Genomic DNA, 113,542 nt, shown 5'->3' with positions numbered 1-113,542 from the left:
CTGCAATTCGGCGGCGCCATGCTCAACGTGGTCTGGGGTCTCACCGGCCTGAACCAGAATCCGGCCTGGCTGTTCCTCACCCATATGATCGTGATGTTCGGCAATGCCTTCGTGATGTCGAACGGCGCCGCGGGTGCGCTCAGCATTCGTCCGCAGGCCGCGGGCACGGCATCCGGCATGATGGGCTTCCTGCAGATGGGCCTGGGCTCGCTGTGCTCGCAATTCGGCGCCTGGCTCGGCGGCCATTTCGCAACGCCGGTGCCGCTCAATATCGCGCTCGTCGTGCTGTCCTGTGGCTGCGCAGCCGCGATGATCTTTCTGGTCCCCCGCCGCAAGGTGGTCGTGACGGAAGAGATGATCGAGAAGGCCGAAGGCGAAGAGAGCGGGTTGTTGTAGGCGCGCTTTTCTCTCGACGTCATGGCCGGACTGCGCGAAGCGAGCTTCGCTAGATGTTCCGGCCATCTACGCCTTGCTGTGGATGTCGCCAAGGCGTGGATACGCGGGACAAGCCCGCGCATGACGACTGAGTATGTCGTGGCCACGGAGCGCCACGTCTCTCCTGATTCAACTGTCAAACAGCCACTACCCTTCAGACATGCGTCATCGCCCCCATTGTTTGCGGCGCGGGGGGCGCCGTCGTTGCTTGCATTCCCGCCCCCTTGTGAGAGGGCGTGCGGAACGCCGGGTGCCCGTTGCACCCTTGGGCCTGATGCGAATGCGGTCTTCCGCAATCTAGAGTGCATCAGGACTTTCGGAGGCGTCAGGCAAGTGCCCGACGTTCCGCCTGCGGTGTTTTTTCGGTTGCCTGCACTTTGCCTCGACGAACGCTCCGATTGCGAATTAAAGTCCCAAGGCGATGGGAAGGGAGCCTCAAGCGAGTAAGCCGGACGCGTTTTGACTTGGTCGTCCGTCACACTGTCCAGGGGTTTGTCCATCCTAAGGCCGGCCGTCTCCTTGCCAGTGGCAGTGCTGGCGCAGATCCGTCCTGCCCGAAGACAGACGTTCCCCATGAACCGCGTGACGCCGCATCTCCGGCGTCCACCGCATCCCACCCCGCGAACGTGACGATCGCGATCGCCCCTCTCGGTGGGGCAGGACGAAAGGGAATATAAACCTGATGGAGATATTGTCAACGGGATATAGGAATAAATGTTTGGGTGCGCCAAACTGTCATTCAGGGGCGCGAGGAGACGCCGAAGGCGGCGTATCGCGACCCCGGAATCTCGGCATGTTCAGCGCAAAACACTCCGGGATTCCGGGTTCGCATTTCAGCGGCGTTGCCGCTTTCATGCGCCCCGGAATGACGAGCCAAGACAACACCCGAAATGGCGAGTGTGGGCAAGGCGCGCCGGAAAATGCCCGAACCCGACCGCCCCTACCCCCCGATCAGCGCCAGCCACTCGTCTTCCGTGAGCACCGCGACGCCGAGATCGCGTGCCTTGGTGAGTTTCGAACCGGCGTCCTCACCCGCGACGACATAGTCCGTCTTCTTCGACACCGAGCCTGCGACCTTGGCACCGAGACGCTCGGCACCCGCCTTCGCCTCATCACGCGTGAACTTGGTCAGTGAGCCCGTGAACACCACGGTCTTGCCGGCCACCGGCGTATCGGTCTTGGCCTGTGCAACATCGAGCACCTCGATCTCGCTCAGCAACTCGTCGAGCGCCTTCACGTTACGTTTCTCGGCGAAGAACTCGACCACCGCATCGGCGACGATTTCACCGACGCCATCGATGGCGTTGAGATCGGCATAGGCTTCAGACGTATTCTCCTCAGCGCCCTGCCCCGCAGCAGCCGCAAGCATCGCCTCGCGAAACGCAGCAAACGAACCGTAGTGTCGCGCCAGCAGCTTGGCATTGCCTTCGCCGATATGGCGGATGCCGAGCGCGAAGATCAGGCGATTGAGTTCGATCTTGCGGCGGTCATCGATGGCGGCGAACAGGTTGCGCACCGAGGTCTCGCCATAGCCTTCGCGGTCACGCAGTTTCTTGGTGTTGCGCTCGTCGCGTTTGGCCAGCGTGAAGATATCGACGGGATGCATGATGATGCCCTCGTCGTAGAATTCCTGGATCTGCTTGTCGCCGAGCCCGTCGATGTCGAAGGCGAGGCGCGAGACGAAATGCTTGAGCTTCTCGACCGCCTGCGCCGGACATACCAGCGCGCCGGTGCAGCGCGTGACGACTTCGTCATTCTCGCGGATGGCGTGACTGCCGCAGACCGGACACTTGGTGGGAAATTCATACGGCTTTGCGCTCTTCGGGCGCTTGTCGAGGACAACATTGACGACCTGCGGGATGACGTCGCCGGCGCGTTGCACGATCACCGTGTCGCCTTCGCGGATGTCGACGCCGTCGCGTAGCGGCTGGCCGTCATTGCCGATGCCCTTGATGTAATCCGCATTGTGCAGCGTCGCGTTCGACACCACGACGCCGCCAACGGTGATCGGCGTCAGCCGGGCCACCGGCGTCAGCGCGCCGGTGCGGCCGACCTGGATGTCGATCTTTTCCAGCACCGTGGTCGCCTGCTCGGCCGCGAATTTATGTGCGATGGCCCAGCGCGGCGCGCGGCCGGCGAATCCGAGACGCGCCTGCCAGTCGATGCGGTCGACCTTGTAGACGACGCCGTCGATATCATAGCCGAGCTTGGCCCTGATCTCGCCGATCCGGCGATAGAAAGCGAGCGCGTCATCGACGCTCTTGCACAAAGTGATCTCGGGATTGACCGTGAAGCCGGCCTTGTCCAGCCACGCGATCATGGCGTGCTGGGTGGGCTCCGCCATCGGATAGTCCGACATCTCGCCCCAGGCATAGGCGAAGAATTTCAATGGGCGTGACGCAGTGATCGCCACGTCCTTCTGGCGCAGCGAGCCGGCAGCGGAATTTCTGGGATTGGCAAAGACGGTGTCGCCAGCCTCTTCCTGCTTCTTGTTGAGCGCAAGGAAGTCGCTCTTGAGCATATAGACCTCGCCGCGCAGCTCGCAGGCGGCAGGGATGTGCTTGCCTTTCAGCTTCTCGGGAATGTCCTTGATGGTGCGGACATTCGCAGTGACGTCCTCGCCGGTGAATCCGTCACCCCGCGTGGCGGCGCGGATCAACTCACCGTTCTCGTAGCGCAGCGACAGCGACAGACCGTCGATCTTCGGCTCGGCGACGATGGCCGGGATTTCATCGAGCTTGAGGAAGCGCTGGATGCGCTCCACGAATTCGGTCACTTCCTCATCGCTGAACGCATTGCCCAGCGACAGCATCGGCACCACATGCTGCACCTTGGCAAAGCCGCGCGCGGGCGCTGCGCCGACCGTCTGTGTCGGTGAGGCGCCGGTGACGAGATCGGGGAATTTGGCTTCGATCGCCTCGACCCGGCGACGCAGCGCGTCGTAGTCCGCATCCGACACCGTCGGCGCGTCGTCCTGATAGTAGCGCTTGTTGTGCGCTTCCATCTCCAGCGACAGCCGCATCAGCTCGATCTTCGCTTTGGGCTTCGTGAGCGTGGAGATGTCGGGGGAAGTTTTTGCGGGTTTTGCCATACGCGGTCACCGATGTTCGTCATGGCCGGGCTTGTCCCGGCCATCCACGTCTTGAAGCGCTGTTGTAAAGACGTGGATGCCCGGCACAAGGCCGGGCATGACGGAGTACAATGGTGAAACAAGGCGCACGCCGCGGTTCCGGGTTCGCTCGCCAAGAGGCGAGCGCCCCGGAATGACAGTGTGAGGCCCAACTGCGCGCGTCTTACGCCGCACCCTTGAGCAACCGCTCCGCTGCGGCCCGCGCCTCGGCGGTGATCTCCGCACCCGCGAGCATCCGCGCGATTTCCTCGCGGCGGTGATCCTCCGCCAGCGTGTTGACGCGGGTCGCCACGCGCTTGCCCTTGTCGAGGGCGTCCTTGGAGATCAGCAGATGCTGGTCGGCCCTCGCCGCCACCTGCGGGGCGTGGGTGACGGCCATCACCTGGACCTTGCCGGCGAGCCGCGCCAGGCGCGCGCCGATGGCGTCGGCCACCGCGCCGCCGACACCGGTGTCGATTTCATCGAACACCAAAGTCGGTGCGGAGCCCTTGTCGGAGAGCACCACCTTCAGCGCCAGCAGGAAGCGCGAGAGTTCGCCGCCGGAGGCGACCTTCATCATCGGGCCGGGGCGGGTGCCGGGATTGGTCTGAACCCAGAATTCGACGCGGTCGATGCCGTGCGGACCCGGCGTCGCCGCATCGCTGTCGACTTGGGTGATGAACTTGGCACGTTCGAGCTTGAGCGGACCGAGTTCGGCGATGACGGCCTTGTTGAGCTTCTCGGCGGACTTGATGCGCGCCGCGGAAAGTTTTGCCGCTGCGGCGGCGTATTTCTTGTCGGCGTCAGAGGCCGCGGTCTCCAGCCCCTTGAGCTGGCCGGCGCCGGCATCGATGGTGGCGACATCGGCAAAATATTTTGCGGCCAGCGCGGCGAGCCCGTCGACCGGTGTCGAATATTTCCGCGCGGCGCCGCGCAGCGCGAACAGCCGTTCCTCGATACGCTCGAGTTCCGCAGGATCGAAATCGGCGGCGATGAGCGCGGCGGCAAGATGCTGGTCGGCTTCTTCCAGCGCGTTGATGGCGACGTCGATCGCCTTCACCGCGGGCTCGACCAGCGACGGCGATGAACCGGCGCGGCGCTCCAGCCGGCGCACGGCGGCGGCCAGCGACGAGATCGGCGAATGATGGCCGGACACGGCCTCCTGCGCCTCGCGCAGGTCGGCCGCGATCTTCTCGCCCTGCATCATGCCGGTGCGGCGCTCCGCAAGCTTGCTCTCCTCGCCGTCCTTCGGGTTGAGCTTCTTCAGCTCATCGGCGGCGTGGCGCAGATAATCGGCATCGCGCGCGGCACGCTCCATATTGGCGCGATGGCTTTCAAGGGCCGCATAAGCGGACTTGCGGGCCTCCCAGAGCGTCTCCAGCGCGGTGACGTCCTTCTCCAGCCCGGCGAAAGCATCAAGCAGCCGGCGATGCGTGGCGGCATCTACCAGGGCGCGCTCGTCGTGCTGGCCGTGGATCTCGACCAAAGCGGCGCCGACCGCCTTCATGGTCTGCACGGAGATCGCCTGATCGTTGATGAAGGCACGGGTGCGGCCGTCGGCGAGCTGCACGCGGCGCAGAATCATCTCGCCGGAATCGTCGTCGAAGCCGTTGTCCTTGAGAATCGCCAGCGCCGGATGGCCCTTGGCGAGATCGAACACGGCCGTGACCTGGCCCTGCTCGACGCCGTGGCGCACGAGCCCGGCATCGCCGCGGCCGCCGAGCGCCAGCGCAAACGCATCGAGAAGAATGGATTTGCCGGCGCCGGTTTCACCGGTCAGCACTGCAAGACCGCGGGAAAACTCGATATCGAGCCGTTCGATCAGGACGATGTCACGGATCGACAGACGGGCCAGCATGGGAGGTCAGTTCCTAACCGAGGCCAAATCTCTTGAAGGCCTTGCTCAGGTAAGACCCCTTGTTCTCGCTCGGCTCGAGACCGCCGGACTTTACAAGATTGTAGGCGTCTTTGTACCACTTGCTGTCAGGAAAGTTGTGGCCAAGCACGGCGGCAGCGGTCTGCGCCTCGTTGACCACGCCGATCGCCATATAGGCCTCGGTCAGGCGCATCAGCGCCTCCTCGACGTGACGCGTGGTCTGGTACTGTGTCACGACGGTCTTGAAGCGGTTGATGGCGCCGGTGTAGTTGCGCTTGTCGAGATTGTAGCGGCCGATTTCCATTTCCTTGCCGGCAATCTGGTCGCGTGCGCCTTCCAGCTTCTTCTTGGCCGAGGTCGCATATTCCGAGGTCGGATATTTGCGGACCACTTCCTCGAGCGCAGCCATTGCCTTTTCGGTGCGGCCTTGGTCGCGCGAGATGTCCGGGATCTGGTCGTAATGCGAGGCGGCGATCAGATACTGCGCATAGGCCGCATCCGGGCTACCGGGATGCAGCGTCACATAGCGCGTGGCCGAGCCGATGCAGGTGTCGTAGTCGGCGGATTCGTAGGCCGCATAGGCCGACATCAGCAGCGACTTGCGCGCCCATTCCGAATACGGATGCTGACGATCGACTTCCTCGAATTTCTTCGCGGCGGCCTTCGGATCCTTGTTCTGGTTCATGAGGTACAAGCCCTCATTGTAGAGCTTGTCGGCGGGCTCCTCGACGAAGGTGTCGTCCTTGGTGCCAAACTTGTCCCAGATCGCGCCGGTGCCGCAGCCGCTCAGCGGCACGGCCAGCACGATGAGGCCCGCGGCGAACCGCGCCTGGCGGCCGAAACGGGTGAGCAGTGAACCACTGGATTCAAGCGTAATGCGCTGTGCCGACATATATCTGAGACCTGACGCCTTCATGCGGTGTCTGCGCGGTACGCGCACAATCACGGACCAACCGGATACGCGCCCGCAGCTTCGCTTGACCGCGTGCTCTATCTACCCGAATGACATCCGTTAACCAACCGGATACGGAGCCATTTCGCCCGGATTAAGGCGAAGGATGTGGAGATACAGGCGGTTATGGTTACCGGGGATGTCCCGGTGCCCGCAAAGGTCCGCGCTCGCGCAAAAGCGCAATGCAAAATACCGGCAGCGGGTAGAAGGAGGCCAGAAAGCCCGATCTTTAGGACACGTCCGGGCCGAAGGCCGGGGCGATCATGCCGCCAAGCATGCCCGAGGTGACATCGGCGCTGGCGCGGCCGCGGCGGACAGGGACGGCATCGGCTTCGACGATCTTCCAGGCGGAACGATCGGCCATCAGGGCGCAGAGCACGGCATTGTTAAGCTTATGGCCGCCGCGCACCGAGCGGTAGGCGCCGAGGATCGGCAGACCGGCCAGTGCCAGATCGCCGACGGCGTCCAGCACCTTGTGGCGGGCGCATTCATCGCTGTAGCGCAGGCCTTCGGTGTTGAGCAGCTTGTCATCGTCGAACACGACGGAATTCTCGAAGGACGCGCCGAGCGCGAAACCGGCGCTCCAGAGGCGGGCCACGTCGTTCATGCAACCGAAGGTACGTGCACGGGCGATATCGCGGCGAAAGGATTCGGGATTGAGATCGAGCACGTAGCTCTGGCGGCCAATCACCGGATTGGCGAAGCTGATTTCGACTTCAGCGCGGAAGCCCGCAGCGTGAGGGCGGATTTCGCCGAACGAGTCACCGATGGCAACCTGCACGGGTTTGAGAACCTGAATGAAGCGGCGACGGGCGCCCTGCTCCACAACGCCGGCCTGATCGATGGCGGCGACGAAGGCGGCTGCGGAGCCGTCCATGATCGGCACTTCCGGTCCATCGACTTCGATGGTGGCGTTGTCGATGCCCATGCCGCGCAGCGCAGCAAGAACATGTTCGGCGGTGGAAACGATTGGGCCTTCACGATCGCCGAGCACGGTGGCAAACTCGGTGGCGATAACGGATTTGGCGTCGGCCTGGATTTCGCGATCAGCACCTTCAAGACCGGTGCGAACAAAAATATAACCTGCATCGACGGGCGCAGGTCCAAGCGTGAGACTGACAGGCTTTCCGGAATGGACGCCGACACCGGTAACGGTGGCTTGCGATCCAAGCGTTGTCTGTCGGCTGAAAGTCATAAGGTACCCACCCAAGTAGCCTCTCGTCATGAGAGGGACTCTCTCAGTCGAACCTTGCGGCCTCCTGAGTCCCCGAGTCGCAGTCACATTAACCCCTGCCACAAAGTGCGCCAACTCACGCTTTTTTACCGATTGTTACCCCACCTTTGCCGCAATCAGGCCAGGGGTTAACCAAAATTTCTGCCGGTTCCACGGCTCCTTCAAGCATTGGCAGAGCGCGTCGGTAAAGATTAATGACTTACTATCAATAGGTTAAGAAATCCTGCTGCCTTTTGGCGGCTGTCACAAACGAAAGCCCCGGCTGATCCAGCCGGGGCTTCTGTCGTCGACACGATTGTAACAAATGTCAGCTGGTCTGGCGGCGCAGGAAGGCCGGGATATCCAGATGATCGTCGCCCTGTGGCGCCGGCGCAACAGGTGCCGGGCGGCCATGAGAATCAAGACCCTGCGGTGCCGGACGTCGGGCGTATTCGGACACCGGCGGCTCGTTGCCCATCTGCTGGGCGACGCTGCGCTGTGGCTTACGCTCGGGCAGCGGCGGCATCGGAGCCATCGGCGGGGCCGACGGACGACCGGAGACCGGCGCTTCCGTTTCCTCGTCGCGGCGGCCGAGACCGACATTGGCCAGACGCTGCAGCAGCGACAGGCGAGCCTTCTGCGGTTCCTCTTCCGATTCGCCGCGTGCCTGACGGATCTCGTTCTGGGCCGGTATCGGCAGTTCTTCGAATTTCGGCATCCGCGGAGCGCGCAGCGGAGCACGTTCGGCCGATGGCGGAATGAACTGTTCGGGGATCGGCGCTTCGACAGGGGCTTCCTGACGCGGCGCTTCCGGGAACAGCGAGGGCTTCTGCGCGATCGGACGCACCATCACGTCGCCATACTGCTGCGGCGCAGCGGCTTCCGGAGCCACGGCAGCGGCGATGGCGGCGAGCGCGGCACGCTCATGGCTGGTCGCAGGTGCACGGGGCGCGGCAGCGGGCGCCGGAGCGCCGGTAGACTTGGCAGCCGCCGCGGCAGCGAGACGCTGGTTGTCAGCGCGGAGACGCGCGGTCAGATCGGCCAGGCGGGCATCCGGAGCGCCGTTGCCAGCGGGAGCCGCAACGGCGGAGGTCACTGTGGTGACCGGCGCCGAGGAATTGCGGGCCAGCATGGCCTGCTCGATGCCGGTGGCGACGACCGACACGCGGATCACGCCGTCGAGGCTCTCGTCGAAGGTGGCGCCGACAATGATGTTGGCGTCGGCATCGACTTCTTCGCGAATACGGGTCGCGGCTTCGTCGACTTCGAACAGGGTCAGATCCTTGCCGCCGGTGATCGAGATCAGCAGGCCGCGGGCCCCCTTCATCGAGCTATCGTCGATCAGCGGGTTGGCGATCGCAGCTTCCGCTGCGGTCAGCGCGCGCTTCTCACCGGTGGCTTCGCCGGTGCCCATCATCGCCTTGCCCATCTCCTTCATGACTGCGCGCACGTCGGCGAAGTCGAGGTTGATGAGGCCTTCCTTGACCATCAGGTCGGTGATGCAGGCAACGCCCGAGTAGAGCACCTGGTCGGCCATCGCGAAAGCGTCGGCGAAAGTGGTCTTCTCGTTGGCGACCCGGAACAGGTTCTGGTTCGGGATGATCAACAGCGTGTCGACCACCTTGTGCAGCTCGGCAATACCGGCTTCGGCGGTGCGCATGCGGCGCTGGCCTTCGAAGTGGAACGGCTTGGTGATCACGCCGACGGTGAGGATGCCCATGTCGCGCGCGGTCTTGGCGATGACGGGCGCTGCACCGGTGCCGGTGCCGCCGCCCATGCCGGCGGTGACGAACACCATGTTGGCGCCGGTCAGGTGATCACGGATTTCGTCGATGACTTCCTGCGCGGCAGCAGCGCCAACGTCGGGCTGCGAACCGGCGCCGAGGCCCTGGGTGACCTGCGTGCCCATCTGCACGATGCGCTGGGCCTTCGACATGGTCAGCGCCTGCGCATCGGTGTTGGCGACGACGAAATCGACGCCCTGCAGACCGGCGGTGATCATGTTGTTGACGGCGTTGCCGCCAGCGCCACCGACACCGAACACGGTAATGCGGGGCTTCAGCTCGCTGATATCAGGAACGTTGAGATTGATGGTCATGAGGTTGCCTCTCGATTACGCGCGCGTTGTGTGGTCATGCCATTGGCCGGTGGCCGATGGCGTCGGAGATGGAAAAAACATTGGCCGGAAAAATTTCATCAGAAGCCCTCTCGAAGCCATCGTCCGACCTTTCCGAAATAACCGTCACTGGTCCCTGTCTTGAGCTGCCGCGTATGCCGCGGTTCGACATGTTCAAGATGAGCGAATTGCGGATAGACCAAGAGGCCCGACGGCACCGCGAACGAAGCGCTCTTGGCTTCATTGGGCAGCCGGCCGAAGCCGAGTGGTCGTGCAATGCGAACGGACCGTCCGAGAATCTGGCTGCCGAGTTCGGCAAGGCCCGTGAGCTGCGACGCGCCGCCTGACAGCACCACGCGTGCGCGCGGTTCTGCAGCGAAGGGCGAATCCGCCAACCGGTCCCTGACCATTTCAAAAATCTCCTCGGCACGCTGACGCACGATGTTCGCGATCGTGGCGCGGGATACGACCTGCGGAAAATCGCGATCGTTATCACCAGCCGTCGGCACGTTCATGAGTTCGCGCGCATCGGAGCCACCCGTCAGCACCGTGCCATATAACGTCTTGATTCGCTCGGCATCCGCGATGCAAGCACCGAGTCCGCGCGCGAGATCCATGGTGATGTGTTGCCCGCCGACCGCAAATCCCGACGCGTGCACGAAGCGTCCGCCGGAATAGGTCGCGATCGTTGTCGTACCTGCGCCCATCTCGACGACCGCAGCGCCGAGATCGGTCTCGTCATCGGTGAGAACAGAGAGACCTGCGACATAGGGCGCCGCAGCCATGGCTTCGACATTGAGATGGCAGCGCTCGACGACCAGCATCAGGTTACGCGCGACCGTCGCGTCCGCAGTGACGACATTCATATCGACGCCGAACTGCGAGGCGACCATGCCCTTGGGATCGCGAATGCCCTTCACGCCATCGAGTGAATAGCCGACCGGCAATGCATGGAGCACGGTGCGGCCCGGCGGCGTCGCGTGGCGCATGCCGGTCGAGGTGACACGTGCGATATCGGACGCTGTGACGGCGCCGCCCTTGATATCGGCTGACGCTTCAATCAGTTGGCCCTGCAGGCGACCGGCCGACACAGACAGCAGCACGGATTCGACGCGAACCTTGGCCATACGTTCGGCCAGCGCCACCGCCTGACGGACGGCCTGCTCGGCCTCGCCCATATCGACGATCGCGCCAGATTTGACGCCGCGCGACTGGATCTGGCTGTAGCCGATCAGTTCAACCGCATGGCTGCGGCCGCGCAGGGCTTCGTTCGGCGCGGATGGCCGCAGACGCGCGATCATGCACGCGATCTTGCTGGTGCCGACGTCCAGCGACGCCACCAGCGCGGTGCGGTTGGCCGCCATCTGACGCGTTTTCGGCGCCTGGTTGCGATCGAGACCGGTCATGCCGCGCCAGCCTTCTTCTTGGACTTGTCTTGTGCCTTGAACAGATCTTCGCGCGCCTTCGCTGCGTCTTCCGACAGCCGCACGGTCAGCCGATCCGACAGCCGCATGTCGATGGCGACGATGTCGCGCGAGAACAGGCGATCTTCCTTGTCGAGCTTGCTGAGCATGGCCAGCGCGTTGCCGACGTCGATTTCCGGGAGGCGGATGTCGAGGCCATCCTTCAGGCGGAGATTCCAGCGGCGCTCGCCGACGAAGATCGCGGCCTTGGTGACCGAGCGGACCTGCGGGTAGCGATCCAGCAAAGCGAGGAAATCCCTGGCGTTGCTGTCGGCGCCCTTGCCCACCACCAGCGGCAGCGACATGAAGCGGCGCGACACGTAATTTTCGAGAACGGCACCGTCATCGGCGATCACCGAGAGACGACCGTCCTCCTGCCACAGCGCGAAAGCCGTGCGCTCGGTGACATCGATCTGCAGACGGTTCGGATACAGCTTCAGCACATTGGCGTCGGCGATCCACGGATTGGCCTTGAGCTTGTCGCGGACAGCTGCGGCATCGAGGAAGAACAGCGAGGAGCGACCATTGACGCCGCCGATGGCCAGGATCTCGTCCTGGGTCAGCTGCTTGCGGCCGTTGAGAATGACGGAGGCAATGCGGAAGCCGGCGGCATTGGCGGCGGCATTGCGCGCATCGCTGAAAGCTTCGACCATTTCGTCAACGTGATTGCCTTTCACCACGCCGAGCGCGAGGCTGCCCGTCAGCATCAGCACGGTGGCCGCAATGCCGACGCGGCGCGGCGCGTAACGCTCAAGCGTCGCGATGAAGCTATTGGAGCTCTGCTCGCGGACGGCAGGCTTGGCGGCACGAAAGCGGGCCCAGAAGCGGGCGAGCGGGCTCAGCTGCTCGCGCAGCAGAATGCCTGCCCCAAGGGCAGCCATTTTAAGATCAGCTTGGGGCCTCAAGGGTCGCACCGACCGAGAGAGGCGTCCTCCACCATCCATACCACGAGCTCGTCACAGGTTACGTCCGCATTGGCGCGGGACTTGAGGCGCGAGTGACGTCTCGGTCCTGCCGGGATGGATTCAAGCCTTTGAAAAAGGCCGGTTTTCCATCGATACGCGTCGTCACGGAATCCCCGCAAAGCTCACGCCTCGGCAGCCAAGCGCACACGCGCCGCCAGCGTTAACCTTCGGCCTTCCTGGTAAACAAAGTGTAAAGGGGATGGGCGCAGAGCGCGATTTGATGCGGCTGTGGAAGACTTTAGCCGAGGTGTGGCCGACGCGCCCGAGGGAACTGCGGCGGCTTCGTGGCCGGCATCACCGGGTTGCCGGAATTAACGCGGGGATCGGGTGGTGCGGCGGTGAATCGCTGGTGCGCTCCCTCGCCCCGCTCTTGCGGGGAGAGGGCTGGGGTGAGGGGCGCTTCGATCTGCAAACGCCAGCGATGAGGAGAGCACGGTGCGCTGCCCCTCACCCGCCGCGAAGACGCGGCGACCTCTCCCCGCACAGAGCGGGGAGAGGTTAAAAGCCGCCTGCCCGCTTCACCGCGAGCTCGATCTGTCCGTTCAGAAAATCCACGAAACTGATCCCCTGGGCATTCAGCGCCTTGGGATAGAGCGAGGCTTTGGTCAGACCCGGGAGCGTGTTGGTCTCCAGATAGACTGGGCCTTTGGCCGACACGATGAAGTCCGACCGCGAATAGCCGCGGCACGACATCGCGCGGTGCGCCTTCACCGCGAAATCCATGATCGCCGCTGAAACCTCCGGCGTGAAACGCCCGGGGCAGATCTCCTGCGTCGACTTCGCGAGATACTTCGCCTCATAGTCGAAACCGCCATCGGCCGGAATGATCTCGATCGGCGGCAATGCGATCAGCGAGCCGTCGGCCTGCTCCAGCACGGCGCAGGTCGCCTCAACGCCAGCGACGAACGGCTCAATCACATAGTCCTCGGTCCTGGCCGCATTGCGCACGGCAACGAGATCTTGCTTCGCATTGACGAACATCAGGCCGTAGCTCGATCCGTCACGCGCGGGCTTGGCGATCAGCTTGCCGTATTCGGCGAGCGCAGCTTCCATGTCGTTCAATGCGACACCCGCCGCGATGGGCACGCCTGCGATGGCTGCGAAGCGCTTTGCGCCGACCTTGTCGAAAGACAGATTGGATGACGCCGAACCGGAACCCGTGAACGGGATGCCGCGCATTTCGCACATCACCTGCAGCTCACCATTCTCCGCAGCGCCGCCATGCATGCCGAGCACCAGCACACGGTTCTCGGCTTGGGCCTTGTCGAGCGCCTGCGTCAGCACGCCGATGCTGCTGCCACCGGGCTTGAACGGATCCTCGAACGGACGATCATGGGAGAGCAGCGCCGTGCCCGACGTCTCGTAGACGCGGTCATCGGCATCCCAGAACCAGAGATCCGCATCGGGCAGCGCGCCATGCAGCGCCTGTGCGGAGGCCACCGACACCAGACGCTCCTTGTTCAGGCCACCAAACATGATGGTGATCCGCTGAGGTCTCGCCTGCTCCGTCATCGTGTCGTCTCCGAACCCATCCGCGAATCGCGCCGCTGCCGACAAGGCAATAGCATCGAGCTAGCCGAGTCATATAATGCCTTGTCGGGGGCGGTTTTGCGAGCCCGCCCCGCGGTGACATGGAAGCGACCTGATGATCAGAGCCTGGCTCGAACTCTCTACCTTCGGCATCTTCGCGACGCTGGGCACCATCTATTACGGAGTCGCACTGATCCTTGTGGGGCTGACCTCCAGCCGGCTGCTGTCGATGCGGCTGCGGTCCATCCACGGCATCGTGGCGCCTTTCTTTTCCTCGGTGGCCATCCTGTTCGGCCTGCTCACGGGCTTCCTTGCCAGCGATGTCGGCGACCGCAACCGCCAGGCCGTCCGCGCCGTTCAGATCGAGGCCGGCGAGCTGCGCAACATCCATACGCTGAGCGTGGCATCGGTCACCGACATGTCCAACATACGCGCCGCGCTGAAGGCCTATGTGACATCGGAAGTGACGGAGGAATGGCCGGCAATGCTCCTCGGCCTGAAGTCGCCGCGCACCGACGTAGCCTATGACAGCCTGCTGCGCGAAATCAGCGATCCCGCCATCACGCGCGACGCCAGCAACACGGTGCATGGGGCGCTGATGGGTGCCTCGATCCGCGCCGGGACCGCGCGCAATGACCGGCTCAGCCTGTCGACCGACCACACCAACGATCTGAAATGGACGTCGGTCCTGCTGCTCGGGTTGATCACGCAACTGGCGCTGGCGCTGGTGCATCTGGAACGGCCGCGGGCCATGCTCGCGGCGCTCACGGTGTTCGCCAGCGGCGCCATCGTCGCTCTCGGCATTATCGCGCTGCAGGAACATCCGTTCGACGGCGCCTTCCGCGTCGCCCCTGCGCCGCTGGAAAATTTGCTGAGCATCAGCGAGGCCGGACCGGCGTCGGCACTGCCGCGACCGCCGAAATAGCAGCCAAAGCGTTTCCGAGCGAAGTGGTGCCGGTTCGCATTAAGGAAACGCGTCAGACATATCGTGTTACGGCGCGACGCCGATCCGCTTGATTTCCCAGTGCAGGTCGATGCCCGACTGCGCTAGCACGCGCGCACGCACGGTCTCGCCGAGCGTTTCGATATCGCTCGCCGTGGCGTCGCCGGTGTTGATCAGGAAATTGCAGTGCATCTCCGACACCTGCGCGCCGCCGACGCGTAGCCCGCGGCAGCCTGCAGTATCGACCAGCTTCCAGGCGGAGTGACCGGGCGGGTTCTTGAATGTCGAGCCGCCGGTCTTCTCGCGGATCGGCTGCGCGGTCTCGCGATGCGCCTGCACCTCGTCCATGCGCGAGCGAATGGCTGCGGGCTCTGTAATCGTTCCACGGAATCTCGCCGAGGTGAAGATGATCGATGGATCGACACCGGAATTGCGATAGACGAATTGCATGCCGGCATTGTCGAAGACATGCTTCTTGCCATCGCGGCCGATGCCGGTCGCCTCGATCAGTACATCCTTGGTCTCGTCGCCATTGGCGCCAGCATTCATGCGCAGCGCGCCGCCGATGGAGCCGGGAATGCCGAAATAGAATTCCAGCCCGCCGACATTCGCCGCTGCCGCCGTTTCTGCCACGCGCTTGTCGAGCGCAGCCGTGCCGGCGCTGACAATGTCGCCATCGGCTGACGTTGCGCCGAAGCCACGCGGGCTCAGGCGAATGACGACGCCTTTAATGCCGCCATCGCGCACGATGAGATTGGAGCCGACGCCGACGACGGTGACCGGAATATCGCTCGGCAGCTTCGACAGAAAGTAAGCGAGATCGTCTTCATCGGCTGGCGTGAACAACACCTGCGCCGGACCGCCGACACGAAACCATGTCAGCGGCGCCAGGGACTCGTTCGCGAGCAGGCGCCCGCGCAGATCGGGCATCGCAGATTTGAGTGAGGGGGTGATGTCGGGGAAGGTCATGTTACTGCGCAGGAAGAAGGCATGGATGGCCGGGACAAGCCCGGCCATGACGAGAGAGAGTCGAGACTACTACTAAAAAGTGCGGAGCGCTCGCAAATGTGATAAGGCGAAAATGTAACTCCGTCATGGCCGGGCTTGTCCCGGCCATCCACGCCTTTCGAGCTATCAACATGGCAGGTGGTTACGTGTACTTCATGACCAATCGGCCGAATGGCATCCTGTATGTCGGGGTGACCAACGATCTCGTGCGCCGCGTCCACGAACACAGATCCGGCTTCGTCGATGGCTTTACCAAGCGGTACGATCTCAAGCTGCTCGTGTATTTCGAGCGCTTCGAGGACATCCGCGACGCCATTCAGCGCGAGCATAACATCAAGCACTGGCCGCGGGCGTGGAAGGTTCGGAAGATCATGATCGACAATCCGAACTGGGACGACCTGTATCCTCTCATTACGCAGTAAAGACGTGGATGGCCGGGACAAGCCCGGCCATGACGAACTCTTCTGCAGCGTATGCCCCATCAAGTCACCCCAGCGCCTTCAATTCGCCGGGCAATGCGTAAGCCCATTGCGTGATGTTGCCTGCACCCAGACACACCACCGTATCGCCGCTCTTCGCAACACCCGCGACAAGACCCGCAAGCGCCGCAGATTCCTGCAGCGGGATCACCTCGCGATGGCCGTGGGCGCGCAGGCCGAGCACGAAATTGTCGCGGTCGATGCCCTCGATCGGTGCTTCGCCGGCGGGATAGACGTCGGCGACGATCACGGTGTCGGCGTCGTTGAAGCAGGTGCAGAATTCCTCGAACAGCGACTGCAGGCGCGTGTAGCGATGCGGCTGCACCACGGCGATCACCTTGCCTGCGGTGCTTTCACGCGCGGCGCGCAGCACGGCGGAAATCTCCACGGGATGATGGCCGTAATCGTCGATAATGGTGACGCCGTTCCACTCGCCGGTCTTGGTGAAGCGGCGCTTGACACCGCCGAAGCCGGCGATGGCCTTGCGGATCGCCTCATCGGACATGCCGAGTTCATGCGCGACGGCAATCGCAGCTGTGGCATTGAGTGCGTTGTGACGACCGGGCATCGGCAACAACAGATTATCGATCTCGTGCGATGTGCCGGCCTTGCGATCGCGGAACGCGACCTTGAAGCTTGAGCCGCCATTGGCGGGTTTCAGATCGACCAGCCGCGCATCGGCCTGCGGGTTCTGTCCGTAGGTGATAATGCGGCGATCCTCGATCTTGCCGACGATGCTCTGCACCACGGGGTGATCGATGCACATCACGGCAAAACCGTAGAACGGCACGTTCTCGACAAAGTGGCGGAACGCATCCTGCACGGCATCGAAGGTCTTGAAGTGATCGAGATGTTCGGGATCCACATTGGTGACGATGGCGACATCCGCGGGCAGCTTCAGGAAGGTGCCATCGCTCTCGTCGGCTTCCACCACCATCCACTCGCCGGCGCCGAGGCGCGCATTGGTGCCATAGGCATTGATGATGCCGCCATTGATGACGGTCGGATCGAGTTCGCCGGCATCGAGCAGTGCCGCGACCATCGACGTCGTCGTGGTCTTGCCATGGGTGCCGGCGATGGCGACGCAGCTCTTGAGGCGCATCAATTCGGCGAGCATCTCGGCGCGGCGGACGACGGGAATGCGCTGGGCACGCGCAGCCATCAGTTCCGGATTGTCGCGCTTGATCGCCGTGGAGACCACGAGCACGTCGGCGCCCGACACGTTATCGGCCTTGTGGCCGACATGGATGGTGATGCCCTTCTCGCGCAGACGATTGACGTTGGCGCTTTCGGAGGCGTCCGAGCCCTGCACGGTGTAACCGAGATTGCACAGCACCTCGGCGATGCCGCTCATGCCGATGCCGCCGATACCGACAAAGTGAATAGGTCCGATTTCGCGCGGCAGTCTCATGGGGCGTCTCTATGTTCCATCATGCCCGGGCAGCGCGAAGCGAGCTTCGCTGGACGTCCGGGCATCCAAGGCTTGTCTAACAGATGACTCCTTCAAACAGACGTGGATGGCCGGGACAAGCCCGGCCATGACGAAAAAGACGGAAATTTGGCTTGCGGATCAGACGAATCCGCCACCTTCGCTGCTGCTGTGCCCTACTCTGCCGCCGCGGGAACCGCAGCCCGCCCCCGGTCGAAGCGGATTGCGCAAAGTGCCACAGCGAGCGCTGCCAGCGGCGCCAATGCAGCGACCCACGGCACCGAAGCGAGACCCCCGTGATCGATCACCGCACCGCCGAGCCAGGCGCCGACGGCGTTGCCGAGATTGAACGCCGCGATGTTGAAGCTCGAGGCGAGGCTCTGGCCAGCACCATGGGCCTTTTCCAGCACCCACATCTGCAACGGCGGCACGGTGGCGAAGCCCACGGCGCCGAGCAGCGCCACGAATGCCACCACGGCGATCTGGCTGTGAACAGCGAAAGTCATCAGGAACAGCACCACCGCCAGTGCAGCGAGGCTGCCCAGCACCGTCGGCAGCAGCCAGCGGTCGGCGAGCCGTCCGCCGACCAGATTGCCGACCACCAGCCCGCCGCCGAACACCAGCAGGATCGGCGACACCGCGGTCTCCGAAAAGCCGGCCAGCCGGGTCAGGATCGGCGCGATGTAGGTGAACAGCGCGAACACACCAATCCAGCTCAGCACCGTAGTGAGCAGGCCAAGCAGCACCTGCGGACGCGCGAGCACCGCGAGATCCTGTTTCAGATTCGACGGCGCGGGCTTTTCCTTATCTTGCGGCACGAACAGCGCGATGATTGCGAAGGCGGCGACGCCAACGGCGGTCACGGAGAAGAAGGTCGCGCGCCAGCCAAACCCCTGCCCCAGCCAGGTACCGAATGGCACGCCGAGAATATTCGCCACGGTCAGACCGGTGAACATGATGGCGATGGCCGAGGCCTTTTTGTCCGGCGCCACCAGCGTGGTCGCCACCACGGAACCAACGCCGAAGAAGGTGCCATGCGCAAAGGCCGTGAGCACCCGCGCCGCCATCAGGCTCCAGTAGTCCGGCGCCAGGGCGCAAGCGAGATTGCCCAGCGTGAAGATGCCCATCAGCACCAGCAGCACGGTTTTGCGCGGCCAGCGACTGGTGGCGATGGTCATGATCGGCGCGCCGAGCACGACACCCAGCGCATAGCCTGAGATCAGCAGACCCGCGGCCGGGATCGACACGCCGAGGTCGCCGCCGACCTCGATCAGGAGACCCATGATGACGAATTCGGTGACGCCGATTCCGAAGGCGCCGGCGGTAAGCGCGTAAAGTGCGAGAGGCATGATCGTGTCCCATGACTGGCCGGGCCGAATGCCCGATGACGGGAGATGTGGACCTCCTGACATTGATGAGATAGACGTGGCATAGGCACAATATTTGTGAATTGAATTCACTCAATAGATTGAAGCCAGATGTCACGACTGGACGTCAACCGCTCCGGCGAGATGGAAGTGTTCACCCGCGTGGTCGAGCTCGGCGGTTTTTCGACCGCGGCGCGGGCCTTCCGGATGACCCCCTCTGCCGTCAGCAAACTGGTGGCGCGGCTGGAGGCACGGCTCGGCGTGCGGCTCATCAACCGCTCGACGCGCAAGCTTCAGCTCACGCCGGAAGGCAGCGCTTTCTATGAGCGCGCCTTGCGCATTCTCGACGAGATCAGCGCGGCCGAGCGCGAAGCTGCCATCGGCGCAACACCGAGCGGTCTGCTGCGCGTCAATACCAGCGTGCCCTTCGGCCTGCGTCTCCTGTTGCCACTACTGCCGGATTTCGCGAAACGCTATCCCGAGATCAAGGTCGAGGTCGTGCTGACCGATCTCGTGGTGGATCTCCTCGAAGAGCGCGCCGATGTCGCCATTCGCGTTGGCTTGATGCGCGAGTCACGTTTGCTCGCGCGCAAACTCGGCGAGAGCCGGATGGTGGTGGTTGCCGCGCCCAGCTATCTCGCCGAGCGCGGCACGCCCAAGACGCCGGATGATCTTGCCGATCATAATCTGCTGCGCTTCGGCTTCGCCAAGTGGGAGAACGGCTGGCCTTTCAAGATCGGCGGCGAGACAATCGCCGTGATGCCGTCAGGCAATGCCCTGGTCAGCGACGGCGAAGCGATGCAGCACCTCGCCGTGGCCGGCATGGGCCTCGCGCGACTGGCGCGTTTTCATGTCAAGGCCGATATCAAAGCCGGACGTCTTGTGCCGGTGCTCGAAGCGTTCAATCCCGGCGACATCGAACCAATCCACGCCGTGTTCGTCGGCCATGGCGGCCAGTTGCCGGCGCGCGTGCGGGCGTTTCTGGATTATCTGGTGGAGACCGTGAGGCTGTAGCGTCCAGCATCTCGTCGTCATGCCTCCGCTGTGCCCATCACTTGAAAGGCACTGATCGGCGGAGGCAGCCCCGGCGGTTTCTCGCCCGTGAAAAATGCAGCGAGATACATCTTTCCAAGCAGATGCCTGGTCTCCAACGCGTCGGGCGCCAGCCGCCCATCGCGCAAGGCCTGCTGGAATTCCGCAAGTGTAGGAGCCGAGAGATCCGTGTCCGGCACCGAGCGCGACGCGGTCGCTACGGCGCTGAACTGGACGCCCGCATAAAACAGACGGGTGAGCGCGCGCATCAGTTCGAGGCGATCGCGCAGGCTGCGATCGGGCGGGTGACCAAGCCATGCCTGCAAAAGCACCTCTTCGAGTTCAGGTGACGGCGCAAAGTTATCGAGCATCGTCGCCATGTCGACGACAGGATCGTTGCAATAGGCCGACTCCCAATCGACCAGCCACAGACGCTCGCCATCGAACAGAAGGTTGCGCGGCAGGATATCGTTGTGGCTGGAAACCGCCTCGTCGCTATTCCAGGTATAGGCGCTACGGAGGTCTGCCAGACGCTGCGTGTGGGCATCGAGCACGCCGGGCGCAAACAGATTTGTGCGGCAGACATGGGCCCACAGCCGAGCTGTGATATCCGGATAGTCGACGAAGCGCCCGAACCTTGGCGTGCCCTGCAGGCGCCGCAGCATGTCTCCCAGCGCCTGCGCCAAAGCGTGAGGGCCGCCGGGATAGGTGTTCAATGGTTGCTCGACGATGAAGTCCATCACCGCCACACGGGCGACCTCGTCCACATGATAGAGCCGCGGCGCGATCCCTGCCTCTGCAGCGATGCGCATCGACGTATATTGATGCGGGTTGCGCAGCGGACTGGCGTCCCCCTCCATACGCAAGACGTAACGGCGGCCGCCGGCGGTGACCCGGTAGACCAATGCACCCGAGACGCCACCCGGAATCGGCCGAATGGAATCGATGGTTGCAGAACCGACGGTCGCCCTGAGCGCAGCCTGCGCGATCTCGCGGTGCGTCATCGGAATATCAGAAAGATGCTCTCCGCTCATTGTCCCCCCGGCGAACCGCGTAGGGACGACGTGTAGCAGAACCGATGACCTAAATCTTCGCGACCTTGGCAACCAGATCCGCCAGCCGCTCTGCTGCATCGAGCTTGCCGACCTTGCGCGCGCCTGCGGCCATCGCGGTCAACCGCAACGGCTCGCCGGCCAGCGCCGAGATTTCAGCAGCCAGACGATCCGGCGTGAAATCACTCTGCGCGATGCGAAGCGCGCCACCGGCGTCCGCAAGCACACCGGCATTGGCGAACTGATCCTGATCGAGCGCACCGGGCAGCGGCACCAGAATGGACGGCCGCCCGATGGCCCCGAGTTCAGCGACGGTGCCCGCACCGGAGCGCGAGATCACCAGTTGGGCTGACGCGAGACGCGCGGGGAGATCGCTGAAGAACGGCGCGAGTTCGGCCTTGATCTTGAGCTTGTCGTAAACGGCACGCACGCGGCTCATGTCTTCGTCGCGCACCTGTTGCGTCAGCACGAGGCGATTCCACAGCGCCGGTTCGAGACGCTCGATCGCCGGCGGCACGATATCGGCCATGATGCGCGCGCCCTGGCTGCCGCCGACGACGAGCAAGCGGAATGGCCCGGTGAGATCCGGCGCGGCATAGGGGACGGCAGCAGCGGCGAGGATCGCCGGGCGCATCGGCGTGCCCGTGGTGGTGGTCTTCTTCGACAATTCGGGATCGCGGTCGAGCACACCGGGCAACGACGTCGCGATCGCGCTGACCTTGCCGGACAGCATGCGGTTGGCGCGGCCCATGACGGCGTTAGAATCGTGAATGAGGGTGGGAATGCCGAACAGACGCGCGGCAAACAGTGGCGGCACAGTCGGATAGCCACCGAAGCCGATTACCGCTGCGGGCTTCAGGCTGCGCATCAGGTTCAGCGCCATCGCGGTGCCAGCAGCGAGCATGATCGCGGTGCGTGCCAGCGAGATGGGATTGCGGGAGCGCACCGTCTCGCTCGGCACCACATCGATCATCTCGCGCGAAAACAGCCCGCTATATTTCAGCGCCCGCGCATCGGTGACGAGCCGGACGCGCAGCCCGCGCTTCATCAGCGCAACGCCGAGCGCTTCCGCCGGAAACAGATGTCCGCCGGTGCCGCCCGCCGCAAGCAATATGAGGGGCGCGGTGCTCATCACGCGTAAGTGCGCGCGACGTGGGCGTCGATCGCCTCGACTTCGGTGCGCGGGCGCATCCGCGTCAAAGCGAGCAGCATGCCGACACTGTAGGCCAGCGAGATCATCGACGAGCCACCATAGGAGATGAAGGGCAGCGTCATGCCCTTGGCGGGGATCAGATGCAGATTGACCGCCATGTTGATCGCCGCCTGCACGCCGAACAGGATCGCGAGGCCCGAGGCAGCGAAGCGCGAGAACAGATCTTCGGTGGCATAGGCGCGCGACATCGCGCGGATCACGATGAAGGCAAACAGGCTGAGCACGGCGAGGCACAGCAGGATGCCGAACTCTTCGGCGCCGACGGCGAAGACGAAGTCGGTGTGGCTGTCCGGCAGGCTGCGCTTGGCGATGCCCTCGCCCGGCCCGAGACCAAACCAACCACCATTCGAGAAGGCCTCCATAGCGGTATCGACCTGGAACGTGTCACCCGAGGCGGGATCCATGAAGCGTTTGATACGGCCGGCGACGTGCGGCACCAGGAAGTAAGCCATCAATAGCCCGCCTGCCGCGGTGGCGCCGAGGCCGAACACCCAGACCATGCGCATGCCGGCGATGAAGAACAGCGAACCCCAGGCCATCAGGATCAGCATGGTCTGGCCGAAGTCAGGCTGCATCACCAGCAGCGACACCAGCATCATCAGCAGCACGATCGCCATGGATGTCGCCGGCATCTCCGGCTTGCGCGCGGATTCCGAAAACAGCCATGCGGCGATGACGACGAAAGCCGGCTTGGCGGATTCCGACGCCTGGATGTTGATGCCGAGGATGGTGATCCAGCGCTTGGCGCCTTTCACTTCCGGCCCGATCAGCAGGGTCGCCAGGATCAGGACGATGGAGATCGCAAACACCACCAGCGCCGAACGCCGGATCTGCCGCGGCGTCATGAAGGACACGCCGATCAGCACGATAATCGACGGCACCAGGAACAGGATATGCCGGTTGAAGAAGTGGAACGGATCGAGCCCGATGCGGGTCGCCACCGGCGGCGAGGCCGCCAGCGACAGGATCACCCCGGCCAGCATCAGCGCGATGATCGCCGCCAGCAGCAGGCGGTCCACGGTCCACCACCATTCGCTGAGCGGTGTGCGTTGTTCGCGAGAGATCATAAGCGCGTCCTGCGGGTCGATGAACTCCTATCGATGGGCCATCGTGGTTGCCAGACGGTTAATGGATTGTGAAAATTTGGCCCCATTCAGGGCGGCCAGCGGCGGGCTGTGACTGCAGGGTGCGTGAAATCGGAATAGTCGATGACGAGATTCGCGCGGTTTTGCGGGTCGTTCTCGTGCAGATACAGGCGCTGGCCTTCGATATAACGCCGGTTGGACGCGGCATCCACATCAGCCGATCCGTATCCGGGGCCGCGACCGGCGCCGCGCGGGATGGTGATGGCGAATGGCGCATCCAGAAAAATCGACAGGTTCCAGACATCCCTGAGTTCCGGTCGATGCAGGAAGATGCCGTCGAAGACGAGGACAGCATCGGGATCGGCAATCGACCAGCAAGCGGCGACCGGGGCGTTCACGGTGTGATCGAAGATGGCAGGGCAATAGACGCGCGAGCCGCCGGGTCCGAGAGGATCGAGCAGTACTTTCCGCAACTCAACATAATTGTAGGAGTCCGCGTAAAAGCCATGTGGAGAGGTTTTCCCCTGCCGGTATCGGATCTCGCGCGTGTTGTGAAAGCTGTCCACGGAGGCGCGGATAACGGGCCGTCCGAGCGTGCCGATTACACGCGCGAGCGTGTCCGCGAACACCGTCTTTCCTACACCGTCCACGCCATCGATGCCGACGCGGAGGATCGAGCCCGTCGCATGATGCCGAATAAATTCGGCGATCTCTGCGATCAGCGGCGACGTGTCGTTGCGATCATCCGATGGCTCAATCATCAACGCCCCCTGCACGGTGCGATCAAATGACCTCGATTGTTGGCTCCTAACAGCCGCGTGATATTCCCTCGGCTGAGCCAGAACACGTCGGCTGATACTGGATCGTGAAGATCGCGCCTTAAACCGCCCTCACCCCATCCAGCGCCAGCACCAGTTCCCGAAACCGGTCGCCACGGATTTCAAAGTTCCGGAACTGGTCGAATGACGCGCAGGCGGGCGACAGCAGCACGACCGGCTCTGTCAGCCCGGCTTCCGCGGCATCGCGGGCGGCATTGGCTACGGCGACGTCGAGACTGACGCTGATCTCGTACGGCACCTTGCCGTCCAGCGTCTGCGCAAAATCATTGGCCGCTTCGCCGATCAGATAGGCGTTCCGGATGCGCGGGAAGAATTCGGCCAGCGAAGTGATGCCGCCTTCCTTCTGCTTGCCACCGGCAATCCAGAAAATGTCGTTGAAGGACGACAGCGCTTTCGCCGCAGCGTCCGCATTGGTGCCCTTGGAGTCATTGACGAACAGCGTGCTACCCTGACGGCCAACCTGCTCCATGCGATGCGCAAGACCGGGAAAGCTGCGCAGACCTTTCTGCAGAACGGGCGGACTGACGCCCAGCGCCAGTGCTGCGGCGGACGCGCAGGCGGCGTTCTGCGCATTGTGCAGACCGCGCAACGAGCCGATGCCGGCGATATCGACCACATCGCTCTGCGCGCCGCCGGCATTGCGCACAATGGTGCTGCCACGAATGGTGAGGCCATCGGCGAGCGGATGTTCGACGGAGACGCGCACCACACGCTTGCCGGACTGCTCGATCCTATCGGCCGCCTTGCTGCACCAGTCGTCATCGACGCCGATGATCGCCGTGCCGCCCGCCTGCACGCCGGCGACGAGACGCTCTTTCACCGCAGCGTAGTGCGCCAGCGTGCCGTGACGATCGATATGATCGGGCGTGACATTCAGCAGGATGCCGACCGACGGATCGAGCGAGGGCGTGAGATCGATCTGATAGGACGACATCTCGATCACATGGACGCGGCCAGCGCGCGGTGGCTCGAGCGACAGGATCGCGGTACCGATATTGCCGCCCATCTGCGTATCGAAACCCGCCTCGCGCATCAGATGCGCAACGAGCGCTGTCGTCGTCGATTTGCCGTTGGTGCCAGTGATAGCAACGAAAGGCGCATCGGGCGCATGCAGCTTGCGCTCACGGCAGAATAATTCGATGTCGCCGATGACTTCGACGCCTGCTGCTTTCGCGGCGACGACTGTCCAATGCGGCGCCGGATGCGTCAGCGGCACACCGGGCGTCAGGATCAGAGCCGCAAAACTGCCCCATGCCACCGTGCGCAGATCGGCGGTGATGAAACCGGCCTGCGTCGCCTCGACCATCCGATCGATGCTGTCGTCACAGGCGATGACTTCGGCGCCGCCCGCCTGCAGCGCGTGGCAGGACGCGAGGCCGGAGCCGCCGAGCCCGAACACGGCGACGGTCTTGCCGGCGAAGGATGTGACCGGGATCACGATCTCACCGCAGCTTCAGCGTGGAGAGGCCGACCAGCGCCAGCATCACCGAGATGATCCAGAAGCGAATGACGATCTGCGGCTCGGTCCAGCCCTTCTGTTCGAAATGGTGATGGATCGGCGCCATGCGGAACACGCGCTTGCCGGTGAGCTTGAACGAGGTGACCTGCACGATGACCGACACGGCTTCCAGCACGAACAATCCGCCGATCACGGCGAGCACGATCTCGTGCTTCACGGCCACCGCGATGGAGCCGAGCATACCGCCCAGCGCCAGCGAGCCGGTATCGCCCATGAAGATCGAGGCCGGCGGCGCATTGAACCAGAGGAAGCCAAGCCCTGCCCCGAGCACCGCGCCGCACAGCACAGCGAGTTCGCCGGTGCCGGCGACGTAGTTGATCTGCAGGTAGTCGGAGAACACCGCGTTGCCGGCGAGATAGGCGATCATGCCGAACGAGGCCGACGCGATCATGACAGGCACGATGGCCAGACCATCGAGACCGTCAGTGAGGTTCACGGCATTGCCGGCGCCGACGACGATGAAGGCGCCGAACAGCACGAAGAACCAGCCGAAATTCACGATCACGTCCTTGAGGAACGGGATCACCAGCGAGGAGGACAGCGGATCGCGGCCGAGCTTGACGAAGGCGAAACAGGCGGCACCCGCGATGATGAATTCGATCAACAGGCGTGTGCGGCCGGCAAAGCCCTTGTGGCTCTGCTTGGTCACTTTGAGATAGTCGTCATAGAAACCGACGAAGCCGAAGCCGAGCGTCACGGCCAGCACGATCCAGACATAGGGATTGCGCGGATTGGCCCAGAGCAGCGTGGAGACCACGAGGCCGGACAGGATCATCAGCCCGCCCATGGTCGGCGTGCCCACCTTGACCAGATGCGACTGCGGGCCGTCAGTGCGGATCGGCTGGCCCTTGCCCTGGCGCAGACGCAGATTGTCGATGATCCAGGGTCCGAACAGGAACACGAACAGTGCGCCGGTGACCACTGCGCCGCCGGTGCGGAAAGTGATGTAGCGGAACACGTTGAACACCGGCACGGTGCCCGCGAAGTCGATCAGCCAGTAGAACATTCAGTCCGCCCTATACCGCGGCGTCGTCGAGCGCGGCGTTGCCGGGAAAGCGCTTTTCGAGCGCGGAGACAATCGGTTTCATCTTCGAGCCGAGCGAGCCCTTGACCATGATGGCGTCACCGGCGCGGATCGCGGCCAGCACCTGCGATTCGAGCGCCGCCGCATCCCCGGCATAGCCGCCCCGCTTGCCCGTGGAAAGGGCGTCCCAAAGATTGCGCATCAGGGGACCACAGCAAAATACCAGATCGATGCCATTGGACTGCACCGCATCCAGCAGCCCGGCATGAAGTTTCGCGCCATCGGCGCCGAGTTCGAGCATGTCGCCGAGCACTGCGATGCGGCGACCCTTCGGCCCGACAGCCGCAGCGCCCAGCACGTTGATAGCTGCTGCCATGGAGGCGGGATTGGCATTGTAGCTCTCGTCGATCAGCGTCGCCTCGCCGCCTGACACTTCGAGCACATGGCGAGCGCCGCGGCCCACAGCGGGCACGACCTGCGACAGCGTCAGCGCGGCATGAACGAGATCAGCGCCCATCAATTCGGCTGCCGCCAGCACCGCCAGCGAATTCATTGCCATGTGGCGGCCGGGCATACCGAGCTTGTAGGTGACGTCATGGCCGAGGATATTGGCATGCACCGCCGAGCAGGTTGGGTGCAACGAGACGTCGAGCAACCGCGCCTCAGCCTTCTGGTCGGCACCGAACGAGACGATGCGCGAGACGCCGGCCTTCTTGGCGTTCTTTTGCAACCGCGCGAATTGCGCATTGTCGCGATTGAGGATCGCGACGCCATCGGGTTCAAGCCCCAAAAAGATTTCGGCTTTCGCATCCGCGATCGCTTCGACACCGGCGAAGAATTCCAGATGCACCGGCTCGACGGTGGTGATGACGGCGTAATGCGGCCGGACCATCTTCACCAGCGTCTCGATTTCACCGGCATGGTTCATGCCGATTTCGAAGATCGCGAAGCGCACGTCCGCCGGGCAGCGCGCCAGCGTCAACGGCACGCCCCAGTGATTGTTGAACGACGCGACCGAGGCATGTGTCTTGCCCTGCGCTTCCAGCACACGGCGTAGCGCTTCCTTGGTCGAGGTCTTGCCGACCGAACCGGTGATTGCGATGATCGGCGCTTTCAGACGTGCACGCGAGGCCAGACCGAGTTCGACGAGACCTGCGAGCACGTCGTCGACCACCAGCAGACGCGCATCTGCCGAAAACTTGTCGCGCTGCGCCGCTTCGACGACGGCGAGACCAGCGCCGGCTTTCAACGCAGCCTCGACGAAAGCGTGGCCGTCATGCAGGTCGCCCTTGATCGCGAAATAGGCCTCGCCGGATTTGATGGTGCGGGTATCGATGGAGATGCCCGTGATACCCGCCGGCAGCGCGCCCTGCACCGTGGCGCGCATCGCGTCGGCCATCGCGGCCGATGTCCAAAGAAACTCGCTCATGCAGTCCTCTTGGCAAGCGCCGCTGCGGCGGCCTCGTGATCGCTGAAAGGCAATGTGCGGGTACCGACGATCTGTCCGGTCTCGTGGCCCTTGCCGGCGATCAATAGGGCATCGCCGGGCTGCAGACCCTCGACGGCCACGCGAATGGCTTCGGCGCGATCACCGATTTCGATGGCGCCTTTCGCAGCGGCCAGAATGGCTGCGCGGATAGTCGCTGGATTCTCGCTGCGTGGATTGTCGTCGGTGACAATCACACTGTCGGCATTTTCGGCGGCGATCTCGCCCATCAGCGGCCGCTTGCCGGCATCGCGGTCGCCGCCTGCGCCGAACACAACGACGAGCTTGCGCTTGGCATAGGGCCGCAGCGCCTGCAGCGCCTTCGCGAGCGCATCCGGCTTGTGGGCGTAATCGACGAACACCGGCGCGCCATTATGAGTGCCAACCTGCTCGAGCCGCCCCTTGGCGCCTTGGAGATGTTCGAGCGCGGCGAAGGTCGCATCGACATCACCGCCGGTGCCAATCACCAGACCTGCCGCGACCAGCGCGTTCTCGATCTGAAATTCGCCAACCAGTGGCAGCCTGATCGCGTAGGTCTTGCCGCGATGCTCAAGCGTGAGTTTCTGCGCGAAGCCTTCGACCGTGGCGTCCACAAGGCGAATACCTTCGCCCACGCCGTCGCCCTTGCGACCGACCTTCATCAGGCGCAAGTGGCGCGACTGCGCGGCATGGATCACTTGCGGCGAGTGCTCGTGATCGGCGGCGATCACGGCGACGCCGCCGTCCGCGACCAGATTGAGGAACAACCGCAGCTTGGCACTGAGATAGTGCGCGACGTCCGGATGGTAGTCCATGTGATCGCGCGACAGATTGGTGAAGCCGGCGGCAGAGACCCGCACGCCATCGAGCCTGAATTGATCAAGCCCGTGCGACGATGCTTCGAGCGCGAGATGCGTCACGCCCTCGCCGGTGATCTCGTCGATCTGCTTATGCAGCGAGATCGGATCCGGCGTGGTTAGCGAGCCATAGACGGTGCGCTTCGGCGAGACGAGACCGATGGTGCCGATGCTTGCGGAGGCATATCCGAGACGGCCCCAGATTTCGCGCGCAAAGGATGCAACCGACGTCTTGCCCGATGTCCCGGTGACGGCGGCAACGACCGCAGGCTGGCGCGGATAGAATTTGGCGGCGGCCAGAGCCAGCGCAAGGCGCGGATTGGGCGTGCGCACAAAAGGCACGGACAGATCGTCGGGTTTGTGGTCACTGGCGACAGCGACGGCACCTGACGCCAGTGCCTGTGCGATGAAACGCGAACCGTCGGTCTTCGCACCGGCGAGTGCAAAGAATAGATCGCCCTGTTTCACTGCGCGGCTGTCCACAGCCAGTCCGGTGACGGTGCCGTCCCTTACGGACTTCTCCATCACGGCATCAGGGTTGAACAAATCGCGTAGTTTCATGCTGCTCCGGGCAGGCCAGATCGAGTGACACATCGGGTTCCGCAACGCCACGCAAACCGCATTTTGCACCGGCTGTAAAGCGCAGATGCGGCGTTACTGAGTCACCTTGGATGTCGCAAGAATAAGGCGGTCGGACGGCGCCAGATCGAAGCGCGGCTCAAGCCCCAAAAGCGGCGCGATACGGGCGATCACATTGCCCCCCGTCGGCACCGCATTCCAGCCCGAGGTGATGAAACCATGGGTTTCCGGCAGCGCCTTCGGCTCGTCCAGCATCACCAGAACCTGGAATTGCGGATTGTCCATCGGCAGCACGGCGGTAAAGGAATTCAGCACCTGCTTCTTCGAATAGCGGCCGTTGACGACCTTCTCGGCCGTGCCAGTCTTGCCGCCGAGATAGTAACCCTTGGCCCTGGCTTCGGCCTGCCGCGCCGAACCGGTCTCGGCATTCAGGCGCATCATGTAACGCACCTTGTCGCTGGTCTCTTTCTTGATGACGCGCTTGCCGATCTCCCGCGCTTCCTCTTCGGTGCGCTTCAGGAAGGTCGGCGGGATCAGCAACCCGCCATTGATCATCGCATTGACGCCCATCACCGCCTGCAGCGGCGCCACGGCCATGCCATGACCGAATGCGATGGTGATGGTGTTCAGTTCACCCCAGCGTTTCGGCACGATCGGCATCGCGCTCTCAGGCAATTCCGTCCGCAAGCGATCGAGCTGGCCGACTTTCTTCAGGAACGCCTTGTGCGCTTCGACGCCCTGCCCGAGCGCGATCTTCGCAGCACCGACGTTTGACGAAAAAGTGAAGACTTCGGTGAGCGAGATCGGACGCGGCACCGGATGGGTGTCGTGGATCTTGAACTTGCCGTAGCTGAGCGGATAGCGCGCGTCATACATCGTATTGAGATTGGCCTTGCCGCTGTCGAGCGCCATCGCCAGTGTCAGCGTCTTGAAGGTCGAGCCCATTTCATAGACGCCGGTGGTCAGGCGATTGATGCGGTCCGGATCGTGCGCTTCCTTCGGATTGTTCGGATCGAAGTCGGGCAACGAGACCATGGCGACGATCTCGCCGGTCTTCACGTTGGAGACGAGCCCCGACGCCGCCTTGGCGCTGTACTTCGCCTTGGCCTTGAGCAGTTCGTCACGCAGCGCATGTTCAACGCGCAGGTCGACGGCGAGTTCGACCGGCTTCTGCAGACGGTCGGATGCGAAGCCCGCGCGATGCAGATCCGCGAGGCCATTGCTGTCGAGCCATTTCTCGATGCCGGCAATGCCCTGGTTGTCGATATTGGTCAGGCCAATCAGATGCGAGACCGCCGCGCCGCTCGGATAGACGCGCTTGTTCTCGCGCAGGAAGCCGATGCCGGGAATGCCGAGGCGATGAATGTCGCGCTGCTGCTGCGGCGTGATCTCGCGCTTCAGCCAGGCAAAGCCCTTCTTGCTCATGATCCGCTCGCGCACTTCGGCGCCGTCGAGATCGGGCAATGCGCCAGTGAGCAATTCGACCGCTTCGTCCTTGTCGATGATGCGGCGTGGCTCGGAGAACAGCGACGGCGACTTGACGTCGGTCGCCAGGATCGCGCCGTTGCGGTCGACGATATCGGGACGTGCGGTCGCGATAGCGTCACGCGTGGAGCGGCGCTCCGCATGGGTGTCGCCGTTGACGGCGAACATGATCAGGCGCACGGCAATGATGCCGTACACACCGCCGAACGCGATCATCGCAAGACCGACGCGCGCACGTGCCTTCGCCGCACGATCGACGTTGCGTCCGTAGAGCAGGCTGCGGATCAGACGCTGGCGCCAGGGCTCCGGCGGCCGGGTGATCGGTTTGTTCGGGTCGAGTTGCGGACCTGTCACTGCGGATCCTCCGGCGCCGGCAGCGAACCGGTCACGATATCCGGATCGATGGTGTGGATCATCGCGCCGATCGGATCGGGCTCACCGGGCTTGGCAAAGTTCGGCGGCCGATCCGGCAGATTCTTCATCGTGTCGAATTGCTGCGCCGTCACCGGCTGCAGCTTGAGATGACGTTCAGCCAGACCCTGCAGCCGCATCGGCGCATCCAGCTTGGCCCATTCGGCACGCAACGACGCGATCGCATCGCGCTGTTCGCGAATATCGGCATGCAGGCGCAGCACCTTCTCGGTGCGCACGGTGGATTCCATCTTGATGCGATAGACATAGGCGGCGGCGAAGACGAGAACGGCGATGACGAGAAGGTGGATGATCCGCATAGTCAGCCTCCCCTCATCACAGAGGCAAGCGTCGGCCAGCCCGGCAACGGGCCGGCATCCTGTGCCGGCGCATCGGTGCGCTCGGCGCCGCGCAGCTTCGCAGAGCGCGCGCGCGGATTGGCCTTGAGTTCGTCTTCGCCAGCAGTGATCGGGCGCTTGTTGACGAGCGAGAAGCGCGGACGGGATTGCGCGACCTCCGGCAGATGCCGCGATCCGCCGCCGGTCTTGCTGCGTTCGGTCATGAAATTCTTGACGATGCGGTCTTCCAGCGAATGGAACGAGACCACCGACAGCCGGCCGCGCGGCTTCAGCACGCGCTCGGCGGCGGCGAGCGCGGTGTGGAGTTCGTCGAGCTCTGCATTAACGAAGATGCGCAGCGCCTGGAATGTCCGCGTCGCCGGATGGATTTCGCCGGGCTTGGCCCACACGACCTTCTGCACGATATCGACGAGCTGTTTCGTCGTTTCGATCGACGCTTCCTTGCGCGCCGCGACGATCGCGCGCGCAACAGAGCGGGAGTGCCGTTCCTCGCCGAAGATATAGATGATATTGGCGAGATCAGCCTCGGAGGCCTTCGCCACCACATCGGCCGCGGTCGGCCCGTGCTGGCTCATGCGCATGTCGAGCGGGCCGTCGAAACGAAACGAGAAGCCGCGTTCGGCCTGATCGATCTGCATCGACGAGACGCCGACATCCATCACGACGCCATCGACGAGCGGCTCGCCCTGGGCGGCACACACATCGGTGAGATTGGAGAAGCGATCCTCGACCAGCGTGAGCCGGCCGTCTGACGCGTCGACCAGATCGAAACCACCGGCGATGGCCGTCCGGTCGCGATCAATGGCGATGACGCGGGTTCCCTCGGTCGCGAGAATGGCGCGGGAATAGCCGCCTGCGCCGAATGTGGCATCGACATAAATACCACCGGCGCGCGGGCTCAGCATGTCGACGGCTTCAACGCCGAGAACGGAGATATGTCTTGTATCAGGCGTGCTCATGCGCGCGCCGGCCGGAGGCGTGCAGACAGCGCGTTCCGTTCCTTCGCATCGAGGCGCAAAATCAAACTGGACACGAACAGGCCCATGTCGCCTCAACTGTCGGCGCGCCGCCTGGCTTTTCCTCCTGAAAAGCCCGGTCGCCGCGCGATTGCGGGTTCCATTCGACGCACCACCCGCGTTTGGCGCGGGAAAGGCCGGACGTCCGCATGGATTTGTCGGGATTGCCATGGGATTTGAACGTCAAAATGGAACTTTGGCCGCCCTTTTCAGGTTGGCTCTTCACCACTCAGTAACGGCACTTAGCGTTAAGAAAGCGTTGATGGGTTGGAGAGCAGTCGATCAATTGCAAGTGCCGGTTTCATCGTAGCGCTGATGCTTTAAGCCCACAGTGGATAAAAATGGGGCAAAACTGTCATGCAGTCGTTGCATAGCAAGGTGCCGGTCGAGGATAGTACGCGCCTGCGGCGCAACCGATATGTGTCGCTGTTCTCGTGACTGATTTGAGTTTTCTGATGGCTTCACCTACGTCCGCACCCGCTGGATCCGACTCCAAGCGTCAACGCGCCCTCCCGATTCCCAAGGGCGCCGCGGACATGCCGACCTTTACCCCGGATTCATCCGTCGTTTCCGACGTGATCCCGTCGCCGAATTTCGGTGACCGCAACAAGGGCCTCGTGCCCGATATGATCGTGCTGCACTATACCGGCATGCCCGATCCGGAAGGCGCGATCGCGCGGCTGTGCAGCGCGGGCACCGATGTCTCTGCGCATTACATCGTGCTCGAGGATGGCCGCATCGTGCAGACGGTGCCGGAAGCCAAGCGGGCCTGGCACGCCGGCGTCGGCTTCTGGGCCGGCGAAGAGGACATCAATTCCTGCTCGATCGGCATCGAGATCATCAATCGCGGCCATGACTGGGGCTATCCGGATTTTCCGAGCCGGCAGATCGCCGCCGTCACCGCGCTGTGCCGCGGCATCATGCTGCGTCATGACCTGCAGCCGCATCGCGTGCTCGGCCATTCCGACGTCTCGCCCTCGCGCAAGAAGGATCCCGGCGAAAAATTCCCGTGGCACTCGCTGGCCAATTCGGGCGTCGGACACTGGGTGATGCCGGCGCCGATCGTGCGCGGCGAAACTATGAAACTCGGCACTGCAGGCGACGACGTACTGGCGCTGCAGCATGCATTGGCGCGCTATGGCTACGGCATCGAGACCGATGGCCAGTACAATGCTCCGACCATGGAAGTGGTCACCGCCTTCCAGCGCCATTTCCGTCCCGAGCGCGTCGACGGTCTCGTGGACCACTCGACGCTGACCACGCTGCAGGCCCTGCTCGCCAGCCTGCCCAGCGAAGCGACAGCCTAGATCTCCGGATCGGTCATCTCGTCCAGCTCAGCCAATCGCCGCGCGTAAAGCCGGCGCAATGGCTCAAGTTGTGTGGCCGCACTGGCCCGATGATACGCATCGCGGGCGGCATCGCGCCGGCCAAGACGGCGCAACAGGTCGGCGCGCACCGCCGGCAGCAGATCGTAGCCGTCGAGTCCGCCCCTCGCCTGCAATGCGTCGACCAGATTCAGGGCACGCAGCGGACCATCGACCATCGCCACCGCGGCGGCATGGTTGAGCTCGATCACCGGCGATGGCCTGATCCGCAGCAGGACTTCGTAGAGCCCGGCGATCTGCGGCCAGTCGGTGGCTTGATAGCTCGGCGCCTGCGCATGCAACGCCGCGATCGCGGCCTGCACCACATAGTCATCGGGTCGGCCCGGAGCGTGCAACGCGTCCTCGACCAGCCGCACCCCCTCGGCAATCTGTTGGTGATCCCACAACGACCGATCCTGCGCTTCCAGCAGCACGATATCGCCATCTGCCGTCGCACGACCGGAGCGGCGCGCGTCGTGCAGCAGCATCAGCGCCAGCAGGCCTTTGATCTCGCGTCGCTGCGGCATCAGCGCATCAAGCAAACGAGCCAGCCGGATTGCTTCCCGCGCCAGGTCCGGCCGCATCAGATCGTCACCTGACGTGGCAACGTAGCCTTCGGTGAAAACCAGATAGATCACGGCCAACACGCCGCGCAGGCGTTGTTCGAGCGCATCTCGCACAGGCACTTCATAGGGAATTCCGGCGATGCGGATCTTCTGTTTGGCTCGGACCAGACGCTGAGCCATGGCGTCTTCGCCGATCAGAAACGCCCGTGCCACCTGAGCGGTGCTCAATCCACAGACGGTTCGCAGCGTCAGCATCACCTGCACCTCCACGGCGAAAGCCGGATGGCAACAGATGAAAATCAGCCGCAGCATGTCGTCGTCGAGAACGGCGTCGTCACAGCGATCGTCATCTGCGCCCGCATTCAGCAACAGCTCGTGCGTCACCTGTTGCTGCTTGTCGCGAAACGAGACCAGCCGCCTGACACGGTCGATCGCCTTGTTGCGGCCGACATTGACAAGCCACGCGCGCGGATTTGCCGGCGGCTCAGCCGTTGGCCATCTTTCAAGCGCAACCGCGAAAGCATCCTGCAACGCATCTTCAGCCAAATCGAAATCGCCGACGAGGCGGATCAGCGTCGCCAGCGCGCGACCCGCCTCGTTGCGAAAGATCCTGTCGATTTCGGCCAGCGTCATGGTGTCAGTTATAGACCCAGATCGGCCGCACCTCGATTGAACCGACCCGCGCACTGGGAATCCGCGCCGCAATCGCCAGTGCGGCATCGAGATCCTTCGCGTCAACCAGATAGTAACCAGCGAGCTGTTCGCGCGTCTCGGCGAACGGACCATCGGTGGTGAGCATCTTGCCGTCGCGCACCTGCACCGTGGTCGCTGTGGTCGTCGGTTGCAGCCGGTCACCGGCCTTAAAATTGCCGCTCTGGACGATGGACTGGGTGAACGCGCCATATTCCTCAAGCATCTTCCTGCCTGTGGCGGCGTCCATTTTCGCGTACTCGGCTTCGTTCTGGTAGATCATCAGCAGATACTGCATTGCGTTCTCTCCTCTTGAGCGGCGCCATTCGCCGTGACATGGGCATGATCGGGTCCGAAAATTGGTTGCCACTTTCCGGGATCATGCGGTCAGTCGAACGAACCGGCAGCAGAACGACATCTTCAGGATAATTTATTTTGGCAAAGACTGCGCGCGTTCCTGGCTTGACGGCACGGCCCTGAGCCTCCATGCCTGTGCCGTCAGTCGGCTGGACGGCCGCTCCCGCTATGGTCGAAAGGCTGCGGGAGAGGAAAGTCCGGGCTCCATCGACATACGGTGCCGGATAACGTCCGGCGGGGGTGACCCCAGGGAAAGTGCCACAGAGAACGAACCGCCTCGCCTCCCTCCGCAAGGAGTTGGTGCGGTAAGGGTGAAAAGGTGCGGTAAGAGCGCACCGCGTATCCGGCAACGGAAACGGCATGGCAAACCACACCGGGAGCAAAACCGAATAGGGACGGCAAAGCAGTCAGTTCGCTCACCTTGAGCGATAACACTGCGGGGCGATGTCTTGCTCGCTGTCCGGGTAGGTTGCTTGAGGCCATAGGCAACTATGGTCCCAGAGGAATGGCCGTCACGTATCGCCGGTGCAAATCGGCGATGCCCTACAGAACCCGGCTTACAGGCCGGCTGATAACTTTCTGAACAACGAAGGGCCCGGCGCAAAACGCCGGGCCCTTCGCCAGTTTTGGCGCCGATGACCGCACCGAAATCTGCTTCAGTCCCGTCCTGCCTGAATGATCGCCTCTGCGAGGCGTGCAGGATTGCTGAAGAACATTTCATGGCTACCCGGACATTCGACCAGCCGAAACAGACCAAGACGTTCGGATAGTCGGGGATGCCATGGCAGGCTGTGTGGCAGCGCAATGTCCTGCTGACAATTTACGTAGGATTTCCCGACCGCAAGTTCGGCGAGAGGCTTGCTCAGCGAAATCTTGTCGGTGAATGTCTTGTAGGGATGCGGATTGAGTTGCTCATAGGCTGACTTCGCCAGTCCGAAATCGGCATCGTTGATGAAAGCGTCGCGCCAGATTTCAAACGGCAGCATCACCGCGTTGTTGTTGGCGGCAGCGATGGAATCGAACAGGCCAAGGTAATGCGGCGGGACCATGTCATTGAGCGACTGTCCGTCCAGCGGAACGAAGGCGTTGACATAGACCAGCCGCTTGATGCGTTCTGCCATACGGTCCGCGACGCCTGAAATCACCATGCCGCCATAGCTGTGTCCGACAAGGCGTATGTCCCGCAGATTTTCTTTCTCGATGTAATCAGCGATCGAAGCGATAGCCTGCGCAAGCCCAACAGTGCTGCGGTCGTCATCCGCGTTGTTGCCCGCGACCGTCGGGCAATGAACCACATGCCCGCTCGCCCGCAGATGACCGGCGACCGCGTCCATCTCCTTCCCCGTGTGCCAGGCGCCGTGAACCAGGACGTATAGATCTGCCATGCAATCCTCCCGATGTTTCCCGGACATTCATAATCACTGACATGCCGGGCAGATGGCCGGATTGCGCCAGCCCAATCGACGATTTGCGTCACAGCCTATCGTCGGCGCCTGAACTCGCCGGGTGTCACACCCAGATATTTGCGGCACTGGCGGATAAAATGTGATGGATCTGTCAGACCGACCTTCTGCCCGATGCCACCGATACTCACACGGTCGAAGCGCGGCTCGGCCAGCATCTTGCGGGCCATTGACATGCGGCAGTCGGCAAGCAGCCCGCTAAAGGTCACGGACGCGCTGGCGAGACCGCGATGCAGCGTGCGCTCCGAGATTTGCAGTTGCGCGGCAATCGACGCTGCAGTGAGGCCGGGCTCGGCATAGCGTTCGCGCAGAGCGCGACGAATCCGATCAATTAGCGCGGCCGTGCCGGACGTCTCCGCCGGCGACTGCGTCACATCGCCTTCCAGTGTCAGAGCCAGCAGGGCTCCCAATTGATCGACGAGGAGAGACGCCGGCAGCGGACTGCGAACGGCCAGTTCCGGTGACCATTGCCGGACGAAGCCGCTCAGTGCCAGTCCCCAGCCAGACTGTCCATCAATCACCCGGCCAAGATGCTGCTCGGGCGCCGTAAGCCAGCGCTCGACCCATCCCATCGGCAGCTCCAGCGAAATCGTGTCCGACGTCACCGGAAAATGAAATTCATAGGGGCGCCGCGAATCCACCAGGAGAAGATCATGGGGGCGCAACATCGCCGTTCTCTCGCATTGCGTGGCCGACCAGTTCCGGTCGGTCTTGCAAAGCAGATAGTAAAAATTGGACTGGCCGCGCGCGATGGCGCGTCTGGTGCGATAGACATGCTGGGGATCGCCTCGAACTTGATTGACCCCAATCACATCGAGCTGCCCGCGCTGTAGTTCGGACGCAAAGCTCGCGGGCGCGAGGCTGGCGATATCCATCTCCAGAAAGCCTTCGCAAACAGCGGAAATCCAGTAATCCAGCCGTCGTTCCGGCTCGACGAGAGCAGTCGACCATGTCTGAATGTCCGGCGAGCAATCCATCGTCGACCCCCAATACGGTCTATACTGGTCGCAGGATCGACAGAGTGTTGCGCAAAGCAGGAACTGTCAACGACATCCGATTTTACGACGACGGGCGCCACCGTGCGAGCGTCGCCACGATCGGTTCGCCCCACGGGGGGGACGAACGCATTGACGACATGCGCCGAAATGCGAACGAGGGCCAACGGCGGCCCCCGTTCCCTCCTGATATCATTCCGCGGCGGCGGTGCGATCGAGATCCAGCACCTGCCGTTCGAATAGGCCGCGATAGATGCCACCCGGTCGCGCTGTGAGCGTGGCATGGGTGCCCTCTTCCGCGATGTGCCCGTGATCGAACACCAGAATGCGATCGAGGCTGCGCACCGTCGACAGGCGATGCGCGATCACGATCGACGTGCGGCCTTTCATCAGCCGCTCCATCGCCTCCTGGATCAGCGCCTCCGACTCTGAATCGAGGCTCGATGTCGCCTCGTCCAGAATCAGCACCGGTGCGTCCGCCAGGAATGCACGCGCCAGTGCAACACGCTGCCGCTCGCCGCCCGACAGTTTCACACCGCGCTCACCGACCAGCGTGCCGTAACCTTTCGGCAGCCGGGTGATGAAGTCATGCGCATTCGCCAGCCGCGCCGCCTGTTCAATCGCCGCCATGCTGGCGCCGGGCCGGCCATAGGCGATGTTGTCGGCCAGCGAGCGGTGAAACAGGATCGGATCCTGCTGCACGATCGCAATCCGGCTGCGCAGCGATTCCTGCGTGACATCGGCGATGTTCTGACCGTCGATCATGATCTGGCCACCCGACACATCATAGAGCCGCTGGATCAGCTTCACGAAGGTCGTCTTGCCGGAGCCCGAACGCCCGACCAGACCGACGCGTTCGCCGGCGCGAATGTCGACCGACAGCCCGTCATAGAGCGGCGTGGCATGACCGCCATAGTGGAACGTCACGTCGTCGAACAGGATGCGCCCGCCGGTGATCGCAATCGGCTGCGCATCCGGCGCGTCGGCGATGCCGAGCGCAACATCATGAATCGCAACAAGCTCCTCCATGTCGTTCACCGAACGCTGCAGATTGTTGATGTGCATGCCGACATCGCGCAGATAGCCGTGGATCACGACATAGCTCGTCAGCACATAGGTGACATCGCCGGCCGTGGCCTGTCCATTGAGCCACAGCCACAACGCGCCGCCGATCACCGCCGTGCGCACGCAGAGCAGCACCGCGAGCTGCACCGTGCTCGTCGTGTTGTAGCGATACCATGTGCGCGCCACGCGCACGCGCCAGCGGCCAACGACCTGCCCCAGCCGACCGTCCTCACGGCTTTCCGCGCCGAAGGATTTCACCACGGCGTTACAGGTCAGGGCATCCGCCAGCGTACCGCCGACCTTGGTGTCCCATGCATTCGACACGCGCGCAGCCGGCGCGATGTAACGCGTGGAGAACCACACGGTCATGGCGATATAGGCCACCGTGCCGACAGCGATCACACCGCCCAGCGCCGGCCAGTGCCAGCCGAGCAGCAGCATCGAGCCAAGCAACACCACCAGCGACGGCAGCAGCGCCATCAACAGCGTGTCATTGAGCAGATCGACCGCCCACATGCCGCGCGTGACCTTGCGCACCGTGGAGCCCGCGAAGCTGTTGGCGTGCCAGTCGGTCGAGAAGCGCTGCACGCGCGCGAAGGCCTCGCGCGACAGATCCGACATGATGCGCAGCGTAAACGGAACGATGGCGTGGATGCCGAGCAGCCGCAGCAACATCGACATCGCGCCAAGCGCCACGATGGCGCCAAAGGCTGTGAATGCCGCCTGCCGGGCCGCCGGATCGGCGCCGCCTTTGGTGACGGCATCGACAAGTTGCCCGGAGAAGAGCGGCATGAACAGATCGGCCACCGTTGCGCCGAGCAGACCGACAGCAACCGTCGCCGCCCGTCCGGGCTGGCGGAACCAATGCCGGATCACGAAAGGGATCACCACGCGGATGGCGGCGGCGCGGTCCTTCGATTTCAGAGTCATGACTTCATCCGGCAGCGCCCCTGCGCAGACCGGCTCCATGGTTTGACGCGCAACGGCCAGACCGAGCGCGAGCGTCCTAAGAGTACAGAAACGGGAAAGATCAGGATGATCGGGACATCAGGCCCGACCGGCAGAGGCGGAACCGGGGCTCAACGAGCCCGCATAAACCCGCATGCGTGCACCGAACCGAGAATTCCGGAGAGCAGATCAATCGACTTCATGCAGACTCTCCCTCGGGTTCGAGCAATGGAAGGTAGTTTTATAGATGTGCCGCCGACTTTTGGCAACATGATGGCCAGGACCAATCGCTGATTGGCGATAGAACCGCTCCAGCCGCTCTAGCTTTTTGTTTTGACGCGTTTTCTTGACGCGAACCGGCATCCACTTCGCTCGAAAACGCTCTAGTGCCCGCCGCCTGCAGCCGCGGGATTGCTGGGCTTGTTCAGCAGCATCACCATGAGGCTGAGACCGACATAGAACACCGACAGCGCGAAGAACGCGTCGCCAAAGCTCATCACGACGGCCTGACGATGCACGATCTGCGACAGCTGCTTCATGGCCATGCGCGACGCGTCGCCCATGCCCTGGAACTTCTGGGTGAACATGTTGAGCATCTCGACCGCCTGGGCATTGCCCCAAGTGACCTTGTCGTGCAGCCGGGTGATGTGGAAGTCGGTGCGATGATCGAGCACGGTATTGATCAGCGCGAGGCCGAGCGCGCCACCGAGATTGCGCGTCAGGTTGAACAGGCCGGAGGCGTTCTTCAGCATCTGCGGCGCCAGTGTGCCGAGCGCAATGTTATTGATCGGCACCATGGCCATCATCATGCCGATGCCGCGCAGGATTTGCGGCAGCAGCAATTCGTAGAAATCGAAATCGCGCGTCACCCATGTCATCTGCCAGGTGCCGGCAGCGAACAGCACCAATCCCGTCATGATGAGATAGCGCATGTCGATCTTCTGCATCAGACGCGCCACCAGCGGCGCCGTCAGGAACATCGCAACGCCCGAGACGAACATGGTCTCGCCGATCATCAGCGCGCTGTAGCCGCGGATCTCCGCGAGATAACGCGGATAGAGATAGGTCAGGCCGTAGAGCCCGATGCCGACGCAAAACGAGAACAGACAGCCCAGCGCGAAATTGCGATCGGTGAAGGCGCGGATGTCGACGATCGGCTCCTTCGCCGTCAGCACGCGCCAGAAAAATGCGATGGCCGACAGCAGGCAGATGACGGCGAAGATCGCAATCGAGGTATCCTGGAACCAGTCGTTACGCGGCCCCTCTTCCAGCACATATTCCAGCGAACCGAGGAAACCCGCCATGAAGCCGAGGCCCCACCAGTCGAAATGATCGAGCAGTTCGAAATGCGGCTCATCGAAATCCACCAGCGCGAGCACGCCGATGGTGATGCCGATGCCGGGCACCACATTGATGAAGAACAGCCAGTGCCATGACAGCGCATCGGTGATGTAGCCACCCACCGTCGGGCCGATGGTCGGCGCCAGCGTCGCGACGAGGCCGATGATCGGGCCGACGATGTGGAATTTGGAGCGCGGAAACACCGTATAGGCCGAGGCGAACACCGTCGGGATCATGCCGGCGCCAAGGAAGCCCTGGATCGCGCGCCACAGGATCATCTGCTCGATCGACGAGGTGAAACCGCACATCAGGCTGGCGAAAGTGAATCCGGCGGCCGAGATCGCAAACAACAGCCGCGTGCCGAGTGCGCGCGACAAAAAGCCGGACAGCGGAATCGCGATCACTTCCGCGATCAGATAGGCCGTCTGCACCCAGGAGACTTCGCTGGACGACGCGGACAATCCAGCCTGGATTTCAGACAGCGAGGCCGAGACGATCTGAATGTCCAGGATCGACATGAACATGCCGAACACCATGATCAGAAACGCGATCAGGCGTTTCGGCGCGACATAGTCCGCAGCCGGAGCGGTCGGCGGTGCGCCTGACACGGTAGTTGTCGTGGACATCTGCTTGTCCTGACTTAGCGCGCGGGTTCTGCACCCGGCTTGGTGTTGACGCGGACATAGACCGACATGCCGGCGCGCAGCAGGTTTTCCTTGGCGACGTCAGCCGGCACCCTGAGGCGCACAGGCACGCGCTGCACGATCTTGGTGAAGTTGCCGGTGGCGTTATCCGGCGGCAGCAGCGTGAATACCGAGCCGGCTGCCGGCGCGAGGCTTTCCACCGTGCCTTCGATGGCGCGGCTGCTATCGGCATCGAGCTCGATCGAGACCGGCTGGCCCGGCTTCAGGCGGCGCAGCTGCGTCTCCTTGAAGTTGGCATCGATATAGACGTCGTTGAGCGGCACGACATTGCCAAGACGCTGACCCATCGAAACGAAATCACCGGTCGAGATGAGGCGGTTCGAAAAGATGCCATCCACCGGCGACTTCACGGTGGTGAAATCGAGATCACGCACGGCCTTGTCCAGCGCGCTCTGCAATTCAGCGAGCTGCGCGCGGGCTTCGTTCTGCTGCGCCTTCGTCACTTCGACGCTGCTCTTGGCTGCATCGACGGAGGCCTTCGCGGCCTTGACGGCAGCCGAGGTCTGATCACGGTTCGACTGCGAGGTCTCGTAGACCGAGCGCGAGGCAAAACCCTGCTTGCTCAGCGTTTCCTGACGGTCGAATTCAAGCGAGGCGCGATTGGCAGCCGCATCGGCCGACGCAAGCTGGGCCTGCGCCTGCTCGACAGCGCTTTCCTGCGCGCCGACCTGACGGCCGATGCGCTCAATGGTGGCCTTCTGGGTGTCGATCTTGCGCTTCGCGGCATCGACGGCGATGCGATAGTCGCCGTCGTCGATCCTGAAGATCACCTCGCCGGCCTTCACCGCGACGTTGTCGCCCGGCAGGATCTGCGCAATGTGGCCCGATACGCGCGCACCCAGCGTGGTGTTGCTGGCGCGGACATAGGCGTCGTCGGTCGAGACGATGAAGCGGCCGACCAGATAATAGTTCACGCCATAATAGACGCCTGCGACGGCGAGCAGCGCGCCGACACCGAGCAGCACTTTTTTCTTCTTGGCGGATTTTGGAGCAGCGGTCTGCGCGGTCGCGGCCGGTGCTGCTGTGGCGGGTTGTTCAGATGCGGGTGCATCCGCAGGACCGCGGGCTGCGGGTTCATCCGCTGCGAGCGACACGACGCGTACCGGCGCGCTGTCAGCCTCACCTTCGGGGCGAATGATACGGGCAGCCTGGTCGCGTGGTCCGGCCATTCCGGCCTCCTCAAACGTGAGAATGCGGACACCATCGGACATGCCGGGTCCCGCTTGCTGCGGCAATATGTAAATTGACCGAACGGTTCGGTCAAGATAGAGTTTGGCCAGTTCATCACGATTTCGCGTTATTCCGGTTTCATCGCGGGCGATATCCCGCTGATTCATCGAACAGGCTGAACGAATGGTTGCCTCCCACCCTGCCCCCCTCTCGCCCGTAGGCGAGGAAGACAGCGCCAAGCGCCGCCAAATTCTCGACGGCGCGCGAAAAGTCTTCCTGGATCTGGGCTTCGACGGCGCCAGCATGGGCGAGATCGCGCGTGCCGCCGGCGTCTCCAAGGGCACGCTTTATGTCTATTTCACCGACAAGAGCGCGCTGTTCGAGTCGATCGTCGAGCAGGAGAAGCTCGAACAGGGCAAGGCCGTCTTCAACCTTGACCCGGAACGCGATGCGGTGACCACGCTCGGCGAGTTCGGCCGCGCCTATATTCAGTTGCTGTGCCGGCCCGGCGGCGGCTCGGCGATCCGCACCGTGATGGCGATTGCGGAACGCATGCCCGATGTCGGCAAACGCTTTTATGAAGCGGTGTTGGCACACGCGATCCGGCAGGTCGCGACCTATCTCGATGCCCGCGTCGCTGCGAAGGAACTGGAAATCAAGGATACCGAACTGGCCGCCGCGCAATTCATGATGTCCTGCCAGGCGACGCTGTTTCAGCCCTTCATCTTCCAGGCCAAGCCGACACCGACGCGCGCGGAGATCGACAAGGTCGTCGACAGTGCGGTGCGGATGTTCCTCGCGGCCTACCGCATCTGACGAGCCGGCCTATTCGTTCTCGTAGAAGTCCTCGTCGTCAGGCGATTTGCGCGTCGACTTCTTGGCCGTGCGCCCGATCGAGCCGGTCACGCCGCCGTAGTCATTGTTGTTGCGATCGGCATAGGGATTGCGACTTTGCGCGCGTGCGGCAATCTCCTCGCCCGACACGGCCGCCGGCTGGCAGATCACCGGGCGCTTGGGCCGGCGCATCAGATCCACGTGAATGTGATCGTAGTGATAGACGTTGGAGCCCGGCGCCAGCACGGTGTTGAAGACTTGGCACGCGCCGCCCTGGATGTCGCGCAGGAAGCCCTGCTCTTCCGGCATGCCCTTCCAGCCTGCCTTCACCGAGACACTGCGACCATCGGCGAGGACGAAGGCGGAGATATCGAGCGCATTGCCGAACGCATGCTCGGAAATATGCGCGCGCGAATTGCCGTTCATGCCGCGGCACGAATAAGCGGAGATCTGCTTGATCTCGGCGACGCGGACGCCGAACCAGCGCATCGCTGCCGGCTGCACGGACTCCGCGAGCCACTTGTCGAGTGCCGAGACGATCGGACAGGCCAGCGTCGCCGTCGGTTTCACGACGACGGGGCCGACCGAGCCCGTGACATTGCCCTGTCCCGGTCCAAGACGCTGTGGGGCATAGTCCTGCGGCGGCTGGCTCTGCTGCACACCTGAACTATAGCGGCCGTAAGGCGCGCGCGGCTGCTCTTGCTGCGGCGCGCGCATCGTCTGCGGCGAACCTTCCGGCGGCAATTCGATTTCGTCTTCATTGTCCGGCGGCACGCCCGGCGCGTTTAGCGAGATCGGTCCGTTATTGGGTGCGCCGCCGTAAGAGGAACCGCCATAAGATGGCTGCTGCGGCGCGGCAGCTTGCGGATAGGAATTCGGATAGCTGCTGGCGGGACGCGCCATGGTCTGTGGCTGCTGCTGCACCGGCCAACGTGGCTGGCTTGCACCGCTGATGCCGCCAGGCGGCCGCAAGGTTTCATCGGCAAAACCATAGCTGCTGCTGGCCTCGCCAAGAGCTGCGACCTTCAAGGGAAATTCTGCGCCGCAGACGCCGGGCCCGGAAATCGGGTTGATCCGAACGAGATCAGCGCCCTCTTTCACCGTGCCGGATTTGAGACATGCGACTTCTGCCTCGGCACGCCATGGTTCACGTTCCTGGGTCTGAAACAGACCGCGTCCGCAACCCGCAAGCGAAACAAGGACGACGGAGCCGACGAGATACAAACGAACTCTGCGCGTCATTCGCGCAAGGTGGTCGAAATGTTTTAAAGACTCTTCAACGCATTGAATTCACGTTTGATTTACCATGTTGCCGACGCTCGTACCGCTACGGCAGCAGTTGGTCGACTTCCTTCTCTTTTCTGCGGGAACGGACCGCCAGCTTTCGCGTTACTCCGCGCGACAACGTCAAAGGGAGGGTTCCCATGACTATGTTCGGCCAACTGAGCGTTGTGGCCGCCTATGCGGCAATCGCCTTCGTCGGCGCTATCGTATTTGGCGTGCTGTAGAGCCCTAATCCCATAAAGCTTTCTCACCTATGGCGTCCGCTCTCCCGAGCGGGCGCTTTTTGCTGTTGTGACCTGCCAATAGCCGATTGACAGTTTGACGCAGGCCGGGGCCTGATGCCCCCGTTGCGAGCGCTTGCGCGTGGACCGGGATGACCGCCCGCGCAGTAGACCAGCGCCAAATTCAGAAGTCAGGAAACGTCCATGCGCAAATTCTTTGCCGCAACCATTGCGGCTGTATCACTCGCCGCTGCACTTGCAGCCCCTGCTGCGGCGCAAACCCCGATCAAGATCATGGTTGGCGGTATCGACAAGCAGATCTATCTGCCGGCGAAACTCGCGGCGCAGCTCGGATTCTTCAAGGAACAGGGGCTCGACGTCGAGCTCTTCAACTCCACCTCCGGCTCGCAGGCAGCGACCGCCCTGCTCGCCCGCGAAGTGCAAGGCGTGGTCGGCTTCTACGATCACACCATCGACCTGCAATCCAAGGGCAAATTCATCACCTCAGTGGTGCAATTCGCGATCGCGCCTGGCGAAGTCGTGCTGGTGAAGGCCGCCGACGCCGACAAGCTGAAGGATCCCGCCAACTGGAAGGGTCAGGCGCTCGGCGTCACCGGCCTCGGCTCTGCCACCGACTTCCTGACCCGCGCGCTCGCCGCCAAAGCGGGGCTGAAGATGCAGGACTACACGCTGGTGCCAGTCGGCGCTGGCGATACGTTCCTGGCTTCCATGCAGCAGGGCAAGATCGTCTCCGGCATGACGACGGAGCCGACGGTGGCGCGTGCGGTGAAAAACGGCACGGCAAAAGTCGGCATCGATCTGCGGACCCCGGAAAGCACCCGCGCTGCACTTGGTGGCGATTATCCGGCTGCGTGTCTCTATATGGACCGCGCCTGGATGGAGGCGAACAAGGAGACCGCGCAGAAGGTCGTCAATGCCTTCGTGAAGACGTTGAAGTGGATGAATACCCACTCGCCCGAGGAAATCGCCGCCCAGATGCCGAAGGACTATTATGCCGGCGAACTCGATCTCTATGTGCAGGGCCTGCGCGAAGGCAAGCCGCAATATTCGGTCGACGGCATGATGCCTGCTGGTGCACCGGAGTCAGTGCTGAGTGTGCTGAACAGCTTCTCGCCCAACCTCAAGGGCAAGACCATCGACCTCGCCAAGACCTACACCACGGATTTCGTGGTCAAAGCCAACGCGACGAACTGAGGCCCTTCTCCCCTCCCCCTAGCGGGGAGGGGCCGGGGGTGGGGGTAGCCACAAGGGACGTCACTTGTGGACCCCCCTCCCCGACCCTCCCCCGCAAGGGGGGAGGGAGCAGAACGAACGCGCTTTACCCGCCGACTTCAACAACGACTCTGATGATAAAGCGAATGCAATCATGAATGCCCCCGCACCCTCTGCCGTCGCGCTGAAGAACGTCGCGCGCCGCTTCGTCACGCCTTCGGGTGACGTTCTCTCCGCGCTGGAGGATTTCGACCTCAGCATTGCGCCCGGTGAATTCATGGCCGTGGTGGGCCCGACCGGTTGCGGCAAGTCGACGACGCTCGGGCTGATCGCCGGCCTCGCCCGCCCGCAAGGCGGCGAAGTCACATTGTTCGATGCGCCGGTGACCGGTGTTGACCGGCGCGTTGGCTTTGTGTTCCAGCAGGATGCCGTGTTTCCGTGGCGCGACGTGCTCGGCAATGTCATGGCCGGGCCGCTGTTTCGCGGCGTCCCGAAAGACGAGGCAGAGGCTACCGCGCGTGACTGGATCATTCGTGTCGGCCTGAAGGGCTTCGAACATCACCATCCGCATCAGCTCTCCGGCGGTATGCGCAAGCGCGTGGCGCTGGCGCAGACCTTCATCAACAATCCGCAGGTCCTCTTGATGGACGAGCCGTTCTCCGCGCTCGACGTGCAGACCCGCGAACTGATGCAGGAGGAATTGCTGCAACTGTGGGCCCAGGCGAAATCCGCTGTGCTGTTCGTGACGCACGATCTCGACGAAGCCATCCTGCTCGCCGATCGCGTCGCCGTGCTGACCACACGACCGGCGCGCGTAAAGTCCGTCCACACCATCGATCTGCCGCGTCCACGCGATGTCGCGACGCTGCGCTACGACGAACGTTTCATCGCCATCGCGCGAAAGATCTCTGACGACCTGCGCGAGGAAGTATTGCGCGCACGGGCAGGACACTAGAATGACCGAGACAACAGTGACCGCCCCCCTCGCCACCGACGGCCGCATCGAAACCGCCGTCCAGCGCTTGCGCCGCCATCAGCGCCTGGTGCTGGCGCTGCGGCTTGCCGTCCTCGTATTCCTGATCGGCGGTTGGGAATTCGGCGTGCGCTTCGAGCTGATCGATCCGTTCTTCTTCGGCCAGCCCTCCGGCATCGTCCTGAAACTGATAGACTGGACCGAGAACGGCACCTCGATCGGCCCGCTCTGGAAACAGATCTGGGTCACGATCTACGAGGCCGGCGCCGGCTTCCTGATCGGCTCAGCCATGGGCATCCTGTGCGGCATCGCGCTGGGGCGTAACCAACTCCTGTCAGACGTATTCTCGATCTACATCAAGGTCGCGAATTCGATCCCGCGCGTCGTGCTCGGCTCGATCTTCATCGTGGCCCTCGGCCTTGGTGCGGCATCGAAGATCGCGCTGGCCGTCGTGATGGTGTTCTTCGTGGTGTTCGCCAACGCCTTCCAGGGCGTACGCGAGGCTGACAAGAACCTGATCGCCAATGCACGCATCCTCGGCGCCAGCAACTGGCAGATGACCCGCGCTGTGGTGCTGCCTTCGGCGCTGTCCTGGATTCTCGCAAGCCTGCATGTCTCGTTCGGCTTCGCGCTGGTCGGTGCCATCGTCGGAGAGTTTTTGGGCGCCCGCGAAGGCATGGGCCTGCTGATCGCGACCGCACAGGGCTCGTTCGATTCCAATGGCGTGTTCGCCGCGATGATCGTTATTGCGATCGTGGCGCTGTTGGCCGAATGGATCCTGACCATGATCGAAAACCGGCTGCTGACCTGGCGCCCGGATACCACCGTTAACGAGTGACCACCGAAGCCCGGCGCGCTTGATTCAAATCGGCGCGCCGGCGGTCATTCCCGGTGCAACAATGTTGTCCGCCTCCCCCCGCGACGACACATTTCCCCGCCGCGACGAAACCGTTTTGCAGAATTGACGCAAATCTCCTGAAACGACCGCTGGGTACATCTCCTGCCAACGAGGCGCCGAACGGGCGCTCATTCACAGGCGCTCAAACGGAGATTCCCATGATCACCCTCGCTTCTTTCGAACGAAAAATTCGCCGTGCTGCCGTCGCAATCGGCGCGCTCCTTGCCGGCGCATTCTCCTTTGCCCATCCGGCAGCCGCAACGCCGCTACCGCTGTTTCCGTTCTTCATGGCGCCGCCGGTCCAGAGCGAGCCTGCGCCCTATGTGCAGTCGCCGCAGATGGATGACGAGCGCTCTGCCATCGAACAGCCCGCGCGCTTCAGGCGGCAGATCGTCAACTATCCGACCCGCGAGGCCGCCGGCACGATCATCGTCGATACGCCGAACACCTATCTGTATTACGTGCTCGGCAACGGTCAGGCGCTCCGCTACGGCATCGGCGTTGGCCGCGATGGTTTCACATGGTCCGGTGTACAAACCGTGACTCGCAAGGCCGAATGGCCGGCATGGACCCCGCCCGCTGAAATGATCGCACGCCAGCCCTATCTGCCGCGCCACATGGCCGGCGGTCCCGGCAACCCGCTCGGCGCCCGCGCCATGTATCTCGGCGGCACCATCTATCGCATCCACGGCACCAATATGCCGGAGACCATCGGCACGCAGGTCTCGTCGGGCTGCATCCGCCTCACCAATCAGGACGTGTCTGATCTGTATTCCCGCGTCACAGTCGGCACCAAAGTCGTCGTGCTGCCGATGGATCGCCGTGCAGACAGCGCAAGCGGCAAGCGTGGCTAAAGCCGGGCACGGTTCATAACTGGCGCGCGTCACCACAGCATTGTAATGTCCCCGCGTTTTCGAGCGGGGACATCATGCGTCTGAAACCAATTCTCATCGGCGCGGTGCTGGTCGCCGTCTTTTTCGTGGTCGCACTCAAGGTGATGGACTATGTGGCTCCGCGCGGCACCGGATCGGCGCCGGTGCTGGTCGCATTGCCGCCACTGCCCCCCTCACCCGCACGCAGTTCAAGCATCATCGCGCCGGTCGCCATTGCACTCACCGCGATCCGCGATGCCGCCGATCGCGGCGCACCGCGCAGCTTCAACGGCACGGCTGACAATCCTGTACAGCAATTGCTGCAGGATGCCGATATCAAGTGGACCGCCGCACGCGGTCCGATCGCGGCGACTGGCGCGCAGGACACGCTGACCATGTCCACGCCACTGAGCGGCACGCTCAATGTCACCGGCGCGATCTCGACGAATGTGCGCGATGCGCTGGGCGGCGCGCTCGGCAACCTGCTCGGCGGCAATGTTGCCAAGCAGCTTGGCAACATCAACATCAAGAACGTCAATGCCAATGCGGAAATCCGCGGCAATGTGGTGGTCTCGGCGCAGCCCCGGCTGACGCCGAACTGGCGGATCGACCCGAACCTCGCCGCTCAGGTGACGCTCGGCGACACCAATGTCGCGGTCGCCGGTGCCCGCATCAATGTGCCCGCGCAGGTCAAGCCGATGATCGACAATGCGGTCAACGAGCAGATCATCGCCCTGCAGCAGCGCCTGCGCAACGATCCCGCTTTCGAACAGAATGCCCGGCGCGAATGGGCCAAACTCTGCCGGTCGATCCCGCTGCAAGGTGCGAGCGCATTGCAGAACCTGTTCATCGAACTGAAGCCGACGCGTGCCGTCGCCGCCCAGCCGCGCATCGATGCCAGCAATTTGACGCTGACACTCGGCGTCGAGGCCGAAACACGCGTGACCTCAACACAGACACAGCCAAATTGTCCGTTTCCTGCCACACTCGCCATCGTGCCGCCCGGCCCCGGCAAACTCAGCATCGGTGTGCCCGTGGACATGCCTTTCACTGAACTGAACAAGATCATCGAGGCGCAGCTCGTCGGCAAGACATTCCCGGAAGACAATTCCGGCGCGGTCGCAGTGACGGTGAAGAAGGCAACTGTCTCGGCATCCGGCGACCGCCTGCTCATCTCGTTGCTCGTGAATGCCAAGGAGAAGCAGAGCTGGTTCGGTCTTGGCGGCGAAGCAACCGTCCATGTCTGGGGCAAGCCTGCGCTCGATCAAGCGGCACAGACGCTGCGCTTTACCGATCTGGAACTTGCCGTTGAATCAGAAGCGGCCTTTGGCCTGCTCGGCGCGGCAGCACGTGCAGCCATGCCATTGCTACAGAAGACGCTGGCCGAACGAGCGACCATCGATCTGAAGCCCTTTGCCTCGAACGCGCAAAAGAAGATCGCCGCCGTCATCGCAGATTTCCAGAAGAACGAAAACGGCATCCGCGTCGGCGCCGAGATCAGCAGCCTCCGCCTGGGTGGCATCGCTTTCGATTCCAAGACACTCCGGGTGATCGCGGAGGCCGATGGCGCCATCAATGTAAATGTGACGGCGTTGCCGGGGCTGTAGATTTAGCGCGATGACGCGGTGAAGAGCGCACCCGCAAAACGGGCACGCTCTTATCGTCAGCCTACTGGTTCTTGGCTCGCGTTGTCACAACGTGACGCAAAAAGGCCTTACATCGCATACTTGAACTCAGGCATCGCCTTCAACTGATCCTTGCTGGCACCGCTTAGCACGGCATGATCGGGATACCAGGGATTCGCCTTGGCCGGCGCGACGGCTGCGGGAGCTGCACCCGTGGTGGCTGCACCCGTGGTCATGCCGCTAGGGGGCGAGGTCGACTTCATGCCCGACGAACCGCCAGTTGAAGACGCCATTGTTGCGACCGGCTCGTTCACGAATTTGATCTTGTCATAAGGCACGGCGATCAGGCGTTCGCCGACACCGAGGAAACCACCGACGCCGATCACCACCGCCTTGATGTTCCCCTGCTTGTCGGTCAGGAGATCGTTGATCGAGCCGAGGCTCTCATTGGCTTCGTTATATACGCTCAGACCGACCACCTTCGATGTACGCCAGTTGCCATTGAACGTCGTATCAGATGCGGTGACCGGCGCAGCTGCCGGGGCTGTGGTTGTCGTAGTTGCGCTCGGGCTCTGCGCAAAAGCTGCGGTTGCCAGCAACGCCGAACCAACGATACCAGCCGTCATGTATTTCTTGAACATATGTTCCTCCTGTCGTTGTGGGTCGTCCAAAACCAACGCGGAGGTACAATGACTGTTCCGGTTCCACCGAAATTGGTCGTTAGAATTCGCCCCAATAGGGTGCGACGCCGTAGTGGCGATGCAGCGCTTCTTCCTGCGACCTGTCGCCCCAGTCGAACTCGCGTTTCTCGGTGAATGACGGCGCGCTGCGCAATTCCTCTTCGCTGATATCAAGTTGATACGCGTCGAGCGTGCGATTGAAGGTCAGCCGCGCCCAAGGCAGCGGCAGCAGATTCGAGCCGAGACCGAGAAAGCCGCCGAAGCTCAGGATCGCGTAGGACACTTTGCCGCTGATCTTGTCGATCATCAGACGTTCGATATGACCGATGCGTTCGCCATTCGGACGTCGTACCGCCGTTCCCTCGATCCGGTCGCTCGCAATCAGGCTATGCGGCTTCGTCATGACGTCGGGAGTCATTGTCGCCTCCATAAATCAATTGAAGGGGTAACAATGCCCGGACGTGTTCCTTGTTCCGGCAATAGCGCGAAAGTGACCTGCACAAAAGAAACCACCACCTTATCCCTTGCGGGAAAGATGGTGGCGTCAGCCTGCTCGTAAGCGTCGCGGTCTTCGTATCAGGTCTGGTAGTCGATCAGCAGCGCGGTGAAGGACGCCTTGCTGCTGGATGCTGTAGCGCTGGTGCCGCTCGCGCTGTAAGAGCTTGAAGACGAGGCCTCCAGCGATTGCTTCAGCGAGTCCAGGAACTGCTTCATGATATCGGAGATACTGGTCGCACTGTCCGTATCATCGGTACTGTCGGTACTATCGGCGCTATCCGACGGCGGTGGGCCGCCGGGTCCACCGCCGGGAGGTGGACCACCGGCACCGCGAGCGCCGCCTGCTCCACCCGGACCGCCATCGGCGAAGGCCGACTGGAACACGCCCTGCAATTCGGTGGCCTGGTCCGAAGTCAGCTTGCCGCTGGACACCTGGGCACTGATGAGATCGTCGATCTTCGATTTCATCTCGTCCGGCGACGGCCGGCTGCCGCTGCTCTGGCTCGAACGGTCGGCCTGCAGCGACGAGTCGATATCGGTTAAAGCAGAGGACAGCGCATCCTGATCGCCGCTGCTGATCTTTCCGGAGGAAAGCTCGGCCTGCAGCTCCTGCTGCAGTTTCTGAAGGGGGGATTGGTAGGAACTGCTGGACGCAGCCGAGATAGAGGTCATGATCTGCTCCAAGGTGCTTGCTTAGTGCTCGCAACTTGCGGTTAACCTTCTTAACGAGGTCTTGTTATTGCCTTGCTGACATGTTGCGGTTTGTTGCGCCTCAGCCACCAGCAATAGTCCGAAACAAAAAACTTCTGCAGCCCGCGCCGATCCCGGCCAAAAGAGTTCGCATGGCAAACGTACCGAACATCCTGGTCGTAGAAGACGACCGCGAAACCCGTACGCTGATCGCGAAGTATCTGCGTACCAATTCCTGCAACGTCACCACCGCTGCCGACGGGCGCGAGATGGAAAAGGTGATGGCCGACACCCGTGTCGACCTGCTGATCCTCGACGTGATGCTACCCGGCGAAGACGGCCTCAGCCTGTGCCGCAAGGTCCGTGCCGAGTCGCAACTGCCGATCATCATGCTGACGGCGCGTGGCGAAGACGTGGACCGCATCCTCGGCCTCGAAATGGGCGCCGACGACTACCTGCCAAAGCCCTTCAATCCGCGCGAACTGCTCGCACGCATCAATGCGGTGCTGCGCCGACAGGCCACGGCGCTCAATGCCAGCGCCACGCCGAACGCCACGGCGCTGTCATTCGCCGGCTGGCAGATCGACCTGCGCCTGCGCGAATTGCGCAATCCCGAAGGCGCCCGCGTCGCCATGACCTCGGCCGAATTCGATCTGCTGCGCGCCTTTGTCGAGCGCTCCGGTCGAGTGCTGTCGCGCGACAGCCTGCTCGATCTCACGCAAGGCCGCAGCGCCGGCTCGTTCGAACGCAGCATCGACGTGCTGGTCAGCCGTATCCGCCGCAAGATCGAGATCGACCCGCAGGACGCGCAAATGATCAAGACGGTGCGTTCGGGCGGCTACATGTTCACGCCGACGGTGGAAGCGGTCGCGACGGCGACGACCAACTAGTTTCATCGAGATGTTCAGCGTCCTCAATCTGCGTCGGATCAGCGGCCAGATCACCGCCCTGGTGGTGATGTCGATCGTGGCGATCCACATCGTTCTCTCGCTGCTGTTCACGCTGATGAGACCGGACCCGAATGATCAGGAGCGGGATCGTGGCCACGGCGAGTTGATCGCGATCGTTCGCTTGCTGAAGACGACACCGATTGCCGATCGCCCGGAACTTCTGGTCAATCTGAAAAACGCCTTCCCCAAATTCGACATCCGGCCAGTCCCTCGGGATGCAACGGTCACAACCGACAATGGCCCCGACTATCCGCGTCACAGCTTACGCCGGCTGCTTGGTTCCGACGCGCGACTGCTGACGATCGGTGGCGCGCCGGACCGGATCGGGGTCACCCTCCCGGACGGCGACATGTTCTCCTTCAGTAGTCTGCCGGAGCGACGACCAGGCTTCTTTCTAGGCGGTCCCTGGGTTCTGACGTTTCTGTTCGTCGTGATCAGCCTGACGCTGCTGGGCCTGTGGGCGGCCCGCATGCTGTCCGCGCCGCTTTCGGCCTTTGCCAAGGCAGCGGAAGAGTTCAGCCTGAACGGCTCGGCTGAGCCTCTTCCGGAACGCGGTCCCGAAGAAATTCGCTCGGTGGCACGCGCGCTGAACCGGATGCGCGAGCGCATCGGCACCTTGATCGACGACCGCACCAAGATGCTGGCCGCGATCAGCCACGACCTGCGCACGCCGATCACCCGGCTGCGGCTGCGCTCGGAATTCATCGAGGACGACGGCCATCGCCGCCACATGCTGCGCGACCTCGACCAGATGCGATCGATGCTCGAAGCCGTGCTCTCGTTCCTGCGCAACGACCGCCGGCTGGAAGAGATGACGCTGACGGATATCGCCACAACCCTGCAGCTGATCGCCGACCAATTTGCCGACATCGGGCATATGGTCACCTATCAGGGTCCGTCCCATGCCATGGCGATGGCAAGACCTGACGATCTGCATCGCGCAGTGACCAACCTGGTCGAGAACGCCGTGAAGTTTGGCTCGGAAGCGAATATCTCTCTGACGATGTCCGAGGGCGGCGCCATCATCGACGTCGCCGATGACGGTCCTGGCATTTCGGACGCACAAAAGAGCGCGATGCTGCAGCCCTTCGTACGCGGCGACGACGCCCGCAACATGGATCATGAAGCTGCCGGCTTCGGCCTCGGCCTGTCGATCGCCCGCGCCGTAACGCTGGCCCATGGCGGCGAATTGACACTGCTGGATCGTCAGCCGCGTGGCCTGATCGTCCGCATCACGCTGCCGGCACGCGATACGGACAGAGCCGCAGCATAGCGCTCAGTTCGCCTTCACCGCTGGCGCAACGCTGTGGACCGCACCCGGCCTGCGCAGATGGATCGTAGCGATGTCGTCACTATAGACCTTCTCCCAACCATCGACGCGATCGAGCAGCTTGGTTGCTGCGCTCTGGGTTCGCAGCAACGTCGCCTCGATGTCGTAATCCTTCAGCAGCCGGAACAGGTTGTCGGGCTCGATCAGACCGCTGGCATTGTTGTGGTCGACCATCAGCTTCGTCCCGAACAATTCGGTACGGCCATCGATGAAGGTCGGCACCCCACGCGCGATCAGATAGCCGCCGAAGTCGTAATCGTTGAACACGCGACTGAGATTGAGCTTCTGGAGTTCAGTCACCGCCTTTGCGGGCGCAGCCGCCTCACGCGGCATGTAGCGCTGCACGGACGCCAACACGAATGTCCCGGCGATTAGACAGATCGCGATCCCCGCGAATAACAAGCTGCGCTGCGGCGATACATGATTGGCCTCTGGCATCTGAGGTCCACCGATTTGTCGACCAAGCGGCGTCGCCAAGACCGTCGGCGCCAGCAGCGCCAGCACTTCGGCGTTGCGCACGTGACTGAGCGCCATGAACACGAAGCCGATCACGAGCACAATGCGCATCGGCGGCAGCGTGACGCCGCGCCATAGCGCCAGCGCGAACGCTGCCAGCACGGTCAGTTCCAGAGGCCCGGCATGATTGAAATTCGCAGGCCGCCATTCGCCGATCAGCGCCAGCGCTTCACCGAGATTGAGAATGCGACGCGACGCCAGTAGCGAGTCCCAGCCATAAGGCGTCACGCAACTTGCTGCCAACGCGGCAATGCCGAACAGCGCCCAGCGCAGCAGCAGCGCGCGCTGCATCGTCTTCGGTGCATGCCAGATCGCATCGATGCCGATCGGACCGATCAGCGCCAATCCGAGAATGAAGCCGCCGTGCAGATTGGCCCATAGCACCATCAGTGGCAGCAGCCAGAAGGATGGCACGCTTTTGCGATCCATCGCATTCACGAGACCGGCGACCCATGCCACCATCACCGGCATCGCCAGCAGATGCGGCCGCGCAACAACATGCCCCGCCATCAGCGCGAGAGCCGTTGCAACCAGCACCAGTGTTGCCGTGGTCGGCAGACGCTTGTCGAGAAACCGCGTCAGCACCGCGATGGTGAGAGCGACCGCACCCGCGCCGAGTACGACAGGGCCGGTCCAACCGGCGACGCCATAGACCAGCGCGTAAAGGACCTGCGCCAGCCACTGCGTGGAGATCCACGGCTGGCCACGCATCGTAAAGGAATAGATGTCGGTCTGCGGAACTGCCTGATGATCGAGAATCCACTGCCCCACTGCGATCTGCCAATAGGTGTCGGGATCGTTGAGCAGTGCTTTGCCCGCCGCCAGCAGCAGCGCATAGACCGCGATTCCCGCCCAGAGCGGGAGCAGCCCGTGCATCGTCTTGCGGGCTTCGGCGGGATGGGTGGCGGACATCGTCATGCTCGGCATGCCCTTAGAAAGTCGCAAGAAAAGCGCAGGAATACCGCAAGAAAGCATGACAGGGCATAATTTGGGGTAAATACCGGGCGGAACTCGCGAATCTGGCCTACAGAAAGACGCAATTCGAGCCCTCATCTCGGATAATTGAATCGGATGGTTTAGGCCGTCTGAAAGACTGCCTCCGCTACTGGCGGGGGACCGAAGTTTTCGAGACCATTCATGAAACGTATTTCTCTGTCCCTGGCGACGATTCTGGCTGTTGCCGCTCTTCCGCAACTGGCATCCGCACAGCAGCGTGCCGACTACGACGCCATGGTTGCCACCCATGCCCAGGCCAATGGCGTGCCCGAGGCGCTGGTGCATCGTGTGATCGTGCGCGAAAGCAAGTATCACCCCAATCTGATCGGCCGCGGCGGCACCATCGGCCTGATGCAGATCAAGCTCGCGACCGCGCGCGGTGTTGGCTACACCGGCACCGCCGAAGGCCTCCGCGATCCCAACACCAATCTCACTTACGCGGTGAAGTATCTCGCCGGCGCCTACCGCGCTGCGAACGGCAATCACAACCGCGCAGTGTCGTATTATGCCGGCGGCTACTACTATGCTGCCAAGCGTCAGCGCCGTGAAGTTTCCGCGCCGCCGCATCAGCCACTCTTCGCCAAGGATGCCGAGCGCCTGCACCTGCAGAACACGGCCAATGCGAACGCGCAGGCTTCGAAGCCGTAATTGTGCGTGATCGGGTGGAATCCCAAGGGATTACACGTCAAGGGATTCCTGGGCCGCGTTGACACGCCCATCCATAGGTTTACATTAGAGTCGTTCCGAGGGGGGCTCCGACGAGGAGCTGAGATACCGCAAGCTTGCACTTTTCCTGTTCCGGAAGAGACGCGCGAGACCGCGGTGACCCTTTGAACCTGATCCGGGTCATGCCGGCGAAGGGACAGGGATGTTTCAGACTACGCAATCTCCGCGCGGGGACTATCCCGTGGCGGGTCAATCGATATCAGTCATTGGCGCTGGCATTGCCGGCGCTTGGCAGGCGTTGATGCTGGCCAAGGCCGGCCACGCCGTGACGCTGCATGAACGCAGTGACGCGAATATGCGCGACGCAACGAGCCACTGGGCCGGCGGCATGCTGGCGCCGTGGTGCGAAGCCGAAGTCTCCGAGCCTGTGGTTTCCCGCCTCGGCCTACGTGCACTCGATCTGTGGCGCGAGGAACTCCCCGACACACCGTTCAATGGCTCGCTGGTCGTTGCGCATGCGCGTGACCGCGCCGATTTCGAACGCTTCGCCAAGATGACCTCCGGCCATACGCGGCTGGATGCAGCAGGCGTCGCCGAGATCGAGCCCTCGCTCGAAGGCCGGTTTCGCGACGGGCTGTTCTATCCCGGCGAAGGCCATGTGGAGCCGCGCCGCGTGCTCCCGCAACTCCATGCGCGGATCACCGCCGCCGGCGGCATCATCAAATACAACAGCGAGCAGCAGCCAAAAGACCTCGACGGTCTGGTGATCGATTGCCGCGGGCTTGCGGCGCGTGACGATGCCAGCACGCCGAAGCTGCGCGGCGTCAAAGGCGAAATCATCATCGTCGAGACCGACGAGGTGCAGCTCTCGCGCCCGATCCGCCTGATGCATCCGCGCTGGCCGCTTTATGTGATTCCACGCGCGGACAACCGCTTCATGCTCGGCGCGACTTCCATCGAGGGCGAGGATACCGGCGTCAGCGTGCGCTCCGCACTCGAACTGCTCGGCGCTGCCTATGCAGTGCATCCCGCCTTTGCCGAAGCGCGCATTCTCGAATTCGGCTCGGGTTTGCGTCCGGCTTTTCCCGACAACCTGCCGCGCATCGCGATCGACAAGAACACGATTGCGGTGAACGGCCTCTATCGCCACGGCTTCCTGCTGGCGCCTGCGCTGGCGGAGCTGACGCTCTCTTATGTGCAGCGTGGCGAGATCGACAATGAGGTGATGCAATGCAAGTGACCGTCAATGGCGAGCACCGCGAGATCGAGGCGTCGCATGTCGGCGCGCTGCTGCAGGAACTGGACTACGAAGGCACGCACTGTGCCATTGCGCTGAATTTCGACGTGGTGCCACGCAGCGCATGGACGCAAACGCCGCTCAAGGCTGGCGACGAGATCGAGATCATCACGCCACGGCAGGGAGGCTGATTCCTGATGGTGAGTTTTTACGGCAAGGAATTCAAATCACGCCTGCTGATCGGCTCGGCGCTCTATCCGTCGCCCGCGATCATGCAGGACGCGATCCGCGCTTCCGGCGCCGGCATCGTCACCGTGTCGCTGCGGCGTGAATCCGCCGGCGGCAAGACCGGCGATGCGTTCTGGTCGCTGATCCGCGAACTCGACGTCACCGTGCTGCCCAACACCGCGGGTTGCCGCAGCGTGCGCGAAGCGGTGACGACGGCGAAGCTCGCACGCGAATTGTTCGGCACATCCTGGATCAAGCTCGAAGTGATCGCCGACAACGACACGCTGCAGCCCGACGTGGTCGGTCTGGTCGAAGCCGCCGATATCCTGATCAAGGACGGCTTCGAGGTGTTCCCCTATTGCACCGAGGATCTTAGCGTCGCGATGCGCCTGGTCGATACCGGCTGCAAGGTGGTGATGCCATGGGCGGCGCCGATCGGCAGCGCGCGCGGCATCATCAATGCCAACGCGCTGAAACTGATGCGCGACCGCCTGCCCGATATCACGCTGGTGGTTGATGCCGGCCTCGGCGCGCCATCGCATGCCGCCGAAGCGCTCGAACTCGGCTATGACGCCGTGCTGCTCAACACCGCCGTCGCCAAGGCGGCCGATCCCGTCGCCATGGCCAATGCCTTCCGCCTCGCCGTCGAGGCCGGCCGCACCGGCTTCGAGGCGGGCCTGATGGGCGCGCGCGACTTCGCTTCTCCTTCCACTCCAGTCATCGGGACACCGTTCTGGCATGCCGTATCCTGACCGTTTCTATCCCGTCGTCGACACCGTAGCCTGGGTGAAACGCCTCACGCAGCTGGGCGTCGGCACCGTGCAGCTTCGCGCCAAGGATCTCGACGACACAGCGGCGACGACGCTGTTTCGCGAGGCGCTGACCGTGACCAACGGCACCAAGACCAAGCTGGTGGTCAACGACTACTGGCGCGTCGCCATCGACCTCAAGGCGCAGCATCTGCATCTCGGCCAGGAAGATCTGGCCGAGGCCGATGTTGCCGCGATCCGCAAGGCCGGCATCACGCTGGGCCTCTCGACCCATGACGAGGACGAACTTGAAACCGCATTAAGCGCGAAGCCGGATTACGTCGCGCTCGGGCCGATCTTCTTCACCACGCTGAAATCGATGCGCTTCGCGCCGCAGGGCATTCCGAAAATCTCGGTCTGGAAGAAGCGCATCGGCACGCTGCCGCTGGTGGCGATCGGCGGCATCAAGTTCGAACAAGCCGCAGAGATCTTTGCCGCTGGCGCGGATTCCATCGCCGTCGTCAGCGACGTCACCCAACACGCAGACCCGGACGCTCGCGTCCATCAATGGCTTTGCGCATCCGCCAAAGCCGCCTGACATTTCAAGAACGACAACGGAGGATTAGTCCATGAACATCCGCTCCAATCCCGACACCACCCTGCCCGCCGTCACCACCGGCAACCTGCCCTCGTCGCGCAAGATCTACGCGATCCCGGAGAGCGCGCCGGACCTGCGCGTGCCGCTGCGCGAGATCATCCTGAGCGAAGGCGCCGGCGAGCCGAACCTGCCGGTCTATGACACGTCGGGTCCCTATACCGATCCGGACGTGCTGATCGACGTCAATAACGGCCTGTCCCGCGCGCGCCTCGATTGGGTCAAGGAACGCGGCGGCGTCGAGGAATATCAGGGCCGCGAGATCAAGCCGGAAGATAACGGCAATGTCGGCGCAGCCCATGCGGCAAAGTCGTTCAAGGCCTATCACAAGCCGCTGCGCGGCGTCGGCGATGCCATGATCACGCAATATGAGTTCGCCCGCGCCGGCATCATCACCAAGGAAATGATCTACGTCGCCGAGCGCGAAAACCTCGGCCGCAAGGTCCAGCTCGAGCGCGCCGAGGCCGCGCGCGCCGATGGTGAGAGCTTCGGCGCCGAAGTGCCGTTGTTCGTCACGCCGGAATTCGTGCGTTCGGAAATCGCGCGCGGCCGCGCCATCATTCCCTGCAACATCAACCACGCCGAACTGGAGCCGATGATCATCGGCCGCAACTTCCTCACCAAGATCAATGCCAATATCGGCAACTCCGCCGTGACATCGTCAGTTGAAGAAGAAGTCGACAAGATGGTGTGGGCGATCCGCTGGGGTGCCGACACCGTGATGGACCTCTCGACGGGCCGCAACATCCACACCACCCGTGAATGGATCCTGCGCAATGCGCCGATCCCGATCGGCACCGTACCGATCTATCAGGCGCTGGAGAAGTGCGACGGCGATCCGGTCAAGCTAACCTGGGAGCTCTACAAGGACACGCTGATCGAGCAGTGCGAACAGGGCGTCGATTACTTCACCATCCATGCCGGCGTGCGTCTTGCTTACATCCATCTCACCGCCAACCGTGTCACCGGCATCGTCTCGCGCGGCGGCTCGATCATGGCCAAGTGGTGCCTGGCGCATCACAAGGAGAGCTTCCTCTACACCCACTTCGACGAGATCTGCGACATCATGCGCAAGTATGACGTGTCGTTCTCGCTCGGCGACGGTCTGCGCCCCGGCTCGATCGCGGATGCCAATGACCGCGCGCAATTCGCCGAACTGGAGACGCTCGGTGAGCTCACCAAGGTGGCATGGGCGAAGGGCTGCCAGGTGATGATCGAAGGCCCCGGCCATGTGCCGCTGCACAAGATCAAGATCAACATGGACAAGCAGCTCAAGGAATGCGGCGAAGCGCCGTTCTACACCTTGGGGCCACTGACCACCGACATCGCGCCGGGCTACGACCACATCACTTCGGGCATCGGTGCCGCGATGATCGGCTGGTTCGGCTGTTCAATGCTCTGCTACGTGACACCGAAGGAGCATCTCGGCTTGCCCAATCGTGACGACGTCAAGGTCGGCGTCATCACCTACAAGATCTCCGCGCATGCCTCGGATCTCGCCAAGGGCCACCCCGCCGCGCAACTCCGCGACGACGCGCTGTCACGCGCCCGTTTCGACTTCCGCTGGCAGGACCAGTTCAATCTCGGCTTGGACCCGGAAACCGCCGTCGCCTATCACGACGAGACGCTGCCGAAGGACGCCCACAAGGTCGCGCATTTCTGCTCCATGTGCGGACCGAAATTCTGCTCGATGAAGATCACGCAGGACGTCCGCGACTATGCAGCGACCCTCGGCGACAACGAAAAGGCCGCACTGAACCTCGGCGGCACGGCGTCGATGGGCATGTCGATGAGTGGCGTGATCGAGGACGGCATGGCCAGCATGAGCCAGAAGTTCAAGGACATGGGCCAGCAGGTCTATGTCCAGGCGCAGGCGGTGAAGGACAGTAATAAGGCGCTGTAGGGAAGGGATCGGTAAGATAAAATCGCACGACGATTTCGCAACAGTTTTTGAAAAGCGGCCAAGCTGGAGCTTGGCCGCTTTTCAATTGAGATCTTAAGAGCCGATCGAACATTCTACCCCAGATTGATATTTTGTTGTATACATCCAACGCAACCAAGATTGACCAAGTACGATTGGAGCCCAGATGCCTGATCCACTTACAGTTGGGATTGCTCTTGGATATCTAAAGCAAGGTTCCGACCTGGTACTCGGTTGGAGCAAAGCAAAGAACGTAGATTTCACAAAAGAGCTTGAGAAACTTGAAGTTCTGCAGAGAGGCGTGGGGTTCGTAGTTAAAGAGATTGAAGAACTTCTATCAAAAACTTCTTCGCTCGATAGCGATGCTGCGCTCAAGTCAGCATTTCAGCATGATCTGGAAATGCATAAATTGTGCTTTCGAATTAGAAGCATCATTCAATCTTGCCGCCTTTTGTCGAACCAATCGCATTTCGCTCAGCTCCTAGATCATTACTTGAAACAAATCGAAGGCCTTGTCTCAGGCATGATGCCTACTTCGATCGGGAAGGACCAAAAGAATTGGAATGAAACCAAGCTTCTGCTGACGCTTTGTTTGTCAGTGCTCAATGGACAGTATCTCTTTCTTACCGCTATCTCAGGTGAGAAAAAAATGCCGGACCTTACTGAGGGGAAACCACAGGAAACGGCAAGGAAGCGCCACCGGATTCCGTCACCGCTGTAAGATGTCAATGAATGTCGAGAGCTTCCCTCCTCGGCCGCCGCGCGACTAGAACCAGCTGATCGAAACCGCGGTGCCAATATCTAGTGCGGATCCTGTGCGCTTATCGACATGCGGGTTCCAAGGCGCCAAGGGCAGACAAAGCGACTTTCTTTGTTGCAAAATCCCGGCGATACACCCAATGGTACCCATGAATTAACCTTTCGTTAACCAATCGCGCCCAACCTGCCGCAACGCAACGGCTGGGGGCTGTTCGTTCTCGATGTTGTTGCTTCGCGCAACGAAGCAGGCGTTGATCGGGAGATACCCATGATCCAGGAATCCCTTTACGAGTCCCTTCGCCGCCCGCGTGACGATTCGCCGGCTGAAATGGACATGTTCGCACCCTCGTCAGATCCCAGCGAGGTCGTGACGATGCTGATCGGCGCGACTGTCCATGAGGTCGAACGCGAACTGATGCTGCAGACGCTGGCGCGCTGCGACGGCAACCGCACCCATGCCGCCCGCGTGCTTGGCGTCTCCGTTCGCACCATGCGTAACAAGATCAAACAGTATTCAGCGGATGGGGCCGATGTGCCGGCACACGGCTAGCGCGGCGCTATTGCTGGAGCGCGCTGGTATCCAGCACCCATGTGGAGCCCTGCAGCCGGCCTTCGGTCTGCATCTCGACATCGACGAGATGCGCCTTCGGCTCAAAGCCGCGAATTCTGACAGTGAGCGGCCTGGTGAACTGCCATGCCTCGCGCGCCTGCAGCAGGCCATCCTGATACAACGCCAGAGCTTTTGAATCGCCGGCTTTCTTCAGTGCCTGCCATCGCGCCAGATTCGCGCGATCCCCGAACCAGATCGAATGCGGTTTTACCTGCATGGACGCCCCTAGGCGTATCTCGCCGGCATGCGTTGCGCTCGTGAGGGCCAACAAGGTCAGCAGCGCCAGATATGATTTCATATGTCGTCGCCCGTTGCCCTGATGAGAGCGTAAGTCGCCGCGGATCCCGTTCAGGTTCGACAGGGCTCGGCAATTCGCGGGCGCACCTTGCGTAGACCTGCTACGCTGGCCCGTCACACATGAGCGCGAGGCCTGATCATGCCCATCCAGCACTTCCCGCCCCCTCCCGGAATCAAGGCGCCGCCGCTGTCCTATGCGGCGCGGGTCGGCGATCTCCTGTTCGTCTCCGGCATTCCCGGTTTCGACGCTGATGGCCAATTGCCGGAACACTTCGAGGCGCAGTTCGGATTTGTGGTGCGCACGATCAAACGAGTGCTGAAGGATGCAGGCACCGACATCTCGCACCTCGTCAAGGTCAACGTGCTGCTGACGCGCGCGTCCGACGTGGCTCCCATGAATGCTCTGTATGCCGAAGCCTTCGGACCACCGCCCTATCCGGCGCGCACCACTTGCGTGGTTCAGGCGCTGCCCAATCCGGCAATGCTGATCGAGATCGAGTGTGTGGCTTCGCTACTGGATGCGTGATCGATAACCCGCAGGCTGCGCGACGCGTCCAGCGGCGCATTGAACGCGATCCTGCACGTTCTGACGACGCTCATCGGCCGGCCATCGCATCCTTCACCGTCTCGCTGACGAAATCGGCGGCGCGGCGGAACGCTGTGTCGGTATCGCCGCGGAAGGTGACGGCGCGACGCATCACCAGCTGCTCGCGCTCGACATCGAACAACTGCACCTCGCCCCATTGCACCAGCGTACTCATCTTGCGGATGCCGCCATAGACCAGGTAACGCGCGCCGTCGCGGCGTGCTGCGGCGACGAGATCGTCGGGCGCCATGCTGATGGCAGTGCAGGCGGGCTGCGGACAGGCCGGACGCACCACGCGGTAGTCGCGCTGCGCCAGCCCGTCGCGCAGCAGTGTAGCGAAGATGGTCATGCGGTCGCGATGCTGCGCGGACTGGTCGGCCTCCTCGCTCGAGGTGTCGCTATAGTCGAAATCGGCCACCGCGACAGCGAGCTGTCCGGCAGCCGCGGCCGGCGCAGGTGCCCCCAGCAGCGCCACAGCGCCGCACAGCAACCACAGAACCTGCCCTCTCCGCATGTTCTCCTCCCTGATCTTCTGTTCGCCGCCACGCCAACCTGGCGCGGGTGCCGGCAGGTCAAGCGACAGCCGATGCTAGTCCGCATGTGGTGAAGCGCAACCGGCAATGTCTGTGGTGGCATGGCGGCAGCAGCGAATTGAAGCCGTCATCCATCCCCTGTTAAAAGCGGCCGGACAGAATCAATACGGAGTGTGAGGCGTGGCAAAAGATACGATCAGCCAAACCGGATTACGCGGCCCCCGCGGCGAACCGGGACTTCCCGGACCGCAGGGCCATCCCGGACGGCCGGGGCCGGACGGCGCGCAGGGCAAGCCGGGCGTGGCCGGCAAAGCCGGCGCCAATGGCAAGCCGGGGCCGCAGGGCAAGCGCGGCGAAGCAGGCCCTCAGGGTAAGGCTGGCGTCAACGGTAAGGCTGGCGCCGACGGCAAGCCTGGTCAGATCGGACCGCAGGGCAAGGCCGGGCCGCAGGGACCACGGGGTGAACAGGGCCTTCAGGGCAAACCCGGTGTGCAGGGTGAAGCCGGGCCGCGCGGCGAGCAGGGTCCTCCCGGCACGCTGCCGAGCCTCGAGCAGATCATGCCGTGGCTGCACATGGTGTTCGACGCCTGGGAAGACCACCGCCAGATGCGCCTGCGCGAAGCCCAGGAGCGCGAAGAGGCGCTGCTGCGTGAGCAGCAGGAAGCCGTTGAACGTGTCGCCGCGATGATCGAGGCCGAAGCCGCCATCGCGGACGAGTCTGACGAAACCGACGACGGCAAGAAAAAGAAGAAGCGCAAGAAGAACAAGGACGACTAGCACTGCTGCGTCGTTCGATACGGACGCGTGACAACAGATCAGGCGACGCGCCGCAATGCCGGCCCGTCGCCTTTACTTTTTACATGGTCCGCTGCGGTGCGGTCTGCAGCAGCTCCTGAAGCTGTTGCTTATAGAATTTCGCACCGCCTGTCGTGAGATGACCACGGGTCTCGGTGCTCGCCGGGATCAGCAGCATCTTCGCATGTTTGATCCGCTTCAGCGCGGCATCCATCAACCCGGTCTCCGGCGGATTGCGCTCGTCATCGGCAGCGTTGATCGCGAGCACGACGGATGTGATCTTCTCCAGACCTGCTGATGGATTGTAGTCGCGCGACGATTCCCACTGATAGATGAAATCATTTGCATCGGCGACAAACGGCGCCTTGAGCCGGTCATCGACATTCTTGTCGGCGGCCTCGCCGGTCGGCGCCAGCATCTGATAGGCCAGCGTGCCGCCGGCTGTTGCGATGCCATACATCACGCTGGCAAATTTGATCATGCCAGGCTGCGATGTGTAGTTGCCGCCCTTGTAGTCGGGATCGGCGCGCACGGTCTCGATCATCATGCGCCGCATCATCCAGTTTCGCGCGCTCATCTCGGTCGGCTGCGAGGCCATCGGCACCAGGGCGTCCATCACATCAGGATATTTCGTGCCCCAGATCCACGCATGCATGCCGCCCATGGAATTTCCGATTACCATCCGCACATGCGTGATGCCGAGCCCTTCGATCAGCAGCCGGTGCTGGGCATCGACCATATCGTCGTAATTGTACTTCGGAAATGCGGTCTTCATCCCGTCAGAGGGTTTCGACGATTTGCCGTGGCCGAGCGCATCGGGAATGATGATGTAGTATTTTGCGGCATCGAGCGGCTGGCCCGCGCCGAATAATTCACCCGCAAAAGCAGGCGTCAACATGCTCTGCGCCGAACCGCCGGTGCCATGCAGCACCAGAACCGGCTGGCCGCTCGGCTCACCCACCGTCGTGTAATGCAGCTTCAACTCCGGCATCACATGGCCGGTATGAAATTTGAAATCCTTCGCTATCCAGTCGCCCTGCTTTGGCGCCGGATAATCAGCGGCGAACGCGGTCACGGCAGCAAGCGAAGCACATGTCACGACAGCAGCAGCGCACAACGCGCGCATAGAACCGCTGGGCATAGTCATCCTCCCCGGCGCAGCCATTTGATCGGACCGCTTGACACAGATGCTAGCACGGCAGCGCGAGCCAGGAGACCGACAGATTGATACTGCAGCGCAGCGATCCCCAGCTCGTCGCGCCGGGTATAATCTTTGGGCAGGCGTCGCCGCCATAGCTCAGGCTTAATCATCGCAAGAATCCGAGTCGTCCCGTGCGGCACCCGGCGTCCGCGCGTGATACAACACCGATGTGAGGTTCGCATGCGGGGATTGATTCAAGTGGTGCTGCTTGCAGTGTTCACCGTGATGACCGCGTCAGCACACGCCATCGATCGCGGCCAGTTCGGCGATGTGCCCGACGATATCCGGAACTGGTTCAAAAGCGTCATCAGCCCTAATGGCGTGCCGTGTTGCGATATCTCCGACGGCCATCGCACCGAATATGACGTCCGCAACGGTGCCTATTGGGTGCCGATCGAAGGCATATGGACGGAGGTGCCGAGGCGCGCCGTGATCCGCGATCGCGGCAACCCCGTTGGCGAAGCTGTCGTCTGGTATGTGCGCCATCGCGGCGAGATCATCATCAGCTGTTTCGTTCCGGCTGACGCCGCATGATGACAATCACGAAACGGTGCCAGGGTGCGGCCTTGCAATCCACAGGCAATCGGGCCCAATTTGAGGCTAATTCTGCGCGCGGCGCGTTAGGTCATTCCGGCCCCGCCGTCACCTCGCCGCGGGCACTACAGGATAAAGAGAGACTGATATGACGGAAGTGACCTATGTGATCGTCGAGCATGATGGCGGTTGGGCCTATAAGGTTGGCGCCGTCTTCTCCGAGCCGTATGCGACGCACGCACTCGCCACCGCAGCCGCCAAGCGCGCCGCGGCCGAGCAGAGGGTGCCGGGACGCACTGAGGTGATTGCCTATGAGGACGAGAAAGGGCAGTGGCACGAGGAAACGGCCTCGGGCAGTGATCGTCCCAACACCCACATCATCGACAAGGCCTGATCGCGAAGACAGGTGAATGACCCAACTGACGTCAACGCGCCCGATGGCGTCCGGCATTGCGTATCTCGCCATGCCGGAGAAGTTGTTGCTCATCACGCCCACCTGGTACCCTTCGCGCGCGAACTCATCATCGCCAGCGGCGTCATTGAAATCGCCGCATCGCTTGCACTTGTGACACGCACACGGTTGCGTTGGTGGGCCGGCGTCATCAATTGGCCCGGGCCACACAAAGACGCCACAGACTCATAGCGAACGGGCCAAATCGGCAAACAACATTCGTTATGGAGTCGCGTGGTGACTCCGGCGTCGGTTGCGGTGCTGTCTGCGCGACTTTTCCGCAAGGCGCCACCATGCTAGTTTAGCGTTATCAAATCATATCGGGAGAGCAGACGTGACCGACGTCGCAGCAGACGAACTCCGCACCATTTATCCAACGCCGCATCCGCGCGTGATCGCCAAGGCGCGACCGACGCTCGATATGCACTCCAGCAAGTTCATCTCGCTGTCGCCGTTCTGCGTGCTTGCTTCGTCGGGTCCCGACGGCACTGTCGATGCATCGCCGCGCGGTGGCGGCGTCGGCTTCGTGCGGATCGCCTCGCCGACCGAATTGCAGATGCCAGATCGTCCCGGCAACAACCGCATCGATACGTTCCAGAATCTGATGGCGGGCAGCGGCCATGTGCAGCTGATCTTCTTCGTTCCGGGCATCGACGACACCTTGCGTGTCAGTGGCGTCGCCAAGCTGATTAAAGACCCGGAACTGATGGCGTCGATGGAAGAGTTCGGCAAGCTCCCGCGCGCGGTGTTGAGCATCTCCGTCACCGAAGCCTATTTCCATTGCGGCAAGGCCCTGATGCGTTCGAAGCTGTGGTCGCCGGAAGTACAGGTGAAGCGCTCCGTGATGCCGAGCATCTCCGAAATGGTTCACGACCAGACCAAACTCGGTGAGCCGATGACCCAGGAACAGATCGACGTCGCCTATCGCCAGCAGTTGTAGCTCGTCGGCCTCGTCCGGATCCAAAGGAGCTCCGGTAGCCGCGGCCATCCACGCACAACCTCTATTTGAAATTATCACTTAAGGTTGTATAGTCACGACGCTTGGGGAGAGCGTTGTGCGTGGCGTTGCGTTGATCCAGTTGATGACGGTCGCGGGCCTCATCCTAGGCGGCTGCGTGCGTGATCCATTCGTGACAGAACGGGACGAAACCTATGCAGGCGAATGGCTGATCCCGCACCAGATCGACCGCATTACCGGAGCCGAACTACCGAGCGCCTATGTCTTTGCCGAAGCGTCAAACAGCAATGTGGATTTTCCACGCGTCTCATCATTGCTGCTGACATGCATCGACGGCGCGCCACTGATCCGCTTCGCCTTTGATTTCAAGATCGGCAGCAACCGCAACACGGTGCTCGGCTATCGCTTCGATGGAAAACCTGGTCACGACGACGTCGGCTCGCGGGTGGTGCGGGGAAACCAGATCATCGTCATCGAAGACAGGGCAGAGATCGCAACCTTTGTCAGCGAGCTTGCCGGTGCGAAGACGTTGTATGTCCGGATCAGGTCGATCAACGGGGGCCGAACGGCCGTCGAATATCCGCTGGAGGGATCGACTGCGGCGATCCGCGCGGCATTCGCGAAATGCGATATGCCGAAACCGCCCCTGCCGGAACAGGGGCGGACGACATTGTCCGGCGTCTATTGAGACGCCGCAGATGATCCTGGCTTAGAACTCGCTCTCAAGGCCACCCATGTGCTTCTGGGTGTAGAGATCGATGCCGATCCGCTCGATCAGATCGAGCTGGGTTTCGAGAAAGTCGATGTGACCTTCCTCGTCCTTCATCAGCTTCTCGAACAGGTCGCGCGAGACGTAATCCTTGACGCCGTGGCAGTAGGTGGCGGCTTCTTCATAAAGCGTGCGGGCACCGATTTCGGCGGCCAGATCGCATTCGATGATTTCCTTGACTGTCTGGCCAATGCGCAACGGATCGAGAACCTGCATGTTCGGGAAGCCGTCCAGAAAGAGAATGCGATCGGTAAAACGATCCGCGTGATTCATCTCTTCGATGGATTCCTTGCGCCACATCTTGGCCATGTCGACCAATCCCCAGTGATTCAGGAGCCGGAAGTGCAGCCAATACTGGCTGATCGCGGTGAGCTCGCTGCGCAGGCCCTTGTTGAGGAATTCGATGACCTTCGGGTCGCCCTTCATGATGTTCTCCTGTCTGCTGAACCCGTCCGAAACAGGCCCTCGTCTAAATTTAGAATGCTTCTAAATCAGATTCAACGACAGGACAACCCTTCTTTGCTCAATTCGGCAAAGGGCGTGGAAAAGCTGGAAAGCTGTTGAATTTATAAGCGCTTAGGCTGCCGCTTCGATCGAGGCAATATCTGCCAGTTCGATATGCGCATGAGTCTCGGTGTGAGACTGCCCGTGGGCCGCTGTATGCGGGCATCCGGCACAGCAGGACTTGGCGCAGGCGCCCAGCGCTTCGTCCATGATCTTCTTGATCGTCCGTACGCACCGTCCGCACTGGGCGCTGCAACCGAGGCATCCATAGACCTGCCCCGGCGTACGCGGCGGACGCGCTCCGGCAACGGCACTACGGACATCATGGTCGGAAAAGACGTTGCAGGAACAAACGATCATGAGATGAAGGCGAACTCGCAGGTCAGGACCCCTCTTGGATATGTAAGAGGCCGCCCCGATGCAAAAGGAAAACGCCGACTTTGAAGCTATTCCAAACTACTGATCGCATGGAAGAAATTGGAACGAATCTAAAATTCGTCTGAGCGCTCGCAAGCGCCATGATCGGAGACGGCTAGCCGACAGATGCCCCTATCCAGTAACCGCCTGCAGCGCGGCATGCCCTTGGGGAGGGTCGCGAACCTCCGTCCGGAATGGCTTTAATATCAAGATGTAACCTGGATCGCGCGGTCCCGTTCATTGATCATTCAAGTGAAGTATGAAACTTTTCGCGTCAGGCAGCGCTATGTGTGAGCGAAGCCCGATTGAGAAAGGGAATGCCATGAAGAAAACTCTGATGGCCATTGCCGCCGTTGCCACCCTGGCCGTTTCCGCCATGGCTCCGACATCGGCAAGCGCGCAGCACTGGCGTGGACATGGCGGCGGTGGCGCGGTGGCTGCAGGTCTGATTGGCGGCGCCCTGCTTGGCGGCGCGATCGCTGCCGGCTCGGGATACTATGGTCCCGGCTACGGCTATTACGGCCGTCCTGCCTATGTGGCCGGCCCGGGCTATTATGGCGATTGTTTCTGGCAACGTCAGCGTTTTTGGGACGGCTATGGCTGGCGCATTCGCCGCGTCCGCGTGTGCGGCTGAGATCGTACGATCTCCGGGATCATGTGATCTCTGAGATTACTGTGATCTCCTGTCACGCATCGGAAACCTACGACATTTCCAGTGCGTGATGCTTGCAATGGCCCGAAAAAACCGCTTTTTCGGATCACTGACTGGCTAACGTTTACATCGAATTGACGGTTGGGCGCTTCTAAGTGAGGCCGTCAGTTCGAATCGCAGCGTGAGTAGACCTTTAACCGTGCGTCGCTTGCGGCGCCCTTCTGGAGAGACTTGAGATGAAGAAGACGATTTCCGCCTTGCTCGCCGCCGCGACGGTTGCCGGTTCGCTGGTTGCTGTTGCGCCTGCCGCAAAGGCCGACGGTGGCCGCATCGCCGCTGGCGTTGCCGGTGGCCTGATCGGTGGCGCTCTCCTCGGTGGCGCCATTGCAGCCAGCCGTCCGGCTCCGGCCTATGGCTACGGCTACGCCCCCGCTCCGGTTTATGTCGAACCGGAATGCCGTGTCGTCCGCCAGCGCGTCTGGGACGAATATCGCGGTGTCTGGCGTTCGCGCCCGGTCGAAGTTTGCGATTGATCTGATCTGATGACCGCGCATTCGCGCGCACGATCCAAATTCAAAACCCGGCCGTTTACGCGGCCGGGTTTTTCGTTGGGCGATTGAAGGTGCGACTATCTTGCGTTCATCGCGCGCAACACCGTCTCGCTGGGCCAGCAATCGACCTTGAGGCCCGCTGACTTCTGATAGGCGCCGAGCGCGGCACGCGTCTTCATGCCGGCCTTGCCGTCCATCTTGTCGGCATAGAGACCAAGCTTCGTCAGGTGCCGCTGCATGGCCTCGACATCGGTGCTGCGCAACTGGTTCGATGCCGACCACGGCGTTGCAAAGGGCTGCGCATTAGCCATTCGATCACTGAGATGGCCGACGAACAACACATAGAGATCGGAGAAATTGTATTCCTTGATGACGAAATAGTTCTTCGTCGTCAGGAAGGCCGGGCCATAGATCCCTTCCGGCTGCAGCAGCGATGCCGGCTGCGCCTGCTCCGCCGCGCTGAGCTTCTCGCCATGGACCGGAATGAAGCCGGCACGAATCCACTCCCCAATCGGCCGGGTGACTTCTGGCACACCCATCGTACAGTCGGCATTGGCCGGCGCACGCACTTCATAGGCCCAGCGCAGACCGCGCTGCCAACCCTTGTTCGTGAGTTGCTGCGCCGCTGATGCCAGCGCATCCGGCACCGCCTTCCAGATATCGACACGGCCGTCGCCGTCGAAATCGACGCCGTGCTTATCCAGTTCCGACGGCAGGAATTGCGTGAGCCCCGTCGCGCCGCCCCAGGACACGCGCAGATCCTTGCGCGATACGTCGCCGCGCTCGATCAGCTTCAATGCTGCGATGAACTCGCCGCGATACTGGTCCTTGCGGCGGCCGACATAGGCCTGCGTCGCCAGCACGCGAATGCCGTCATAGGGCAACGCATACCGACCGTAATCGGTCTCGCGCCCCCAGATCGCCAGGATGATTGTCGCCGGCACGCCGAAGCGCTGCTCGATGGCAGCCAGTGTCGCGCGGTGCTTCTGCAACAGCCGCTGCCCCTCACCCGCCAGCCGGATGACGCTGGCCTCTTTCACATAGTCCGCGGGCACCTGCACGAATTCCGCCTGCGACGGCGCGCCAGTCGCAGGACGGCCGGGCAGAATGAGATCCGGAAGCTTGTAGTCCGGCTCCAGCCCGCGCGTGACCTCATCGAAGGTCTTGCGCGAGACGCCCGCCTGTTGGGCTTCAGGCCAGAGCGAAGCAATGAAGGTGGTGAAGCTGGCGTCAGGTGCAGCAAGCAACGGAACCGGCCCGATTATCAGGCACAGGATGACGACGACTGAGAGCGGTCGCAGTGTCGTCCACATGCCCGGCTTCAATTTCAATGCGCGTGGCCTCCATGGCCCTGCTTGCCGTGACCGTTTTCTGGCGAATGCGGAACAACTCCGTTCGAGAGCTTGTCGACATAGGCGATGCCAACGGCCGAGAGAATGAACACGATGTGGATGATGGTCTGCCACATCACACCCACCTCGGTGTAGTTTGTCGTGCGCGCGCTGGTGCTTCCGAGATTGCCGGCCTCGATGAAGGTGCGCAGCAGATGGATCGACGAGATGCCGATGATCGCCATCGCCAGCTTGATCTTCAGCACGCTGGCATTGACGTGGCTGAGCCATTCCGGCTCGTCCGGGTGGCCGTTCAGATTGAGCCGCGATACGAAGGTCTCGTAGCCACCGACAATCACCATCACCAGCAGGTTGGAAATCATCACAACGTCGATCAGACCCAGCACGACCAGCATGATCTGCTGTTCGCTGAAGTCGAACGAGTGCGCGATCAGATGCCAGAGTTCCTTGAGGAACAGCACGACATAGACGCACTGCGCCACGATCAGGCCGATATAGAGCGGCAGCTGCAGCCAGCGCGAGCCAAAGATCAGCGCCGGAATCGGTCGCATCGCCCCGCCTTTTCCTCTGGGCGGCAATGGCGTTTCGGGCGTCATGGACATGGGGGGCTCGCTATGGGTCGAATCGGAATGCAATGGAAGCGCCGATCTTATAGCGGCGCGTTCTGGACGCGATGATGTCGTGAATGCGCGGCAACTGGCCGCATCAGCTATTTGACAGCGACAATGAAGATCCGCGGAAATTTCAGCAGAACCTTGCCATCCGCCTGCGGCAGATAGCTGGCGGCGATGCGCGCGGTATACTCAGCGATGTAAGCCTTGCGCTCCGGCGGCTCCAGCGGATCGACGAACGGACGCAGCCCGGTGCCCTTCACCCATTCCACGATCGCGGCGGCATCGGCCAACGCATGATTGTAGACGGTGTGCCAGATCTCGACCCGCGAACACAGCGGCTGCAGCGCATCGTAATAGGCCCCGGGCTTCGGCAGCGAGTCGCGCAGCTCCGCAGCCTTCGAGAGCTGCGCGCGCCACGGCTCGAGATAGGCGACCTCGCGCATCAGGATGTGCGAGGGCTCGTCGAGATTATCCGGCATTTGCACGGCCAGCACGCCACCGTCAGGCAAGGCACCGACAAGACGCTTCAGCTGCTTGATGTGATCCGGCACCCACTGAAACACGGCATTGGCAAACAAGACATCGGAGCCGGCCGGCGCCACCCAATGGGCGATATTGGCCTCGATGAACGTCTGCGCGGGCAGCCGTTCCCGCGCCTGCCGCAGCATATCGGCCGACGTATCGACACCGATGACCGATGCTTGCGGCCAGCGATTGACCAGAAGCTCCGTCGAGTTGCCGGGTCCGCAGCCGATGTCGACGACCTTGCGGGCATCGAGAAGCGGAATCTGCGCGAGCAGATCCCGTGCCGGCCTGGTTCGCTCGTCCTCGAACTTCAGATACTGCTGCGCGCTCCAGTCGGCCATTTGAGAGTTCTCCTCAGCGCGTCAGTTTCTTGTATTTCACGCGATGCGGGATGATCGAATCCTGCCCGAGACGACGCATCTTGTCCTTCTCGTAGTCCTGGAAGTTGCCCTCAAACCATTCCACGTGGCTGTCACCTTCGAAAGCGAGCATATGGGTCGCGATACGGTCGAGGAACCAGCGGTCATGGCTGATGATCACGGCGCAACCGGCGAAGTCTTCCAGCGCCTCTTCCAGCGCGCGTAGCGTGTCGACGTCGAGGTCGTTGGTCGGTTCGTCGAGCAGCAGGACGTTGGCGCCGGACTTCAGCATCTTGGCGAGATGCACGCGGTTGCGTTCACCGCCCGACAATGCGCCGACCTTCTTCTGCTGATCGCCGCCCTTGAAGTTGAACGACGAGCAGTAGCCGCGCGAATTGACTTCCTTCTTGCCGAGCAGGATCAGTTCGTTATTGCCCGAGATTTCCTCCCACACGGTCTTCTTGCCGTCGAGCGCATCGCGCGACTGATCGACATAACCGAGATGAACGGTCTCGCCGACGGTGATCGTGCCGCTATCGGGCTTCTCCTGGCCGGTGATCATCTTGAACAGCGTCGTCTTGCCGGCACCGTTGGCGCCGATGACGCCGACGATACCGCCGGGCGGCAGCTTGAAGGTCAGATCGTCGATCAGCACGCGATCACCATAGGCCTTGGTGAGGCCTTCGAAGTCGACGACGTTGTCGCCGAGGCGCTCGGCCACCGGAATGGTGATCTGCGCACCCTGGGTCTGCTTCTCGCTGGCCTTCTTGAGCAGCTCGTCATAGCGCTGGTAGCGCGCCTTCGACTTGGCCTGACGGGCCTTGGGCGACGAGGCGATCCACTCCTGCTCGCGTTCCAGCGTCTTCTGATGGGCTGCGTCCTCGCGGCCTTCCTGTGCCAGACGCTTCTGCTTCTGCACCAGCCAGGACGAGTAGTTGCCCTCGTAGGGAATGCCGCGGCCGCGATCGAGTTCGAGAATCCAGGACGTCACGTTGTCGAGGAAGTAGCGATCGTGGGTCACGATCAGGATCGCGCCGGGATAGTTGCGCAGATGGCCTTCCAGCCATGAGACGGACTCGGCGTCGAGATGGTTGGTCGGTTCGTCGAGCAGCAGCAGTTCGGGTGCATCGAGCAGCAGCTTGCAGAGCGCGACGCGGCGGCGTTCACCACCGGAGAGCTTGGTGACGTCGGCATCGTCAGGCGGACAACGCAGCGCATCCATCGCCTGGTCGACCTTGCTGTCGAGATCCCAGAGGCCTTGCGCCTCGATCTCGTCCTGCAGCTTGGTCATCTCGTCAGCGGTCTCTTCCGAGTAGTTCATCGCCAGCTCGTTGTAGCGATCGAGAACAGCCTTCTGCTTGGCGACACCAAGCATGACGTTCTCGCGGACGTTCAAAGACGCATCGAGCTGCGGTTCCTGTTCGAGATAGCCGACGCGCGCGCCCTGCGCGACCCAGGCCTCGCCGGTGTATTCCTTGTCGAGGCCCGCCATGATCTTGAGCAGCGTCGACTTACCGGCGCCGTTGACACCGAGCACGCCGATCTTGGCGTCCGGGTAGAACGACAAATGGACGTTATCCAGCACCTTGCGGGTCGGATAGGCCTTGGTCAGACCCTGCATGAAGTAGACGAATTGGCGAGCCATCGTGATCCTTGAAAACCGTCGCGGGCGTGAAAAATGGGTTGTCGCTGATGTAGCGGCGTGGCCCCGAAAGGGCAACCGGGGGTCTTAAGGATTTGGTAACTCTGCACTTCTTCGAGGCAGCCATTATGACAATTAAAACCGCTTTTTAACGACTTCCGCCAAGAGTGCTCCCAGGGCGATCAATCATGCCCCTCGCGACTGAAGTCGCGGGCAGACAGGCGGAGCCTCGTCATGGCGATCACTACATCAGTCCCCTCTCCAGCCGCCGCCGAAACCCGCGCGGCGCGCCCAGGCCTACTCCACGAAATCCGGACGTTCTGGCAGCTGTTCTTCGTCGCCGCCTTCGATCCTTACCGGCCCGAGCAGCATTACATGCGCGGCCCGGGCCCCGCCTGTCGCGCCAAGGACCCGTCCGCGCCGGTCCCGCCCTCACATTAAGCTGATCGCACTGCCGCCGACGATGCAGACGCTTGCGCACGCCCGCGAGGCGCGCAATGTGTCCATCCCCTGACGGCTTCAACACCGTCATCACCACACCGGATGGACGATCCCATGACGCGGCTGCGCTGTGCAATTCTCGACGACTATCAGAACGTGGCCTTGAGACTCGGCGACTGGAGCGTGCTTGACGATCGCATCGAGGTCACGGTCTTCGACAAGCCATTCGCGTCGGCAGACGAGGCAGCCACGGCGCTGAAGGATTTCGAGATCATCTGCGCCATGCGCGAGCGGACGCCGTTTCCACGCGCGATGTTCGAAGCGCTGCCGAAACTCAAGCTGCTGATCACCTCAGGCATGCGCAATGCCGCGATCGATTTCGAGGCCGCGAAGGCTCGTGGCATAACGGTCTGCGGTACCGCGATGGTGGGCAATCCGACGGCCGGCCTGACCATCGGCCTAATGCTGGAACTGACCCGCAAGATCGGCTTTGAAAACGCACGCATGAAGGCCGGCAAGCCCTGGCAGGTGACGATCGGCGAGGACATCGAAGGCAAGACGCTCGGGATCATCGGCCTCGGCAAGCTCGGCAGTCAGGTTGCCGGCATTGCCCGCGCGCTTGGCATGAAGACGATTGCCTGGAGCACCAATCTGACGCCCGAGGCCTGCGAAAAAGCCGGCGTCACCTACGCCACCAAGGAAGAACTGTTCGCCCAGGCCGACATCATTACGATCCACCTCGTGCTGAGTGATCGCTCACGCGGATTGGTGTCACGTGCAGATCTCGCGCGGATGAAACCGACAGCCTATCTCATCAACACGGCACGCGGCCCGATCGTCGACGAAGCGGTGCTACTTGAGACGCTACAAGCCGGGAAAATTGCCGGTGCCGGCATCGACACGTATTCCCACGAACCGCTGCCGCTCGACAGTCCGCTGCGCAAACTCGACAACATCGTGATCACGCCGCATCTCGGTTATGTCACCGCCGAAAATTACAAGCGGATCTATGCGGAGATGATCGAGGGCATCGGCGGCTGGTTGAACAGCGCCCCCGTCCGCAAGCTCAACTGACGCAAGCGCTCACTGCGCAAAAGAAAACGGGCGCCGTGTGATTACACAGCGCCCGTTTTCTCGAAATCAGCTGAAAGAAATCAGCGAATGCTGACCGGAGCCGGTAGCGGCTGAACCGATGTCGGCTGGGTACCGGGCAGCGGCGCTGGAGCAGCGCTGGCGCTCGGGCCGGGCACGGGCTGCGCGGAGGCGGTCGTTGCCGGAGCCTTGCCCGGCATCACCACCACGCGGGTACCGACCTTGACGCGCTCGAACAGATCCGAGACGTCGTCGTTGAGCATGCCGAAGCAGCCCGACGACACCGACTTGCCGATGGTCGACGGCTGGTTGGTGCCGTGAATACGATAGACCGTCGATCCGAGATACATCGCGCGGGCACCGAGCGGATTGCCTTCGCCGCCGGCCATAAAGCGCGGCAGATAGGGCTGACGCTCGATCATCTCGGTCGGCGGATGCCAATCCGGCCACTCTGCCTTGCGAGTGATCTTCTGCACACCGTTCCAGGTGAAGCCGTCGCGGCCGACACGGACGCCATAGCGCATCGCGCGGTTGTTGCCGAGCACATAGTACAAATAGAAGTTCGGCGTATCGACGACGATGGTGCCCGCGGGCTCCTTCGTGACGAAATTGACTTCCTGCCGGCGGAACTGCGGCGGCAACTGCGCCGGACCGGTTTCCGGCTGATCTTCCGGAGGCAATGAAGCCACCATCACGGAGCTGCCATTGGCGCCCAGACCCTGCCCCTGCCCCTGCCCCTGCCCCTGAACGGAGCCTGTCACAGGAGCGCCTTGCCCGCCCATGCCTTCAGGCGGACGCACTGCGCCATCACCGTTGCCACGGTTCGAATAGACCACCGCCGGCGGCGCCATTGGGCGGCCATAGCGTGGATCGTCCGGCGACATCACCGGGCCCTGCGGCATGGCGCGATCGGAATAAACCGGGGCAGCACCAGCAGGGCGACCGTAGCGCGGATCATCCGGAGACATCACCGGGCTCTGGGGCGCAATTCCGGGCGCGGACAGCCCCGTCATCGGCCGGCCACCGCGAGAGGGCGGCGCGTCATCTTCGTCGAGCGCATCAAAATCCGGCATGGCGTCCAGCGCGCGATCGGCGCGTGAATTGGCCGGATAGCCGCCCGGGGGGTAGTTTGGGTCGGCCGGGATCGAATAGCCGCTTGGCGTGCCAACAGGATAGCCCTGCGCCACCGCGAGCGAATGACCCGCGACGCTACCGAGAGCCACGGTCGCCAATGTCGTCAAAACACGCTTGATCATCATTGCCCTTGTATAAGCTCAAGCAAAAACCGGAACATGCCGTCAGATCGCGCAGGATAGCGGCGCATTCAAGACAATTCCGGAAAAAAGCTTCCCATTTCGGTCATATTCGCGAGATCACACGCCGGCGTGGCTATCTTGCCTCACCCCCGCTGAAATCACTGCTCAGGAATGCGTCCTCAGTTGTGCATCTCACTTTTTAACAAACGGTTCCTGAGGCCGTGCGTTATCCTCAAATGGTCCTGATTCGCGACGCTTTGGCGGCAGCCGATTCTGCGGAACGGGCCGCTTCCAGTGTTGTCACCGCGTCCCCGTCGTTCGAAAGCCTTCCACGGTCTGTCCGAAGGCGGAACTGCCATTCATGCTTCCGGGTTTCCGATTTCTGTTCGCAGCCGTCCTGCTCACAGTCTCGTTGGTGGTCTTCGGCCTTGGCGCCGCAGCCCTGCTGCGCTCTGCCCATCAGGAATTCGCGACCATTCCGACCAGGCGCGCGGCGCCGACCGTCTTTGCGCAGCCGCCCGTCGAAGCTCCGCCGACATTGGCCATGCTGCGCGTCGAGGCACCAGCCCCCACCCCTGAGACTGTCGCGCCGCCAGTGGTCTCTGCGACATCGGCGGCAGAACCAGTGCCCCCCATCGCGGCTCCTGCGGAGCCGGAAAAGGTCGCCTTACCCGAGACCGCGGTGCCCCCGTCGACGCCGGCCGCACCGGCTATCGAGATGACTGCCCCGGTGGCGGCGACGCCGAAGCCTGAAGTTGCAACGAAGTCGGAAGCAACGAAGATCGAAGAACGGGAACCTCTAACGACGGTTGCCGTCGCACCAGCGACCTCCGTCGAACCAGTTGCTGCCCCTCCTCCCGAGCCTGCCGCCGTTCCGGCACCAGCCGCCGCAGTAGAGGTCGTAGCGGGGCCACAACAGACGGCCACGCTGACCGACGATGACGCAAAATTGTCTTCGACGAAAATTGCGATGCTGGGCGGACCGCCCATCGATACCGAGTCAGTTCCACTGCCGAAAGCGAAGCCTGCTGCAGAGCCCGCCAAGAAGATCGTGAAGAAGCGCATCGTCGTCAAAAAGCGGCGTGTGGCCGCCAAGCCTATCGCGGCCGCTGCGCCACAGCCAACTGACCCGTTCGGATTGCCGGTCGCGCGCTGACCTCGACCCCGGTTACGCCGGTCCGGTCGCGACGGGCGGACCGTCGGGCTGCCCCCATTCCGACCACGAGCCGTCATAGAGCGCTGAACCGCGCACGCCGAGACGATAGAGCGCCAGCGTCAACACCGCCGCAGATACGCCCGAGCCACATGTGGTGACGATGGGCTTGTCGAGATCGAGCCCCGTGCCGGTGAAGGCTGCGCGCAACTCTTCAAGCGACTTCATCGTGCCGGTCGCAGCATCGAACAGCAGGTTGTAAGGCAGGTTGCGGCTGGCGGGGATGTGACCGGAGCGAATGCCGGCGCGCGGTTCAGGGACACTTCCCTCAAAGCGATTGGCGGCACGCGCATCGATCAATTGCTCTTTGCGCGAATCCAGATTGGCAACGACCTGCGCCTTGCTGCGGATGTACGACTTGTCGAGCGCGGCGCTGAAAGCGCCAGGCTTCGGTGACGACTTTCCGGTTTCCGTCGCGCGACCTTCGGCCTTCCACTTCTTCAGCCCGCCATCGAGCACCTTCACATTGACGTGGCCGTAAGAGAGGAACATCCACCACGCCCGCGGCGCCGCGACCCAGCCACCCGCATCATAGGCGACGACCGTATCATCGGAGGAAATGCCGAGCGCACCGACATCGCGCGCAAACTGGTCGGCAGCCGGATACATGTGCGGCAGCGACACAGAGTGATCGGAGACCGCATCGACATCGAAGAACACCGCGCCGGGAATGTGTGCCGCCAGATAGTCATCGACCGGCAGCGGCAGCACGCCTGGCATCTTGAACGACGCATCGATGACCTTCACCTTGGGATCGCCGAGATGCGCGGCGAGCCATTCGGTCGAGACGAGAGGATCGGTGGATGTCATGCACAAGTGCCCTTTTATTTTGAAACACCGTCATGGCCGGGCTTGTCCCGGCCATCCACGTCTTCACTCGCAGCAAGACGTGGATACCCCGCATTCGCCGGGCATGACGGCCGAGAGTTACGATTACTTCGACGCCTTCGGCTCGACCTTCTCGACCGCGCCGCCCGCATTGCGCCAGGCGGTGAAGCCACCGCCCAGATGCGCCACCGGCTTCAGGCCCATATCGGCTGCAGTCTTGGCCGCCAGCGCCGAGCGCCAGCCACTGGCGCAATGGAAAATGAATTTCTTGTCTTCCTGGAAGATCGGCTTGCCATAGGGACTTTCCGGATCGATCCAGAATTCCAGCATGCCGCGGGTGCAGGAGAACGAGCCCGGGATCTTGCCTTCGCGCTCGATCTCGCGGGGATCGCGGATATCGACGATAACGACATCCGGGCTTTCCGCCGCTTTCATTACGTCCTCGACGCTCATGGTCTCGATCTGCGCGTTGGCTTCGTCGAGCAGCGCCTTGTAGCCGCGGGTAATCGTCTGCGTCATGCTTTTCGCACCAGTTCCTTCATTGCACCTTCGAGACCTTCAATCGTCAGCGGATACATCCGTTCCGAGAACAGCCGCCGAATGATGGTCGTGGACTCCGAGTAGTCCCAGTGCCGCTTGGCGACGGGATTGAGCCACACCGCATTCGGATAGGTCTGCGTGATGCGCTCCAGCCAGACCGAGCCGGACTCTTCGTTCACATGTTCGACCGAACCGCCGGGCACCATGATCTCGTAAGGCGACATCGAGGCGTCGCCGACGAACACTATCTTGTAGTCATGGGCATATTTGTGCAGCACGTCCCAGGTCGGCGTGCGGTCCGTGAAGCGGCGTCTGTTCTGCTTCCACACGCCTTCATAGAGGCAGTTGTGGAAGTAGAAATACTCCATGTGCTTGAATTCGCTCTTTGCCGCCGAGAACAGCTCCTCAACCTGCTCGATATGCGAATCCATGGATCCGCCGATATCGAAGAACACCAGCACCTTGACCGCGTTGCGCCGTTCCGGCCGCATATGGACGTCGAGATAGCCGTGATTGGCGGTCTCCCGAATCGTGGTGTCGAGATCGAGCTCATCGGGCGCGCCGGTGCGGGCAAACTTGCGCAGACGGCGTAGCGCCACCTTGATGTTGCGGATGCCAAGCTCGACATTGCCGTCGAGATCCTTGAACTCGCGTTTGTCCCAGACCTTCACCGCGCGCCGGTGGCGGCTCTTCTCCTGTCCGATGCGGATCCCTTCAGGATTGTAGCCTTCGGCGCCAAACGGTGAGGTCCCGGCGGTGCCGATCCATTTGTTGCCGCCCTGATGGCGTTCCTTCTGCTCCTCAAGGCGCTTCCGCAGGGTTTCCATGAGCTTGTCCCAGCCCATGGCCTCGATCTGCTTCTTCTCTTCCTCGGTGAGATATTTCTCGGCGAGCTTCTTCAGCCACTCGGCCGGAATCTCCGCCTTTTCCATAGCGTCGAGCAGGCTCTCAAGCCCCTTGAAGACCGTCCCGAACACCCGATCGAACTTGTCGAGATTGCGCTCGTCCTTCACCAGCGCTGCACGGGACAGATAGTAGAAATTCTCTACCGACTGATCCGCTAGGTCGGCGTCGAGAGCCTCCATCAGCGTGAGATATTCGCGCAGGGTCACGGGGACCTGCGCATCGCGCAGCGATGTGAAGAATTGCAAGAACATGATTGACAGATTGCCCGACCACCCGCGTCCGTCAAGGGCCGGATGCGGTAGAAGGTTACACGGCTCCGTGGTGCGCCATCGCGGCGCATATCCGGAATAAGCGAGATTTGTCAGTCAAACCGGGGCGAATTCCGCTCCGCGGCATGGTGAAGCAATCGTTGTCAGATTGCAGGTATTTGTTTCAACAATTCCGGCGTCAGTAACCACGCAGCGCGGTGTCCCGCCATCGGCGGGCATTCTTAGCTATCGTGAAAGCAACGACGGCCATGGTGATGGCCTGTTTTGCTGTCAACATTGAAACGAATGACCGTACCCACGACACTGACCAGCAGTTCGCCGAGCCGACTCTCCGCGCCGGGTGTGATCGTCACGCTGTTCGTGCTGGCGATGAGCGCGTGCGTGCTCGGGCTTGTCGTCTGGAAGGCGCTCGATGCCCGCCAGACCGTATTGGCGCAAAGCGAAACCGACAGTCGAAACCTCGCACATTCGCTGGTCGAACATGCTTCGCGCTCGATACAGGCCATCGACATCGCCATGAGCGGGATGGCGGATCTGCTGAAGTACCAAAACCCGCAGCCGGATCGCTTCAACACGTTTCTGGCCAACACGGCGAATGCACTGCCACAGCTGCGCGAAATCGGTGTATTCGATACGCTTGGGAACTGGCGCTATTCCTCGCTGCCGGAAACGCCAACGCACAATAATTCCGACCGCGACTATTTCATTTATCATCGCGACCACACCGACTCCAATATCAGGATCAACGCCCCCATCACGTCGCGGCTAACCGGCCGTACATCAATCATCCTGTCGAAGCGGATCGACGACGGCCCCGACGGCAGCTTCAAAGGTGTACTGACGGGCGCGATCGACAACCAGTACTTCAGCGATTTCTACAAAACATTCCAGATCGGCGAGAGCGGCGGCATCAGCCTGATCCGAAGCGACGGCATACTGCTGATTCACTGGCCATCGATGGAAATTGGGAAGGACCTCTCCGGAACTCAGCTCATTCAGACCCGTCTGAAACAGAGTCTGGCAGGCTTCTACAAGATCGATTCGCCGTTCGACGGCATCACCAAATATTTCAGCTACGAGCAAACCACGCAGTATCCGCTGATCGTCACAGTCGCGATTCCGGAAGATCAGGTGTTGGCGATATGGAAGAGCAATCTGCTCTCCGACGTTATCGTTGCTTCAGTCCTGCTCTGCACCGTGATCCTGCTCGCCGCCCTGCTATCGACCCAGTTTCGCTTCCGGCTCAACATGGAACACGCGCTCCGCGAGCGCGAGTCCCGCTATCGCCTGCTCGCCGACAACATCGCCGATGTTATTATCCTGCTCGATCGCTTTGGAAATATCGTCTTCGTCTCGCATTCGGTCGAATTCGTTTTGGGGCATAATCCGAAAGATCTGCTCGGGCGCTCCTGCTTCGAACTGGTGCACCCGGAGGATGTGGAAGCCGTGAAGGCGGCCAGCGCGCAATTGAAAGATCTCACAGCGAACCGCACCGTGATTTTTCGAACTTATCGTGACGACCATTCACTCGCTTGGGTGGAGGTTAACTTCAAACTGGCCACCCGCGAGATCGATCGCGACAAGGTCGAAATCGTAGGCGTGCTGCGCGACGTCACCCTTCGAAAAAGCATGCAGGACGAGTTGACGTCGTTGAATACAAAGCTCGCAGAACTCGCGACCACTGACGGGCTGACGGGGCTCGCCAACCGCCGCACACTCGACGGCTTTCTGCGCCGCGTCTTTGAGCAGCACGACGAGATGTCGGTGCTTTTGATCGATGTCGACAACTTCAAGGGCTATAATGACAGCAACGGCCACCAGGCCGGCGACGAATGCCTCAAACGCGTCGCGGCCGTCATTGCCGATGCCACGATCAATACGCCGGCATTGTCCGCACGTTATGGCGGCGAGGAGTTCGCCATCGTTTTGCCGGACGTATCCGAGGCCGATGCGATCACTATCGCGGAAGCCCTGCGTCTTCGAGTCAGGGCATTGGAGATTCCAAATATGGCATCAACCCGCGGCCACCTGTCGATCAGCGTCGGCGTCGCCAGCCGGAACAGCCTGACCTCGAACGAAGCCGTCCTGGTCGGCGAGGCCGATCTGGCGCTTTACGAGGCCAAACGACGTGGTCGAGATTGCGTTGTCGCCAATTCGGCGCTGCAACGCGAATATTTCAGCGCGGGCTTTTCGCACAACGGCTGATCCGCCAATTGCCGCCAGACCGTCTGGCTTTTCCCCGCCATGATATGTTCTTCGTCATCGCAAAAGGTCCCGCGAAGTGCCCGGAATGGTGGCTGGACCTGACCAATAATTCAATTAAACTTCGCCCGGAAACGTGCCGGCTGGCCAAATTGGCCGACGGCTGATGATCACAACAGGAATGGCGCGTCACTTGATGTCGCCCGCGAAGGATTGATCCATGGGAATTCTCGCAGCATTGCTGATCGGCGCCATTGCTGGCTGGCTGGCCGGGTTGATCGTTCGTGGCGCCGGCTTCGGCCTGCTCGGCAATATCGTCATCGGCATCATCGGCGCACTGGTCGCTGGCTGGCTGCTGCCGCGCCTGGGTGTGAGCCTTGGCGTTGGGGCGATCCGCGACATCATCAACGCCACCATCGGCGCGGTGATCGTGCTCGTCATCCTGTCGCTGATCCGGCGCTGACGTCGCATCTCCTCACTCTGCGATCGCCTACCGCGATTCCCATCATTTTCGGCGGCGCGCGTCCGCGCGACAAGAAGAACAAGGCAAAGTCTCCATGAAATTTACCGGCACCGAAAACTATGTCGCGACCGATGATCTCAAGGTCGCGGTCAATGCCGCTATCGTGCTCGAACGCCCGCTGCTGGTGAAGGGCGAGCCGGGCACTGGCAAGACCGTACTGGCCGAAGAAGTCGCCAAGGCGCTGGGCGCACCGCTGCTGACCTGGCACATCAAGTCGACCACAAAGGCGCAGCAGGGCCTCTACGAATACGATGCCGTCTCGCGCCTGCGCGACAGCCAGCTCGGCGATCCCCGCGTTTCAGATATCGGCAACTACATCAAGCGCGGCAAGCTGTGGGAAGCTTTCACCCATGCAGAGCGACCGGTGCTGCTGATCGACGAAATCGACAAGGCTGACATCGAATTCCCGAACGACCTTCTGCTTGAGCTCGACCGCATGGAATTCCATGTTTACGAGACCGGCGAGACCATCAAGGCGGCAAAGCGCCCGATCGTGATGATCACATCGAACAACGAGAAGGAATTGCCCGACGCGTTTCTGCGCCGTTGCTTCTTCCACTACATCAAGTTCCCCGACATCGACACCATGAACCAGATCGTCGAGGTCCACTTCCCCGGCATCAAGCATCGCCTCGTCGCCGAAGCGATGCGTATTTTCTTCGAGGTGCGCGACGTGCCCGGCCTCAAGAAGAAGCCATCGACGTCGGAACTGCTCGACTGGCTGAAGCTGCTGGTCAATGAGGACATGTCACCGGAGACGCTGCGGGAGCGCGACCCGCGCAAGCTGATCCCGCCGCTGCATGGTGCGCTGTTGAAGAACGAGCAGGACGTGCACCTGTTCGAGCGGCTGGCGTTTTTGAACAGACGGGAAGTCTGATCCACCATCGAGGTATACAGCCTTCACGGAAAACCGCCCTTAGGGGCGGTTTTTTAATACCTATTCTGCAAGTAATGGACAAATTCAGTATACATAAATCGGTTCTCATCTCCACTTTATTGGGATATCGTCCCTTCAAACGCCCGCTCTGTATACAGACAGGACTCAAGAACTGCGCCATGGAGGAATACGATGCCCGCTTCATTCCCGCTGAACGCCTGGTACGCCGCCGCCTGGGATGCCGACATCAAGCACCAGCTTTTCCCGCGCACGATCTGCGGCAAGCATGTGGTGATCTATCGACGCTCCGATGGCGGCGTCAGCGCGCTGGAGGATGCCTGCTGGCACCGGCTGGTGCCGCTGTCCAAGGGACGCCTCGAGGGCGACACTGTGGTCTGCGGCTATCACGGCCTGAAATACAACGCGCAGGGCCGCTGCACCTTCATGCCCTCGCAGGAGACCATCAATCCCTCCGCCTGCGTGCGCTCCTATCCCGTGGTCGAGCGGCATCGCTTCATCTGGCTGTGGATGGGCGACCCGGCGCTGGCAGATCCGGCACTAGTGCCGGACATGCACTGGAATGACGATCCGGAATGGGCCGGCGACGGCAAGACGATTCACGCGAAGTGCGACTACCGCCTCGTGGTCGACAATCTGATGGATCTCACCCACGAGACTTTCGTGCACGGCTCCAGCATCGGCCAGGACGACGTCGCTGAATCTCCTTTCGATGTCACCCACGGCGACAAGACCGTGACGGTGACGCGCTGGATGAAGGGCATCGAAGCGCCGCCATTCTGGGCCGCGCAGTTGCGCAAGCCCGGCCCCGTCGATCGCTGGCAGATCATCCACTTCCAGGCGCCGAGCACAGTGAATATCGACGTTGGCGTGGCTCCCGCCGGCACCGGCGCGCCGGAAGGCGATCGTTCGCAGGGCGTCAACGGCTTCGTGCTCAATACGATGACGCCCGAGACGGAGACCACGTGCCACTATTTCTGGGCCTTCGTCCGCAACCACCGCATCACCGAGCAGAAGATCACCACGGAAATTCGCGAAGGCGTCGCGGGTATTTTCCGCGAGGACGAGATCATTCTCGAAGCGCAGCAGAAGGCGATGAACGAGAATCCGGACCGCGTATTCTACAACCTCAATATCGATGCCGGTGCCATGTGGTGCCGGCGGGTGATCGACCGCATGGTGGCGAAGGAAACTACGCCCAAACTGCAGGCGGCAGAGTAAAATCATGAGCGAACGCGATACCGAACGCTCCGTCTCGCAGACCGTCCGTGCGCAGCTGGCACTGCGCGACATGATCCTGTCCGGGACGCTGCGCCCGGGCGAGCGCATCAGCGAATTGCAGGCTGTCGATATCACCGGCGTCTCGCGCACGCCGGTACGGCTGGCGCTAGTGCGACTGGAAGATGAGGGCCTGCTGCAGGCAATCCCGTCCGGCGGCTTCATGGTGAAGGCGTTTTCCGAGCGCGATATTCTCGACTCCATTGAGCTGCGCGGCACGCTGGAAGGCCTTGCGGCGCGCTTCGCAGCCGAGCGCGGCGCCAGCGCGCGCAATCTCGAACCGTTGAAGGAATGCCTGTCCGATCTGGATCAGTTGGTGCGCCAGGATCCGATCTCGGTCGAGGCCTTTTCAGCCTATGTGACGATGAACGCCCGTTTCCATGCGCTGCTGACTGACCTTTCCGGCAGCGCGCCGGTGATCCGACAGATAGATCGTGTTTCGGCGATGCCCTTTGCCTCGCCCAGCGCCTTCGTGATGGCGCAGTCAGCGCTGCCGGAAGCGCACAACATCCTGCTGATCGGCCAGGAACATCACCGCATCGTCGTCGACGCCATCGAGAATCGCGAAGGTGCGCGCGCCGAGGCGATCATGCGTGAGCACGCGCGGCTTGCCGTGCGCAATCTGCGGCTGGCACTGCGCAATCGCAATCATCTCGATCTGCTGCCTGCACTGGCATTGCTGACCTCGACACCGGCGGATTGACGGAGACCTTTCATGCGTTTTGCAGAACACTGGATGGGATGCCGCGTCGAGGCCACGCGCAATGTGGCGCCGAACATTCGCGAGATCACGCTGAAGCCGGATACACCGCTGCCGTCCTACCCTCTCGGCAGCCACATCAATGTCAGCCTCCTGATCGACGGCCAGCCACAGACGCGATCCTATTCGCTGGTGGGAGAACGCGTGACCGATGTGCTGCGCATTGCGGTGCGGCTGGCGCCGGATAGTCGCGGCGGCTCCAAAGCCATGTGGGCGCTGCAGGTCGGGGCGCGGCTGGAAATCTCCAGCCCGTCATCGCTCTACGATATCGACTGGAATCGTGGGACATACTGCCTGATCGCCGGCGGCATCGGCATCACGCCGATCACCGGCATTGCCGCGGCGCTCCACAGCAAAGCCATCGACCTGCAGCTGCATTATGCGGTGAAGGCTCGCAGCGAAGCCGCCTATCTCGATGAACTATCGACGCTGCTCGGCGACCGCCTGACGGTGCACGCCAGCCATGAAGGCGCACGACTGGATTTCGCCGCGACCTTTGCTGCCTTGCCTCACGATGCCATTGTCGTCCTCTGCGGCCCGATGCGGATGCTGGAAGCAGCCCGGCGCGAATGGAACGCTGCCGGGCGCGCGCCCGCTGATCTGCGCTATGAAACATTCGGCTCCAGCGGTCTCCTGCCAACTACGGAATTTCGCGTTCGGTTGAAAGGCAGCGGCGCGGAGATCGTAGTGCCGCAAAGCCGCTCGATGCTGGCAGCGCTCAACGAGGCCGGCTTCGAGGTGATGTCGGACTGCGAACGCGGCGAATGCGGGGTCTGCGCCATCGACGTTCTCGCCGTCGACGGCGAAATCGATCATCGCGACGTCTTCTTCAGCGATCACCAGAAGAGCGGCAATACGAAGATCTGTCCCTGCGTCTCGCGCGTCGTCGGCACGGTGACAGTGGATACGTTGTATCAGCCGGACGCAGTCTGACCGTCAGCGTTCACCGCGCAGCGACGCAATCATCGACATGATCGCGAGCAGGATGACCACGGCGCCATAGACGTAGGCCACGACGGCCAGTCCGGCATATGGCACAGCCACACCTGCAGCGAGTGCCGGCAGGCTGAAGGCCAGATAGGACAATACATAGAACGCCGCCAGCAAACCGGCGCGCTGATGCGCCTCGGCGGTCGGCAGCAGCGTGCTCAGCGAGCCGGCGAAGGACGCGCCAAAGCCGAAACCTGCGATCACCGAACCGGCAAACAGCATCGCAACGCTGTGCTGCCAGATGCCGAGCAGCGAGACGAGGACGCCCAGCGACAGTGCGGCCGTGCCAATCACCAGCAACCGCTGCGCCGGAAGCTGCCGAAGGGCGGCCACGGTCAGTGCTGCAGCGAGCATCAGGGTCGCGACCACGACGCCGCCGACCCAAGGCGCGGAGACGCCCATCGTTGTCGCGACCACCGTGGGCATCAAGGACAGACTGAAGCCGCCCAACGCCCATGTGGCGACGGTGGCCGGTGCAACGCGCAGCAGCGCGGCGCGCGATTGGCTGGGCACGCGCACATGCGGCCGCAGCGAGGCCAGCGCGCCCGATTTGCGCGACACGGTCTCGGGCATCACGAACAGCAGCACGATCATCACGGCCGTCAGCGCGAATAGAACCTCATAGACCAGATGCAGCGGATCGGGCGCGAAGGTGACGAGCGCCGCCGCGCCAAGCGCGCCGACCATCAGGCCAAGAAAGGCGGTCACGCTGTTGAGGAGCGGTCCGCGCTTGCGGTCAGTATCGAGGATCGCAGCGCCCAATGCCGTTGTCGCCGTGCCGACGCACAGGCCCTGCACGGCACGCGCGAGGATCAATTGCCCGACATCACTGGCATAGGAGAACAGCACCATCGCGATGGCATTGAGCAGCAGACCGCCGAGAATGACCGGACGGCGTCCGATATAATCGGACAGGCCGCCGACCGTCAGCAACGCCACCAGCAGGCTGATCGCATAGACCGCGAATACCAGCGTGATCATCAGCGGCGAGAGATGCATCGACTGCTGGTAGAGCCGGTACAGCGGCGTCACCGCGCTGCTGCTGGCCGCGACCAGCGCGGCCCCGGCAAAACTGAATGCCGTCATGGCCGATGGCTTCAACACCCAACCGGCTCTGGCGGGTGATGCTTGAGCATTGGAAACACACGTCTTTTCGGCGCTGCCTTGCATGGCTCGTTCCTAAAAGCTAAGTAATTGCATTAGGCATCTAGGTCGCCCGAGAGCTTAATGCAAATATTTTGCGTTAAGAATCTCAGTTTTTCGCACAGGTGCGACCGTGGGAGAACGATGTGACGGTGAAGGAACGGGTCCGGATCGGTGGACGCAGCGCGCGGATACAAAGCGCCGTGCATGATGCTGTCCGCAAATTGGGGGCTCTTTCCACCCGAAACCAGATCACCGTGCCACAGATCGCTGCCGAGGCTGGCGTGACGCCATCGACCATCTATCGGCGCTGGGGCGATCTCTCCGCGCTGCTCGCCGACGTCGCCGTGGCGCGGCTGCGGCCGATCGCGGATCCTGACGACACTGGCGCGGTCGAAACCGATCTGCGCGCCTTCATCGAGCAATATGCCGAAGAGATGTCATCTCCGGTCGGCCAGGCCTTGATGCGGGACGTGCTGTCGGCCCTCAAGGAGGGACTGCCCAGCGCCTGCGCAGGCTTCACCTGTGATCACCTCACCACCATCAACGCGCGTGCCAAAGCGCGCGGCGAGACGCCGTTCGATATCGACGAGGTGATCGACCATGTGGTGGCGCCGATCATCTATCGCGCGCTGTTCAGCGAACAAATACCGACATCCGATTATTGCAATCGCCTGATTGACCGGATTTATCCGCCTGCCCGCAAGCGACGTGCTGCCAGTTGATCGTCAGCGCGGCTTCTCGTCCAGCTGATAGGTCAGATGCGCCTTCACCGTCGACCATTCGCCGGGCAAGATACTATAGACAACCGTGTCGCGCAGCGTGCCGTTCGGCGCAATCTGGTGATTGCGCAGGATGCCGTCCTGCTTGGCGCCGAGCCGCTCGATGGCACGACGGGACTGGTGGTTGAAGAAATGCGTGCGGAATTCCACCGCGATGCAATCCAGCTTTTCGAAAGCATGCTGCAACAGCAGGAGCTTGCACTGGGTATTGAGCGCGGTGCGCTGCACCCACTTGCCATACCAGGTCGAGCCGATCTCGACCCGGCGGTTGGCGGCATCGACATTCATATAGGTCGTCATGCCAGCGATCTTGCCGTCGGCATCCTTCACCGTGAATGGCAGCATCGCGCCTGATGCCTGCAGAGCGAGCCGACGGTCAATCTCGGCGCTCATCTTTTCCGGCGTCGGGATCGCGGTGTACCAGATCTTCGAAAGGTCGCCTGACTTGGCGGCCTCAATCAGGCCATCGCAGTGATCTTTGGCAAGAGGTTCGAGCCGGGCGTGAGGGCCAGAGAGCGTAACGGGTTCAAGCCACGGCATCGGTCTTCCTTCGTTCTAGACGCGCGATCGGACGCAAAACCGGCTTCCACTTTTGCTGATCGCGCTCGGGCTACTTGTTCAAGAAATTGAGCGGCAAGCCACCGCGCGGCCAGTCCATCGCGATCAGCTCGCCCTTGCCTGACAGCGTGATATAGGCCGTCTTCAGCTCGGGGCCGCCGAATGCGATATTCGTGGTGACGCGGTCGCCAGTTTGTATCTGTTCCACCAATTTTCCATCCGGCGCAATCACCGAGATGCAGCCGCTGACCAGCGTTGCGACGCAGACGTTGCCGGAGGCTTCAACCGCGAGAGAATCGAACATCTGATAGCCGCCAAGGCCCGCGATGGGACGGCCGCGCTCGCCGCGATAGATCACCTCGCTCGGCTTCACTTCGCCCGGCGCGCCGACGTCGAAGGCCCACAACCGCGCCGTCGGCGTCTCGGCCACATAGACGGTCTTCTCGTCCGGCGACAGGCCGATGCCATTGGCCGGCAACATGCCGAAATGCCCTTCGACGACTTCGGTGGCACCCGGCTTCATATAATAGAACGCGCCGACATCCATATCGCGGTGCCGGCGTTTGCCGAGATCGGTGAACCAGAGCCCACCCTGCTTGTCGAACACCAGATCGTTCGGCCCCTTCAGCGGATGCGCACCGCATTTGTCGAACAGGGTTTCGACCTTGCCGTTAGAGAGGTCCACGCGCTGGATCGAGCCGCCGATATATTCATGCGGCTCCGGCGCACCGGGCATGATGGCGCCGCGCGATGCCGCCCAGCTGAAACCTCCATTGTTGCAGAGATACATCTTGCCGTCCGGACCGAGCGCAGCACCATTCGGGCCGCCGGGAATTTTCGCGACCACTTCCTTGCGGCCATCGGGCCAGACTCGCGTCAACTGCTGCGCACGGATTTCAACCAGAATGACGGACCCGTCCGGCATCACCACCGGGCCTTCGGGGAATGCGAGATCGGTGGCGAGGACGCGGATATTGGGGCTGGACATGGAAACTCCCTGACATTTTCTTGGTTTGTTATCGCACCTTCGGCGGGTGACGCAGCGTGGCCGAAGTAGAGCAAACATGTCCTGCGCTGCCAAGCCGCGCAAATGCATGGCCACTTGCGTGGAATTTCCATTCAGCTTTAGCTGCGGACAACGAAAACACAAAAATCCGAGGAAGCCCGATGCCGACCGACACCGCAGTTGCGCCTGAAGCCGATGACGAAGTGCTCTACTCTGTCGCCCATGGCATCGCGACCGTCACGCTCAATCGCCCGCAACGGTTGAACACGATCTCACGCGAGATGCTGTCGCAGCTCAGCGAACTGTTCCTGAAAGCGGACGCTGATCCCGAAGTCCGCGTGGTGATCCTGACGGCCACCGGCCGCGCCTTCTGCGCCGGGCTGGACATGGCTAGCGCCACCAAGGGCACCGGCATCGGCTCCACCAATGACGCCAACAACAGCCGCACCACGCTCGATCTCAAGACCGCGCCCCCGATCGTGATGTTCAACATGGAGAAGCCGACCATATGCGCCATGAATGGTGCCGCCGCCGGCTATGGCATGGACGTCGCGCTCGGCTGCGACATGCGCATCATGGCGGAGAGTGCCAAATTCGCCGCGGCCTTCGTGAAACGTGGCGTGGTGCCTGAATCCGGCGGCACCTGGTTTCTGCCGCGCATGATTGGCTGGGCCAAGGCAGCCGAGCTGATCTTCACAGGCCGCACACTGTCGGCGCGCGAAAGCCTCGAAATGGGCCTTGCCAACGAGGTGGTTGATGATGCGGAATTGATGACGCGCGCCAATGCAGTGGCGGCCGAGATTGCCGCCAATGCGCCGCTCGCAGTGCAGGCTGCCAAACGCATGATGCGCTCAGGTCTGTCCGAGAGCTTTGGCGACCACGTCCATCACGTGTTCCTGCAATTGCTGCCGCTGTTTCGCACAGCGGATTTCCGCGAAGGCATGGCGTCGTTTCTTGAAAAGCGCCCAGCCAAATTTACTGGCAAGTGAGCGCGACGCACAAACATATCGACGCGCTGTTGTGCGCCGCGTCATGCTTTGCTGATTAAGTCAGCTTTCCAACTTCAAGGCTTGGTGCATACTCCCGGCATTCGAGCCGCATCACAAAAACCTGCATAGACGGGCCGATGCGGTTGATCGAACCACAGGGAGGACACTTGACCATGCAGCATGACTGGAAAGTTCTGCGAGTGACTTTGCTCGCCGGCGTTGTCGTAGCACTTACGTCCACCGCAAGCCACGCGCAGAAGAAATACGATACTGGTGCCACCGATACCGAGATCAAGATCGGCAACATCATGCCGTATAGTGGCCCGGCGTCCTCCTACGCGACGATCGGAAAAACCGAGGCCGCCTATTTCAAGATGATCAACGAGAAGGGCGGCATCAATGGCCGCAAGATCACCTTCATCAGCTATGACGACGGCTACAGCCCGCCGAAGACGGTGGAGCAAGCGCGCAAGCTGGTCGAGAATGACGAAGTGCTGTTCATCATGAACCCGCTGGGCACGCCGGGAAATACGGCGATCCAGAAATACATGAACACCAAGAAGGTGCCGCAGCTATTCGTCTCGACGGGCGCCGCGAAATGGGCCGATCCGAAGAACTTCCCATGGACCATGGGCTGGCAGCCGAGCTACCAGGCCGAGGCGCGCATCTACGCGCAATACATCATGAAAAATCATCCCGGCAAGAAAGTCGGCGTGCTCTATGCCAATGACGACTTCGGCAAGGATTACATCATCGGACTGCACGAAGGCTTCGGCGACAAGGTCAAAGATTACATCGTCTCCGAGGTGCCTTACGAGACGGCGTCACCGACGGTGGATTCACAGATCGTGCAGATCAAGGCAGCCAATCCGGATGTCTTCATCAACATCGCCACGCCAAAATTCGCTGCACAGGCGATCAAGAAGGTCGGCGAGATGGGCTGGAAGCCCGTCCACATCGTCACCAATGTCTCGGCATCCGTCGGCAGCGTGATGAAGCCCGCGGGCTATGCCAACTCGCAGGACGTGCTCAGCGCGGCCTATATGAAGGATCCCAAGGATCCGACATGGAAGAACGATCCCGGCATGCTGGAATGGTCGGCCTTCATGGACAAGTACTATCCCGAAGGCGACAAGGAAGACGGCGCCACCGTGTTCGGCTACGGCGTCTCGCAGGGCATCGTCCAGGTGCTCAAGCAATGCGGCGACGATCTCACACGCGAAAACATCATGAAGCAGGCGGCGAGCCTGAACATGGAAATCGGCATTTACCTGCCGGGCACCAAGATCAAGACCAGCCCGACCGATTTCAGCCCGCTCGAACAGCTTCAGATGCAGAAGTTCAAGGGCGAAAGCTGGGAGCTGTTCGGACCGCTGATGTCCGGCGAGAAGAACTCGTAAGCGATACGCTGCGGCGTCCCCTCTCTCGAGTCAGAGGGGACGCACGCGTACTGAGCCACGCGCTCTCGTTGCTGGCCCCCTCTCCTCAATCGTGCATACTCGACGCAAGCCGCGGCGATCGACGGTCCACTCAGATGGACCGCACCGCGGACATACAAGACGTTAGAGGAAGCGATGCACAGGACACTGCCCCGCGGGATGACTCTCGCGCTTTCCGCGCTCATGTTCGGCGCGCTGGCCACGCCATCTCACGCGCAGAAGAAATACGATCCCGGCGCCAGCGACACCGAGATCAAGGTCGGCAACATCATGCCCTATAGCGGGCCGGCATCGTCCTATGCCTCGATCGGAAAATCGGAGGCCGCCTATTTCCGGATGATCAACGATCAGGGCGGCATCAACGGCCGCAAGATCAATTTCATCAGCTATGACGATGCCTACTCGCCGCCAAAGACGGTGGAACAGGCGCGCAAGCTGGTCGAGAGCGACGAAGTGCTGCTGCTGTTTAATCCCCTGGGCACCGCCACGAATTCCGCGATCCAGAAATACATGAACCTGAAGAGAGTGCCGCATCTGTTCGTGTCGTCCGGCGCCTCGAAATGGGCCGACCCAAAGCACTTCCCGTGGACCATGGGCTGGTCGCCCAGCTACCACAACGAGGGACGTATCTGGGCCGCGTGGATCCTGAAGAACCATCCCGACGCCAGGATCGGCGTGCTGTTCCAGAACGACGACATGGGGAAGGACTATTTCAGCGGCGTACGCGAAGGACTCGGCGACAAGGCCGACAAGATGATCACGGTACAGGCGAGCTTCGAGACCAGCTCACCGACAGTAGATTCGCAGATCGTCCAGATCAGGACCGCCAATCCCGATGTGTTCCTGAACATCGCCTCGCCCAAGTTCGCCGCGCAGGCGATCAAGAAGGTGGCCGAGCTGAACTGGAAGCCGGTGCAGATGCTGGTCAACGTGTCGCAATCGGTCGGCTCGGTGATCAAGCCCGCAGGCTTCGACAATGCGCAGGGCGTGATCAGCGCAGCCTATATGAAGGACCCCACCGATCCGCAGTGGAAAGAAGATCCGACCATCAAGGAATGGCTTGCCTTCATGGACAAGTATTATCCCGACGGCGACAAGAACGACATCTACACGCTGTACGGCTTCGGCATCGCGCGCACGCTGGCGCATATCCTGGAGCGATGCGGCGACACGCTTACGCGGGAGAATGTGATGAAGCAGGCCACGAACCTCGATTATGAGGTCGGCATCTTCCTGCCCGGTACCCGCGTCAAGACCAGTTCAACCGACTACAGCCCGCTGCAGCAGTTGCAGATGATGCGTTTCAAAGGCGAACGCTGGGAACTGTTCGGACCCGTGTTGAGCAGCGAGTAGGACGAGAGCGCCCTATTTCGCTGCATCCTTGGCAGGCGCTGGCGCATCCTTGGCCGCCGGCGCGTCTTTCGCGGCAGCCGGAGCTTCCTTCGCAGCCGGCGCCGGCTTCTTCTGCACCGCCTGCAGCTCCTCCACCGTCTTCTGCAGGACAACGACGGTAGCCTTCAGCGCTTCGACCTGCCGATTGGCCGCATCCAGCCGCTGTTGCTGATCAAGCCGCAGCTTGCCCAACGTCTGCTGCAGGAAATTGACGTTGCTTTGCAGGCAGCTGGTGCGGCGCTCCATGGTCTTTTCGACCGTGCAGATCTCGATTCCCGGCACATCCTGCGCCTGCGCCTTGGCGGCGCCCAAAATGGTCAGCAATGTCATCGCTAGGATTGTTCGGCCGCGCATCATTTTCCCCATCATGTCCGTCATGCCGCCAAGACCAAGCGGTGCTGGCGCCCGGCTGTCAACCAGGCGTGATGGAAACGAAGAAGATGTCCGCCCGTTCCTTGGACCGGAGCACCTCATGGCGACGCGTGAACGACGGCTGGCCGAATTCGATGGCCAGGGTGATCCTGAGCCTGATCAGGCGGTGCAAGTGTTGTGCGAGGACCACAGCGGCACCTATCAGCTGCCCTTCGCCTGCGTCTTCACAGATGGCGAATGGCGCAATGCCGAGACGGGCAGCATGGTCGAGGCACGCGTGGTCGGATGGCGGCTGCCACGTACAGCGTGAGGGCCGTGTGCCTGCTTTAGAGGGCGGCGGTGCACTGCGCCGACCGGCGCTTATGCGTATAGATAGCCGACAGGCTTGCCCTCGGTCCGCAGGGGGCGAATGTCCTTCTGTGTAATGATCTTGGCCGCCAGGCCGTCGATTTCATCGCGCTGGGTCGGCGTCCAGCTTCGAAGCTGCTCCATGCCTTTCAGCAGGCCGAGCCGGAGGACCTGCGTATTTTCGCCCATCCCGATGAGGCTGGCCGAATTTTTGCCTGCCGTCACGACATCACCAGCCGCAAGTTCGAACGTCTTTCCCGCACTATCCCTGAACTCAGCCGTGCCGCGAATGACGCGATAGATGACAACTTCACCTCTCGCGAAAGAGGCGGCATCCACGGCCGCCGCGGAGCTCTTCGGCAAGAGGGACTTGCCATGCGGATCGGTTGCGATGATGTGACCGGTGACAAGATGACCGCTCGGAGCCTCGATGCCAATATCGCGCACATAGACGGGCGCCGCCGACTTGATGGTGTCATCAGCCAGCAGCTTGAAGAGCGCGTCCAGTGCCAGCGGATCCTGAAGCCAGAAGCCTGCATCGTCCGGGCGATCATGCAGCGCATGGGTCCAGGCCATACGTGGCGTCTCGGCTTCGTTGATCTGATCCGGACCCACGATTGTCGGGTTCGGGAAGGTCGTCGGATCGGTTACGAAGGCTTCGAGAAACTTGCCGGAGTAGCCCATGGAGAGGGGATCGGGCACCACCGTCTGCGGCGTCTTCAGGTTCTCCTCGGTAGACAATCCCGACCAGGTGTAGAACAGCTGACGATGCACGATCGCGCTTTGCAGCATCACTGCGCCAGGGCCGACATTGTAGAAGCGCCCATCGTAATCGAAGGTGAACATGCCCGACGTAACCAGCACGAGCTGGAAGCCGCCTGGTGGCAGGTGGAGATGGAAATCGGTAGGGCCAGTATCTTCGCGATAGATCGGCAGATTGGTCGCGACCTCATGGAGCAGGAAAGTTTCGTTGTTGGCGTGAAAGCCCTCATTGGCGCGGCTATAAAGTGCCTGCGGGCGATAGGTCGCCTCGTATGTCGTGTCCTTGTGCCGATCGATCGCTACGAAATCCCCATGATTCAGGCGGAGAGGATCGCCGTTCGGGTGCTTAAGCCCAGGCCATTTGAGGTCGATCGCAGCATGTACATTCATGGGATCCTCCAACGTGTTTAAAAACACCCGGGGACCGAACTGTGATTGGCGTGCAATCGATCGGCAGCCAACGCAATGCGGCTCGCGAGAAATTGCTGCTATGCGAAAATCGCGCCAGCTTGCGTCAAAGGCGTTTTGATACCAATCGCGCGCGTTAGCAGGCGATCTGGCGGCCAAAACGCGCAAATCCCCGGGCAAGCGCTACAAACTCTGGATACAAGTTGAGCACGCCGTGCCCGATCCGTAAGCCGGCATGGCGTTGCCGAACTATCAATCAGTACTCAACCTCGAGCTCTTCGATATCGGTAGGCTCCTGCCTGGCCGCAGCAATCCATTCCTGCATTTCGGGCAGGTTCATCACCATGCTGGCATAGGCTGATAGCTGCGGATCGAGCTTGACGTCATAGGTCGCGAAGCGCGTCACCACCGGCGCATACATGGCGTCCGCCATGCTGCGGGTGCCGAACAGGAAAGGGCCGCCGGACTTCGACAGACACTCGCGCCAGATTGTGCAGATCCGGTCGATATCGGCTTGCGCGCGCGACCAGACCTTGAAGTTCGGAAAATGCCCCTTGATGTTGACCGGCAGCGACGCTCGCAATGTCGTGAAGCCCGAATGGATTTCACCCGAAATCGAGCGGCAATGCGCCCGCAGGATGCGGTCCGCCGGCAATAGCTTTGCTTCCGGCATGATCTCGTTGAGATATTCGGCGATTGCCAGCGTATCCCAGACCACCGCCCCTTCATGGCGCAGGCAGGGCACCAGGATCGATGAAGACAGCAACAGGATCTCGGCCTTGGCGGAGGCATCGTCCGGCGCCGTAACGACTTCGTCGAACTCAAGGCCTGAGAATTTTGTCAGCAGCCACCCTCGCAATGACCACGACGAGTAGTTCTTGCTGCTGATGGTGAGTGTCGCGTTGGCCATGACTTATCCCCCTTACGCCCGAACCCAGGCAGCCGGTCAGCCCTCGGGGTAACCGGTTCCCGGCTGCCCATTGCTTGTGCTGCTTTAATTTTATTCAGCAAACCACGTGCCAGTTTTCCAGACGAATTGACTCTTCTCTGGCTTCAATATTGCATAGCAACACAGCAGGGATAGCTCCGGATGATGTCAATGATGTATCAGGCCTACCAGAATCACATGGATCTGACAGCACCTTGGCGCACCGGTGCGTCTGCTGCATTGAAGTACCTCAATCTCGTCCCGGCCGGCACGTCCGAGAAACTGTTCGGCCGCCTCGCAGCAGCACTTGAGCTGATCTCACGCTCCGCCCTCACCTATCATCGGCCCGAATTCGATATCGGCAAGGTGATGGTCGGTAACAGCGAGCATGAGGTGACGGAAGAAGTCACCTTCAAGACGCCATTCGGATCGCTGCTACACTTCAAGAAAGAGAACGCGCCGGAGCAGCCGCGCATGCTGCTGGTGGCGCCGATGTCCGGCCACTTCGCGACGCTGCTGCGCGGCACCGTGAAGACCCTGCTGCAGGATCATGACGTCTATATCACAGACTGGCATAACCCGCGCGACATACCGCTCAATCAGGGCAAGTTCGGCCTCGACGAATATACCGAGCACCTGATCACATTCATGAATGAGCTCGGCCCGCGTTCCCACATGGTCGCGATTTGCCAACCGTCCGTGTCGGCGCTGGCTGCAGCAGCTATCATGTCGGAAGACAATCACCCCGCCCGCCCGGCAAGCCTGACATTAATGGCAGGCCCGATCGATACGCGCATTCAGCCGACCAAGGTCAACGAGTTCGCCAAGAGCAAGCCGTTGAAGTGGTTCGAAGAGAACATGATCAACTACGTGCCGTTCCAGTGCAAAGGCGCGTTCCGGCAGGTCTATCCCGGCTTCATTCAGTTGACTGCATTCGTCTCGATGAATCTCGAGCGGCACATCAAGTCACATGTCGATCTCGCCAATCATCTCGCCAAGGGCGAGACCGAGAAGGCAGAAGTCATCAAGACGTTCTATGACGAATATTTCGCCGTGATGGATCTGCCGGGAGAGTTCTATATCGACACCATCCGCGACGTGTTCCAGGAGCACCTGCTGCCGCAGGGCAAGTTGACCTACAAGGGCCGGACCGTGAACTGCGCATCGATCAAGCGCATGGGGCTGATGACCGTCGAGGGCGAGAAGGATGATATCTGCTCGATCGGCCAGACTTTGGCAGCCCAGGATCTCTGCACCGGCGTGCGAGCCTATCGCAAAGTCCATCACATGCAGGCCGGTGTCGGCCATTACGGTGTATTCAGCGGACGCCGTTGGAACAACGAGATCTACCCGCTGCTGCGTGATTTTGTTCACGTCAATTCGTGAAACCCTGCGTTGTATACAAATAGTCGGGCGCCTCACCCAAATTGGTGACGCGGATATCGCAGGAATGGCCTACGTCGATACCGGGGAATTGTTTCGCCGCTGCTTCAGCAGCATAGCAGCGGTTTCTTATTACCGCTTAGGCGGACCGTGTATTGACGACTGCACGATTTTTCACCGGACATACTTACGCATCAAGGCCGGCCATCGTGCCGGCCTTTTTCGTGGATTTTTCAGGCGTCCCGGTCAGGGATCAATTGAACTCGCTGCTGGCCCAGAAGCCGAACCAGGTCCACCTGCCGCTCGACGCCGGTTTTCAAGAAGACGGATTTCAGCTGGGTCCGCACGGTGTTCAGGCTGACGCTCTGCATTTTCGAGATGGCGGTGACTGAGTTGCCATCGATCAAAAGGCTGGTGATCCGCGCTTCAGCCGGCGTCAAATCGAACAAAGCCTGCAGAAGCTCCGGACCCGGGCTGCGCTGCTGGTGGGTGATCGGCGTCAGGAGCAGGATCGACATAGCGCCCGCAAAAACATCGAGGCCAGCCAGACGGAGGGGCAGCACATGCGCGATCAAGGGTGGGCTGTGCTCAGTCCCAGAAATTGGAATTGAACGGCCCGTTTTCGACAGAGACAAGGGCTTGCTTAGCGCCTCGATAAACATGGTCTGAGCGACCTGCGAGGCGAACTGCACCTGATCCTGCGCGCCAATGCCGACAATCGTCGTGCTGGAAATGAACCCAGGATTGGCCGCGATAACGCGCCCCTCCTGACTGACCGCACTCGCGGGAAGGCCAATCATCTGAAGTGTCGCAACCGCCGTGCGGGCACGTTCGAAGCCCAGACGACCAGACAACACCGCCGCGCGGGCCAAATGAGGCCGGAGGCCATCCAGTTGATCCGCCACAGCGCGTTCAACCGGCCCCTTGGCGTAAGCCTTCTCGACCGAAATCACGAGCGTATCACCGGAGGGAGACCGCACCGAGGTACCGGCGCACCAGCCGAGACCCGCCGGCCGGAGAATGTCCCGATAGAAGCTCTCATTGTCGAGTTCTTCCATCGTGAACCGGTCCAGGTCCGTCAGAAACCACGGCTCGTTTTCCGCGATTAGTCTGGCGCTTCGTGGATTCTTGGTCGCATAGGGACTCTTGGTCCAACGATCGATCCGCTCGCGAATTCTCTCAGATGACGTCCACCGCGGAATGCCAGGCGCGGATGCGAAAATCATCGCACCTTCGGCATCTGCCATCTCCGCCAGGCGATCGAACACCTGCGGCCAACGCTCCGGCAAAACTCCCGCTTCATAAATCTCGTCGACGAGCGTTTCAAAATTCACGGATGTATCCAGCAAAACGGTTTCCGGCGGCTCGCGTCTCGGTCATCACGGTCAGAAAGCAGCACCCATCATGCAACACCGCAGACATCGGACAATTCCCGAGACCATTCGGAAATCTGCGACCACGATGCTGATGTGCGCGAAATGCCACTTTCGCCAGCCGCCGTTCAGGAGGCGAATGGTATTCACCGCCTAACTAGACCGGTCTCGCGCTGCTCGCCAGTGTCAAGCGAGAGATTTTATGCCAGAGGCGCTTTTGCCGGCGGCAACTCCCGCGGCAAAATCAATGCAGCGACGATCACCAGCGCCGACAAGGCGGCAAAGGCGTGCAACATCATGATGAAGCCACCCTGCTCGTACAACCACGCGACAAGCCCGACCGAGGCTCCCGCTGCGGTAAAGCCAACGAAATAACGCACGGCGTAGGCGCGCGACCGCCACTCCTCGCTTGTATACTTGCCGACGATCGCCTCGTTGACGGTGATCTGCCCGAACAGACCAATGATAATGCCGATCGCGACGACAATCAGTGAGATGTTCGATTGCGACGCTGCGAAATACAGGAACGGCGCGAGCACCAGCGACAACGGAACGCTCACCGCCTTCAGCGAGTGCTTATCGATCAGTTTGCCAATGTTGTACTGGGTTGCCGCGCCGAAGACATAAACGCAGGCGGCAATGATGCCGAGCAATGCCGGGCTGTCGGTCATGTCGGACAAACGCTCGGCAAACAGTTTTGGCAGCGCGACGGTGATGGCGTTGAAGACGGTGGAGATCGCTACCACCGTGACCAACAATGCAAGGATCACACGCCACATGTCGGACTTCGCGACGCGCGCTTGCGCCGCCGCCTGTTTGAATCCCGAGCGATCTTCATGTGCGACCTCGCGCATGAAGACAACACCAGCTGCAACAGTGACGAGGCCGGGAATGATGAAGGCCCAGCGCCAGCCGAGGAACTGACCGAGTACGCCGGTGATCAGTGCGGAAGACGCCACGCCGAAATTGCCGAACACGCCGTTAATGCCCATCGCGCTGCCGAGCTTGTCGGCATAGGAGACGATCATCGCCGTGCCGACCGGATGATAGATCGACGCGAACAGGCCAACCGAGAACAGCGCCGCACCAAGCTGCAAAGGCGTCTGCACCAGGCCGACAGCCATCATCGACAGACCGATGCCGTAGAAGAAGATCACCATCATATGGCGACGGCTCCAGCGGTCCCCGAGCCAACCGGTCACCAACGAGCCGGCCCCAAACGCCATGAAGCCCGGCGTCGCATAGGGCAGCAGCTCGGTATAGGTCATATTCATGGCCGGACCCATCACGAGCACCGCTGCCGCAAAGATCAGCATCGCGTAGTGGTCGATGAAATGGGCGACATTAACGAGGGTGATGACCCGGCTGGGGACGTTCATGAATCGATTCCTTGGCAACCTTGGAATGCCGTTATATGAGCTTGCTCTAACGGGATGTTGCCAATGAATGTCGCAGAACCGCCAATCCTGGACTTATCGAAGCGCCGGCGCTCGGCGACCGACGGTGTCCACATCCTGGCGACGCGCTACCTCAAGGGTATCCGGCTGGACACTCATGCCCATCGCGAGGCGCAACTCGTGTTCGCCGCTGCGGGCACCATGCAGGTGACAACCCCGAAGGGCCGCTGGCTAGTGCCACCGGATCGCGCGGTCTGGGTGCCAGCCCACCTGCCCCACGCCATCGACGTTCTGGCCGACATCGAGATGCGCTCGCTGTATTTCAACGTCGACTGGCTGGCGCGGGATCGACGCAATGGCGATCTCGCCGCGGAGTTCGTGGTTCGCGTGTCGCGCCTGTTGCACGAGTCGATCCTGGCGCTGTTCGATGGGCGCGATGACGTCGCACGGAATCGGTTATTGATCGAGATTGCCATGCTCGAACTGCATCAGGCGGGCGATCCCACGACCTTCATGCCGCTGCCGCAAGAGCCGCGCTGCCGACGCGCCGCGGAGATGGTGCTGGCCGATCCGACGCAGGCTTACGAGATCGAAACTTTGGCGCGCGCTGTCGGCACGTCGGCACGTACACTATCGCGGCTTTTTTCGGCAGAGACGCAATTGAGCTTCAAGAGCTGGTGTCAACGCGCGCGGATCGCGGAGGCGATCGAACGCCTGTCGATGAACCGCAACGCCTCGGTGAAGCAGCTCGCTGCCGATCTCGGCTATGCCAGCTTCTCGGCGTTTTCGCACGCGTTCCGGCAAGTGACGGGCAAGAGCCCGACAGAGTTTATCGAGGCGAAGTAGCGCCGCTTAGCGCGGCACCACCGCAGTCGCCTCGATCTCGACGCGCGCGGCGAGTTCAACCAGACGCACGACCTGCACCAGCGCCATCGCAGGATAATGCGGTCCAAAGATCTCGCGATAGGCCTGACCGAGCGCTTTCAGATTGCCGAGATACTCTTCCATATCGACGACATACCAGGTCAACCGCACGAGATGCTCGGGCTTCGCGCCACCTTCCGCGAGAATGTCGGAAATGTTCTGCAGTGCCTGACGAACCTGCGACACGAAATCCGGCTTCAGCTTCTCCTCGGCATCCCAACCGATCACGCCGCCGGTCACGACGATGCGGCCATCGGCCGTCATGCCGTTGGCATAGCCCTTGGGCTTCGGCCAGCCACTCGGCTGCAATGCGCGCGAAACGGATGCTGCAACATCGCCCTTTGCGTTTGGCACCACGGTCAATGTCGGGCCTTTTGGTGCATTCACCGGGCAATCCTCCCTGAAAGAAACGTCTTCAAACTTATGCGGCAACGGTCGGTGACGCGCCCGCCGCAGCCTGCTGGCGAAGCGCAAAGCGCTTCAGCTTGCCGGTCTCGGTCTTGGGCAGTTGCGTCACAAACTCGATGGCGCGCGGATATTTGTAAGGCGCGATCTCGCGCTTCACGTGGTTCTGCAACTCGGTTGCCAGCGCGTCGCTCCCTGCCTGACCGGGAGCGAGAACGACATAAGCCTTTACGATCATGCCGCGGTCGGCATCGGGGCAACCGACAACGCCGCAATCGACCACGGCTTCATGGGTGAGCAACGCAGCTTCAACGTCGGGGCCAGCGATATTGTACCCCGCCGACACGATCATGTCGTCGGAGCGCGACTGATACCAGAAGTAACCATCCTCATCCATCAGGAAGGTATCGCCGGTGATATTCCAGCCGTTTTGCACGAATTTGAGCTGACGCGGATCAGCGAGATACTTGCAGCCCGTCGGGCCTTTGACTGCGAGGCGACCTAGCGTGCCCGGCGCCACTTCGTTGCCTTCGTCGTCGATAATCTTGGCGACATAGCCGGGCACCGGCTTACCCGTGGAGCCCGGGCGGATTTCTTCCTCAATGGCGCAGATGAAGATGTGCAGCATTTCGGTGCCGCCGATGCCATCCATCAGCTTGATGCCGGTCGCCTTCAGCCATGCATCATAGGTGCCCTTCGGCAACGTTTCGCCTGCCGACACGCATTTGCGGAGCGTCGAGAGATCGTACTGGTCGATCTTGCCGAGGATGGCCCGATAGGCGGTCGGCGCGGTGAAGCACACAGTGACCTTGTGCTTGGCAACGGCCACAGGCAGCTCGTCGGGACCAGCCTTCTCAAGCACCACGAAGGACGCGCCAATATGCAGCGGGAACAGTACGCCACCGAAACCGAACGTGAAGGCCAGCGGCGCCGAACCGATGAAGCGATCTTCCGGACTGGCGCGTAGCACATTGCGCGCAAAGCCGTCGCACACCGCAAGCATGTCGCGGTGGAAATGCATGGTGCCCTTCGGGTCGCCCGTCGTGCCCGAAGTGAAGGCGATCAGGCAGATATCATCCGAAGCCGTATCGACAGCGGTGAATTCCGGGCTCGCCTCGGCGATCATCTTGTCGAGTTCGGCTTCGCCGGTGCCCCAATAGACAACGCGCTTGAGTTCGGGCGAAACCGCCTTGGCCTTCTCCATCTCGTCCGACAGCTTGCTGTCGCATAACGCCAGCGAGATCTTCGCCTTCTGCAGCGGATAGGACAGTTCCTTGGCGCGCAGCAGCGGCATGGTCGACACGCAGACGCCGCCGGCCTTGATGATGGCGAGATAGGTCGCAACCATCATCGGATTGTTGGCCGAACGCAGCAGCACGCGACCGCCGGTAACCAGGCCAAGCTTGTTGACCAGAACGTTGCTGATCTTGTTCACGAGCTCATAGAGCTCGCGATAGGTGTAGCTCTCGTTCAGCCCGATCATGCACGGCGCATCGCCGCGCCCCTCGGCGACCCAGCGATCGAGAAATGGCACCACGCAATTGATGCGCGGCGGATAGTGAAATTCCGGCCGGGTGAACAGAAACTCCGGTAGCTGTTCCGGCGGGGGCATATTGTCCCGCGCGAACGTATCAACATGCGCCGTAAAAGGCTTTGTCAGCTGAGTATCAGCGGCCATTGCAATGCTCCCGTCACGTCAGATGCCCGGCAACGTCATCCAAATATCATTTTAGACTTAAAACAGTTTTCCGCAACTGCGGAGTCTTGGGGCACGCCGAAATTTTCGGCGGAGGATGCGAATTTGCGCAGTTTGTTTAGGCAACCGCGCCTAAAGCGTGGCCAGCGCCTTTAGCCGCAGCACCATGGCGGACTGCGGATCGGCCAGTGGTGCGACGGCGGTAAAATGATTTGCGCCGGGAAGCGCCTCAAGGCGCGCGGGAATATGGACACCCCAGGCGTCGACGATGCTTTGGCTCTGCCGCAAATATTCGACACCCTCGTCGCCACCAACCACCGCATCGAGAGACCCGTGCGAAGGCGCCGGCCAGAACAACGGACTGACCTCACGGGCGCCGGCATCGTTCAAATGCAATGCATTGTTGATCGACGTCGGCACCAGCGGCGCCAGATCGAACAACCCGGAGATCGCATAGGCACCGACAATCAGGTCCTGCGGCAGCGCGGAATCGAGCGCGCGCCAGTCCGTCGCCAGCATGCAGGCCGCGAGATGACCGCCCGCCGAATGGCCCGACACGACGAGCCGCCTGCCGAGCTTCGCCAGCTCGCGGGTCGCCGCACGCATCTGCGCGATGATATCACCGACCGAGACGTTCGGACACAAATCGTAGCTGGGGATCGCCACGCTGATGCCATGGCTGTTCAGCCCGCGCGCCAGATGGCTGAAGAACGAGGCATCCAGCGCCTGCCAGTAGCCACCGTGAATGAAGACGACAATCGGACCTTTGTCGCCGGCGGGAAAGTAGTCGATCGTGTGCCGTGCGCCTGAGCCATATGGAATGGCCCGCATCTGCACGCCGCTGTCGCGATAGGCTTTGGCGTCCTGTGCCCAGCCGGCGATCAGCGCAGAGCTTTCCGGGACTTTTGCGCGATTGTTGTATTCGGCTTCGAGATCGATCACTGCACTCACCGCGTCGCGTTTACGGCACCTTGCCGTTCGCTGCCTTTTGCGCCGCTTTCTGCGCAGAAGCCTTGGTCTTGGCCAGTAAACGCATCAGTTCGCGGACATCCTTCGGCGCCAGATCCGCGAAGATTTCAGCGATCCAGGTCTCGTGTTCTTCAGCCATCTTGCGGAACTCCGCACGGCCTAGTTTGGTAAGCCGTATCACCTGCACCCGACGATCGGTGTCGGAGGTGCGGCGATCAACGTGGCCGGATTCCACGAGACGCTCGACCAGGCCGGTCACGTTGCCGTTCGACACCATCATCCGCTTCGAGACATCCGACAGGGTCATACCGTCGGGCACCTTGTCGAGCTGGGCCATCAGGTCGAAGCGCGGCAGCGTGACATCGAAGCGCTCGCGCAAGCGGCTGCGGACTTCGCCCTCGATCAAGGTCGTACAGGTCAAGAGCCGGAGCCACAGGCGCAGCTCATCGCCGTGATCATCGGGAAGTTCGACGGCCTTGGTCTCGGAGTCGAGAATCATGATGCAATCTTACCTGCTTGAAGCTCCTGCGGCGGCCGAGAGACCGGCAATCCACAATCTCGTACCGCCCCATACCGATCCTTTGACCTTCAAGGAATTTCCGTCCGACCGCAAGCCAAAACGCCGCAGCCTTGACCGCCGTCGATTTTGAATATTTCTTTAAGGTTCAAATAAATTGGCCTACGGTTTGCATAGCGTATTCGGCTGATTTCTGACGCCTGGAAGTCATTTACATTGCTTGCGGCTGCGCCCGTCGTGAGCATAATCTAGGCAAAAGAACAGAATTCTGGGTTGGCACGTTTTTCGGCTGCCTGTCGCGGCCGAGTGGAGGAGAAGTTAATGAAGCAGTCTTTCAAACTGGCCGGTTTGGCCGCCCTGATGATGAGCGTTTCGGCCATCCCGGCCATGGCGCAGGAAAAGATCAAGGTCGGCGTGATCGTGTCGCTGTCGGGCGCCGGTGCCGTGCTCGGCCAGCAGGCGCGCGACGGCTTCAACCTCGCCGTCAAGGATCTCGGCGGCAAGATGGGCGGCAAGGACGTCGAAGTCATCGTCGTCGATGACGAACTCAAGCCGGACGTCGCCGTGACCAAGGTCAAGGGCCTTCTAGAGCGTGACAAGGTCGACTTCGTGGTCGGCCCGATCTTCTCAAACATCCTGGGCGCGATCCACAAGCCGGTCACCGAGAACAAGACCTTCCTGATCTCGCCGAATGCCGGTCCGTCGAGCTACGCGGGCAAGGAGTGCAATCCGTATTTCTATGTGACCTCGTATCAGAACGACCAGATCCACCAGATCCTCGGTAACGTCGCCCAGAAGCGCGGCTACAAGAAGATCTATCTAATGACCCCGAACTATCAGGCCGGCAAGGACTTCGTCGCCGGCGTGAAGATGGACTTCAAGGGCGAGATCCTTGAGGAATCCTTCATCCCGCTCGGCACGCTCGACTTCCAGGCCGAGCTCTCCAAGATCGCATCGATGAAGCCTGACGCCGTGCTCACCTTCATGCCGGGCGGCATGGGCGTGAACCTCGTCAAGCAGTACAAGCAGGCCGGCCTGCTCGACCGCATTCCGTTCCTGTCGACCTTCACCGTCGATGAATCGACGCTGCCGGCTCAGCAGGACGCGGCGATCGGCATGTTCGGCGGCTCGAACTGGGCACCGACCCTCGACACTCCGCAGAACAAGAAGTTCGTCGCGGAATACGAGAAGGCCTATAACAGCGTGCCGGCGACCTACGCCTTCCAGTCCTATGACGCGGCCATGCTGATCAACAGCGCCGTCGTTGCCGTGAAGGGCGACCTCTCGGACAAGGCCAAGGTGGCTGCAGCCATGAAGAAGGCAGACTTCCCGTCGATCCGCGGCGGCTTCAAGTTCAGCAACAACGGCTATCCCGTTCAGGACTTCTTCCTGACCAAGGTTGCCAAGCGCGCTGACGGCAAGTTCCAGACCGAGATCGTCGAGAAGGTGTTCTCGAACTACGGCGATCGCTACGCCAAGGACTGCGCTGCGCAGTAATCGCCCTGGCGATCACTCATCACCGGGCCGTTGCCGCGAAGGCGGGACGGCCCGGTGTTTTATCGGCCGTGTTTATCTCAGTATAGAAACCAAGTTATCTGATGACCCTCACGCTTGCCCTCGTCCAGATCCTGAACGGCTTGCAGTTCGGATTGATCCTATTCCTGATCGCCGCCGGCCTCACGCTGGTGTTCGGCGTCATGGACTTCATCAATCTTGCGCATGGTGTGCAATACATGGTCGGCGCCTATCTGGTCGCCGCCTTCACCGCCATGACCGGAAGTTTCGTCGCCGGCCTCGCACTGGCGCTACCAGCAGCCCTGATTTTCGGACTCCTGCTGGAGGTCCTGATCTTTCGACATTTGTATGATCGCGACCATCTCGATCAGGTGCTCGCCACCTTTGGGGTCATCATCTTCCTCAATCAGGCCGTGAAATACATCTGGGGCGCTGCGCCGCTAAATGTTGCAATTCCTGACGCCCTGTCGGGCGCGATCGAGATCACCGACGGCATGCTCTATCCGGTGTGGCGTCTCGTCATCATCGCCGTCGGTCTTGCTGTCGGCCTCGCGCTCTATCTCGTCGTCAACAAGACCAAGCTTGGCATGCTCGTGCGTGCCGGCGCCAGCAACGCCGCCATGGTCTCCGCGCTGGGCGTCAACATCCGCCTGCTGTTCACCATCGTGTTCGGCGTCGGCGCCATGCTCGCGGGCTTCGCCGGCGCCATGGTTGCACCGATCCTCTCGGTAGAGCCCGGCATGGGCGACAATGTGCTCATTCTTGCTTTCGTGGTGATCGTCATCGGCGGCATCGGCTCGATCCGCGGTGCCTTCATCGCGGCGCTGCTGATCGGTCTCGTCGATACGCTCGGACGTTTCTTCGCGCCCACGCTGCTCAAGCTGCTGCTTGATCCCTCGGCGGCCAGCCAGACCGGCCGCGCCATTGCGCCGATGCTGATCTATATCCTGATGGCTGCGGTGCTGTTCTTCCGGCCATCCGGCCTGTTCCCGTCCAAACAGTAACGGGAGCAGACCATGAACAATCTCGTCGACCTCGACACCCCCGCTTCGCCTGCCCTCGCAACGCCGCTGCGTACTAGCCGCGCCTATGTGCTGCCGCTGATCGTTTTCGCGATCTTCGCCCTGGTGCCGCTCTCGGTGCTGTGGGGATCGCAGAGCTTCATCCTGGCGTTGGTCACGCGCATCATGATCCTGGCGCTCGCCGCCATGTCGCTCGATCTGCTGATCGGCTACGGCGCGATGATCTCGTTCGGCCATGCCGCCTATGTCGGTCTCGGCGCCTACAGCGTCGCGATCCTTTCCAGCCACGGAATCACCGACGGCTTCATCCAGCTTGCGGTGGCGCTCGGTGTCTCGCTCATCTTCGCTCTCTTCACAGGCGCGATCTCGCTGCGGACCAAGGGCGTCTATTTCATCATGATCACGCTGGCTTTCGGCCAGATGCTGTTCTTCCTCGGCACGTCGCTGGCTGCCTATGGCGGCGACGACGGGCTAACGCTGGCATCGCGCAGCATGTTCTTCGGCTCGAAGTTCCTGAAGAACGATGTGGCGATGTATTACGTCGCCTTCGGCGTGCTGCTCGGCGCTTATCTGCTGCTCCGCGCCATCGTCGCGTCACGCTTCGGTCGGGTGCTACGCGGCATTCGCGAGAATCCCGTGCGCATGGAAGCGATCGGCTTTGCGCCCTATCGTTATCAGCTCACCGCCTACGTCATTGCGGGCATGATCGCCGGCGTGTCCGGGTTTCTGCTCGCCAACCAGACCGAATTCGTTAGCCCCGCCTATACGGCCTGGCAACGCTCCGGCGATCTGATTTTTGTGCTGGTCCTTGGTGGCCTCGGCTCACTGCATGGCGCAATCATCGGCGCGGCGGTGTTCAGCCTGCTGGCGGATATTCTGTCGCATTACACCGAGAACTGGGCGCTGATCTTCGGACCCATCTTGATCCTCGTCGTGCTGTACGCGCGCGGGGGCATCACCGGCCTGTTCGGGAGCAAATCATGAACAGCGCTCCGCTTCAGCTGCAGAACATCTGCAAGAATTACGGCGCGCTACGCGTCACCGACGATGTGTCGCTGAACATCGAAGCCGGCGAGTTGCACGCCATCATCGGCCCCAACGGTGCCGGCAAGACCACGCTGATCCACCAGATCTCCGGGCACGCACAATCGGACTCCGGCCGTATCATCTTCGATGGACAGGACGTTTCGCGTTTGCCGATGGCGGAGCGCGCGCGGATGGGCCTGGTGCGCTCGTTCCAGATCACCTCGATCCTGCCACGCTTCTCGGCGCTGGAGAATGTCGCCATCGCCGTTCAGGCACGCAGCGGCTCGAGCTTCAGTTTCTTCGGCAATGCATCCAAGGAGCCGGCGCTGAACGACACCGCCATGGCCCTGCTGTCGCGCTTCGGCCTCGCCGCTCGCGCAGGCGTGCCGGCTGGGCAGATGTCGCATGGCGAGAAACGCCAGCTCGAAATCGCCATTGCGCTGGCGGCGAAGCCGAAACTGCTGCTGCTCGACGAACCGCTCGCCGGCACCAGCCACGATGAATCGCAGCGGCTGATCAACACGTTGCAGGAACTGCGCAAGGAGCTTCCCATCGTGCTGATCGAGCACGATATGGACGCCGTGTTCGCACTGGCTGACCGCGTCTCGGTCCTCGTTTACGGCCGCATCATCGCCTCCGGTTCGCCGCAGAGCATTCGTGACAATGCGGAAGTCCGCGCTGCCTATCTCGGCGAGGAGGCCGCCTGATGCTCTCAGTCTCAAATCTCCAGGCGGCTTACGGCGCGGCCAAGGTCCTGTTCGATATCTCACTCACCATCAATGCCGGCGAGGTCGTCACCCTGCTCGGCCGCAACGGCATGGGCAAGACGACCACCATCAACGCCATCATGGGCCTGATCCATCCAACCGGCGGCACCGTCACATTCGACGACAAGCCGATGGCCGGGTTGCCGTCCTATCGCATCGCCCAGGCCGGCATCGGTCTCGTGCCCGAGGGCCGTCAGATCTTTCCGACGCTGACCGTCGAGGAAAACCTGGTCGCCACCGCCGCCGTGCGGCATCCGCCGGCGCGCTGGACGCTGGACAAGATCTACGAGCTCTTTCCACGCCTCAAGGAGCGTCGCAGCAATCTCGGGACGCAGCTCTCGGGCGGCGAGCAGCAGATGCTGGCCGTCGGCCGCGCGCTGATGACCAATCCGAAATTGCTCATTCTCGATGAGGCCACCGAAGGCCTTGCGCCGCTCATTCGTCTTGAGATCTGGGATTGCCTGAAGAAGCTCAAGGCCGAGCGTCAGTCCATTCTGGTGATCGACAAGAATGTCGATGCGCTGGCCGGCTTCGCCGATCGCCACGTGGTCATCGAAAAGGGCCGCGTCGTGTGGACCG

At 62.0% G+C, this 113,542-nt stretch carries 109 protein-coding genes, 1 other RNA gene and 1 riboswitch (1 of these 111 cut by a window edge); of the genes, 51 read left to right on the top strand and 59 right to left on the bottom strand.

Features of this window, described 5'->3' with window-relative positions:
* Positions 1-396, top strand: the 3' portion of a protein-coding gene (locus AB7828_RS00550; RefSeq protein ID WP_441232176.1) for a multidrug effflux MFS transporter. It extends 828 nt beyond the left edge of the window; only the last 396 of its 1,224 coding nucleotides appear in the window; its start codon lies beyond the left edge, outside the window; its stop codon occupies positions 394-396.
* Positions 397-1,375: 979 nt separating this feature from the next.
* Here AB7828_RS00550 and ligA read toward each other — a convergent pair.
* From ligA to AB7828_RS00510, 8 genes are all read right to left on the bottom strand, one after another.
* Complete coding sequence (gene ligA, locus AB7828_RS00545) at positions 1,376-3,526, bottom strand: NAD-dependent DNA ligase LigA (RefSeq protein WP_441229083.1); 2,151 nt, start codon at positions 3,524-3,526, stop codon at positions 1,376-1,378.
* Positions 3,527-3,728: 202 nt separating this feature from the next.
* Positions 3,729-5,402: a DNA repair protein RecN gene (gene recN / locus AB7828_RS00540; RefSeq protein WP_120289050.1), complete on the bottom strand. Its 1,674-nt coding sequence runs from the start codon at positions 5,400-5,402 to the stop codon at positions 3,729-3,731.
* Positions 5,403-5,415: 13 nt separating this feature from the next.
* Positions 5,416-6,312 carry an outer membrane protein assembly factor BamD gene (locus AB7828_RS00535; protein WP_441232175.1) on the bottom strand — a complete coding sequence of 299 codons (897 nt, stop codon included), beginning with the start codon at positions 6,310-6,312 and terminating at the stop codon, positions 5,416-5,418.
* Between the two features lie 289 nt (positions 6,313-6,601).
* Positions 6,602-7,567: a UDP-3-O-acyl-N-acetylglucosamine deacetylase gene (lpxC, locus tag AB7828_RS00530; RefSeq protein ID WP_089267338.1), complete on the bottom strand. Its 966-nt coding sequence runs from the start codon at positions 7,565-7,567 to the stop codon at positions 6,602-6,604.
* 346 nt (positions 7,568-7,913) lie between these two features.
* A complete protein-coding gene (gene ftsZ / locus AB7828_RS00525) occupies positions 7,914-9,683 on the bottom strand; it encodes a cell division protein FtsZ (RefSeq protein WP_441229082.1) in 1,770 nt (589 codons plus the stop codon).
* A 98-nt stretch (positions 9,684-9,781) separates the two neighbouring features.
* Positions 9,782-11,107, bottom strand: a complete 1,326-nt coding sequence (ftsA, locus tag AB7828_RS00520) for a cell division protein FtsA (RefSeq protein ID WP_068734085.1) — start codon at positions 11,105-11,107, stop codon at positions 9,782-9,784.
* Positions 11,104-12,108, bottom strand: a complete 1,005-nt coding sequence (locus AB7828_RS00515) for a cell division protein FtsQ/DivIB (RefSeq protein WP_441229081.1) — start codon at positions 12,106-12,108, stop codon at positions 11,104-11,106. The genes ftsA and AB7828_RS00515 overlap by 4 nt, the downstream gene beginning before the upstream one ends.
* A 519-nt stretch (positions 12,109-12,627) precedes the next feature.
* Positions 12,628-13,641, bottom strand: coding sequence for a D-alanine--D-alanine ligase family protein (locus AB7828_RS00510; protein WP_441229080.1), 1,014 nt, complete (start codon positions 13,639-13,641; stop codon positions 12,628-12,630).
* Positions 13,642-13,774: 133 nt separating this feature from the next.
* On the opposite strand from AB7828_RS00510, the gene AB7828_RS00505 reads away from it, so the two are divergent.
* The gene (locus AB7828_RS00505; protein ID WP_441229079.1) at positions 13,775-14,584 is read left to right on the top strand and encodes a DUF4239 domain-containing protein; all 810 of its coding nucleotides are present in this window, start codon (positions 13,775-13,777) and stop codon (positions 14,582-14,584) included.
* Between the two features lie 66 nt (positions 14,585-14,650).
* Here AB7828_RS00505 and murB read toward each other — a convergent pair whose 3' ends face one another.
* Positions 14,651-15,571 (bottom strand): UDP-N-acetylmuramate dehydrogenase, encoded by a 921-nt coding sequence (murB, locus tag AB7828_RS00500; protein ID WP_441232174.1) that lies wholly within the window; start codon positions 15,569-15,571, stop codon positions 14,651-14,653.
* Between the two features lie 125 nt (positions 15,572-15,696).
* Here murB and AB7828_RS00495 point away from each other — a divergent pair, with 125 nt between their 5' ends.
* Positions 15,697-16,032: a GIY-YIG nuclease family protein gene (locus tag AB7828_RS00495; protein WP_120289047.1), complete on the top strand. Its 336-nt coding sequence runs from the start codon at positions 15,697-15,699 to the stop codon at positions 16,030-16,032.
* A gap of 64 nt (positions 16,033-16,096) precedes the next feature.
* Here AB7828_RS00495 and murC read toward each other — a convergent pair whose 3' ends face one another.
* Positions 16,097-17,500 carry a UDP-N-acetylmuramate--L-alanine ligase gene (gene murC / locus AB7828_RS00490; RefSeq protein ID WP_120289046.1) on the bottom strand — a complete coding sequence of 468 codons (1,404 nt, stop codon included), beginning with the start codon at positions 17,498-17,500 and terminating at the stop codon, positions 16,097-16,099.
* 194 nt (positions 17,501-17,694) lie between these two features.
* The gene (locus AB7828_RS00485; RefSeq protein WP_441229078.1) at positions 17,695-18,867 is read right to left on the bottom strand and encodes an MFS transporter; all 1,173 of its coding nucleotides are present in this window, start codon (positions 18,865-18,867) and stop codon (positions 17,695-17,697) included.
* A 129-nt stretch (positions 18,868-18,996) separates the two neighbouring features.
* On the opposite strand from AB7828_RS00485, the gene AB7828_RS00480 reads away from it, so the two are divergent.
* Positions 18,997-19,899, top strand: a complete 903-nt coding sequence (locus AB7828_RS00480) for a LysR family transcriptional regulator (RefSeq protein WP_441229077.1) — start codon at positions 18,997-18,999, stop codon at positions 19,897-19,899.
* 17 nt (positions 19,900-19,916) lie between these two features.
* Here the strand turns inward: AB7828_RS00480 and AB7828_RS00475 are convergent, their stop codons facing one another.
* From AB7828_RS00475 to rsmH, 11 genes are all read right to left on the bottom strand, one after another.
* Positions 19,917-20,921 (bottom strand): phosphotransferase, encoded by a 1,005-nt coding sequence (locus AB7828_RS00475; protein WP_441229076.1) that lies wholly within the window; start codon positions 20,919-20,921, stop codon positions 19,917-19,919.
* 79 nt (positions 20,922-21,000) lie between these two features.
* Entirely contained in the window at positions 21,001-22,104 is a 1,104-nt protein-coding gene (gene murG, locus AB7828_RS00470; RefSeq protein WP_441229075.1) for an undecaprenyldiphospho-muramoylpentapeptide beta-N-acetylglucosaminyltransferase, read from the bottom strand.
* On the bottom strand, positions 22,101-23,249 hold the full coding sequence (ftsW, locus tag AB7828_RS00465; protein WP_089267347.1) for a putative lipid II flippase FtsW: 1,149 nt from the start codon (positions 23,247-23,249) through the stop codon (positions 22,101-22,103). Before ftsW ends, murG begins: the two co-directional genes overlap by 4 nt.
* An 86-nt stretch (positions 23,250-23,335) precedes the next feature.
* On the bottom strand, positions 23,336-24,028 hold the full coding sequence (locus tag AB7828_RS00460; RefSeq protein ID WP_441229074.1) for a uridine kinase: 693 nt from the start codon (positions 24,026-24,028) through the stop codon (positions 23,336-23,338).
* 118 nt (positions 24,029-24,146) lie between these two features.
* The gene (gene murD / locus AB7828_RS00455; RefSeq protein ID WP_441229073.1) at positions 24,147-25,544 is read right to left on the bottom strand and encodes a UDP-N-acetylmuramoyl-L-alanine--D-glutamate ligase; all 1,398 of its coding nucleotides are present in this window, start codon (positions 25,542-25,544) and stop codon (positions 24,147-24,149) included.
* A 4-nt stretch (positions 25,545-25,548) separates the two neighbouring features.
* Positions 25,549-26,631 (bottom strand): phospho-N-acetylmuramoyl-pentapeptide-transferase, encoded by a 1,083-nt coding sequence (mraY, locus tag AB7828_RS00450; protein ID WP_068732324.1) that lies wholly within the window; start codon positions 26,629-26,631, stop codon positions 25,549-25,551.
* Positions 26,632-26,641: 10 nt separating this feature from the next.
* Positions 26,642-28,078, bottom strand: coding sequence for a UDP-N-acetylmuramoylalanyl-D-glutamyl-2,6-diaminopimelate--D-alanyl-D-alanine ligase (locus AB7828_RS00445; protein ID WP_441229072.1), 1,437 nt, complete (start codon positions 28,076-28,078; stop codon positions 26,642-26,644).
* Positions 28,075-29,532 (bottom strand): UDP-N-acetylmuramoyl-L-alanyl-D-glutamate--2,6-diaminopimelate ligase, encoded by a 1,458-nt coding sequence (locus tag AB7828_RS00440; protein ID WP_441229071.1) that lies wholly within the window; start codon positions 29,530-29,532, stop codon positions 28,075-28,077. Before AB7828_RS00440 ends, AB7828_RS00445 begins: the two co-directional genes overlap by 4 nt.
* Before the next feature lie 93 nt (positions 29,533-29,625).
* Positions 29,626-31,389, bottom strand: a complete 1,764-nt coding sequence (locus tag AB7828_RS00435) for a peptidoglycan D,D-transpeptidase FtsI family protein (RefSeq protein ID WP_231077580.1) — start codon at positions 31,387-31,389, stop codon at positions 29,626-29,628.
* Entirely contained in the window at positions 31,386-31,766 is a 381-nt protein-coding gene (gene ftsL / locus AB7828_RS00430) for a cell division protein FtsL (RefSeq protein ID WP_089267351.1), read from the bottom strand. The genes AB7828_RS00435 and ftsL overlap by 4 nt, the downstream gene beginning before the upstream one ends.
* Before the next feature lie 2 nt (positions 31,767-31,768).
* A complete protein-coding gene (gene rsmH / locus AB7828_RS00425; RefSeq protein ID WP_441229070.1) occupies positions 31,769-32,764 on the bottom strand; it encodes a 16S rRNA (cytosine(1402)-N(4))-methyltransferase RsmH in 996 nt (331 codons plus the stop codon).
* Between the two features lie 512 nt (positions 32,765-33,276).
* Between rsmH and AB7828_RS00420 the strand changes: the two genes are divergently transcribed.
* Complete coding sequence (locus AB7828_RS00420; RefSeq protein WP_089267353.1) at positions 33,277-34,128, top strand: N-acetylmuramoyl-L-alanine amidase; 852 nt, start codon at positions 33,277-33,279, stop codon at positions 34,126-34,128.
* Here AB7828_RS00420 and AB7828_RS00415 read toward each other — a convergent pair.
* The gene (locus AB7828_RS00415; protein ID WP_441229069.1) at positions 34,125-35,384 is read right to left on the bottom strand and encodes an RNA polymerase sigma factor; all 1,260 of its coding nucleotides are present in this window, start codon (positions 35,382-35,384) and stop codon (positions 34,125-34,127) included. The genes AB7828_RS00420 and AB7828_RS00415 overlap by 4 nt on opposite strands.
* Positions 35,385-35,388: 4 nt before the next feature.
* A complete protein-coding gene (locus tag AB7828_RS00410) occupies positions 35,389-35,739 on the bottom strand; it encodes a YciI family protein (protein ID WP_441229068.1) in 351 nt (116 codons plus the stop codon).
* Positions 35,740-35,939: 200 nt separating this feature from the next.
* On the opposite strand from AB7828_RS00410, the gene rnpB reads away from it, so the two are divergent.
* Positions 35,940-36,374, top strand: an RNA gene (gene rnpB, locus AB7828_RS00405) — RNase P RNA component class A.
* A gap of 80 nt (positions 36,375-36,454) precedes the next feature.
* Here the strand turns inward: rnpB and AB7828_RS00400 are convergent.
* The 5 genes from AB7828_RS00400 to AB7828_RS00380 all read right to left on the bottom strand — a co-directional run bounded on the left by AB7828_RS00400 (position 36,455) and on the right by AB7828_RS00380 (position 43,483).
* The gene (locus AB7828_RS00400; RefSeq protein WP_441229067.1) at positions 36,455-37,183 is read right to left on the bottom strand and encodes an alpha/beta hydrolase; all 729 of its coding nucleotides are present in this window, start codon (positions 37,181-37,183) and stop codon (positions 36,455-36,457) included.
* A 95-nt stretch (positions 37,184-37,278) separates the two neighbouring features.
* Entirely contained in the window at positions 37,279-38,238 is a 960-nt protein-coding gene (locus AB7828_RS00395; protein WP_441229066.1) for a helix-turn-helix domain-containing protein, read from the bottom strand.
* A gap of 210 nt (positions 38,239-38,448) precedes the next feature.
* The gene (locus AB7828_RS00390; protein WP_441229065.1) at positions 38,449-40,251 is read right to left on the bottom strand and encodes an ABC transporter ATP-binding protein; all 1,803 of its coding nucleotides are present in this window, start codon (positions 40,249-40,251) and stop codon (positions 38,449-38,451) included.
* 401 nt (positions 40,252-40,652) lie between these two features.
* Entirely contained in the window at positions 40,653-42,236 is a 1,584-nt protein-coding gene (locus tag AB7828_RS00385; protein WP_441229064.1) for a DHA2 family efflux MFS transporter permease subunit, read from the bottom strand.
* A gap of 14 nt (positions 42,237-42,250) precedes the next feature.
* The gene (locus tag AB7828_RS00380; RefSeq protein ID WP_441229063.1) at positions 42,251-43,483 is read right to left on the bottom strand and encodes an HlyD family secretion protein; all 1,233 of its coding nucleotides are present in this window, start codon (positions 43,481-43,483) and stop codon (positions 42,251-42,253) included.
* A 184-nt stretch (positions 43,484-43,667) separates the two neighbouring features.
* Between AB7828_RS00380 and AB7828_RS00375 the strand changes: the two genes are divergently transcribed.
* Complete coding sequence (locus AB7828_RS00375) at positions 43,668-44,300, top strand: TetR/AcrR family transcriptional regulator (protein ID WP_068732302.1); 633 nt, start codon at positions 43,668-43,670, stop codon at positions 44,298-44,300.
* Between the two features lie 9 nt (positions 44,301-44,309).
* On the opposite strand, the gene AB7828_RS00370 is transcribed toward AB7828_RS00375, so the two are convergent.
* The gene (locus AB7828_RS00370; protein ID WP_441229062.1) at positions 44,310-45,560 is read right to left on the bottom strand and encodes an extensin family protein; all 1,251 of its coding nucleotides are present in this window, start codon (positions 45,558-45,560) and stop codon (positions 44,310-44,312) included.
* A gap of 467 nt (positions 45,561-46,027) precedes the next feature.
* Between AB7828_RS00370 and AB7828_RS00365 the strand changes: the two genes are divergently transcribed.
* The 5 genes from AB7828_RS00365 to AB7828_RS00345 all read left to right on the top strand — a co-directional run bounded on the left by AB7828_RS00365 (position 46,028) and on the right by AB7828_RS00345 (position 51,406).
* Entirely contained in the window at positions 46,028-47,038 is a 1,011-nt protein-coding gene (locus tag AB7828_RS00365; protein WP_089267360.1) for an ABC transporter substrate-binding protein, read from the top strand.
* Positions 47,039-47,210: 172 nt separating this feature from the next.
* Positions 47,211-48,011 (top strand): ABC transporter ATP-binding protein, encoded by an 801-nt coding sequence (locus tag AB7828_RS00360; RefSeq protein WP_309946658.1) that lies wholly within the window; start codon positions 47,211-47,213, stop codon positions 48,009-48,011.
* Between the two features lies 1 nt (position 48,012).
* On the top strand, positions 48,013-48,867 hold the full coding sequence (locus AB7828_RS00355; RefSeq protein ID WP_441229061.1) for an ABC transporter permease: 855 nt from the start codon (positions 48,013-48,015) through the stop codon (positions 48,865-48,867).
* 218 nt (positions 48,868-49,085) lie between these two features.
* Positions 49,086-49,781 carry a L,D-transpeptidase gene (locus AB7828_RS00350; RefSeq protein ID WP_089267363.1) on the top strand — a complete coding sequence of 232 codons (696 nt, stop codon included), beginning with the start codon at positions 49,086-49,088 and terminating at the stop codon, positions 49,779-49,781.
* 74 nt (positions 49,782-49,855) lie between these two features.
* Complete coding sequence (locus tag AB7828_RS00345; RefSeq protein ID WP_441229060.1) at positions 49,856-51,406, top strand: DUF4403 family protein; 1,551 nt, start codon at positions 49,856-49,858, stop codon at positions 51,404-51,406.
* Positions 51,407-51,513: 107 nt separating this feature from the next.
* On the opposite strand, the gene AB7828_RS00340 is transcribed toward AB7828_RS00345, so the two are convergent.
* The 3 genes from AB7828_RS00340 to AB7828_RS00330 form a co-directional block, all read right to left on the bottom strand.
* Positions 51,514-52,065, bottom strand: coding sequence for a PRC-barrel domain-containing protein (locus AB7828_RS00340; protein WP_441229059.1), 552 nt, complete (start codon positions 52,063-52,065; stop codon positions 51,514-51,516).
* Between the two features lie 79 nt (positions 52,066-52,144).
* A complete protein-coding gene (locus AB7828_RS00335) occupies positions 52,145-52,522 on the bottom strand; it encodes a PRC-barrel domain-containing protein (RefSeq protein WP_120289287.1) in 378 nt (125 codons plus the stop codon).
* 158 nt (positions 52,523-52,680) lie between these two features.
* A complete protein-coding gene (locus tag AB7828_RS00330) occupies positions 52,681-53,274 on the bottom strand; it encodes a hypothetical protein (protein WP_089267575.1) in 594 nt (197 codons plus the stop codon).
* 170 nt (positions 53,275-53,444) lie between these two features.
* Between AB7828_RS00330 and AB7828_RS00325 the strand changes: the two genes are divergently transcribed.
* On the top strand, positions 53,445-54,182 hold the full coding sequence (locus AB7828_RS00325; RefSeq protein WP_089267366.1) for a response regulator: 738 nt from the start codon (positions 53,445-53,447) through the stop codon (positions 54,180-54,182).
* Positions 54,183-54,192: 10 nt separating this feature from the next.
* Complete coding sequence (locus tag AB7828_RS00320; protein ID WP_184514646.1) at positions 54,193-55,515, top strand: ATP-binding protein; 1,323 nt, start codon at positions 54,193-54,195, stop codon at positions 55,513-55,515.
* A 3-nt stretch (positions 55,516-55,518) separates the two neighbouring features.
* Here the strand turns inward: AB7828_RS00320 and AB7828_RS00315 are convergent, their stop codons facing one another.
* Complete coding sequence (locus AB7828_RS00315; RefSeq protein WP_441229058.1) at positions 55,519-57,006, bottom strand: hypothetical protein; 1,488 nt, start codon at positions 57,004-57,006, stop codon at positions 55,519-55,521.
* Between the two features lie 219 nt (positions 57,007-57,225).
* Between AB7828_RS00315 and AB7828_RS00310 the strand changes: the two genes are divergently transcribed.
* The 8 genes from AB7828_RS00310 (at position 57,226) to AB7828_RS00275 (ending at position 63,849) form a co-directional block, all read left to right on the top strand.
* A complete protein-coding gene (locus AB7828_RS00310) occupies positions 57,226-57,732 on the top strand; it encodes a transglycosylase SLT domain-containing protein (protein WP_441229057.1) in 507 nt (168 codons plus the stop codon).
* 88 nt (positions 57,733-57,820) lie between these two features.
* A riboswitch (TPP riboswitch) is annotated at positions 57,821-57,965 on the top strand.
* Positions 57,953-58,990: an FAD-dependent oxidoreductase gene (locus AB7828_RS00305; protein WP_441229056.1), complete on the top strand. Its 1,038-nt coding sequence runs from the start codon at positions 57,953-57,955 to the stop codon at positions 58,988-58,990. (Overlaps the previous riboswitch by 13 nt.)
* Complete coding sequence (gene thiS / locus AB7828_RS00300) at positions 58,981-59,178, top strand: sulfur carrier protein ThiS (protein WP_441229055.1); 198 nt, start codon at positions 58,981-58,983, stop codon at positions 59,176-59,178. The genes AB7828_RS00305 and thiS overlap by 10 nt, the downstream gene beginning before the upstream one ends.
* A 6-nt stretch (positions 59,179-59,184) precedes the next feature.
* On the top strand, positions 59,185-59,967 hold the full coding sequence (locus tag AB7828_RS00295; protein ID WP_441229054.1) for a thiazole synthase: 783 nt from the start codon (positions 59,185-59,187) through the stop codon (positions 59,965-59,967).
* On the top strand, positions 59,954-60,562 hold the full coding sequence (locus AB7828_RS00290; RefSeq protein ID WP_441229053.1) for a thiamine phosphate synthase: 609 nt from the start codon (positions 59,954-59,956) through the stop codon (positions 60,560-60,562). The genes AB7828_RS00295 and AB7828_RS00290 overlap by 14 nt, the downstream gene beginning before the upstream one ends.
* A gap of 31 nt (positions 60,563-60,593) precedes the next feature.
* The gene (gene thiC, locus AB7828_RS00285) at positions 60,594-62,522 is read left to right on the top strand and encodes a phosphomethylpyrimidine synthase ThiC (protein WP_441229052.1); all 1,929 of its coding nucleotides are present in this window, start codon (positions 60,594-60,596) and stop codon (positions 62,520-62,522) included.
* Between the two features lie 184 nt (positions 62,523-62,706).
* Positions 62,707-63,261: a hypothetical protein gene (locus tag AB7828_RS00280; RefSeq protein ID WP_441229051.1), complete on the top strand. Its 555-nt coding sequence runs from the start codon at positions 62,707-62,709 to the stop codon at positions 63,259-63,261.
* Positions 63,262-63,627: 366 nt separating this feature from the next.
* The gene (locus AB7828_RS00275) at positions 63,628-63,849 is read left to right on the top strand and encodes a helix-turn-helix domain-containing protein (protein ID WP_089267375.1); all 222 of its coding nucleotides are present in this window, start codon (positions 63,628-63,630) and stop codon (positions 63,847-63,849) included.
* A 7-nt stretch (positions 63,850-63,856) separates the two neighbouring features.
* Here AB7828_RS00275 and AB7828_RS00270 read toward each other — a convergent pair whose 3' ends face one another.
* Entirely contained in the window at positions 63,857-64,207 is a 351-nt protein-coding gene (locus AB7828_RS00270) for a hypothetical protein (RefSeq protein ID WP_441229050.1), read from the bottom strand.
* Positions 64,208-64,345: 138 nt separating this feature from the next.
* Between AB7828_RS00270 and AB7828_RS00265 the strand changes: the two genes are divergently transcribed.
* Positions 64,346-64,732, top strand: coding sequence for a RidA family protein (locus AB7828_RS00265; protein ID WP_309946679.1), 387 nt, complete (start codon positions 64,346-64,348; stop codon positions 64,730-64,732).
* A gap of 70 nt (positions 64,733-64,802) precedes the next feature.
* Here AB7828_RS00265 and AB7828_RS00260 read toward each other — a convergent pair whose 3' ends face one another.
* Complete coding sequence (locus tag AB7828_RS00260) at positions 64,803-65,306, bottom strand: DUF2380 domain-containing protein (protein ID WP_441229049.1); 504 nt, start codon at positions 65,304-65,306, stop codon at positions 64,803-64,805.
* A gap of 199 nt (positions 65,307-65,505) precedes the next feature.
* On the opposite strand from AB7828_RS00260, the gene AB7828_RS00255 reads away from it, so the two are divergent.
* Positions 65,506-66,102, top strand: a complete 597-nt coding sequence (locus AB7828_RS00255; RefSeq protein ID WP_441229048.1) for a collagen-like protein — start codon at positions 65,506-65,508, stop codon at positions 66,100-66,102.
* A 79-nt stretch (positions 66,103-66,181) separates the two neighbouring features.
* Here AB7828_RS00255 and AB7828_RS00250 read toward each other — a convergent pair whose 3' ends face one another.
* Positions 66,182-67,246 (bottom strand): alpha/beta fold hydrolase, encoded by a 1,065-nt coding sequence (locus tag AB7828_RS00250; RefSeq protein ID WP_441232173.1) that lies wholly within the window; start codon positions 67,244-67,246, stop codon positions 66,182-66,184.
* A gap of 255 nt (positions 67,247-67,501) precedes the next feature.
* Here AB7828_RS00250 and AB7828_RS00245 point away from each other — a divergent pair, with 255 nt between their 5' ends.
* The 4 genes from AB7828_RS00245 to AB7828_RS00230 all read left to right on the top strand — a co-directional run bounded on the left by AB7828_RS00245 (position 67,502) and on the right by AB7828_RS00230 (position 69,952).
* Complete coding sequence (locus tag AB7828_RS00245) at positions 67,502-67,855, top strand: hypothetical protein (protein ID WP_441229047.1); 354 nt, start codon at positions 67,502-67,504, stop codon at positions 67,853-67,855.
* Between the two features lie 148 nt (positions 67,856-68,003).
* Positions 68,004-68,249: a DUF2188 domain-containing protein gene (locus AB7828_RS00240; protein WP_068732250.1), complete on the top strand. Its 246-nt coding sequence runs from the start codon at positions 68,004-68,006 to the stop codon at positions 68,247-68,249.
* Positions 68,250-68,640: 391 nt separating this feature from the next.
* Positions 68,641-69,246, top strand: coding sequence for an MSMEG_1061 family FMN-dependent PPOX-type flavoprotein (locus AB7828_RS00235; protein ID WP_441229046.1), 606 nt, complete (start codon positions 68,641-68,643; stop codon positions 69,244-69,246).
* Positions 69,247-69,361: 115 nt separating this feature from the next.
* Positions 69,362-69,952, top strand: coding sequence for a hypothetical protein (locus AB7828_RS00230; RefSeq protein WP_439057677.1), 591 nt, complete (start codon positions 69,362-69,364; stop codon positions 69,950-69,952).
* Between the two features lie 21 nt (positions 69,953-69,973).
* Here AB7828_RS00230 and bfr read toward each other — a convergent pair whose 3' ends face one another.
* Entirely contained in the window at positions 69,974-70,459 is a 486-nt protein-coding gene (gene bfr / locus AB7828_RS00225) for a bacterioferritin (protein WP_068732242.1), read from the bottom strand.
* 150 nt (positions 70,460-70,609) lie between these two features.
* Positions 70,610-70,897, bottom strand: coding sequence for a (2Fe-2S)-binding protein (locus AB7828_RS00220; RefSeq protein WP_068732239.1), 288 nt, complete (start codon positions 70,895-70,897; stop codon positions 70,610-70,612).
* Positions 70,898-71,276: 379 nt separating this feature from the next.
* Here AB7828_RS00220 and AB7828_RS00215 point away from each other — a divergent pair, with 379 nt between their 5' ends.
* On the top strand, positions 71,277-71,588 hold the full coding sequence (locus AB7828_RS00215) for a hypothetical protein (protein WP_068732237.1): 312 nt from the start codon (positions 71,277-71,279) through the stop codon (positions 71,586-71,588).
* Between the two features lie 254 nt (positions 71,589-71,842).
* Positions 71,843-72,139, top strand: a complete 297-nt coding sequence (locus AB7828_RS00210) for a hypothetical protein (protein ID WP_068732235.1) — start codon at positions 71,843-71,845, stop codon at positions 72,137-72,139.
* A gap of 95 nt (positions 72,140-72,234) precedes the next feature.
* On the opposite strand, the gene AB7828_RS00205 is transcribed toward AB7828_RS00210, so the two are convergent.
* The 4 genes from AB7828_RS00205 to ettA form a co-directional block, all read right to left on the bottom strand.
* Positions 72,235-73,470 carry a lytic murein transglycosylase gene (locus AB7828_RS00205; RefSeq protein WP_441229045.1) on the bottom strand — a complete coding sequence of 412 codons (1,236 nt, stop codon included), beginning with the start codon at positions 73,468-73,470 and terminating at the stop codon, positions 72,235-72,237.
* Positions 73,471-73,484: 14 nt separating this feature from the next.
* Complete coding sequence (locus AB7828_RS00200; protein WP_120289007.1) at positions 73,485-74,111, bottom strand: TIGR00645 family protein; 627 nt, start codon at positions 74,109-74,111, stop codon at positions 73,485-73,487.
* 107 nt (positions 74,112-74,218) lie between these two features.
* A complete protein-coding gene (gene tam, locus AB7828_RS00195; RefSeq protein ID WP_089267385.1) occupies positions 74,219-74,989 on the bottom strand; it encodes a trans-aconitate 2-methyltransferase in 771 nt (256 codons plus the stop codon).
* A 13-nt stretch (positions 74,990-75,002) separates the two neighbouring features.
* On the bottom strand, positions 75,003-76,652 hold the full coding sequence (ettA, locus tag AB7828_RS00190; protein ID WP_089267386.1) for an energy-dependent translational throttle protein EttA: 1,650 nt from the start codon (positions 76,650-76,652) through the stop codon (positions 75,003-75,005).
* A gap of 231 nt (positions 76,653-76,883) precedes the next feature.
* Here ettA and AB7828_RS00185 point away from each other — a divergent pair, with 231 nt between their 5' ends.
* The gene (locus AB7828_RS00185) at positions 76,884-77,090 is read left to right on the top strand and encodes a hypothetical protein (RefSeq protein WP_089267387.1); all 207 of its coding nucleotides are present in this window, start codon (positions 76,884-76,886) and stop codon (positions 77,088-77,090) included.
* Positions 77,091-77,204: 114 nt separating this feature from the next.
* Positions 77,205-78,164, top strand: a complete 960-nt coding sequence (locus tag AB7828_RS00180) for a D-2-hydroxyacid dehydrogenase family protein (RefSeq protein ID WP_441229044.1) — start codon at positions 77,205-77,207, stop codon at positions 78,162-78,164.
* Positions 78,165-78,244: 80 nt separating this feature from the next.
* Here AB7828_RS00180 and AB7828_RS00175 read toward each other — a convergent pair whose 3' ends face one another.
* A complete protein-coding gene (locus tag AB7828_RS00175) occupies positions 78,245-79,441 on the bottom strand; it encodes a L,D-transpeptidase family protein (RefSeq protein ID WP_441229043.1) in 1,197 nt (398 codons plus the stop codon).
* 358 nt (positions 79,442-79,799) lie between these two features.
* Here AB7828_RS00175 and AB7828_RS00170 point away from each other — a divergent pair, with 358 nt between their 5' ends.
* Entirely contained in the window at positions 79,800-80,594 is a 795-nt protein-coding gene (locus AB7828_RS00170; RefSeq protein WP_439062626.1) for a hypothetical protein, read from the top strand.
* A 12-nt stretch (positions 80,595-80,606) separates the two neighbouring features.
* On the opposite strand, the gene sseA is transcribed toward AB7828_RS00170, so the two are convergent.
* From sseA to AB7828_RS00155, 3 genes are all read right to left on the bottom strand, one after another.
* Positions 80,607-81,461 carry a 3-mercaptopyruvate sulfurtransferase gene (gene sseA, locus AB7828_RS00165; protein ID WP_441229042.1) on the bottom strand — a complete coding sequence of 285 codons (855 nt, stop codon included), beginning with the start codon at positions 81,459-81,461 and terminating at the stop codon, positions 80,607-80,609.
* 123 nt (positions 81,462-81,584) lie between these two features.
* A complete protein-coding gene (locus tag AB7828_RS00160) occupies positions 81,585-81,998 on the bottom strand; it encodes a rhodanese-like domain-containing protein (RefSeq protein WP_068732221.1) in 414 nt (137 codons plus the stop codon).
* Positions 81,995-83,176: a vWA domain-containing protein gene (locus AB7828_RS00155; RefSeq protein ID WP_441229041.1), complete on the bottom strand. Its 1,182-nt coding sequence runs from the start codon at positions 83,174-83,176 to the stop codon at positions 81,995-81,997. Before AB7828_RS00155 ends, AB7828_RS00160 begins: the two co-directional genes overlap by 4 nt.
* A 303-nt stretch (positions 83,177-83,479) precedes the next feature.
* Here AB7828_RS00155 and AB7828_RS00150 point away from each other — a divergent pair, with 303 nt between their 5' ends.
* The 6 genes from AB7828_RS00150 to AB7828_RS00125 all read left to right on the top strand — a co-directional run bounded on the left by AB7828_RS00150 (position 83,480) and on the right by AB7828_RS00125 (position 89,785).
* Positions 83,480-85,399, top strand: coding sequence for a diguanylate cyclase (locus AB7828_RS00150; protein ID WP_441229040.1), 1,920 nt, complete (start codon positions 83,480-83,482; stop codon positions 85,397-85,399).
* Between the two features lie 217 nt (positions 85,400-85,616).
* Positions 85,617-85,859 (top strand): GlsB/YeaQ/YmgE family stress response membrane protein, encoded by a 243-nt coding sequence (locus tag AB7828_RS00145; RefSeq protein WP_068732215.1) that lies wholly within the window; start codon positions 85,617-85,619, stop codon positions 85,857-85,859.
* 94 nt (positions 85,860-85,953) lie between these two features.
* A complete protein-coding gene (locus AB7828_RS00140) occupies positions 85,954-86,796 on the top strand; it encodes an AAA family ATPase (protein ID WP_441229039.1) in 843 nt (280 codons plus the stop codon).
* A gap of 192 nt (positions 86,797-86,988) precedes the next feature.
* A complete protein-coding gene (locus AB7828_RS00135; RefSeq protein WP_441229038.1) occupies positions 86,989-88,035 on the top strand; it encodes an aromatic ring-hydroxylating dioxygenase subunit alpha in 1,047 nt (348 codons plus the stop codon).
* A 4-nt stretch (positions 88,036-88,039) separates the two neighbouring features.
* Complete coding sequence (locus AB7828_RS00130; protein ID WP_315841272.1) at positions 88,040-88,795, top strand: GntR family transcriptional regulator; 756 nt, start codon at positions 88,040-88,042, stop codon at positions 88,793-88,795.
* Between the two features lie 12 nt (positions 88,796-88,807).
* Entirely contained in the window at positions 88,808-89,785 is a 978-nt protein-coding gene (locus tag AB7828_RS00125; RefSeq protein WP_441229037.1) for a PDR/VanB family oxidoreductase, read from the top strand.
* Positions 89,786-89,788: 3 nt separating this feature from the next.
* Here AB7828_RS00125 and AB7828_RS00120 read toward each other — a convergent pair whose 3' ends face one another.
* A complete protein-coding gene (locus AB7828_RS00120; protein WP_068732205.1) occupies positions 89,789-90,928 on the bottom strand; it encodes an MFS transporter in 1,140 nt (379 codons plus the stop codon).
* A 203-nt stretch (positions 90,929-91,131) separates the two neighbouring features.
* On the opposite strand from AB7828_RS00120, the gene AB7828_RS00115 reads away from it, so the two are divergent.
* Positions 91,132-91,710 carry a TetR/AcrR family transcriptional regulator gene (locus AB7828_RS00115; protein WP_120288998.1) on the top strand — a complete coding sequence of 193 codons (579 nt, stop codon included), beginning with the start codon at positions 91,132-91,134 and terminating at the stop codon, positions 91,708-91,710.
* 3 nt (positions 91,711-91,713) lie between these two features.
* Here AB7828_RS00115 and AB7828_RS00110 read toward each other — a convergent pair whose 3' ends face one another.
* Positions 91,714-92,307, bottom strand: coding sequence for a GNAT family N-acetyltransferase (locus AB7828_RS00110; RefSeq protein ID WP_441229036.1), 594 nt, complete (start codon positions 92,305-92,307; stop codon positions 91,714-91,716).
* Between the two features lie 70 nt (positions 92,308-92,377).
* Positions 92,378-93,313 carry an SMP-30/gluconolactonase/LRE family protein gene (locus AB7828_RS00105; protein ID WP_068732201.1) on the bottom strand — a complete coding sequence of 312 codons (936 nt, stop codon included), beginning with the start codon at positions 93,311-93,313 and terminating at the stop codon, positions 92,378-92,380.
* A 179-nt stretch (positions 93,314-93,492) separates the two neighbouring features.
* Here AB7828_RS00105 and AB7828_RS00100 point away from each other — a divergent pair, with 179 nt between their 5' ends.
* The 3 genes from AB7828_RS00100 (at position 93,493) to AB7828_RS00090 (ending at position 97,112) form a co-directional block, all read left to right on the top strand.
* A complete protein-coding gene (locus AB7828_RS00100) occupies positions 93,493-94,320 on the top strand; it encodes an enoyl-CoA hydratase/isomerase family protein (protein ID WP_068732199.1) in 828 nt (275 codons plus the stop codon).
* A gap of 173 nt (positions 94,321-94,493) precedes the next feature.
* Positions 94,494-95,720 (top strand): ABC transporter substrate-binding protein, encoded by a 1,227-nt coding sequence (locus AB7828_RS00095; RefSeq protein ID WP_175367300.1) that lies wholly within the window; start codon positions 94,494-94,496, stop codon positions 95,718-95,720.
* Between the two features lie 198 nt (positions 95,721-95,918).
* On the top strand, positions 95,919-97,112 hold the full coding sequence (locus tag AB7828_RS00090; protein WP_441229035.1) for an ABC transporter substrate-binding protein: 1,194 nt from the start codon (positions 95,919-95,921) through the stop codon (positions 97,110-97,112).
* 12 nt (positions 97,113-97,124) lie between these two features.
* On the opposite strand, the gene AB7828_RS00085 is transcribed toward AB7828_RS00090, so the two are convergent.
* Entirely contained in the window at positions 97,125-97,505 is a 381-nt protein-coding gene (locus AB7828_RS00085) for a hypothetical protein (RefSeq protein WP_441229034.1), read from the bottom strand.
* A gap of 118 nt (positions 97,506-97,623) precedes the next feature.
* Between AB7828_RS00085 and AB7828_RS00080 the strand changes: the two genes are divergently transcribed.
* Positions 97,624-97,833: a hypothetical protein gene (locus AB7828_RS00080; RefSeq protein ID WP_441229033.1), complete on the top strand. Its 210-nt coding sequence runs from the start codon at positions 97,624-97,626 to the stop codon at positions 97,831-97,833.
* A gap of 50 nt (positions 97,834-97,883) precedes the next feature.
* Here the strand turns inward: AB7828_RS00080 and AB7828_RS00075 are convergent, their stop codons facing one another.
* Together AB7828_RS00075 and AB7828_RS00070 are read right to left on the bottom strand one after the other, a co-directional pair.
* Positions 97,884-99,023 (bottom strand): hypothetical protein, encoded by a 1,140-nt coding sequence (locus AB7828_RS00075; RefSeq protein WP_441232172.1) that lies wholly within the window; start codon positions 99,021-99,023, stop codon positions 97,884-97,886.
* A 274-nt stretch (positions 99,024-99,297) separates the two neighbouring features.
* Complete coding sequence (locus tag AB7828_RS00070; RefSeq protein WP_093760630.1) at positions 99,298-99,951, bottom strand: glutathione S-transferase family protein; 654 nt, start codon at positions 99,949-99,951, stop codon at positions 99,298-99,300.
* 180 nt (positions 99,952-100,131) lie between these two features.
* Between AB7828_RS00070 and phaZ the strand changes: the two genes are divergently transcribed.
* A complete protein-coding gene (gene phaZ, locus AB7828_RS00065) occupies positions 100,132-101,355 on the top strand; it encodes a polyhydroxyalkanoate depolymerase (RefSeq protein WP_439063300.1) in 1,224 nt (407 codons plus the stop codon).
* Positions 101,356-101,585: 230 nt separating this feature from the next.
* Here the strand turns inward: phaZ and AB7828_RS00060 are convergent, their stop codons facing one another.
* Positions 101,586-102,686 (bottom strand): helix-turn-helix transcriptional regulator, encoded by a 1,101-nt coding sequence (locus tag AB7828_RS00060; protein ID WP_441229032.1) that lies wholly within the window; start codon positions 102,684-102,686, stop codon positions 101,586-101,588.
* 239 nt (positions 102,687-102,925) lie between these two features.
* The gene (locus AB7828_RS00055) at positions 102,926-104,104 is read right to left on the bottom strand and encodes an MFS transporter (protein WP_089267410.1); all 1,179 of its coding nucleotides are present in this window, start codon (positions 104,102-104,104) and stop codon (positions 102,926-102,928) included.
* Between the two features lie 63 nt (positions 104,105-104,167).
* Between AB7828_RS00055 and AB7828_RS00050 the strand changes: the two genes are divergently transcribed.
* A complete protein-coding gene (locus AB7828_RS00050) occupies positions 104,168-104,968 on the top strand; it encodes an AraC family transcriptional regulator (protein WP_441229031.1) in 801 nt (266 codons plus the stop codon).
* Between the two features lie 6 nt (positions 104,969-104,974).
* Here AB7828_RS00050 and AB7828_RS00045 read toward each other — a convergent pair whose 3' ends face one another.
* The 4 genes from AB7828_RS00045 to AB7828_RS00030 all read right to left on the bottom strand — a co-directional run bounded on the left by AB7828_RS00045 (position 104,975) and on the right by AB7828_RS00030 (position 108,615).
* Positions 104,975-105,433, bottom strand: a complete 459-nt coding sequence (locus AB7828_RS00045; RefSeq protein ID WP_175367237.1) for a RidA family protein — start codon at positions 105,431-105,433, stop codon at positions 104,975-104,977.
* Positions 105,434-105,467: 34 nt separating this feature from the next.
* Positions 105,468-107,135 (bottom strand): AMP-binding protein, encoded by a 1,668-nt coding sequence (locus tag AB7828_RS00040; protein ID WP_420878662.1) that lies wholly within the window; start codon positions 107,133-107,135, stop codon positions 105,468-105,470.
* Positions 107,136-107,279: 144 nt separating this feature from the next.
* Positions 107,280-108,098 carry an alpha/beta hydrolase gene (locus tag AB7828_RS00035; RefSeq protein ID WP_093760642.1) on the bottom strand — a complete coding sequence of 273 codons (819 nt, stop codon included), beginning with the start codon at positions 108,096-108,098 and terminating at the stop codon, positions 107,280-107,282.
* A gap of 10 nt (positions 108,099-108,108) precedes the next feature.
* Positions 108,109-108,615 carry a MarR family winged helix-turn-helix transcriptional regulator gene (locus tag AB7828_RS00030; protein WP_441229030.1) on the bottom strand — a complete coding sequence of 169 codons (507 nt, stop codon included), beginning with the start codon at positions 108,613-108,615 and terminating at the stop codon, positions 108,109-108,111.
* Between the two features lie 339 nt (positions 108,616-108,954).
* Here AB7828_RS00030 and AB7828_RS00025 point away from each other — a divergent pair, with 339 nt between their 5' ends.
* The 5 genes from AB7828_RS00025 to AB7828_RS00005 form a co-directional block, all read left to right on the top strand.
* The gene (locus tag AB7828_RS00025) at positions 108,955-110,130 is read left to right on the top strand and encodes an ABC transporter substrate-binding protein (RefSeq protein WP_093760644.1); all 1,176 of its coding nucleotides are present in this window, start codon (positions 108,955-108,957) and stop codon (positions 110,128-110,130) included.
* A 101-nt stretch (positions 110,131-110,231) separates the two neighbouring features.
* Positions 110,232-111,152, top strand: coding sequence for a branched-chain amino acid ABC transporter permease (locus tag AB7828_RS00020; RefSeq protein ID WP_231077630.1), 921 nt, complete (start codon positions 110,232-110,234; stop codon positions 111,150-111,152).
* A 12-nt stretch (positions 111,153-111,164) separates the two neighbouring features.
* A complete protein-coding gene (locus AB7828_RS00015) occupies positions 111,165-112,154 on the top strand; it encodes a branched-chain amino acid ABC transporter permease (RefSeq protein WP_184514561.1) in 990 nt (329 codons plus the stop codon).
* Positions 112,151-112,903, top strand: coding sequence for an ABC transporter ATP-binding protein (locus AB7828_RS00010; RefSeq protein ID WP_184514559.1), 753 nt, complete (start codon positions 112,151-112,153; stop codon positions 112,901-112,903). The genes AB7828_RS00015 and AB7828_RS00010 overlap by 4 nt, the downstream gene beginning before the upstream one ends.
* Positions 112,903-113,542: ABC transporter ATP-binding protein (locus tag AB7828_RS00005; RefSeq protein WP_441229029.1), on the top strand; the 640-nt coding region annotated here is incomplete at its 3' end. The genes AB7828_RS00010 and AB7828_RS00005, both read left to right, overlap by 1 nt.

Source organism: Tardiphaga sp. 215_C5_N2_1, from assembly GCF_052076055.1.
In the GTDB taxonomy this organism is placed as follows: Bacteria; Pseudomonadota; Alphaproteobacteria; order Rhizobiales; family Xanthobacteraceae; genus Tardiphaga; species Tardiphaga robiniae.
Note: the sequence above shows the minus strand (reverse complement) of the source record. Positions and strands in the feature narration are given on the sequence as shown.

What these genes read in the sequence shown, in the direction of transcription:
- ligA (WP_441229083.1), bottom strand. Translation starts at nt 3,526, where the DNA reads ATGGCAAAACCCGCAAAAACTTCCCCCGACATCTCCACGCTCACGAAG.
- recN (WP_120289050.1), bottom strand. Translation starts at nt 5,402, where the DNA reads ATGCTGGCCCGTCTGTCGATCCGTGACATCGTCCTGATCGAACGGCTC.
- AB7828_RS00535 (WP_441232175.1), bottom strand. Translation starts at nt 6,312, where the DNA reads ATGTCGGCACAGCGCATTACGCTTGAATCCAGTGGTTCACTGCTCACC.
- lpxC (WP_089267338.1), bottom strand. Translation starts at nt 7,567, where the DNA reads ATGACTTTCAGCCGACAGACAACGCTTGGATCGCAAGCCACCGTTACC.
- ftsZ (WP_441229082.1), bottom strand. Translation starts at nt 9,683, where the DNA reads ATGACCATCAATCTCAACGTTCCTGATATCAGCGAGCTGAAGCCCCGC.
- ftsA (WP_068734085.1), bottom strand. Translation starts at nt 11,107, where the DNA reads ATGACCGGTCTCGATCGCAACCAGGCGCCGAAAACGCGTCAGATGGCG.
- AB7828_RS00515 (WP_441229081.1), bottom strand. Translation starts at nt 12,108, where the DNA reads ATGGATGGTGGAGGACGCCTCTCTCGGTCGGTGCGACCCTTGAGGCCC.
- AB7828_RS00510 (WP_441229080.1), bottom strand. Translation starts at nt 13,641, where the DNA reads ATGACGGAGCAGGCGAGACCTCAGCGGATCACCATCATGTTTGGTGGC.
- AB7828_RS00505 (WP_441229079.1), top strand. Translation starts at nt 13,775, where the DNA reads ATGATCAGAGCCTGGCTCGAACTCTCTACCTTCGGCATCTTCGCGACG.
- murB (WP_441232174.1), bottom strand. Translation starts at nt 15,571, where the DNA reads ATGACCTTCCCCGACATCACCCCCTCACTCAAATCTGCGATGCCCGAT.
- AB7828_RS00495 (WP_120289047.1), top strand. Translation starts at nt 15,697, where the DNA reads ATGGCCGGGCTTGTCCCGGCCATCCACGCCTTTCGAGCTATCAACATG.
- murC (WP_120289046.1), bottom strand. Translation starts at nt 17,500, where the DNA reads ATGAGACTGCCGCGCGAAATCGGACCTATTCACTTTGTCGGTATCGGC.
- AB7828_RS00485 (WP_441229078.1), bottom strand. Translation starts at nt 18,867, where the DNA reads ATGCCTCTCGCACTTTACGCGCTTACCGCCGGCGCCTTCGGAATCGGC.
- AB7828_RS00480 (WP_441229077.1), top strand. Translation starts at nt 18,997, where the DNA reads ATGTCACGACTGGACGTCAACCGCTCCGGCGAGATGGAAGTGTTCACC.
- AB7828_RS00475 (WP_441229076.1), bottom strand. Translation starts at nt 20,921, where the DNA reads ATGACGCACCGCGAGATCGCGCAGGCTGCGCTCAGGGCGACCGTCGGT.
- ftsW (WP_089267347.1), bottom strand. Translation starts at nt 23,249, where the DNA reads ATGATCTCTCGCGAACAACGCACACCGCTCAGCGAATGGTGGTGGACC.
- AB7828_RS00460 (WP_441229074.1), bottom strand. Translation starts at nt 24,028, where the DNA reads ATGATTGAGCCATCGGATGATCGCAACGACACGTCGCCGCTGATCGCA.
- mraY (WP_068732324.1), bottom strand. Translation starts at nt 26,631, where the DNA reads ATGTTCTACTGGCTGATCGACTTCGCGGGCACCGTGCCGGTGTTCAAC.
- AB7828_RS00445 (WP_441229072.1), bottom strand. Translation starts at nt 28,078, where the DNA reads ATGAGCGAGTTTCTTTGGACATCGGCCGCGATGGCCGACGCGATGCGC.
- AB7828_RS00440 (WP_441229071.1), bottom strand. Translation starts at nt 29,532, where the DNA reads ATGAAACTACGCGATTTGTTCAACCCTGATGCCGTGATGGAGAAGTCC.
- ftsL (WP_089267351.1), bottom strand. Translation starts at nt 31,766, where the DNA reads ATGCGGATCATCCACCTTCTCGTCATCGCCGTTCTCGTCTTCGCCGCC.
- rsmH (WP_441229070.1), bottom strand. Translation starts at nt 32,764, where the DNA reads ATGAGCACGCCTGATACAAGACATATCTCCGTTCTCGGCGTTGAAGCC.
- AB7828_RS00420 (WP_089267353.1), top strand. Translation starts at nt 33,277, where the DNA reads ATGGCTTCACCTACGTCCGCACCCGCTGGATCCGACTCCAAGCGTCAA.
- AB7828_RS00415 (WP_441229069.1), bottom strand. Translation starts at nt 35,384, where the DNA reads ATGACGCTGGCCGAAATCGACAGGATCTTTCGCAACGAGGCGGGTCGC.
- AB7828_RS00410 (WP_441229068.1), bottom strand. Translation starts at nt 35,739, where the DNA reads ATGCAGTATCTGCTGATGATCTACCAGAACGAAGCCGAGTACGCGAAA.
- AB7828_RS00400 (WP_441229067.1), bottom strand. Translation starts at nt 37,183, where the DNA reads ATGGCAGATCTATACGTCCTGGTTCACGGCGCCTGGCACACGGGGAAG.
- AB7828_RS00395 (WP_441229066.1), bottom strand. Translation starts at nt 38,238, where the DNA reads ATGGATTGCTCGCCGGACATTCAGACATGGTCGACTGCTCTCGTCGAG.
- AB7828_RS00390 (WP_441229065.1), bottom strand. Translation starts at nt 40,251, where the DNA reads ATGACTCTGAAATCGAAGGACCGCGCCGCCGCCATCCGCGTGGTGATC.
- AB7828_RS00385 (WP_441229064.1), bottom strand. Translation starts at nt 42,236, where the DNA reads ATGTCCACGACAACTACCGTGTCAGGCGCACCGCCGACCGCTCCGGCT.
- AB7828_RS00380 (WP_441229063.1), bottom strand. Translation starts at nt 43,483, where the DNA reads ATGGCCGGACCACGCGACCAGGCTGCCCGTATCATTCGCCCCGAAGGT.
- AB7828_RS00375 (WP_068732302.1), top strand. Translation starts at nt 43,668, where the DNA reads ATGGTTGCCTCCCACCCTGCCCCCCTCTCGCCCGTAGGCGAGGAAGAC.
- AB7828_RS00370 (WP_441229062.1), bottom strand. Translation starts at nt 45,560, where the DNA reads ATGACGCGCAGAGTTCGTTTGTATCTCGTCGGCTCCGTCGTCCTTGTT.
- AB7828_RS00365 (WP_089267360.1), top strand. Translation starts at nt 46,028, where the DNA reads ATGCGCAAATTCTTTGCCGCAACCATTGCGGCTGTATCACTCGCCGCT.
- AB7828_RS00360 (WP_309946658.1), top strand. Translation starts at nt 47,211, where the DNA reads ATGAATGCCCCCGCACCCTCTGCCGTCGCGCTGAAGAACGTCGCGCGC.
- AB7828_RS00355 (WP_441229061.1), top strand. Translation starts at nt 48,013, where the DNA reads ATGACCGAGACAACAGTGACCGCCCCCCTCGCCACCGACGGCCGCATC.
- AB7828_RS00350 (WP_089267363.1), top strand. Translation starts at nt 49,086, where the DNA reads ATGATCACCCTCGCTTCTTTCGAACGAAAAATTCGCCGTGCTGCCGTC.
- AB7828_RS00345 (WP_441229060.1), top strand. Translation starts at nt 49,856, where the DNA reads ATGCGTCTGAAACCAATTCTCATCGGCGCGGTGCTGGTCGCCGTCTTT.
- AB7828_RS00340 (WP_441229059.1), bottom strand. Translation starts at nt 52,065, where the DNA reads ATGTTCAAGAAATACATGACGGCTGGTATCGTTGGTTCGGCGTTGCTG.
- AB7828_RS00335 (WP_120289287.1), bottom strand. Translation starts at nt 52,522, where the DNA reads ATGACTCCCGACGTCATGACGAAGCCGCATAGCCTGATTGCGAGCGAC.
- AB7828_RS00330 (WP_089267575.1), bottom strand. Translation starts at nt 53,274, where the DNA reads ATGACCTCTATCTCGGCTGCGTCCAGCAGTTCCTACCAATCCCCCCTT.
- AB7828_RS00325 (WP_089267366.1), top strand. Translation starts at nt 53,445, where the DNA reads ATGGCAAACGTACCGAACATCCTGGTCGTAGAAGACGACCGCGAAACC.
- AB7828_RS00320 (WP_184514646.1), top strand. Translation starts at nt 54,193, where the DNA reads ATGTTCAGCGTCCTCAATCTGCGTCGGATCAGCGGCCAGATCACCGCC.
- AB7828_RS00315 (WP_441229058.1), bottom strand. Translation starts at nt 57,006, where the DNA reads ATGACGATGTCCGCCACCCATCCCGCCGAAGCCCGCAAGACGATGCAC.
- AB7828_RS00310 (WP_441229057.1), top strand. Translation starts at nt 57,226, where the DNA reads ATGAAACGTATTTCTCTGTCCCTGGCGACGATTCTGGCTGTTGCCGCT.
- AB7828_RS00305 (WP_441229056.1), top strand. Translation starts at nt 57,953, where the DNA reads ATGTTTCAGACTACGCAATCTCCGCGCGGGGACTATCCCGTGGCGGGT.
- thiS (WP_441229055.1), top strand. Translation starts at nt 58,981, where the DNA reads ATGCAAGTGACCGTCAATGGCGAGCACCGCGAGATCGAGGCGTCGCAT.
- AB7828_RS00295 (WP_441229054.1), top strand. Translation starts at nt 59,185, where the DNA reads ATGGTGAGTTTTTACGGCAAGGAATTCAAATCACGCCTGCTGATCGGC.
- AB7828_RS00290 (WP_441229053.1), top strand. Translation starts at nt 59,954, where the DNA reads ATGCCGTATCCTGACCGTTTCTATCCCGTCGTCGACACCGTAGCCTGG.
- thiC (WP_441229052.1), top strand. Translation starts at nt 60,594, where the DNA reads ATGAACATCCGCTCCAATCCCGACACCACCCTGCCCGCCGTCACCACC.
- AB7828_RS00280 (WP_441229051.1), top strand. Translation starts at nt 62,707, where the DNA reads ATGCCTGATCCACTTACAGTTGGGATTGCTCTTGGATATCTAAAGCAA.
- AB7828_RS00275 (WP_089267375.1), top strand. Translation starts at nt 63,628, where the DNA reads ATGGACATGTTCGCACCCTCGTCAGATCCCAGCGAGGTCGTGACGATG.
- AB7828_RS00270 (WP_441229050.1), bottom strand. Translation starts at nt 64,207, where the DNA reads ATGAAATCATATCTGGCGCTGCTGACCTTGTTGGCCCTCACGAGCGCA.
- AB7828_RS00265 (WP_309946679.1), top strand. Translation starts at nt 64,346, where the DNA reads ATGCCCATCCAGCACTTCCCGCCCCCTCCCGGAATCAAGGCGCCGCCG.
- AB7828_RS00260 (WP_441229049.1), bottom strand. Translation starts at nt 65,306, where the DNA reads ATGCGGAGAGGGCAGGTTCTGTGGTTGCTGTGCGGCGCTGTGGCGCTG.
- AB7828_RS00250 (WP_441232173.1), bottom strand. Translation starts at nt 67,246, where the DNA reads ATGCGCGCGTTGTGCGCTGCTGCTGTCGTGACATGTGCTTCGCTTGCT.
- AB7828_RS00245 (WP_441229047.1), top strand. Translation starts at nt 67,502, where the DNA reads ATGCGGGGATTGATTCAAGTGGTGCTGCTTGCAGTGTTCACCGTGATG.
- AB7828_RS00240 (WP_068732250.1), top strand. Translation starts at nt 68,004, where the DNA reads ATGACGGAAGTGACCTATGTGATCGTCGAGCATGATGGCGGTTGGGCC.
- bfr (WP_068732242.1), bottom strand. Translation starts at nt 70,459, where the DNA reads ATGAAGGGCGACCCGAAGGTCATCGAATTCCTCAACAAGGGCCTGCGC.
- AB7828_RS00220 (WP_068732239.1), bottom strand. Translation starts at nt 70,897, where the DNA reads ATGATCGTTTGTTCCTGCAACGTCTTTTCCGACCATGATGTCCGTAGT.
- AB7828_RS00215 (WP_068732237.1), top strand. Translation starts at nt 71,277, where the DNA reads ATGAAGAAAACTCTGATGGCCATTGCCGCCGTTGCCACCCTGGCCGTT.
- AB7828_RS00210 (WP_068732235.1), top strand. Translation starts at nt 71,843, where the DNA reads ATGAAGAAGACGATTTCCGCCTTGCTCGCCGCCGCGACGGTTGCCGGT.
- AB7828_RS00205 (WP_441229045.1), bottom strand. Translation starts at nt 73,470, where the DNA reads ATGTGGACGACACTGCGACCGCTCTCAGTCGTCGTCATCCTGTGCCTG.
- AB7828_RS00200 (WP_120289007.1), bottom strand. Translation starts at nt 74,111, where the DNA reads ATGTCCATGACGCCCGAAACGCCATTGCCGCCCAGAGGAAAAGGCGGG.
- tam (WP_089267385.1), bottom strand. Translation starts at nt 74,989, where the DNA reads ATGGCCGACTGGAGCGCGCAGCAGTATCTGAAGTTCGAGGACGAGCGA.
- ettA (WP_089267386.1), bottom strand. Translation starts at nt 76,652, where the DNA reads ATGGCTCGCCAATTCGTCTACTTCATGCAGGGTCTGACCAAGGCCTAT.
- AB7828_RS00185 (WP_089267387.1), top strand. Translation starts at nt 76,884, where the DNA reads ATGGCGATCACTACATCAGTCCCCTCTCCAGCCGCCGCCGAAACCCGC.
- AB7828_RS00180 (WP_441229044.1), top strand. Translation starts at nt 77,205, where the DNA reads ATGACGCGGCTGCGCTGTGCAATTCTCGACGACTATCAGAACGTGGCC.
- AB7828_RS00175 (WP_441229043.1), bottom strand. Translation starts at nt 79,441, where the DNA reads ATGATGATCAAGCGTGTTTTGACGACATTGGCGACCGTGGCTCTCGGT.
- AB7828_RS00170 (WP_439062626.1), top strand. Translation starts at nt 79,800, where the DNA reads ATGCTTCCGGGTTTCCGATTTCTGTTCGCAGCCGTCCTGCTCACAGTC.
- sseA (WP_441229042.1), bottom strand. Translation starts at nt 81,461, where the DNA reads ATGACATCCACCGATCCTCTCGTCTCGACCGAATGGCTCGCCGCGCAT.
- AB7828_RS00160 (WP_068732221.1), bottom strand. Translation starts at nt 81,998, where the DNA reads ATGACGCAGACGATTACCCGCGGCTACAAGGCGCTGCTCGACGAAGCC.
- AB7828_RS00155 (WP_441229041.1), bottom strand. Translation starts at nt 83,176, where the DNA reads ATGTTCTTGCAATTCTTCACATCGCTGCGCGATGCGCAGGTCCCCGTG.
- AB7828_RS00150 (WP_441229040.1), top strand. Translation starts at nt 83,480, where the DNA reads ATGACCGTACCCACGACACTGACCAGCAGTTCGCCGAGCCGACTCTCC.
- AB7828_RS00145 (WP_068732215.1), top strand. Translation starts at nt 85,617, where the DNA reads ATGGGAATTCTCGCAGCATTGCTGATCGGCGCCATTGCTGGCTGGCTG.
- AB7828_RS00140 (WP_441229039.1), top strand. Translation starts at nt 85,954, where the DNA reads ATGAAATTTACCGGCACCGAAAACTATGTCGCGACCGATGATCTCAAG.
- AB7828_RS00135 (WP_441229038.1), top strand. Translation starts at nt 86,989, where the DNA reads ATGCCCGCTTCATTCCCGCTGAACGCCTGGTACGCCGCCGCCTGGGAT.
- AB7828_RS00130 (WP_315841272.1), top strand. Translation starts at nt 88,040, where the DNA reads ATGAGCGAACGCGATACCGAACGCTCCGTCTCGCAGACCGTCCGTGCG.
- AB7828_RS00125 (WP_441229037.1), top strand. Translation starts at nt 88,808, where the DNA reads ATGCGTTTTGCAGAACACTGGATGGGATGCCGCGTCGAGGCCACGCGC.
- AB7828_RS00120 (WP_068732205.1), bottom strand. Translation starts at nt 90,928, where the DNA reads ATGACGGCATTCAGTTTTGCCGGGGCCGCGCTGGTCGCGGCCAGCAGC.
- AB7828_RS00110 (WP_441229036.1), bottom strand. Translation starts at nt 92,307, where the DNA reads ATGCCGTGGCTTGAACCCGTTACGCTCTCTGGCCCTCACGCCCGGCTC.
- AB7828_RS00105 (WP_068732201.1), bottom strand. Translation starts at nt 93,313, where the DNA reads ATGTCCAGCCCCAATATCCGCGTCCTCGCCACCGATCTCGCATTCCCC.
- AB7828_RS00100 (WP_068732199.1), top strand. Translation starts at nt 93,493, where the DNA reads ATGCCGACCGACACCGCAGTTGCGCCTGAAGCCGATGACGAAGTGCTC.
- AB7828_RS00095 (WP_175367300.1), top strand. Translation starts at nt 94,494, where the DNA reads ATGCAGCATGACTGGAAAGTTCTGCGAGTGACTTTGCTCGCCGGCGTT.
- AB7828_RS00090 (WP_441229035.1), top strand. Translation starts at nt 95,919, where the DNA reads ATGACTCTCGCGCTTTCCGCGCTCATGTTCGGCGCGCTGGCCACGCCA.
- AB7828_RS00085 (WP_441229034.1), bottom strand. Translation starts at nt 97,505, where the DNA reads ATGCGCGGCCGAACAATCCTAGCGATGACATTGCTGACCATTTTGGGC.
- AB7828_RS00080 (WP_441229033.1), top strand. Translation starts at nt 97,624, where the DNA reads ATGGCGACGCGTGAACGACGGCTGGCCGAATTCGATGGCCAGGGTGAT.
- AB7828_RS00075 (WP_441232172.1), bottom strand. Translation starts at nt 99,023, where the DNA reads ATGAATGTACATGCTGCGATCGACCTCAAATGGCCTGGGCTTAAGCAC.
- AB7828_RS00070 (WP_093760630.1), bottom strand. Translation starts at nt 99,951, where the DNA reads ATGGCCAACGCGACACTCACCATCAGCAGCAAGAACTACTCGTCGTGG.
- phaZ (WP_439063300.1), top strand. Translation starts at nt 100,132, where the DNA reads ATGATGTCAATGATGTATCAGGCCTACCAGAATCACATGGATCTGACA.
- AB7828_RS00055 (WP_089267410.1), bottom strand. Translation starts at nt 104,104, where the DNA reads ATGAACGTCCCCAGCCGGGTCATCACCCTCGTTAATGTCGCCCATTTC.
- AB7828_RS00050 (WP_441229031.1), top strand. Translation starts at nt 104,168, where the DNA reads ATGAATGTCGCAGAACCGCCAATCCTGGACTTATCGAAGCGCCGGCGC.
- AB7828_RS00030 (WP_441229030.1), bottom strand. Translation starts at nt 108,615, where the DNA reads ATGATTCTCGACTCCGAGACCAAGGCCGTCGAACTTCCCGATGATCAC.
- AB7828_RS00025 (WP_093760644.1), top strand. Translation starts at nt 108,955, where the DNA reads ATGAAGCAGTCTTTCAAACTGGCCGGTTTGGCCGCCCTGATGATGAGC.
- AB7828_RS00020 (WP_231077630.1), top strand. Translation starts at nt 110,232, where the DNA reads ATGACCCTCACGCTTGCCCTCGTCCAGATCCTGAACGGCTTGCAGTTC.
- AB7828_RS00015 (WP_184514561.1), top strand. Translation starts at nt 111,165, where the DNA reads ATGAACAATCTCGTCGACCTCGACACCCCCGCTTCGCCTGCCCTCGCA.
- AB7828_RS00010 (WP_184514559.1), top strand. Translation starts at nt 112,151, where the DNA reads ATGAACAGCGCTCCGCTTCAGCTGCAGAACATCTGCAAGAATTACGGC.